Source organism: Lentzea kristufekii, from assembly GCF_033949925.1.
Lineage (GTDB): Bacteria > Actinomycetota > Actinomycetes > Mycobacteriales > Pseudonocardiaceae > Lentzea > Lentzea kristufekii.
On sequence record NZ_JAXAVV010000024.1, the window covers coordinates 1 to 112,784 of the forward strand.

The 112,784-nt window shown below is 69.4% G+C and carries 113 protein-coding genes (1 of these 113 running past the window's edge); 54 read left to right on the forward strand and 59 right to left on the reverse strand.

Annotated features, from left to right (window positions below; genetic code table 11):
* Positions 1-111: 111 nt before the first annotated feature.
* On the forward strand, positions 112-276 hold the full coding sequence (locus SK571_RS36060) for a hypothetical protein (RefSeq protein ID WP_319988587.1): 165 nt from the start codon (positions 112-114) through the stop codon (positions 274-276).
* Positions 277-278: 2 nt separating this feature from the next.
* On the opposite strand, the gene SK571_RS36065 is transcribed toward SK571_RS36060, so the two are convergent.
* A complete protein-coding gene (locus SK571_RS36065) occupies positions 279-854 on the reverse strand; it encodes an LURP-one-related/scramblase family protein (protein WP_319988588.1) in 576 nt (191 codons plus the stop codon).
* An 11-nt stretch (positions 855-865) separates the two neighbouring features.
* Entirely contained in the window at positions 866-1,225 is a 360-nt protein-coding gene (locus SK571_RS36070; protein ID WP_319988589.1) for a nucleotide pyrophosphohydrolase, read from the reverse strand.
* 88 nt (positions 1,226-1,313) lie between these two features.
* Here SK571_RS36070 and SK571_RS36075 point away from each other — a divergent pair, with 88 nt between their 5' ends.
* A complete protein-coding gene (locus tag SK571_RS36075) occupies positions 1,314-2,114 on the forward strand; it encodes an NAD(P)H-binding protein (RefSeq protein ID WP_319988590.1) in 801 nt (266 codons plus the stop codon).
* Here the strand turns inward: SK571_RS36075 and SK571_RS36080 are convergent.
* From SK571_RS36080 to SK571_RS36090, 3 genes are all read right to left on the reverse strand, one after another.
* The gene (locus tag SK571_RS36080) at positions 2,087-3,001 is read right to left on the reverse strand and encodes a hypothetical protein (RefSeq protein ID WP_319988591.1); all 915 of its coding nucleotides are present in this window, start codon (positions 2,999-3,001) and stop codon (positions 2,087-2,089) included. The two genes, SK571_RS36075 and SK571_RS36080, sit on opposite strands and share 28 nt — an antisense overlap.
* Before the next feature lie 62 nt (positions 3,002-3,063).
* Positions 3,064-4,188: a hypothetical protein gene (locus SK571_RS36085; protein ID WP_319988592.1), complete on the reverse strand. Its 1,125-nt coding sequence runs from the start codon at positions 4,186-4,188 to the stop codon at positions 3,064-3,066.
* Positions 4,189-4,207: 19 nt separating this feature from the next.
* Positions 4,208-5,107, reverse strand: coding sequence for an XRE family transcriptional regulator (locus SK571_RS36090; RefSeq protein WP_319988593.1), 900 nt, complete (start codon positions 5,105-5,107; stop codon positions 4,208-4,210).
* A 132-nt stretch (positions 5,108-5,239) separates the two neighbouring features.
* Between SK571_RS36090 and SK571_RS36095 the strand changes: the two genes are divergently transcribed.
* Positions 5,240-5,497, forward strand: coding sequence for a hypothetical protein (locus SK571_RS36095; RefSeq protein ID WP_319988594.1), 258 nt, complete (start codon positions 5,240-5,242; stop codon positions 5,495-5,497).
* Here the strand turns inward: SK571_RS36095 and SK571_RS36100 are convergent.
* Positions 5,494-6,126 (reverse strand): hypothetical protein, encoded by a 633-nt coding sequence (locus SK571_RS36100; protein ID WP_319988595.1) that lies wholly within the window; start codon positions 6,124-6,126, stop codon positions 5,494-5,496. The genes SK571_RS36095 and SK571_RS36100 overlap by 4 nt on opposite strands.
* Positions 6,127-6,174: 48 nt before the next feature.
* Here SK571_RS36100 and SK571_RS36105 point away from each other — a divergent pair, with 48 nt between their 5' ends.
* Positions 6,175-6,624, forward strand: a complete 450-nt coding sequence (locus SK571_RS36105) for a very short patch repair endonuclease (protein ID WP_319988596.1) — start codon at positions 6,175-6,177, stop codon at positions 6,622-6,624.
* 53 nt (positions 6,625-6,677) lie between these two features.
* Here the strand turns inward: SK571_RS36105 and SK571_RS36110 are convergent, their stop codons facing one another.
* The 6 genes from SK571_RS36110 to SK571_RS36135 all read right to left on the reverse strand — a co-directional run bounded on the left by SK571_RS36110 (position 6,678) and on the right by SK571_RS36135 (position 14,260).
* Positions 6,678-9,308: an AAA family ATPase gene (locus tag SK571_RS36110; protein ID WP_319988597.1), complete on the reverse strand. Its 2,631-nt coding sequence runs from the start codon at positions 9,306-9,308 to the stop codon at positions 6,678-6,680.
* Entirely contained in the window at positions 9,305-10,141 is an 837-nt protein-coding gene (locus tag SK571_RS36115) for a metallophosphoesterase family protein (protein WP_319988598.1), read from the reverse strand. The genes SK571_RS36110 and SK571_RS36115 overlap by 4 nt, the downstream gene beginning before the upstream one ends.
* An 8-nt stretch (positions 10,142-10,149) precedes the next feature.
* The gene (locus SK571_RS36120) at positions 10,150-10,536 is read right to left on the reverse strand and encodes a hypothetical protein (protein ID WP_319988599.1); all 387 of its coding nucleotides are present in this window, start codon (positions 10,534-10,536) and stop codon (positions 10,150-10,152) included.
* On the reverse strand, positions 10,533-12,899 hold the full coding sequence (locus SK571_RS36125) for an AAA family ATPase (RefSeq protein WP_319988600.1): 2,367 nt from the start codon (positions 12,897-12,899) through the stop codon (positions 10,533-10,535). Before SK571_RS36125 ends, SK571_RS36120 begins: the two co-directional genes overlap by 4 nt.
* 155 nt (positions 12,900-13,054) lie before the next feature.
* On the reverse strand, positions 13,055-13,411 hold the full coding sequence (locus SK571_RS36130) for a peptidase inhibitor family I36 protein (RefSeq protein WP_266043056.1): 357 nt from the start codon (positions 13,409-13,411) through the stop codon (positions 13,055-13,057).
* Between the two features lie 39 nt (positions 13,412-13,450).
* Positions 13,451-14,260, reverse strand: coding sequence for a DUF72 domain-containing protein (locus SK571_RS36135; protein ID WP_319988601.1), 810 nt, complete (start codon positions 14,258-14,260; stop codon positions 13,451-13,453).
* 17 nt (positions 14,261-14,277) lie between these two features.
* Here SK571_RS36135 and SK571_RS36140 point away from each other — a divergent pair, with 17 nt between their 5' ends.
* Positions 14,278-15,012: an arylamine N-acetyltransferase family protein gene (locus SK571_RS36140; RefSeq protein ID WP_319988602.1), complete on the forward strand. Its 735-nt coding sequence runs from the start codon at positions 14,278-14,280 to the stop codon at positions 15,010-15,012.
* On the opposite strand, the gene SK571_RS36145 is transcribed toward SK571_RS36140, so the two are convergent.
* Positions 14,967-16,667 (reverse strand): glycoside hydrolase family 5 protein, encoded by a 1,701-nt coding sequence (locus tag SK571_RS36145; protein WP_319988603.1) that lies wholly within the window; start codon positions 16,665-16,667, stop codon positions 14,967-14,969. The two genes, SK571_RS36140 and SK571_RS36145, sit on opposite strands and share 46 nt — an antisense overlap.
* A gap of 88 nt (positions 16,668-16,755) precedes the next feature.
* On the opposite strand from SK571_RS36145, the gene SK571_RS36150 reads away from it, so the two are divergent.
* Positions 16,756-17,313, forward strand: coding sequence for a PadR family transcriptional regulator (locus SK571_RS36150; RefSeq protein WP_319988604.1), 558 nt, complete (start codon positions 16,756-16,758; stop codon positions 17,311-17,313).
* Positions 17,310-18,605 (forward strand): FAD-dependent monooxygenase, encoded by a 1,296-nt coding sequence (locus SK571_RS36155; protein ID WP_319988605.1) that lies wholly within the window; start codon positions 17,310-17,312, stop codon positions 18,603-18,605. Before SK571_RS36150 ends, SK571_RS36155 begins: the two co-directional genes overlap by 4 nt.
* On the opposite strand, the gene SK571_RS36160 is transcribed toward SK571_RS36155, so the two are convergent.
* Positions 18,526-19,284 (reverse strand): DUF72 domain-containing protein, encoded by a 759-nt coding sequence (locus tag SK571_RS36160; RefSeq protein ID WP_319988606.1) that lies wholly within the window; start codon positions 19,282-19,284, stop codon positions 18,526-18,528. The two genes, SK571_RS36155 and SK571_RS36160, sit on opposite strands and share 80 nt — an antisense overlap.
* Before the next feature lie 72 nt (positions 19,285-19,356).
* On the opposite strand from SK571_RS36160, the gene SK571_RS36165 reads away from it, so the two are divergent.
* Genes SK571_RS36165 through SK571_RS36175 form a run of 3 tightly spaced genes read left to right on the forward strand, consistent with a single transcriptional unit; the run spans position 19,357 to position 20,587 of the window.
* Complete coding sequence (locus tag SK571_RS36165; protein WP_319988607.1) at positions 19,357-19,644, forward strand: type II toxin-antitoxin system Phd/YefM family antitoxin; 288 nt, start codon at positions 19,357-19,359, stop codon at positions 19,642-19,644.
* Complete coding sequence (locus SK571_RS36170; RefSeq protein ID WP_319988608.1) at positions 19,632-20,039, forward strand: type II toxin-antitoxin system VapC family toxin; 408 nt, start codon at positions 19,632-19,634, stop codon at positions 20,037-20,039. Before SK571_RS36165 ends, SK571_RS36170 begins: the two co-directional genes overlap by 13 nt.
* A 44-nt stretch (positions 20,040-20,083) precedes the next feature.
* Positions 20,084-20,587: a DUF2199 domain-containing protein gene (locus SK571_RS36175; protein WP_319988609.1), complete on the forward strand. Its 504-nt coding sequence runs from the start codon at positions 20,084-20,086 to the stop codon at positions 20,585-20,587.
* Here SK571_RS36175 and SK571_RS36180 read toward each other — a convergent pair.
* Positions 20,538-21,080 (reverse strand): HAD domain-containing protein, encoded by a 543-nt coding sequence (locus SK571_RS36180; protein ID WP_319988610.1) that lies wholly within the window; start codon positions 21,078-21,080, stop codon positions 20,538-20,540. The genes SK571_RS36175 and SK571_RS36180 overlap by 50 nt on opposite strands.
* 59 nt (positions 21,081-21,139) lie before the next feature.
* On the opposite strand from SK571_RS36180, the gene SK571_RS36185 reads away from it, so the two are divergent.
* The 5 genes from SK571_RS36185 to SK571_RS36205 all read left to right on the forward strand — a co-directional run bounded on the left by SK571_RS36185 (position 21,140) and on the right by SK571_RS36205 (position 23,921).
* Positions 21,140-21,466, forward strand: a complete 327-nt coding sequence (locus SK571_RS36185; protein WP_319988611.1) for a hypothetical protein — start codon at positions 21,140-21,142, stop codon at positions 21,464-21,466.
* A 172-nt stretch (positions 21,467-21,638) separates the two neighbouring features.
* Positions 21,639-22,115, forward strand: coding sequence for a YbaB/EbfC family nucleoid-associated protein (locus tag SK571_RS36190; RefSeq protein WP_319988612.1), 477 nt, complete (start codon positions 21,639-21,641; stop codon positions 22,113-22,115).
* 2 nt (positions 22,116-22,117) lie between these two features.
* A complete protein-coding gene (locus SK571_RS36195) occupies positions 22,118-22,420 on the forward strand; it encodes a type VII secretion target (protein WP_319988613.1) in 303 nt (100 codons plus the stop codon).
* Positions 22,417-23,688: a hypothetical protein gene (locus SK571_RS36200; RefSeq protein ID WP_319988614.1), complete on the forward strand. Its 1,272-nt coding sequence runs from the start codon at positions 22,417-22,419 to the stop codon at positions 23,686-23,688. The genes SK571_RS36195 and SK571_RS36200 overlap by 4 nt, the downstream gene beginning before the upstream one ends.
* 5 nt (positions 23,689-23,693) lie before the next feature.
* On the forward strand, positions 23,694-23,921 hold the full coding sequence (locus tag SK571_RS36205; protein WP_319988615.1) for a hypothetical protein: 228 nt from the start codon (positions 23,694-23,696) through the stop codon (positions 23,919-23,921).
* 55 nt (positions 23,922-23,976) lie between these two features.
* On the opposite strand, the gene SK571_RS36210 is transcribed toward SK571_RS36205, so the two are convergent.
* From SK571_RS36210 to SK571_RS36225, 4 genes are read right to left on the reverse strand one after another with little or no spacing between them, the layout of a single operon-like run.
* Positions 23,977-26,085, reverse strand: a complete 2,109-nt coding sequence (locus SK571_RS36210) for a 3-hydroxyacyl-CoA dehydrogenase NAD-binding domain-containing protein (RefSeq protein WP_319988616.1) — start codon at positions 26,083-26,085, stop codon at positions 23,977-23,979.
* Positions 26,082-27,353 carry a thiolase family protein gene (locus SK571_RS36215; RefSeq protein WP_406602086.1) on the reverse strand — a complete coding sequence of 424 codons (1,272 nt, stop codon included), beginning with the start codon at positions 27,351-27,353 and terminating at the stop codon, positions 26,082-26,084. Before SK571_RS36215 ends, SK571_RS36210 begins: the two co-directional genes overlap by 4 nt.
* Positions 27,354-27,387: 34 nt before the next feature.
* Positions 27,388-27,837: an ABA4-like family protein gene (locus SK571_RS36220; RefSeq protein WP_319988618.1), complete on the reverse strand. Its 450-nt coding sequence runs from the start codon at positions 27,835-27,837 to the stop codon at positions 27,388-27,390.
* Positions 27,834-28,670 (reverse strand): hypothetical protein, encoded by an 837-nt coding sequence (locus tag SK571_RS36225; protein WP_319988619.1) that lies wholly within the window; start codon positions 28,668-28,670, stop codon positions 27,834-27,836. Before SK571_RS36225 ends, SK571_RS36220 begins: the two co-directional genes overlap by 4 nt.
* 106 nt (positions 28,671-28,776) lie before the next feature.
* On the opposite strand from SK571_RS36225, the gene SK571_RS36230 reads away from it, so the two are divergent.
* Positions 28,777-29,418 carry a MerR family transcriptional regulator gene (locus SK571_RS36230; protein ID WP_319988620.1) on the forward strand — a complete coding sequence of 214 codons (642 nt, stop codon included), beginning with the start codon at positions 28,777-28,779 and terminating at the stop codon, positions 29,416-29,418.
* A gap of 97 nt (positions 29,419-29,515) precedes the next feature.
* Here SK571_RS36230 and SK571_RS36235 read toward each other — a convergent pair whose 3' ends face one another.
* Together SK571_RS36235 and SK571_RS36240 are read right to left on the reverse strand one after the other, a co-directional pair.
* Positions 29,516-30,004 (reverse strand): GNAT family N-acetyltransferase, encoded by a 489-nt coding sequence (locus SK571_RS36235; protein ID WP_319988621.1) that lies wholly within the window; start codon positions 30,002-30,004, stop codon positions 29,516-29,518.
* Positions 30,001-30,594, reverse strand: a complete 594-nt coding sequence (locus SK571_RS36240) for a TetR/AcrR family transcriptional regulator (protein ID WP_319988622.1) — start codon at positions 30,592-30,594, stop codon at positions 30,001-30,003. Before SK571_RS36240 ends, SK571_RS36235 begins: the two co-directional genes overlap by 4 nt.
* Positions 30,595-30,663: 69 nt before the next feature.
* On the opposite strand from SK571_RS36240, the gene SK571_RS36245 reads away from it, so the two are divergent.
* Complete coding sequence (locus SK571_RS36245; RefSeq protein WP_319988623.1) at positions 30,664-31,305, forward strand: O-methyltransferase; 642 nt, start codon at positions 30,664-30,666, stop codon at positions 31,303-31,305.
* A gap of 33 nt (positions 31,306-31,338) precedes the next feature.
* On the opposite strand, the gene SK571_RS36250 is transcribed toward SK571_RS36245, so the two are convergent.
* Both SK571_RS36250 and SK571_RS36255 read right to left on the reverse strand, forming a co-directional pair.
* Complete coding sequence (locus SK571_RS36250) at positions 31,339-32,601, reverse strand: ribonuclease D (RefSeq protein WP_319988624.1); 1,263 nt, start codon at positions 32,599-32,601, stop codon at positions 31,339-31,341.
* A 70-nt stretch (positions 32,602-32,671) separates the two neighbouring features.
* Entirely contained in the window at positions 32,672-33,388 is a 717-nt protein-coding gene (locus SK571_RS36255; protein WP_015099292.1) for a response regulator, read from the reverse strand.
* 255 nt (positions 33,389-33,643) lie between these two features.
* Between SK571_RS36255 and SK571_RS36260 the strand changes: the two genes are divergently transcribed.
* Positions 33,644-34,792 carry a dipeptidase gene (locus SK571_RS36260; protein WP_319988625.1) on the forward strand — a complete coding sequence of 383 codons (1,149 nt, stop codon included), beginning with the start codon at positions 33,644-33,646 and terminating at the stop codon, positions 34,790-34,792.
* Here the strand turns inward: SK571_RS36260 and SK571_RS36265 are convergent.
* Positions 34,789-35,331 carry a DUF3000 domain-containing protein gene (locus SK571_RS36265; RefSeq protein WP_030479951.1) on the reverse strand — a complete coding sequence of 181 codons (543 nt, stop codon included), beginning with the start codon at positions 35,329-35,331 and terminating at the stop codon, positions 34,789-34,791. The two genes, SK571_RS36260 and SK571_RS36265, sit on opposite strands and share 4 nt — an antisense overlap.
* 72 nt (positions 35,332-35,403) lie before the next feature.
* Here SK571_RS36265 and hemE point away from each other — a divergent pair, with 72 nt between their 5' ends.
* Genes hemE through hemQ form a run of 3 tightly spaced genes read left to right on the forward strand, consistent with a single transcriptional unit; the run spans position 35,404 to position 38,581 of the window.
* Positions 35,404-36,438 carry a uroporphyrinogen decarboxylase gene (gene hemE / locus SK571_RS36270; RefSeq protein ID WP_319988626.1) on the forward strand — a complete coding sequence of 345 codons (1,035 nt, stop codon included), beginning with the start codon at positions 35,404-35,406 and terminating at the stop codon, positions 36,436-36,438.
* Positions 36,438-37,865 carry a protoporphyrinogen oxidase gene (gene hemG, locus SK571_RS36275; protein WP_319988627.1) on the forward strand — a complete coding sequence of 476 codons (1,428 nt, stop codon included), beginning with the start codon at positions 36,438-36,440 and terminating at the stop codon, positions 37,863-37,865. The genes hemE and hemG overlap by 1 nt, the downstream gene beginning before the upstream one ends.
* 23 nt (positions 37,866-37,888) lie before the next feature.
* A complete protein-coding gene (gene hemQ, locus SK571_RS36280) occupies positions 37,889-38,581 on the forward strand; it encodes a hydrogen peroxide-dependent heme synthase (protein WP_319988628.1) in 693 nt (230 codons plus the stop codon).
* A gap of 50 nt (positions 38,582-38,631) precedes the next feature.
* Here the strand turns inward: hemQ and SK571_RS36285 are convergent, their stop codons facing one another.
* The 10 genes from SK571_RS36285 to SK571_RS36330 form a co-directional block, all read right to left on the reverse strand.
* A complete protein-coding gene (locus tag SK571_RS36285; protein ID WP_319988629.1) occupies positions 38,632-41,715 on the reverse strand; it encodes a S8 family peptidase in 3,084 nt (1,027 codons plus the stop codon).
* 174 nt (positions 41,716-41,889) lie between these two features.
* Positions 41,890-42,261 carry a hypothetical protein gene (locus SK571_RS36290; RefSeq protein WP_319988630.1) on the reverse strand — a complete coding sequence of 124 codons (372 nt, stop codon included), beginning with the start codon at positions 42,259-42,261 and terminating at the stop codon, positions 41,890-41,892.
* On the reverse strand, positions 42,254-43,072 hold the full coding sequence (locus tag SK571_RS36295; protein WP_319988631.1) for a DUF692 domain-containing protein: 819 nt from the start codon (positions 43,070-43,072) through the stop codon (positions 42,254-42,256). The genes SK571_RS36290 and SK571_RS36295 overlap by 8 nt, the downstream gene beginning before the upstream one ends.
* Entirely contained in the window at positions 43,072-43,836 is a 765-nt protein-coding gene (locus SK571_RS36300; protein WP_319988632.1) for a TIGR04222 domain-containing membrane protein, read from the reverse strand. The genes SK571_RS36295 and SK571_RS36300 overlap by 1 nt, the downstream gene beginning before the upstream one ends.
* The gene (locus SK571_RS36305; RefSeq protein ID WP_319988633.1) at positions 43,836-44,615 is read right to left on the reverse strand and encodes a TIGR04222 domain-containing membrane protein; all 780 of its coding nucleotides are present in this window, start codon (positions 44,613-44,615) and stop codon (positions 43,836-43,838) included. The genes SK571_RS36300 and SK571_RS36305 overlap by 1 nt, the downstream gene beginning before the upstream one ends.
* An 11-nt stretch (positions 44,616-44,626) precedes the next feature.
* Positions 44,627-45,403 carry a TIGR04222 domain-containing membrane protein gene (locus SK571_RS36310; RefSeq protein WP_319988634.1) on the reverse strand — a complete coding sequence of 259 codons (777 nt, stop codon included), beginning with the start codon at positions 45,401-45,403 and terminating at the stop codon, positions 44,627-44,629.
* An 89-nt stretch (positions 45,404-45,492) separates the two neighbouring features.
* Positions 45,493-46,380, reverse strand: a complete 888-nt coding sequence (locus SK571_RS36315; RefSeq protein ID WP_319988635.1) for a TIGR04222 domain-containing membrane protein — start codon at positions 46,378-46,380, stop codon at positions 45,493-45,495.
* Between the two features lie 256 nt (positions 46,381-46,636).
* A complete protein-coding gene (gene msrB, locus SK571_RS36320) occupies positions 46,637-47,059 on the reverse strand; it encodes a peptide-methionine (R)-S-oxide reductase MsrB (RefSeq protein WP_319988636.1) in 423 nt (140 codons plus the stop codon).
* A gap of 112 nt (positions 47,060-47,171) precedes the next feature.
* Positions 47,172-47,462, reverse strand: coding sequence for a hypothetical protein (locus SK571_RS36325; RefSeq protein WP_319988637.1), 291 nt, complete (start codon positions 47,460-47,462; stop codon positions 47,172-47,174).
* A gap of 65 nt (positions 47,463-47,527) precedes the next feature.
* Entirely contained in the window at positions 47,528-48,481 is a 954-nt protein-coding gene (locus SK571_RS36330; protein WP_319988638.1) for an asparaginase, read from the reverse strand.
* A 103-nt stretch (positions 48,482-48,584) separates the two neighbouring features.
* Between SK571_RS36330 and SK571_RS36335 the strand changes: the two genes are divergently transcribed.
* The 3 genes from SK571_RS36335 to SK571_RS36345 are packed head-to-tail and all read left to right on the forward strand — an operon-like array spanning position 48,585 to position 53,815.
* Positions 48,585-49,238 (forward strand): GntR family transcriptional regulator, encoded by a 654-nt coding sequence (locus tag SK571_RS36335; protein ID WP_319988639.1) that lies wholly within the window; start codon positions 48,585-48,587, stop codon positions 49,236-49,238.
* Positions 49,239-49,248: 10 nt separating this feature from the next.
* The gene (locus SK571_RS36340; RefSeq protein ID WP_319988640.1) at positions 49,249-51,504 is read left to right on the forward strand and encodes a helix-turn-helix domain-containing protein; all 2,256 of its coding nucleotides are present in this window, start codon (positions 49,249-49,251) and stop codon (positions 51,502-51,504) included.
* A 4-nt stretch (positions 51,505-51,508) separates the two neighbouring features.
* The gene (locus SK571_RS36345; protein ID WP_319988641.1) at positions 51,509-53,815 is read left to right on the forward strand and encodes a helix-turn-helix domain-containing protein; all 2,307 of its coding nucleotides are present in this window, start codon (positions 51,509-51,511) and stop codon (positions 53,813-53,815) included.
* Here SK571_RS36345 and SK571_RS36350 read toward each other — a convergent pair.
* Positions 53,807-54,190, reverse strand: a complete 384-nt coding sequence (locus tag SK571_RS36350; protein WP_319988642.1) for an SsgA family sporulation/cell division regulator — start codon at positions 54,188-54,190, stop codon at positions 53,807-53,809. The genes SK571_RS36345 and SK571_RS36350 overlap by 9 nt on opposite strands.
* 370 nt (positions 54,191-54,560) lie before the next feature.
* On the opposite strand from SK571_RS36350, the gene SK571_RS36355 reads away from it, so the two are divergent.
* Positions 54,561-56,357 carry a helix-turn-helix transcriptional regulator gene (locus tag SK571_RS36355; RefSeq protein WP_319988643.1) on the forward strand — a complete coding sequence of 599 codons (1,797 nt, stop codon included), beginning with the start codon at positions 54,561-54,563 and terminating at the stop codon, positions 56,355-56,357.
* Between the two features lie 15 nt (positions 56,358-56,372).
* Here the strand turns inward: SK571_RS36355 and SK571_RS36360 are convergent, their stop codons facing one another.
* The 5 genes from SK571_RS36360 to SK571_RS36380 form a co-directional block, all read right to left on the reverse strand.
* Positions 56,373-56,996: a DUF1345 domain-containing protein gene (locus tag SK571_RS36360; RefSeq protein ID WP_319988644.1), complete on the reverse strand. Its 624-nt coding sequence runs from the start codon at positions 56,994-56,996 to the stop codon at positions 56,373-56,375.
* Between the two features lie 143 nt (positions 56,997-57,139).
* Positions 57,140-57,700 (reverse strand): helix-turn-helix transcriptional regulator, encoded by a 561-nt coding sequence (locus tag SK571_RS36365; RefSeq protein ID WP_319988645.1) that lies wholly within the window; start codon positions 57,698-57,700, stop codon positions 57,140-57,142.
* Between the two features lie 19 nt (positions 57,701-57,719).
* Positions 57,720-58,442, reverse strand: a complete 723-nt coding sequence (locus SK571_RS36370) for a MaoC/PaaZ C-terminal domain-containing protein (RefSeq protein ID WP_319988646.1) — start codon at positions 58,440-58,442, stop codon at positions 57,720-57,722.
* A gap of 15 nt (positions 58,443-58,457) precedes the next feature.
* Positions 58,458-59,627, reverse strand: a complete 1,170-nt coding sequence (locus tag SK571_RS36375) for an acyl-CoA dehydrogenase family protein (protein WP_319988647.1) — start codon at positions 59,625-59,627, stop codon at positions 58,458-58,460.
* Between the two features lie 10 nt (positions 59,628-59,637).
* Complete coding sequence (locus SK571_RS36380; protein ID WP_319988648.1) at positions 59,638-60,783, reverse strand: acyl-CoA dehydrogenase family protein; 1,146 nt, start codon at positions 60,781-60,783, stop codon at positions 59,638-59,640.
* A 40-nt stretch (positions 60,784-60,823) separates the two neighbouring features.
* Here SK571_RS36380 and SK571_RS36385 point away from each other — a divergent pair, with 40 nt between their 5' ends.
* From SK571_RS36385 to SK571_RS36410, 6 genes are all read left to right on the forward strand, one after another.
* On the forward strand, positions 60,824-61,423 hold the full coding sequence (locus SK571_RS36385; protein WP_319988649.1) for a TetR/AcrR family transcriptional regulator: 600 nt from the start codon (positions 60,824-60,826) through the stop codon (positions 61,421-61,423).
* Positions 61,424-61,432: 9 nt separating this feature from the next.
* Positions 61,433-62,434 carry a non-homologous end-joining DNA ligase gene (gene ligD / locus SK571_RS36390; RefSeq protein WP_319988650.1) on the forward strand — a complete coding sequence of 334 codons (1,002 nt, stop codon included), beginning with the start codon at positions 61,433-61,435 and terminating at the stop codon, positions 62,432-62,434.
* A gap of 49 nt (positions 62,435-62,483) precedes the next feature.
* Entirely contained in the window at positions 62,484-63,299 is an 816-nt protein-coding gene (locus SK571_RS36395) for a phosphotransferase family protein (RefSeq protein WP_319988651.1), read from the forward strand.
* Between the two features lie 77 nt (positions 63,300-63,376).
* Complete coding sequence (locus SK571_RS36400) at positions 63,377-63,586, forward strand: hypothetical protein (protein WP_319988652.1); 210 nt, start codon at positions 63,377-63,379, stop codon at positions 63,584-63,586.
* An 89-nt stretch (positions 63,587-63,675) separates the two neighbouring features.
* On the forward strand, positions 63,676-64,587 hold the full coding sequence (locus SK571_RS36405) for a DUF1996 domain-containing protein (protein ID WP_319988653.1): 912 nt from the start codon (positions 63,676-63,678) through the stop codon (positions 64,585-64,587).
* Between the two features lie 85 nt (positions 64,588-64,672).
* Positions 64,673-65,374, forward strand: coding sequence for a DUF6319 family protein (locus tag SK571_RS36410; protein ID WP_319988654.1), 702 nt, complete (start codon positions 64,673-64,675; stop codon positions 65,372-65,374).
* Between the two features lie 258 nt (positions 65,375-65,632).
* Here the strand turns inward: SK571_RS36410 and SK571_RS36415 are convergent, their stop codons facing one another.
* Positions 65,633-67,747: an ATP-binding protein gene (locus tag SK571_RS36415; RefSeq protein WP_319988655.1), complete on the reverse strand. Its 2,115-nt coding sequence runs from the start codon at positions 67,745-67,747 to the stop codon at positions 65,633-65,635.
* Between the two features lie 190 nt (positions 67,748-67,937).
* On the reverse strand, positions 67,938-69,440 hold the full coding sequence (locus tag SK571_RS36420; RefSeq protein ID WP_319988656.1) for an alpha/beta hydrolase: 1,503 nt from the start codon (positions 69,438-69,440) through the stop codon (positions 67,938-67,940).
* A 112-nt stretch (positions 69,441-69,552) separates the two neighbouring features.
* Here SK571_RS36420 and SK571_RS36425 point away from each other — a divergent pair, with 112 nt between their 5' ends.
* Positions 69,553-70,422, forward strand: a complete 870-nt coding sequence (locus SK571_RS36425; protein ID WP_319988657.1) for an EamA family transporter — start codon at positions 69,553-69,555, stop codon at positions 70,420-70,422.
* A 158-nt stretch (positions 70,423-70,580) separates the two neighbouring features.
* On the opposite strand, the gene SK571_RS36430 is transcribed toward SK571_RS36425, so the two are convergent.
* Entirely contained in the window at positions 70,581-71,642 is a 1,062-nt protein-coding gene (locus tag SK571_RS36430; protein ID WP_319988658.1) for an ATP-dependent DNA ligase, read from the reverse strand.
* 17 nt (positions 71,643-71,659) lie between these two features.
* Complete coding sequence (locus tag SK571_RS36435) at positions 71,660-72,313, reverse strand: dihydrofolate reductase family protein (RefSeq protein ID WP_319988659.1); 654 nt, start codon at positions 72,311-72,313, stop codon at positions 71,660-71,662.
* A gap of 66 nt (positions 72,314-72,379) precedes the next feature.
* On the opposite strand from SK571_RS36435, the gene zapE reads away from it, so the two are divergent.
* The 3 genes from zapE to SK571_RS36450 all read left to right on the forward strand — a co-directional run bounded on the left by zapE (position 72,380) and on the right by SK571_RS36450 (position 75,335).
* Entirely contained in the window at positions 72,380-73,372 is a 993-nt protein-coding gene (gene zapE, locus SK571_RS36440; protein ID WP_319988660.1) for a cell division protein ZapE, read from the forward strand.
* A 73-nt stretch (positions 73,373-73,445) separates the two neighbouring features.
* A complete protein-coding gene (locus SK571_RS36445) occupies positions 73,446-73,691 on the forward strand; it encodes a DUF3040 domain-containing protein (RefSeq protein ID WP_319988661.1) in 246 nt (81 codons plus the stop codon).
* A 48-nt stretch (positions 73,692-73,739) separates the two neighbouring features.
* Complete coding sequence (locus tag SK571_RS36450) at positions 73,740-75,335, forward strand: ABC-F family ATP-binding cassette domain-containing protein (protein ID WP_319988662.1); 1,596 nt, start codon at positions 73,740-73,742, stop codon at positions 75,333-75,335.
* On the opposite strand, the gene SK571_RS36455 is transcribed toward SK571_RS36450, so the two are convergent.
* The 3 genes from SK571_RS36455 to rocD form a co-directional block, all read right to left on the reverse strand.
* Positions 75,332-75,739: a GNAT family N-acetyltransferase gene (locus SK571_RS36455; protein ID WP_319988663.1), complete on the reverse strand. Its 408-nt coding sequence runs from the start codon at positions 75,737-75,739 to the stop codon at positions 75,332-75,334. The two genes, SK571_RS36450 and SK571_RS36455, sit on opposite strands and share 4 nt — an antisense overlap.
* Before the next feature lie 44 nt (positions 75,740-75,783).
* On the reverse strand, positions 75,784-77,169 hold the full coding sequence (locus tag SK571_RS36460; protein WP_319988664.1) for a DUF2252 domain-containing protein: 1,386 nt from the start codon (positions 77,167-77,169) through the stop codon (positions 75,784-75,786).
* Between the two features lie 79 nt (positions 77,170-77,248).
* Entirely contained in the window at positions 77,249-78,478 is a 1,230-nt protein-coding gene (gene rocD / locus SK571_RS36465; protein ID WP_319988665.1) for an ornithine--oxo-acid transaminase, read from the reverse strand.
* A 140-nt stretch (positions 78,479-78,618) separates the two neighbouring features.
* Between rocD and SK571_RS36470 the strand changes: the two genes are divergently transcribed.
* The 9 genes from SK571_RS36470 (at position 78,619) to SK571_RS36510 (ending at position 87,616) form a co-directional block, all read left to right on the forward strand.
* Positions 78,619-79,449 (forward strand): PPK2 family polyphosphate kinase, encoded by an 831-nt coding sequence (locus SK571_RS36470; RefSeq protein ID WP_319988666.1) that lies wholly within the window; start codon positions 78,619-78,621, stop codon positions 79,447-79,449.
* 151 nt (positions 79,450-79,600) lie between these two features.
* The gene (locus tag SK571_RS36475) at positions 79,601-80,656 is read left to right on the forward strand and encodes a lactonase family protein (RefSeq protein ID WP_319988667.1); all 1,056 of its coding nucleotides are present in this window, start codon (positions 79,601-79,603) and stop codon (positions 80,654-80,656) included.
* A 58-nt stretch (positions 80,657-80,714) separates the two neighbouring features.
* Positions 80,715-81,437 carry an SGNH/GDSL hydrolase family protein gene (locus SK571_RS36480; protein ID WP_319988668.1) on the forward strand — a complete coding sequence of 241 codons (723 nt, stop codon included), beginning with the start codon at positions 80,715-80,717 and terminating at the stop codon, positions 81,435-81,437.
* 56 nt (positions 81,438-81,493) lie between these two features.
* Positions 81,494-82,261, forward strand: a complete 768-nt coding sequence (locus SK571_RS36485; protein ID WP_319988669.1) for a HipA family kinase — start codon at positions 81,494-81,496, stop codon at positions 82,259-82,261.
* On the forward strand, positions 82,245-82,631 hold the full coding sequence (locus tag SK571_RS36490) for a DUF3037 domain-containing protein (RefSeq protein ID WP_319988670.1): 387 nt from the start codon (positions 82,245-82,247) through the stop codon (positions 82,629-82,631). Before SK571_RS36485 ends, SK571_RS36490 begins: the two co-directional genes overlap by 17 nt.
* Before the next feature lie 75 nt (positions 82,632-82,706).
* Positions 82,707-83,726, forward strand: coding sequence for an LCP family protein (locus SK571_RS36495; RefSeq protein ID WP_319988671.1), 1,020 nt, complete (start codon positions 82,707-82,709; stop codon positions 83,724-83,726).
* A 296-nt stretch (positions 83,727-84,022) separates the two neighbouring features.
* Positions 84,023-84,754: a 3-hydroxybutyrate dehydrogenase gene (locus SK571_RS36500; protein ID WP_319988672.1), complete on the forward strand. Its 732-nt coding sequence runs from the start codon at positions 84,023-84,025 to the stop codon at positions 84,752-84,754.
* A 10-nt stretch (positions 84,755-84,764) separates the two neighbouring features.
* Positions 84,765-86,072 (forward strand): MFS transporter, encoded by a 1,308-nt coding sequence (locus SK571_RS36505; RefSeq protein WP_319988673.1) that lies wholly within the window; start codon positions 84,765-84,767, stop codon positions 86,070-86,072.
* A complete protein-coding gene (locus SK571_RS36510) occupies positions 86,069-87,616 on the forward strand; it encodes a helix-turn-helix domain-containing protein (RefSeq protein ID WP_319988674.1) in 1,548 nt (515 codons plus the stop codon). Before SK571_RS36505 ends, SK571_RS36510 begins: the two co-directional genes overlap by 4 nt.
* Here the strand turns inward: SK571_RS36510 and SK571_RS36515 are convergent.
* The 4 genes from SK571_RS36515 to SK571_RS36530 form a co-directional block, all read right to left on the reverse strand.
* Entirely contained in the window at positions 87,596-89,008 is a 1,413-nt protein-coding gene (locus tag SK571_RS36515; RefSeq protein ID WP_319988675.1) for an APC family permease, read from the reverse strand. The genes SK571_RS36510 and SK571_RS36515 overlap by 21 nt on opposite strands.
* 77 nt (positions 89,009-89,085) lie before the next feature.
* Complete coding sequence (locus SK571_RS36520) at positions 89,086-90,555, reverse strand: GMC family oxidoreductase (protein ID WP_319988676.1); 1,470 nt, start codon at positions 90,553-90,555, stop codon at positions 89,086-89,088.
* Positions 90,552-91,982 carry an aldehyde dehydrogenase family protein gene (locus SK571_RS36525; protein ID WP_319988677.1) on the reverse strand — a complete coding sequence of 477 codons (1,431 nt, stop codon included), beginning with the start codon at positions 91,980-91,982 and terminating at the stop codon, positions 90,552-90,554. The genes SK571_RS36520 and SK571_RS36525 overlap by 4 nt, the downstream gene beginning before the upstream one ends.
* Positions 91,983-92,065: 83 nt before the next feature.
* Positions 92,066-93,169, reverse strand: coding sequence for an NAD(P)/FAD-dependent oxidoreductase (locus SK571_RS36530; RefSeq protein ID WP_319988678.1), 1,104 nt, complete (start codon positions 93,167-93,169; stop codon positions 92,066-92,068).
* A gap of 286 nt (positions 93,170-93,455) precedes the next feature.
* On the opposite strand from SK571_RS36530, the gene SK571_RS36535 reads away from it, so the two are divergent.
* Entirely contained in the window at positions 93,456-94,226 is a 771-nt protein-coding gene (locus tag SK571_RS36535; RefSeq protein ID WP_319988679.1) for an IclR family transcriptional regulator, read from the forward strand.
* Between the two features lie 50 nt (positions 94,227-94,276).
* On the opposite strand, the gene SK571_RS36540 is transcribed toward SK571_RS36535, so the two are convergent.
* Together SK571_RS36540 and SK571_RS36545 are read right to left on the reverse strand one after the other, a co-directional pair.
* On the reverse strand, positions 94,277-94,504 hold the full coding sequence (locus tag SK571_RS36540) for a hypothetical protein (protein ID WP_319988680.1): 228 nt from the start codon (positions 94,502-94,504) through the stop codon (positions 94,277-94,279).
* On the reverse strand, positions 94,501-95,016 hold the full coding sequence (locus SK571_RS36545; protein WP_319988681.1) for a hypothetical protein: 516 nt from the start codon (positions 95,014-95,016) through the stop codon (positions 94,501-94,503). The genes SK571_RS36540 and SK571_RS36545 overlap by 4 nt, the downstream gene beginning before the upstream one ends.
* Before the next feature lie 174 nt (positions 95,017-95,190).
* On the opposite strand from SK571_RS36545, the gene SK571_RS36550 reads away from it, so the two are divergent.
* Genes SK571_RS36550 through SK571_RS36565 form a run of 4 tightly spaced genes read left to right on the forward strand, consistent with a single transcriptional unit; the run spans position 95,191 to position 100,082 of the window.
* On the forward strand, positions 95,191-97,557 hold the full coding sequence (locus SK571_RS36550) for a GcvT family protein (RefSeq protein WP_319988682.1): 2,367 nt from the start codon (positions 95,191-95,193) through the stop codon (positions 97,555-97,557).
* On the forward strand, positions 97,554-98,654 hold the full coding sequence (solA, locus tag SK571_RS36555; RefSeq protein ID WP_319988683.1) for an N-methyl-L-tryptophan oxidase: 1,101 nt from the start codon (positions 97,554-97,556) through the stop codon (positions 98,652-98,654). Before SK571_RS36550 ends, solA begins: the two co-directional genes overlap by 4 nt.
* Positions 98,651-99,763 carry an aromatic ring-hydroxylating oxygenase subunit alpha gene (locus SK571_RS36560; protein ID WP_319988684.1) on the forward strand — a complete coding sequence of 371 codons (1,113 nt, stop codon included), beginning with the start codon at positions 98,651-98,653 and terminating at the stop codon, positions 99,761-99,763. Before solA ends, SK571_RS36560 begins: the two co-directional genes overlap by 4 nt.
* Positions 99,764-99,803: 40 nt before the next feature.
* Complete coding sequence (locus tag SK571_RS36565; protein ID WP_319988685.1) at positions 99,804-100,082, forward strand: hypothetical protein; 279 nt, start codon at positions 99,804-99,806, stop codon at positions 100,080-100,082.
* Positions 100,083-100,085: 3 nt separating this feature from the next.
* On the opposite strand, the gene secA2 is transcribed toward SK571_RS36565, so the two are convergent.
* The 5 genes from secA2 to SK571_RS36590 all read right to left on the reverse strand — a co-directional run bounded on the left by secA2 (position 100,086) and on the right by SK571_RS36590 (position 107,721).
* The gene (gene secA2, locus SK571_RS36570) at positions 100,086-102,371 is read right to left on the reverse strand and encodes an accessory Sec system translocase SecA2 (RefSeq protein WP_319988686.1); all 2,286 of its coding nucleotides are present in this window, start codon (positions 102,369-102,371) and stop codon (positions 100,086-100,088) included.
* A 70-nt stretch (positions 102,372-102,441) separates the two neighbouring features.
* Positions 102,442-102,834 (reverse strand): PIN domain-containing protein, encoded by a 393-nt coding sequence (locus SK571_RS36575; protein WP_319988687.1) that lies wholly within the window; start codon positions 102,832-102,834, stop codon positions 102,442-102,444.
* Positions 102,831-103,151, reverse strand: coding sequence for a hypothetical protein (locus tag SK571_RS36580; protein ID WP_319988688.1), 321 nt, complete (start codon positions 103,149-103,151; stop codon positions 102,831-102,833). The genes SK571_RS36575 and SK571_RS36580 overlap by 4 nt, the downstream gene beginning before the upstream one ends.
* A 58-nt stretch (positions 103,152-103,209) precedes the next feature.
* Entirely contained in the window at positions 103,210-104,466 is a 1,257-nt protein-coding gene (locus SK571_RS36585) for an MFS transporter (RefSeq protein ID WP_319988689.1), read from the reverse strand.
* Positions 104,467-104,520: 54 nt separating this feature from the next.
* The gene (locus SK571_RS36590) at positions 104,521-107,721 is read right to left on the reverse strand and encodes a carboxyl transferase domain-containing protein (protein ID WP_319988690.1); all 3,201 of its coding nucleotides are present in this window, start codon (positions 107,719-107,721) and stop codon (positions 104,521-104,523) included.
* 133 nt (positions 107,722-107,854) lie between these two features.
* Between SK571_RS36590 and SK571_RS36595 the strand changes: the two genes are divergently transcribed.
* On the forward strand, positions 107,855-108,634 hold the full coding sequence (locus SK571_RS36595) for a sporulation protein (RefSeq protein WP_266042969.1): 780 nt from the start codon (positions 107,855-107,857) through the stop codon (positions 108,632-108,634).
* A gap of 115 nt (positions 108,635-108,749) precedes the next feature.
* Positions 108,750-109,022 carry a GlsB/YeaQ/YmgE family stress response membrane protein gene (locus SK571_RS36600; protein ID WP_319988691.1) on the forward strand — a complete coding sequence of 91 codons (273 nt, stop codon included), beginning with the start codon at positions 108,750-108,752 and terminating at the stop codon, positions 109,020-109,022.
* Here the strand turns inward: SK571_RS36600 and SK571_RS36605 are convergent.
* On the reverse strand, positions 109,015-109,638 hold the full coding sequence (locus tag SK571_RS36605; protein ID WP_319988692.1) for a TetR/AcrR family transcriptional regulator: 624 nt from the start codon (positions 109,636-109,638) through the stop codon (positions 109,015-109,017). The two genes, SK571_RS36600 and SK571_RS36605, sit on opposite strands and share 8 nt — an antisense overlap.
* 92 nt (positions 109,639-109,730) lie before the next feature.
* On the opposite strand from SK571_RS36605, the gene SK571_RS36610 reads away from it, so the two are divergent.
* The 3 genes in view from SK571_RS36610 to SK571_RS36620 are tightly spaced (at most 10 nt apart) and all read left to right on the forward strand, a layout consistent with a single transcriptional unit that may run on beyond the window.
* Positions 109,731-110,876, forward strand: coding sequence for an acyl-CoA dehydrogenase family protein (locus SK571_RS36610; RefSeq protein ID WP_090069354.1), 1,146 nt, complete (start codon positions 109,731-109,733; stop codon positions 110,874-110,876).
* Positions 110,877-110,886: 10 nt separating this feature from the next.
* Entirely contained in the window at positions 110,887-112,083 is a 1,197-nt protein-coding gene (locus SK571_RS36615; protein ID WP_319988693.1) for an acetyl-CoA C-acetyltransferase, read from the forward strand.
* A protein-coding gene (locus SK571_RS36620) for an SDR family NAD(P)-dependent oxidoreductase (RefSeq protein WP_319988694.1) crosses the window boundary here: on the forward strand, positions 112,083-112,784 show its 5' portion. 57 nt of this gene lie beyond the right edge of the window; only the first 702 of its 759 coding nucleotides appear in the window; its start codon is at positions 112,083-112,085; its stop codon lies beyond the right edge, outside the window. Before SK571_RS36615 ends, SK571_RS36620 begins: the two co-directional genes overlap by 1 nt.

Genomic DNA, 112,784 nt, shown 5'->3' on the forward strand with positions numbered 1-112,784 from the left:
TGCCCTCGTGCATGTGGCGCTGTGTTCATTGAGCGGCTGTCCGGGTGATGCGACCCCGGCGAGCGGGTGACGTGAGTCAAGCTCGGGTTGTTCCTCCCTACCGTGATCGTCATGAACGAGCAGTGGGCAGGGGAGGCACCTTTGCGGTGGCGAGCGCGCAGGAGGCGGGGCAGGCACGCCCGCGAGCCCGCGCCGTCATCGCAGTCGATCCTGCCCGCAGTGTTCGGCGTCGTGCTGCTGGTGTGCCTGATCCTCCTCCTGCTGACTTACCTCTAGTCCTAGCGGGACTGCAGCGCGTCGAGCGCCACGGCCTGAGCGATCACGAGCCGGCGGTCGACGCCAGGATCCTGGATCGAGACGACGTAGTGGTCCCGAAGCCAGGTCTTCTTGTCGACGCTGAACACGGGCGCGCCGTTCTCCTTGACGAAGTCGAAGTGATACCGCATGGGGAACGGCGCATCTCCGATCACCGGGATCCACTGCCACAACCGGCGAAAGCCCGCGAGGAACTTGTTCCGCTCCGCACCCGTCGCCTGACCCCAGCCGTGCTGCTCCAGGTGCCAGGTGGAACGCAGCAGCGACTTGGCGAAGTTCTTGCGGAACAACCCGATGGAGCTGCCCTGGCCGTCCTTCACGTCGTAGCCGCCGCCCAGGTCGAGCACCTTGCGCGCGTTGAACTCGAACAGCACCTGGTTCTTCGACGAGTCGGTGTAGATCGTGACCCGTTCCTTGATCTTGAGCCTCTTCTGCTCGGCGAAGCCGACCAACTGGCCCGGTGCGCCGTTGTCGTCGACGAACACCTCGTACCGGTTGACCATGAACGTGACCTTCTGGTGCACATGCAGGACGTGCACGTTCTGGAGACTCACTGCTCACCCTTCTCGACTGGCACGGGAATCAGGCTCCCGGTCGGGAACCGCCGTTCATTGCGATCGATCTTGGCGAACGCGGCCTCGACGAGGTCGACACCGAGCTTGTCCGCCAGCCTGGTCAGGTAGTGCATCACGTCCGCGAGCTCGTCGCGGACGTTCCAGGCGAGTTCCGGGTCTTTCATCGCGTCCCGGGCCTCTTCGGGCGTCAGCCACTGGAAGAGGTCGGTGAGCTCGCCGACCTCCGCGGACAAGGCCATCACCAGGTTCTTGGGCGTGTGGTAGCTGTCCCAGTCGCGGGCAGCGGCGAACGCGCGCAGGGCGTCCCTCAGGTCCACGAGATCACGCTGACTCATGACCCACTAACTACCACGTGGACGAACGAGCAAGGATGGCGGCCGATCAAGCATGGATCGTCCGCATCAACGTTGATTAGCTCTAGTCATGTCAACATTGAGCGGAATCAACGCCTCGTCCATCCTCGTGCTCGGTGCCACCGGCAAGACCGGCCGCCGCGTCACCGACCTCCTCGGCCCCGCCGCACGTCCGGCCTCGCGGTCCGCGTCGACGAGATTCGACTGGTCCGATCCGGACACGTGGGAGCCCGCCGTCGCCGGCGCGACCGCCGTCTACGTGGTGCCGCCGGAGAACCCCTTGCTGCTGAACGACTTCGTGCGCGTCGCGGTGAAGGCCGGCGTCACCCGGCTCGTGCTGCTGTCGATGCGCGGAGCTCCCGACGACGACCCGTTCGAGTCGGCGATCAAGGAGTCGGGTGCGGAGTGGACGATCCTTCGACCCACCTGGTTCATGCAGAACTTCGACGAGGACATCTTCGCCGGGCTCGTCCAGCAGGGTGAACTCGCGGTGCCCGCCGGTCAGGGTGTCCACCCGTTCATCGATGTCGTGGACATCGCCGAGGTCGCGGTCGTCGCGCTGACTCAGCCCGGTCACCATGGGCAGACCTGCGAACTCAGCGGACCCGAGGCGTTGTCGTTCGCCGAGGTGCTGGCGCGGATCGTCGCGGTGACCGGAAGCCCCGTGCTGTACGCGGACATCGCGCCGGAGGAGTTCGCGGCCGCGATGCGCGGGCTCGGCTACCCCGACGAGATCGCGGACCTCGTCACGATGCTGCTCGTGCGCATCCGCACGGGAGAAGAGGCGCACCTGTCCGACGGCGTGCAGCGTGTTCTCGGCCGTGAGCCGCGGACGTTCGCCGACTACTTGGGCAGTAGCAAGTTCGCCTGAAGACCGCGCGTGCCCTCGTTGGTGATGACGGCTTCGCAGAGCGCGCGCCCCGTGCGGGCGCGCCATTCCTGCGTCATGTCGCAGTAGCGAAGGCCCATCGCATAGGTGAGCTGGCCGATGCACTCGCCTTCGAGGAGGACCTCGAGCGTGTGTTCACCGGCGTGAGACCCCTTCACGATTCTGCAGTCGCGGAGTTCGGCGATGACGTGCACGGGAGTGCGGCCGTTCACCACGCGGTGCAGCACGTACTGGTGGGCGTCCTCACCGACGACGGCGACCTGGTGTTCAGCCGGCAGCGTCGGCGCGGTGCCGAGTGCCTCGTAGTCGAGCAGCAGCAAGCGCGGGGCACCGAGATGCAGGTGCACGCCATAGCGCTGACCGTTCGCGATGATGCGGGCAGGGCACGAGCCGACCTCGCCGCGTTCGGCCAGGTCGAGCAGAAGGGACTGGTAGTCGGCGGCCTGCTCGCTGCGCAGGTAGCCGGCGGTGACCGCGGTGCCGTCGCCGCGCAGCAGGTCGACCCGCACCCCGCGTTCGTGGCGGCCGGCGGACTCCGGTACGAGCACCGCGGTCGCCAGGACGGACGTGTCGTCCCTGGGGTCTGACGCCGAGAGCCTGACCACCTCGGCGATGGCGTCCTGGTGGTGTGCTTCGCCGACGATCGCGATCCGTCCGGCTGTCGACAGGCGGCGAAGGCGTGAACGGGTGCGCGCCGGCCCGATCTGGTCGGCCGTCTTGTTCTTGGTGCCGATGAACATCAACCCGAACAGAGCGAGGCCGATGACGAAGCCCAGAGGGCCGAAAGCAACGGTCAGAACCAGCGCGAGCACGGCTACGGCGATCAAAACGGCGGCAGGCGAAGGTTCTGTGCGTTGCTGCATCGTCATGGGGCATCCTCACGACTCGGCTTCCCGTCACTCTCAGTGTCGGGGATGCCGGGCGATGCGTTTCACAAATCGCTCGTTTGGCCTAGTACGACGGGCTGAGCACTCCAGCCAGTGACCGGGCTCTGTCGCGGATCGGGATCGTCCGCCAACGGTGAGTGAGGATTCTCCTCGGCGAGCTTCAACGCGGCGCCGATCGAAGCCCATCCGCGAGCGACGCCGTAGGAGACGCCGCCGAAGAAGAGAGCCCCGAAGACGAAGCTCCAGCTGCCGGTGAACATACGGAACACCGCATAGCCCGCCATCGCCGCCGTGAGGACACTGAGCACGAGCATCACGTGATGCATCCCGTGCTTCACCTTCTGCTGGTTCGGCTGCATCGGCTGTGAGCGGCCGAGGTCCCACAGCTTCTTGGCGTTCGCCCACCGCGTGCTCTCCAGGGGCGGCCGCGGATCTGCTTTCGCGCGCACCCTCGCCCGTGTCAGGACCAGCCGCATCACCGTCTTGACGTCGTCAACGGGCAGCAGCCACTGCTGCCCGCCGCCGATGATCCGCAGCACCGGCCCCGGCGTGATCGTGAGCTCGCTCGTGTTGCCGAACCGCCACTGCGCGGGCGAGTTCACGAAGCCCGCCTCGACGTGACTGATCCGGTCGAACCGGATCGCGACCCGTCCGACCGGTGCCTCCTTGTGCCGCGGCGGCGGCAGCTTGTCGAGCAGCAACCTGCGTGACTGCACCCGCAGCCGTCCTCCGCCACGCAGTCCGACGAGGACCTCGACGGCCGAGCGCCGCACGTCACCGGTGACCGGCCACGACACGACCTTCGCCGCGAGCCACGCGAGCCCCCAGGCGACCAACGGCGTCGCCACGGACAGCACGGACTTCTCCCAGCCTGTCCCGGTGAGAAGGCCGATGAAGGCGACCGGTGCCGACGGCAGCAACGCGATGCGCGTCCACGCCGCCGTCATCCACCAGAGCACCACGAAGAGCAGCAGTGCCACCGGAACGGGCCAGAATCCGTTGAGGTCGGTGAACTTCTCCGCGAACTCGGCGGCGAAGTCGAACTCCTTCCGCCTGCCGGGCAGCGATCGCTGGAACAGGTACGACGACAGCGTCAGGTATCCGAACGGCACGCCGGCGTAGCTGAGCAGGATCAACGGCACGGCAACGAGATACCGCAAGAACATCATGTGCAGCCCCCAGGTCTGATCAGTGGACCAGGGTAAGGCGTGCGCGTCCTCTCGGCCCTGGTTCTCCGCCACCCGGTAGTGCGGTCAGCACGAGCCCGAACACCAGTCCGTTCAGTTCTTCCAGGCCGAGGTTCAGTTCTTTGGCCACGTGCAACGGTGTCGTGCCGTTCTCGCGGAGAACGCGGAACACCTTCGTGAGCAGCTTCGAGGTCTCCCGGCGCGTCATACCGCCCTGCACGAGGCTGTGGACGTTCGCCCACTTCGTGAACTGCTCCCTGCCCACGTGCCAGTGCCGGTGGTCGGTGCCGGGCAGTTGTCGCTGGGGCATCAGGAACTCGGCGGCGAACTCGTGCGGTTCGTCGTGCCCGAGGAGCACGGCGAGCTGCACGGCCGCGTCGAACCGGGCCTGCTCCGGCGTCGCCGACGGGGTGAGGAACACGAACGGCGTTCCGTTGTGCCAGCAGGAGAACGCCACTTGCCCGGTGCAGTCGACCGGCAGCGAGAACACGCGCACACCGTGGGACTCGAGCAGCTGCACCATGTTCGGCGCCGGCCCGGTGGCAAGCCGCCACGCGTCGCGCGTGCCCTGCGGTGAGGTGCGCGGCGGCGGCAGGTCGGGCTGGGGAAGCACGAACAGCCGGTCCAGCCACCCGTTGAACTCGATCGCGAGCTGCGCCGCCGCCGTCGCCTGCGCGTCGTGCGGCGCGTTCTGCGGCCGCGGCGGTTCCGGCGCCGTCAGGAACTCGGCGGGGAAACCCAGCGCACCCGCCAGCGATTCGACCGCGGCGGCCTTGGGCCTGCGCTGCCCCCGCTCGTACTCGCCGATGGCCCGCGCCGGCACGCCCGACTTCCGCGCCAGCTCGGCCGCGGTGAGTCCGCGCCGGGTGCGGGCGAGCGTGAGTCGCGAGGGCGTGAGCATGATCCGGTCATTGTCGCTGGTGGCGCGGCGGACTGCCAGGCGGGTCCTGGTGCGCCGGCCGGATCAGCGTGGCTCGGCTGTTCGGCGTAGCTTCGGGATGTGGTGCGGAGGGATCATGATCTGTGGCGTGGCTTGATCGCGCGCAGCGCCTGTTTCGGGGCCTGGCTGCTCGGCCTGCTGTTCCTGGGCTTGGGGGTCGTCGGCCTGATCCGGTGGCCGCACTGGGTGTGGGCGGCACCGATCGCCTGCGCGGTGCTCGCGTTGGCCGCCACCTACCGGCTGCGGCACCTGGGCGGGACGATCCTGCTCGGCGTGCTGACCCTGGTGCTGCTGGCAGGCGCCGGCGCACTGACCCACGTCGCCGTCGGCGTCGCCAGGCCGGTGTTCTAACGGCGCAGCGCGATCGGGAAGTCCACCTCCTCCGGGCCGTCCACATTGGGCGCCTTGAGCTGCGGGAACTCCATCGGCGGCAACGGAATCCGGTGCGCCCACCGCTCGATGATCTGGTTCTGCGGCGTCGGCTCCGGCTGCGACACCTCGCGCAACACCACGAGCCGGTCTTCGAGCTGCAACGGGTACGTCACCAGGAACCACAACTTCAGCCCCTCGCTGCGCGCGCCCTCGAACAGCGCGAACTGGTCGTGGTCGTTGTCCCGCATCATCGCCGCGAGGGCGGGCCCTTTCGCGTAGTCGCTGCGCAACGGCGCCTCCGGCGACCCCGTGCCCCGGTTGCCCTGCAACGTGCCGAGCAGCACCGGACGCGACGGGTGCCGGATCAGCCCCGCGTTCCAGTGGTCGAGGCGCTGCCACCCCTCGGCCGCCAGCAGCTGCCGCAGCGTGCCCACCCGGTGGATCCAGTCGAGCAGGCCCGGCGCGTTGGTCGGCCCGAACGGCGGCGAGGCGGCGCGCGCGTCGATGCCGGCGGCGATCGCCCGGTCCAGGACCGCGGTGCGCAGGCCCAGCTCGGCCAGCCTGTCGTCGGTGGTGGAGGTGAGCTTGCGGAAGGCGGCGTTGGTCATGGGCCGACGGTAGCGACGGGGTCTGACATTTCCGGGAAACTGCTGGTCGTGTACCGCTACGTCGACGCGGGCCCTGCTCCGCCCGCCACCTCCGAGGCCACCTCGAGGGTCATGCGCCGCACTCGTCGCACCGGCACCGCGCCGGAACTGGCGGTCAGGCGAGCGCTGCACCGGCGAGGGCTGCGCTACCTCGTCGACGTCGCCCCGCCCGGCACGAACCGCCGCAGACGTGTCGACGTGCTGCTGCGAGGGCCGCGGATCGCGTTGTTAGTCGACGGCTGCTTCTGGCACTCGTGCCCGGAGCACGGTCAACTGCCGAAGGCGAACCGCGAGTGGTGGCGCGTGAAGCTGCACGGAGTGGTCGTTCGCGACCGGGACACCGATGCGCAGCTCACGTCCGAGGGCTGGCTCGTCGTCCGAGTCTGGGAACACGAGGACCCGGACGACGTCGCTGACCGGATCACCGCGCTCGTGTCCGCGAGCCGGGCCAAGACGTGAGTGCGGTGCCCCGGGTCAAGTCCAGGGCACCGCACCGGCGGCCTGTCTCCCGGTCAGGCCGCCACTGGCGTGAGCTGGTGCAGCAGGTCCCGCTCACCCAGTCGTTCCTGTGCCCACTCGGCCACCGCCGCGTCCTGCGCGAACAGGACGATCTGCCGGTCCGCGGACAGCTGCAGCAGCAGGTCCAGCACGGCGCGCGTGCGGGCGTCGTCCGCCTGCACGGTGACGTCGTCCAGCAGCAGCGGGCAGGACTCGGTGGCGAGGTGCTGGGCCAGGGCCACGCGCAGCAGCAGGTAGATCTGTTCCGCGGTGCCGAGGGACAGGCGTGAGGCCTGGTGCCACGACTCGGAGGCCGCGCACACGCGCACGGTCAGCGTCGACGGGTCCACGGCGGCGTCCACGTAGCGGCCTTCGGTCACCGAGGGCAGCCACGTTCGGAGCGTGGTCTCCAGGGCCGGGGCGATGGTGCTGTGCACCTTCTCGCGGGCCGCGGTCAGGTAGCGGGAGGCGAGGCCGATTGCCTCCACCTCGGCGGTCACCTCGGTGAGGAACGCGGCGGCGGCCTGCACGGTCTCCTCGGCGTCCGGGACGCTGGGCAGGGCGCGGGCCAGTTCGGCGACGGTGGCCGCCAAGGAGTCCGCCGAGGCGGCCAGAGCCGGGTCCACCGGGTCGCAGGCCGCGTAGCGGGCGGCTGCCTCCAGCAGGGTGGCGTGGTGGGTCTGGGCTGCTGAGCGGGTGGCTTCGAGGTCGTCCAGGGTGCCCGCGGCGATCAGGGCCTGGAGTTCGGCCCAAGCCTTCTGCTCGTCCTCGGCTTCGCGCAGCAGGCGGTCCCAGCCGCGTTGCCACTCGGCGATCGCGCGCAGCAGGTCCTCCGGGCGCTCGCCGGTGCCGCCGATCGCGGTGACGGCTTTGCGCAGCAGGGCCAGGGCTCGGTTGTGCGCGGCGGTCGCCTCGGCGACGGTGGCCTCGGCCAGGCGGCGGTCCGCCAGGGTCTGGGACAGCTGGGGGCGCTGGGCCGCCATCGACGCCTGGCGGGCGCGCACCTTGCAGTCGGTCTCGTAGTCCACCAGCAGTTCGGGCACGGTCATCGCGGGGTCGATCTTGCCGCGTGCCGCGAGTTCCACGCGGATGGCCTTCTCGGTGCGGGCGACCTCGGACAGCAGGTCGGCGTGGTCGGCCTCCCACGCGGCGCGGTTGGCCAGGCGCCACAACGTCTCGCGGTCCGCGGGCACGCCCAGGGACGCGCACTCGGCCACCGCCTCGTCGTGCACGCGCGCGGCCTCCGCGGCCACCGCGCGCTGGCCCTCGGCCTCGGCCATGGTGCGGTCCGCGCTGAACAGCACGCCCCGCGCCTGGGTGGCGGCGGCCGCTCGTTCGGCGGCGAAGGTCACGGCGGTCTCGCGTTCAGCGGCGTTGCCGCGGGACATCGCTCCGCCGACACCGGCCACCAGCGCGGCGACGAGGACGCCGGCGGCGGCGAGTTGCTGGCCGGTCAGGAACAGCAGCAGGCCCACCAGGCTCGTGAGGCAGCTCAGCGCCAGCAAAGCGTTGCGCAGGAACGGGTTCGGCACCGCGATCTCCTGCACGTGCGCTGCCGCCACGTCCGCCTCGACCTGGGTGCGGGCCGCGCAGGCGGCTGCCTCGTCCTGGTACTGGCGGGCGTTGTCCACGTCGACCGACGCCGTGGTCAGGCGGGCACCGGCGGCCGGGTCCAGGCGCGTGGCGATGCCGCGCAGCACGGACGGTTCGGCGTTCGTCGGCGGTGAGGGCCGGCGTTCGTGGTGCGCGGCGGCGACGGCGGACGCGGTCGCGTAGGCCGAGGCCACGACGCGGAGTTCGTCGTCCAGCGCGGTCTCGCCGACGGGGAAGTCCGGCAGGGCCGCGAGCTCGGCCTCCAGCGCCGCCGCGGACGGGCCCGTCAGCACGCGCGGCGTCGGCGCGGCACGCCATGCGGCCAGGGCGCGGTTGACCAGGTGGGTCAGCTCCTCCTGCGCGGCGAGCCCGGACGGCGGCGAGTCGCCGAAGCGCTCCTGCAGCTCGGCCAGCCGGGCCACCCTGGCGGAGATCGAGTCGAGCGACTCCGCGTGCTGCTGAACGGCCAGGCGGGCACGAGCGGCGGCGGCCGAACGGGCCTGCGCGCTCAGCTCCAGATAACGGGTGTGCTCGCGGCGAGCCGCGGCCAGATCGGTTTCGGCCTCGCGCAAGCGGTTCCGCGCGTTGCGCAACGTGTCCACGGGCGCGGTCAACCGTTGCAACGCCTGCTCCACCGTGCCGTCCGTGCCCGCGGTCGCCGCCGCCCGGCGCAGGTGGTTCTGCAGGCCGTCCGCCGCGTCCAGCACGGTCAGCAGCTGTGCCTGGTCCACGCACGCGGTCGCGGCGAACGACATGCGGTCCAGCCCGACCCAGCGCGCGGCGTCCGGCGCCAGGTCGGCGTTCAGGTCGCGGTCCACCGAGACGACCTCGCCCGACTCCAGTGCCACCGTGGCCGCCACCCGCCAGGAGTCGCCCTGCCACGGACGGTGCCGCGCCGAGGGATCGCCGCACAACGCCGCGCGGATCGCGGCGTGCCACGACGACTTCGCGGACTCGTTCACGCCCGACACCACGGTGAGACCGGGCGCCAACGACAACGTGCGGTCGTGCAACGGCCCGAACGCGTGCGCGGTGACGGATTCGATCCTCATCGTTCCTCCAGCGCGCGCAGGCCGGCCGACAGCACGCGGCCGCGCAGAGCCACGTCAAGCGCGGGATCAGCAAGCACATCGCGCACGAACTGACCGCGCACGGTCCGTTCCGCGGCAACGGTGTCGAAGTCCAGCAACGGGAACGTCCTCTCGGCGTCGAGCCAGCCGAGCGACCGCGACGCCGACACGTCGAACACCTCGCGCGAGACCGAACCGTCCTCGTGCACCGTGCACAGAACGGCTCCGCGCTCACCGGTCTCGCCCGGCGTCAGCGGATCGGGGTTGCCGGGGAACGTGTAGTCGGCGGCGTGCTCCGGGGTGTGCACGTGCCCGAGGAACGCGTGGTCCAGGCCGGTGATCGCGACGTCCTCGGGCGCGGAACCGTGGCACAGGGCCACGTTCACGCCGCCCCGGTTCACCGCGAACCCGTCCAGGACGTCTCGCGCCGGGCCAGGTCCGACGTTCGCGGCGCCCCACAGCGTGATGCCGTCGGCGAGCTCCACGGGTGTCATCGACTCCGACGAGAACACGTGCACGTTCGGCGTCCAGTCCACCTGCTGGTAGACCGACTGCGGCCCGTACCAGTCGTCGTTGCCCGGGGCCAGGAACACCGGCACCGGGCAGTCGAACGACGACCGCAGGAACTCCGCGGTCGAGGGGGAGCAGCGATCGTGCTCGTACAGGTCGCCGGCGCAGAGCATCGCGTCCACGCCGGATTCCTCGGCGAGGCCGACGATGTGGCCCAGCGTGTCACGCAACGCTTGACGCCGCTCCGGGCCCGCGCTGGGAAAGCGCGTGTCCAGGTGCAGGTCGGCGAACAGCAGCAGTTTCACCAGTGCCCTCAGGTGAGGTCGATGTTGCCGGACAGGGACAGGGTCGGCCGGAGAGAGGCCGCGACCGAGGCGGTGTCGGCGTGCCAGCCGGTCAGCTCCGCGACGGTCGGGGTCAGCTCGTAGCCGTGGTGCCGGATCGCGCGGCTCAGCGCGTGCCACAGCTGGGAGGCGTCGTGCGCCAAGTCGGCGTCCACGTGGGACGGAAGACTGATCAGCAACGCGTGCACGGGCTGGTCGGTGTTCTCGGCCCCGCAGGCGCGGGCCACCGACCGTTCCACCGCGGTGCGCAACAGCTCGGCACAGCAACGGATCCGCACGCCGTCGAGCTGGCTGGGGCGCGCCAGCAGGTTCGCCACGCACGTCAGCCGGTCCTGGACGTCGGAGGGGAGGCTCATCGCTGCAGCCACCCCGCGAGCAGCTCGGTGTCGCGGATCAGAACGTCCAAATCTTCGCTCTCGCCTCCGACCCGGCAAGCCAGCAGCAAGTCCACCGCCCACGATCCGACGACCTCCTCCAGATGTGGCAACAGCTTCGCGGGTTCCGCGAGGTCGTCGAGGACGGCCAGCGCGAGCTTCTGCCTGGTCGTCAGCGCGCATTCGAGCAGGCGCTCGACCTCGGCGTGCGGGACGCCGCGGCTGAGCCGTTCGCGGCGGAACCGGGCGTGCGCCGCGGCCTCCAGGGCTGTCCGGCAGCACGACGCCACGAGTTCGGCTCGCAACGCCTCCGGCAGGTCCTCGTCGACCCGCATCGCGCGGGCGTCGGACAGGCAGCGGCCGACCGGGTCGTCGGACATCCGCACCTGCACGACGGAGTCCTCGCCGCGGCAGACCTCCCAGACCGTCGCCGGCAACCGCAGCCGCCGCAACGCCTCCACCAGCCGTTCGTCGTGCGTGAAGACCACGACCTGGCGGGTCAGCCCGACGTCGGCGAGCACCTGCGCGAGACCGTCCACCTTGGTCGGGTCCATCGCCTGCACCGGGTCGTCGATCATCACGAACCGGAACGGGCTCTCGTCCACCAACGCGCGCGGCAGGAACAACGCGAGCCCCAGTGAGTGCAGTTCGCCCTGGCTCATCACGGCGAGCGCCGAGTTCGAGACGCCGTCGACCGACACGTCCAGCTCGACGTTGCGGGTGCCGCCGAGCCGCACCGCGCCCAGGTCGACGTTGCTCTGCTGGCGCAACCGCTGCCAGATCCGCTGCGACTCCTTGGCGAACGGCGCGATCCGCTCGGACCGCAGCGTGGCCGCGGTCTTGCGGATCCAGTTCTCCGCCTCCGTCACGTCGGCGAGCACCTCGGCGTCCGCAAGCGCTTGCTGCGCCTGTGAATGCCACTCGAACAACGCGATCGCCATCGGCCGCCACACCAGGTCACGCCGGTCGATCTGTTCGCGCGCCACGGCCTTGAGCTGGTCCACGGCCTGTACGAGGTCCGCGTACCGGTCGAACAACTCCTGGCGCAACCGCACCGGGTCGTCGATCGAGACGCAGGCCTCCCACGCCTGCCAGGCCTGCAGCGCGGTCGTCGTGTCGAGCACGTCCTGCACCTCGGTCAGCACCTCGGGCACCGGCACGCACAACGCCCGCGTGGCCGCGACGGCCACGTCCAGGTGGTCGGCGGCCTCGTGCAGTTCGGCGGCGGCCCTGGCGAGGTGCTCGGCGCGTTCCCTGGCCTTCCCGAGCCACATCCCGTCGAGCCGGCCGAGATCGCACACCGGGCACGTCTGGCTGCCGCCCGACTCCTGCAGCTGGATCGCGAGGCGCAGGATCTCGCTGCACCGCAACGAGTCCTGGGCGTTGGCCGTGGCCAGCACGGTGACCGCGCCGAGCGCCAGGTCGAGCGTCTCGCGGACCCGCTCGATCTCGTCGTCGGGCGGCAGCGTCACGTCCACGATCTGGTGCAGCAGGTTCGTGCCGGTGCCGACGTCCGCGCCGAGCGCGAGGTCCGCGACGGCGTCGAGGTCGGGGGAGTCGCTGCCGAGCAGCGCGGCGGCGCGGCGGGCCCGTTCGTCCTGGGACGCCAGCAACTCCGCGCGCACCCGTTCCCGCCGGTCGTGAGGGCGGGCGACGACCTCGGCGAGACGTTTGCGGTGCTCGGCGAGCGCCTGTTGCGCCTCGGTGATCGCTTCCAGGCCCAGGAGGCGGTGCATCGCCTCGTAGAGGTCCTCGGGTTGCGCGTCGAGAACGGTCCCCAGTTCGCTGTAGGGCAGGAACGGCCGGTAGGTCTCCAGCGCTTCGTGCCACCTGCTGTCGTCGAACGGCTTGTTGTCCTGCGTCCACTCGCCCTGCGCCAGATCGTCCTCCGGCGCCCACTGTCTTCGGATCGTCGTCCTGTCCGTCCGGGCACTTTGGAAGAGCTCCAGCTCGACGGCGGTGTCCCTCTGGTGCAGGTTGCGCCAGCCCTGCCGCCACACGTCGTGCCGTGCTCGGGTCCAGCGTGAGTTGTAGCCGGTCAGCGCCAGTTCGGCGGCCTCGGCGAAGCTCGACTTGCCCGAGCCGTTGCGTCCGGTGACGACGGTCAGTCCTGGACCCGGTGCCAGCGGCAGGCGCGCCTGGGGGCCGATGCCCCGGAAGCCCCGCACCCGGATCTCCGACACGAAGATCTCCTGGCCGGGACCGTCGGTCCGCTGTCGCGGAGGCTCCTCCCGTGAGGGCACACCGGCGAGCGCGCGCTCCAGCGCCGCGTCTCCCCGGCACGCCGCCAGCACCAGTTCTGCCGCACGTGGGGCGAGATCGTCCTTGGCCAGTCTCCCGGCCATCAGTTCGAGTAACCCGGCTTCACCCGCCACGGTCACATTTCCTCCAGCTGCCACCACTCGATAGGGCGGCAACTTAGGCACGAAAGGGGACCTACTGACGAGTACTCACACGATCGAGTGGTGTTACATAGGGTGACTAAAGTAGGCCGTCGTCGTTAGGGACCCCACACCTGCAGGCCTCTGATCACGAAGTAGGCGTCCGGCACGTAGGTGCCGTGCTTCGGATAGGTGGTGAACTCGGCCTCGGTCGAGCAGTTCTCGCGCTGGTAGACGGTCGCGTCCCTGCTCAGGCGGTTGGCGAAGGACTTTCCGGTCACCGTGAGCGTGATGCACTCGCCTGGGTTCGCCGATTCCACGTCGAGGCGCTGAACGGTTCCCGTGTAGTCGGCACCCGACCACACGCAGAACTCCCCCTTGTCGCAGGTCTTGTCACTCTGCGCTACAGCGATCCCACTGGAGGCAACCGAGCCCGCAGTGATCACCAGGGCGGCGATGATGCTCTTCGTCGACATGGGCGCACCTCCGTCCGGATGAGTGTGCGTCCGTTCGGATCAACCTGCCAGACGATCTTGGAGCGCTTTGGCGTCGCGCGGTGCGTAGGCCTTCGCGTCGTTGTCGAAGTAGACGAACACGTCGCCCTGCCTCTGCCAGGCGCGGACCTTCTCCGCCCACTCGTCGAGGCCTTCGTCGGTGTAGCCGCTGACGTAGAGCTCGTCGTGGCCGTGCAGCCGGACGTAGACGAAGTCGCTCGTCACCTCTTCGATCAACGGGTACTTGCCGGCCGCGTCCGCGACCACCAGCGCGATGTCGTGGCGCCGGAGCAGCTCGACGAACTCCGGTGTGTTGAAGCTGTCGTGGCGCACTTCCAGGGCGTAGCGCATCGGCCGTTCGGCGTCCGTGGTGGTGTGGGCCGGGTCGACGCGGTGGTCGTGGAGCTTCGCGACCTCGGCGGCCTCGGTGGTGGTGCGGGGAAGGCCCTCGAAGAAGCCGGTGAGCAGGTCCGCGTCGAACCGCAGCGTGGGCGGGAGCTGCCAGAGGACGGGGCCGAGCTTCGGGCCCAGGGCGAGGACTCCGGACGCGAGGTAGTTCGCGAGCAGCTCTTTGCCGTCCTTGAGGCGCTTCATGTGCGTGATGAAACGGCTGCCCTTGACGGAGAACACGAAGTCCTCCGGTGTCTCGGCGGCCCACTTCTGATAACTCGACGGACGTTGCAGCGAGTAGAAGGAACCGTTGATCTCCACCGAGCCGAGCTGCTCGCTCAGGTACGCCAGCTCGCGCTTCTGCGTGACGCCCTTGGGGTAGAACACGCCGCGCCAGGGTGGGTAGACCCACCCCGAAGTGCCGATCCTGACCTCGCCCATGTGGATATCGTGGCACGGTGGACGACTACCTACAGCGCATCGGTGCCTCTCGCACGTCGTCGTTGGCAGAGCTGCACGAACGGCACCTGCTGAGCGTCCCGTTCGAGAACCTCTACACGCACATGGACACGCGGATCGTGCTGGAGATCCCGTGGCTCCACGACAAGATCGTGAAGCAGCGGCGGGGCGGGTTCTGCTACGAGCTCAACGGGTTGTTCGCGGAGTTGTTGCGGCACTTGGGACACGGCGTCGACCTGCTCGCGGCGCGGACCGTGGGCGAGGACCAGCGGCTCGGGCCGCCGTTCGACCACCTGGCGTTGCTCGTGGACGGAAAGTGGCTCGCCGACGTCGGGTTCGGGTCGTTCACGCTGCACCCGCTCGACTGGACCTCGCGCGAGGACCAGCACGATCCGTTCGGCGTGTTCCGGCTCGTGGACTCGGGCGACGACGTGGAGGTGCGGATGAACGGCAAGCCCAGCTACCGGCTCGAACGCCGGCCGCGTGACCTCGCCGAGTTCGTGCCGACCTGCTGGTGGCACCAGACCGCGCCGGAGTCGCACTTCCGCGCCGGTCCGATGGCGTCCCTCGCGTTGCCCGCGGGGCGGATCACCGTGACGGACAAGAAGGTCGTGCGGACGGAGAACGGCCACAAGACCTCGACGGACGTCGAAGACCCCGCGGCCGCTCTCCTGGAACACTTCGGACTTCACTTCCGGCAGAGCAGCGCGTCCGGGGTCCTGCGCCAGTTGTAGGCGACACCGGCGATGTGCTCGTCCTGCGCGCACTGGCCCTTGTAGTGACCGTTGGCCCAGTCGCCGCCCTGGTCCGGCCGGTTGTCGCCGCGGTCGAACCAGATGACGCGGCTGGTGGACCCGGCCGCGACCGGTGCGCAGACCAGAGTGAAGTTGGCGTAGCCGACGGCCGCGTTGTTGTTGGGGCACTGGAGCTTCGTGTAGCCCGACGCCCAGTCGTCGGTCACGTGCTGCTCGTTGGTGACCCTGGTCGTGTTGCTCCACTGTGGACCGCTCACGCACAGGCCGCGGTTGCCGGTGTGGCTGATGCCGACGAGCTTCTCGTTCTGCGGGCAGGACTCCTTGAGGAGCTGGTTCCACCGGGTCTCCTGCGGGACCTGCCCGGTGCGGCTCGGCGCGGTGACGAGACGGTTCCACGCGCCGGCCCGCCAGTCGTCGCCGTCGTTGACGCCCATGCGGTTGCCCGCCGCGTCCCAGTGCAACAACGCCCACCCGTTGCCGCCGCGGTTCGTGTGGAAGCCGACCAGCGGCCAGTAGGCGAAGTCCGTGTCGTTGGCGATCAACTGGTTCACGAACCGCTCGAACCAGTCGCGCGCCACGGGGTTGTTCTCGCCGCGGCCGCCGACGCCGAACTCGCTGATCCACAGTGGCGCGGTGAAGTGCTTCTGCGCCTCGGTGATGAAGAAGGCCTGGCGCTGCAGGACGTTGATGTGCTCCTGCGGTGAGAGGTCCTGGTAACGAGGATCGGTCGTCTCGCCGATTCCCGTCGCACCGCTGTGGTTCGGTCCTGTGTAGCCGTAGAAGTGGGCCGAGTAGACGAGCTTCGCGGGGTTGGCGAGCGTGTGACTGAGGAAGCGCGCCGGCTCCAGCGTCGGCCGGCCGTGCGCGAAGCCGTCGACGGGGATGCCCGTCCAGTTGATGCCCTCGACGATGACGAGCAGGTCGGGCGCGGTCTGCTGGAGGCGGTCGGCGGCCTGCTGGGAGGCCTTGTGCCAGTCGTGGTCGTTGCCCCAGCCCCAGTTCGGGTCGTCCCAGACGTTGCGGCGCACCTCGTTGTAGAGGTCCGCGCCGACCACGCGCTTGTTCGCCTTGTAGCGGTCGGCCATGAACGCCCAGTCGTTGATCCACTGGTCGGTGCTCTGGCTGGTGTTCCAGCGCTCGTTGCCGTCGACGCCGCAGCACCACCGCGAGGTCGTGGTGTGGTTGTTGAGGATGACGGCGAGGTTGCTGCGCGTCAGCTCGGCCACGACCGCGTCGTAGACCTCCAGCGGCCGCTTTCCGTTGAGCTGCGCGTCCTTCAGGCCGTTGACCGGGTTGGTGTCCCTGATCATCTGGTTGGAGAACGGCAGCCTGACGCTGTTGACGCCGATCTCCTTGAAGCCGCTGATGATCGTGGCCATGGTCGCGCGGTCGAGGCCGAGCGGGACCTGGTCGGCCTTCTCGCCGGAGTGGTGGTTGGCGGGGTCGTTGATGTCGCCGGAGCCGGTGTAGGTGCCGCTCGCACCGTGCCAGTTGCCGGACTTGAGCTTGAAGCGGTCGCCGTGGGCGTCGACGATCCACCGGCCTCGGGTGCTGAGGGGGCCGGTCCAGGCCGCCTCCTCCGCGTGCGCTTGCACGGGAGCCACGAGACTCGCGGCCAGGAGCAGGGGAGCCAAGACGCGAATCGTTCTCATATCTGAGCAGGCTAGTTGACAACCCGGACCGCGCCGCAAATACTCGGAATCGAGTGATCGGAGCCGAGTGATGAAGAATCCGCTGGGTATGGCGGTGCTGGGGTTGCTTCTGGAGTCGCCGTTGCACCCGCACGCGATGGCGGCGACGTTGCGCGAACGCGGCATGGACCGGTCTTTCAAAGTCACGACCGGCTCGCTCTACGACGTGGTGCGCGCGCTCATGCGTGAGGGGTGGATCGAGGCACGCGAGACGGTGAAGGTCGGTGCCCGGCCCGAGCGCACGATCTACGGGCTCACCGAGGTGGGGCGGGAGGAGTTCACCCGCTGGGTCGACCGGCTGGTGCGCGAACCGCAGCCCGAGTTCCCGAAGTTCCTCTCCGCCGTCAGCTACCTCGGCGCTCTGGGGCCCGCCGGTGCGGTGGAGGCGTTGCGCGAACGGGCGGAGCGGTTGCGGGCCTCGCTGGAGGAGATGCGCGGATCTCACCGGGACGCGCTGGAGCAGGTCCCGCGGCTGTTCGTGGTGGAGGTCGAGTACGCGGTGCGCATGGCCGAGGCTGAACTGGGGTGGGTCGAGGAGATCATCGGCGACGTCGAGTCCGGGCGTCTGCCGTGGCCGGAGGAGTCATGACCGTTCTGGTCGCCGGCGCGGGCCCGGCGGGGCTGGTGGTGGCGGCCGAACTGGCGTTGGCCGGCGTCGAGGTGGCCGTGGTGGACGCGGCGCCCGGACGGTTCCCGCATCCGCGCGGCTTCACGTTGTCCGCGCGCAGCCTGGAGTTGCTCGACCGGCGCGGGCTCGCCGACCGGTTCCTCGCGGAGGGACCCGTTGTGCCGTACGGGATGTTCCTGCCGGGCATGGCCCTCGACTTCTCGGCCATGGACACCGACCACCCCTACGCGCTCGGCATCGCGCAGAACCGCGTTGAAGAGCTGCTGGAGGAGTGGCTCGCCGAACTCGGTGTGCGCGTGCGGTGGGGCCATGAGGTCGTGGACTTCTCGCAGGACGCTGACGGTGTCGACGTCTTTGTCGGCGAGGAGCGGTGGCGCGCCTCGTACCTGGTCGGGTGCGACGGCAGCCGCAGCACGGTGCGCAAGCGGGCCGGCATCGGCTTCCCCGGTGTGGACGCGACCTCGTACGGGCTGATCGCGGACGTCGAGGCCGACTTCGACGCGCTGGCGACGGGGGAGGTGTTCGTGCTGCCGCGGCCGGGATACGTGCGGATCGTGCTCGACGAACCGGAACCGCGCACCGGCCCGGTCGAGCTCGGGTACGTGCGGGAGCTGCTGAACGCCCGGCTCGGCCGGGAGGTGCCGCTCGGGAGAGCCCTGTGGCTCAGCAGGTTCTCCGACGCCGCCCGGCAGGCGGAGAGCTACGTGCGGGGCCGGGTGATCCTCGCCGGGGACTCCGCACACGTGCATCCGCCGGCGGGAGCGGTCGGCGTGAACGTGGCGCTCGCCGACGCGATGAACCTCGGCTGGAAGCTGGCCGCGACCGTGTCGGGCCGTGCGCCTGACGGCCTGCTGCAGACCTACCACGACGAACGGCATCCGGTGGGTGCGCGCGTGGTGCGGACGGCGCGGGCGCAGTCGTTGCTCGGGCGTGAGGACCTCTCACCGGTGCGAGAGCTTGTCGCAGACCTGGGTGCGGCGGCGGGCCCGTACCTCGCTGAGCTGGTCACCGGTGTCGACACGCGGTATGACCCTCGTATACCGGGCGACCACCCGTTGCTCGGGCGGCTGGCGCCGAACCTCGCGGTGGAGGTCGGTGGCAGGTCCACGACCATCGCCGAGTTGCTGCGTCCTGGTCGGCCGGTGCTGCTGGACGAGTTCGGCGGGATGCTGGTCAGGCCGGACGGTCACGTCGCCTGGGTGGCCGACCCGGAGACGCTTCCCGTCGCGTTGCGGACGTGGACCGGGCCATGAGGCTCAGCGCGTTGCGGGGAGCGGCACCGTGCATCGTGTTGTCGAAGTAGACGTAGGTGTCGCGGTTCCACTCGTGGATCTTCCCGGCCCACTCGTCGAGCTGTTCGTCGTCGTAGGAGCTGATGTACAGCTCGTCGTGGCCGTGCAGGCGCAGGTAGGCGAAGTCGGCGGTCACGGCCTCGATGCACGGGAACGTCGGTGCGTCCGACACGACGTGGGCGACGTTGTGCGCGTGGAGCAGGTCGAAGTAGGCGTCCGTGCGGAACGACTCGTGGCGCGGTTCGAGCGCGTGCCGGCCTTGCGGGAGTGCGGCGAGGAAGTCCTGGATCGTCGCGCGGTCGAAGCGCAGTGACGGTGGCAGCTGCCAGATGATCGGCCCCTGCTTCGGGCCGAGTGCGAGCGATTCGGTGAATGTCTTGAGGGGATCCTCGATGTGTCGCAAGCGTTTGACGTGCGTGATCAGCTTCGGGCCCTTGACGGCGAAGACGAAGTCCGGGGGAGTCTCGGCGACCCACTTGCGGTAGTTCGACGCGGGCTGGAGGCGGTAGAAGGAGCTGTTGATCTCGATCGTGTCCATCTGGGCGGCCAGGTGGCTCAGCCACAGCCGCTGGGGGACGCCGCGGTAGAAGCCGTCGCGCCACTCGGGGTAGCGCCAGCCCGACGTGCCGATGCTGATCACGCCGTCCGGGTAGCCCGGCGCCGCTGTAGCTACTCCGTAGCACTTTTCTGTATTTTGCGCTACGGTGGTGGCATGCAGCAGCTCAAAGCCATCGGCCAGCGTGAGCTCCGCAACGACAACGCGGAGATCATGCGGCGCGTCGAGGCGGGTGAGAGCTTCGTCGTCACCCGCAACAACAAGCCCGTCGCCCAGCTCCTGCCGTACCGGGAGGACGCTGTGACCCGTCCGCCCCTCGGTGATGTCCAGGTGCTGTTCGGCACGCTGCCGCCGGTCGACGCGGACCGGTGGGAGGCCGACCGCCGTGCGGCCGACGAGGTGTTCGGGGCGGACGACCCGCTGGACGACCCGTGGCAGAGCTGAGCTGTCTGCTCGACACCTGTGTGCTGATCAGGCTCGAGCGGGCGAACCTGGGTGAGTACGTGCACGCCCAGCCGTTCCTGAGCGCCGTCACGATCGCGGAGCTCGCGTTCGGGCTCGACACCGAGGACCCGGTCGAGCGGTTCGCGCGCACGGAACGGTATTACGCGGCGCTGCAGACGTTCGAGGTGCTGCCGTTCGGCGTCGAGGAGGCCAAGGTCTACGGGCAGATGGCCTCGCTGGTGCGCCGGGCCGGCCGGAGCCCGCGCCCGCGGCGGATGGACCTGCAGATCGCGGCCACGGCGGCGGTCGCGGGCCTGCCCGTGCTGACGATGAACGTCAAGGACTTCAAGGACGTCGGGCGGCTCGTGGAGGTCGTGCCGATCCGTCAGGTCTGAGCGCCGTGGAAGCAGCGCAGGCCGGCGACTCTAGGCTGGCCGCCATGACTTCTCCGGGGTTCACCTGTTCGTCCTGCGGCGAGGTGCACGAAGGCCTTCCGTTCGGTTACTCGATGGTCGCGCCCGTGTACTGGTCGCCGGACGTCGCCGAGAAGCCCGGCAGCTTCCTCGCCGGGGAGCAGTGTGTGATCGAGAACGAGCACTTCTTCGTGCGTGGCCGCATCGTTCTGCCGGTGCACGACGCCGACGAGGACTTCGAGTGGGGAGTGTGGGTGTCGCTCTCGCCGGCGAACTTCTTGCGCATGACCGAGGTCTATGAAGACCCCGCCCGCGTGAACGAGCCGCCCTACTTCGGCTGGCTGTCGACGATCCTGCCCGGTTACGAGCCCACGACGCTCAACCTCAAGATCAACCTGCACACGCAGGAGGTCGGAGTGCGGCCGTTGGTCGAGGTCGAGCCCACCGAGCACCCGCTCGCCGTGGAACAGCGCGAGGGCATCACGGTCGCGCGGGTGCAGGAGTTCGCGGAGATCGCTCTGCATCAGTGAGGAACGCCCGGACCCGTTCCAGGTGGTCCACGCCGATCCCCTTGCGCGGGTCGACCGGCACCAGCAGCGTGCCCGGCCTGCTCGCCGCCCACTCCTGGTCGCGTGGCTGGAACTCGTCGTCCAGCCACGCGATCGGACGCGTCCGCGCCCACTCGGTGATCGCCGGAACCTTGCCGTGGCGGCCGTCGGCGTGATCGGAGCCGCGGCCGCCGAAGTCGATCCACTCCAGCTCGGGCAGTCCGATGCGCGGCCCGATGAACTCGTTCGCCTCGTGCTCCCACGTGGTCGCCCACACCAGGTCCGCGCCGGTCGCGGCGGCGAGCGAGAGCAGCCACGGGCCGTGTGACGGGTCCAGCCACACGCGCAGCGGGCGAAAGAAACCGTACGGACGGATTCGATGTGTGGTGTAGCCGGCCGGACGCCGGGTCGGCTTCGCCAGGAACGGGTTCAGCGGGCCGTCGACGTCCAGCAGGATCGCAGGACGCAAGAACATGACCTGATCGAAACATCCCAACGGCTAATGATCCCGCGATTCATCCCGATACGTGACACATGACTGTCACGGACATCGCGTCGTGGGGCACGGCGGACCACGTGCGAGCCGCGCTGGAACGTCACCTCGAAGGCGCGCTGGTAGAAGTCCCCGGAGACGACGACGCACCCCGCTGGGCGTTCAGCGAGGCGCTGCGCAGGTCGTTGATGCTGCGCCAGACGCACCCGTTCGACACCGTCGCCATCGGGCTGCCCGACCTGCTGCGCTACCGGGAACTGGTGGCCGGCTCCGAGGTGACGCTGCGCGCGACGAACATCGACGCCTACTTCATCCGCAAGGACGGGTCGGCCGAGCTCCACCAGCCGGTGATGGTGCCGGAGGCCTGACGGGCAGCCGTGGTCGTCAGTTCGGGCGTGGCGGGCTGGATCTTGCGACTCGGCGTGCCCGTGGCCGGAGTGCTGACGCTCGGATTCGGCCTGCTCACGGCCTGACCCGCAGAGCGGTCGAATCGATGGCGAACCGATCATTCACCCGCTATAACGGGCCTGGGGTGATGACATGCCAGAGGCTCATCGGGACACGCTGTTCAGCGGTGATCCCGCACAGGTCGAACGTGGTGTCGACCAGTGGGTGGAAGGTCTTCAGCAGCGCGCCGATCGTCTGGAGCGGTTGCGGTCCCAGGTCGACCGGATCCAGGTGACCGAGACCAGCCAGAACGGCGCCGTCACGGTGACCGTCGACGCGACAGGAAAGCCGCTCGACATCCGGTTCGACGACCGCGCGGCGGTGGTGCGGCCGAGTGAGCTAGGGCCGTTGGTCATGGGCTGCATCAGGGCTGCGCAGTCGCGGATCGCCCAGCAGGTGCGGGAGGCGACAGCGGCGGCGGTCGGCGACGACCTGCCGGAGACCAGGCAGATGGTCGTGGACAGCTACCGGGAGAAGTTCGGCGACGCGCCGCCTCCCCGGCAGCGCCCGCCGCGGGACCCGGACGACGGTGACTTCGGCAACGAGTCGTACGTCAGGCCGGGGTGGTGACGGTGGGCGGCTTCGACGTTCTGCCGACCGAACTGCGGTCGCACGCCGGCAAGCTCGACGGTCTCGCCGAACGACTCGGCAAGGCCCTGCACGCCGCGCGGACCGTGAGCATGGACGACGCCGCGTACGGGCAGATCTGCGCCTTCCTGCCGCCGTTGATCCGGGACATCGAGCAGCAGGCCTACGACGCGCTCGTCGCCGGCAACAACGGTGTCACCGAGATCGCGACCAACATCCGCCACACAGCGGACGAGTACGAACGCCGTGACGACGACAACGCGGTGCGTTTCGGGGGTCTGCGGTGACCAACCCGCTGATCACCCCGGAACAGGACAGCACCACCTGGCACACCGGGATCGGTATCGCGGACTCGGCGGCGGACCTCAAGGACGGCATCGAGAACGGCAACTGGATCGACATCGGGCTCGGAGTCGCCGGTGTCGCGCTCGAAGGCCTCAGCATCTACGTCGACCCGCTGGGCTCGCTGGCCTCCGCCGGGGTGTCGTGGCTGATCGAACACGTCAAGCCGTTGTCGGACGCGCTGGACTGGTTGGCGGGCAACGCGAACCTGGTCGCCGCCCACGGCAGGACCTGGCACAACGTCGCCAAGGCGGTGGGCGAGGTCCACGGCGACTACGTGCGGGACGTCGCCGCAGACACCTCAGGCTGGCAGGGTGCGGCCGGCGACGCCTACCGCGCAGCCGCAGCTAAGACCGCCGACGTGCTGAAGGGCGCCTCAAGCGCGGCGGACGGCTTCGGGTCCGCCGTCGAGCTGGCCGGCACCGTCGTCGGGGTGGTGCGGGAGTTCGTCCGAGACCTGGTGGCGGACCTGGTCGGGCGGTTGATCGTGTGGGCGGCGGAAGTGGCGCTCACTGCGGGGCTCGCCGCGCCGGTGGTCGCGGCGCAGGCGGCCTCCGCGGTGGCCAGGTGGGCCGCGAAGATCGGCGACATCATCAAGAAGCTGGTGCGCACGATCACCAAGCTGATGCCGTTGCTGCGGCAGCTCGGCGACGTCTTCCGGCGCGTTCGCAAGGTGATGGACGACCTTCGCAAGCCCGCTCGCCGGGGTGACGAGGCGGCGGTTCCCGGCCAGACCGGTGGGACGCGCCCGCCCGACGACGATTCGGTGCGGAACTACCTGAGGACCGAACGGTGGGGCGAGGACGCCTACCAGTCGATCAGGGGATCGGACGACGTGGGCGACGTCGCGCGCAACGTCGGCGACGTGCCGCGGGTCGACGGCGGCAGGGGCTTCACCCAGGCGGAGATCGAGCAGATCAAGAAGCACGTCTTCGACGAGCTGCACCCGCTCGAGGGAGACGCCGGCGGTACGGTGATGCAGCGCTTCGACCCCAACCCGGACATGGCGGAGGCGTGGTTGCGTCTGCGCGCCGGACGACAACGACCGGAGGACATCGCGCTGCTGGAGCACGAGCTCGCCGAGAGCCGGTACTGGCAGCAGAACCCGAACGCGTCGTACAAGGACGCGCACGCGGCGGCGAACGAGGTCTCCCGCTGGGAGAACCAGATCCCGCCGTCCAGCAACGAAGACTTCAGCAAGCCGTGGAGGTAGTACGGATGGCACTGCTCGTGTACCTGCACAAGGAAGAGGAGACGGCGACGTCCGTCCGCTACCGGTTCCACACCGACGGCGGCACGGCGCGCCACCTCGTCCTGGACAAGCAGACCGAGACGATCCTCCCCGACGACGGCAACGCCGACGGGATCTTCCGCGCGGCCGCCGGCAAGCTCGCCAGGGCGTGGGTCACCGGCCAGACGCCGGAAACGCTGGTCCACCAGTCGTGAATGCAGAAGCCCCCGGCTCCGTCGAGGAGGAGCCGGGGGCTTCTGGCACAGCGGACTAAGCAGGCACGGAGGCCACACCCGGTGCCAGGAAACGCTTTCCGGTCACCTTCTCCGAGATGCCGGTGCGGTCCAGGTACGGCGTGATGCCGCCCAGCCAGAACGGCCACCCGGCGCCCAGGAGCATGCACAGGTCGATGTCCTGCGCCTCCGCGACCACGCCCTCGTCGAGCATGATCCGGATCTCCTCGGCCAGCGCCTCGAGCGCGCGCGTCTTGACCTCGTCACCGGTGAGGGGCGAGTCGCCGAACTCCCACAGCGCCTGGACCTCGGGGTCGACGGTCTGCGCGCCCGTGGAGTCCCACTGCCAGACCGCGCCCTTGCCGGCGGCGACGAACTTCTTCATGTTCTCCGACACCGAGAAGCGGTCCGGGAACGCGCCGTGCATCGTCTCCGACACGTGCAGCGCGACGGCGGAACCGACGAGCTGCAGCAGGATCATCGGCGACATCGGCAGGCCGAGCGGCTCGGTGGCCTTGTCGGCGACCTCGAACGACGTGCCCTCGTCGACCGACTTGATGACCTCGCCCATGAAGCGGGTCAGCAGGCGGTTCACGACGAACGCGGGCGCGTCCTTCACGAGCACCGAGGACTTCTTGAGCTGCTTGCCGATCGAGAACGCCGTCGCGAGCGTCGCGTCGTCGGTCTGCTCGGCGCGCACGATCTCCAGCAGCGGCATGACCGCGACCGGGTTGAAGAAGTGGAAGCCCACGACCCGCTCGGGGTGCTTGAGCTTCGACGCCATGTCCGTGATGGACAGCGACGACGTGTTCGTGGCGAGGATCGCCTCGGCGGAGACGTGCTCCTCGACCTCGGCGAACACCTGCTGCTTCACGGCGAGGTCCTCGAACACGGCCTCGATCACGAAGTCGGCGTCGGAGAACGCGGACTTGTCGAGCGAACCCGACACCAGCGCCTTCAGCCGGTTCGCCTCGTCCGGCGAGATCCGCTTCTTGCCCGCCAGCTTGTCGATCTCGCTGTGGACGTAGCCGACGCCCTTGTCCACGCGCGCCTGGTCGATGTCGGTCAGCACGACCGGCACGTGCAGGCGGCGGATGAACAGCAGCGCCATCTGCGAGGCCATCAGGCCCGCGCCGACGACACCGACCTTGGTGACCTTGCGCGCCAGCGACTTGTCCGGCGCGCCGGCCGGACGCTTCGCGCGCTTCTGCACCAGGTTGAACGAGTACAGGCCCGCACGCAGCTCGTCGCTCATGACGAGGTCCGCGAGGCCCTCGGTCTCGGCGGCGTAGCCCTTCTCCAGGTCGTTCTCGCGCGCCAGCTCCAGCAGCTCCAGCGCCTTCAACGCGCCGGGCGCCGCGCCCTTGGTCTTGCCGTGCACGATGCCCTTGGCACGCGCGACGGCGGCGTCCCACGCGTCACCGCGGTCGATCTCCTTGCGGGGCACGGAGATCTCGCCGCGCACGACGCCGGACAGCCACAGCAGCGACTGCTCCAGGTAGTCGGCGGAGTCGAACAGCACGTCCGCGATGCCCAGCGCGAGAGCTTCCTTCGGCTTGAGCATCTTGTTCTGGTTCAACGCGTTCTCGAAGATCACCGTCACGGCGTCGTTGGCGCCGATCAGGTTCGGCAGCAGCTGCGTGCCGCCCCAGCCCGGGAACAGGCCCAGGAACACCTCGGGCAGCGCGATCGCGGCCGCGTTCGACGCCAGCGTGCGGTAGTGGCACGACAGCGCGAGCTCCAGGCCACCGCCCATGACCGCGCCGTTGACGAAGGCGAAGGTCGGGATGTCCGAGTCGGTGAACTTCTTGAAGACCTCGTGGCCCAGCTGGCCGATCGTGACGCCCTGCGAGCGGTCCGTGGCCTGCTCGACGGCGGTCAGGTCCGCGCCGACGGCGAAGATGAACGGCTTGCCGGTCACCGCGATGGCGGCCGGGCCGGCGGCGTAGGCCTCGTCGAACGCGGCGCCCAGGGACACCAGCGACTGCGGGCCGAACGTCGACGGGCGGGTGTGGTCCAGGCCGTTGTCGATCGTGATGAACGCGACCGGCTTGTCGAGGCCGGGCACGCTGATCAGACGCGTCTTGGCGTGGGTGACGACCTCGTCGGGGAAGATCGCCTTTGCTTCCTCAGCGGTGATGGTCACTTGCCACTCCAGTTCGGGTTCTCCCAGATGACCGTTCCACCCATGCCGATGCCGATGCACATGGTGGTGAGGCCGTAACGGACGTCCGGACGCTCGGCGAACTGCCGCGACAGCTGCGTCATCAAACGCACGCCGCTGGACGCCAGCGGGTGGCCGGTCGCGATCGCGCCGCCCCACTGGTTCACGCGGGGGTCGTCGTCGGCGATGCCGAAGTGGTCGAGGAACGCGAGCACCTGGATGGCGAACGCCTCGTTGACCTCGAACAGGCCGATGTCCTCAATGGACAGACCTGCGCGCTCGAGAGCCTTCTCGGTGGCCGGGACCGGGCCGATGCCCATGACCTCGGGCTCGACACCCAGGAACGAGTAGCCGACCATCCGCATGCCGATGGGAAGGCCGAGTTCGCGCGCGGTCTCCTCCTCGGCGAGGATGCAGCCGGTCGCGCCGTCGTTCAGACCGGCCGCGTTGCCCGCGGTGATCCGGCCGTGCGGGCGGAACGGCGTCTTGAGCTTCGCCAGGTCCTCGACCGTGGTGCCCGGACGCGGCGGCTCGTCGGCCGTCGCGAGGCCCCAGCCGTTCTCCGCGGAGCGGGTCGCGACGGGTACGAGCTCCGGGCCGATCTTGCCGTTCTTGATCGCGTCGGCGTACTTGGCCTGGGAAGCGGCCGCGTAGGCGTCGGTGCGGTCCTTGGTGATGTGCGGGAACCGGTCGTGCAGGTTCTCGGCGGTCTGGCCCATCACGAGCGCGCTGGTGTCGACGATCCTGTCCGACAGGAAGCGCGGGTTCGGGTCGACGCCCTCGCCCATCGGGTGGCGGCCCATGTGCTCGACACCGCCCGCGATGGCGACGTCGTAGGCGCCGAACGCGATGCCGCTCGCGGCCGTGGTCACGGCGGTCATCGCGCCCGCGCACATGCGGTCGATCGAGTAGCCGGGGACCGACTTCGGCAGGCCCGCGAGCAGTGCGGCGGTGCGGCCGAGCGTGAGGCCCTGGTCGCCGATCTGCGTGGTCGCGGCGATGGCGACCTCGTCGACCCGCTCCGGCGGCAGCTCGGGGTGCCTGCGCAGCAGCTCACGGATGACCTTCACGATGAGGTCGTCTGCACGGGTCTCGGCGAAAATCCCCTTGGGGCCGGCCTTGCCGAACGGCGTGCGGACGCCGTCGACGAAGACCACGTTCCGAACGCGTGCCGGCGCTGCTGGTGCGGCCACGGCGTCTCCTCCACTTGTGGTGACAACTCTGTCCACTCCGGTCGGGCTGCGCGACATCCCTACCGGTCGGTAACGCCAACTCTAACCCTAGTTACTGGTGAGTAACCACAGCGGCACCCCTGTTCGTTGTGTCACACACCTTGCGCACGATCAGGAACAGCGGCAACCCGACGGGGGCCAGCAGGATCGTGATCACCAGAACGGGTGCCATGACCAGCGGGTGGATGTCGAGCCGCCGCCCTTCGAGGTACATCCAGCGCCCGACGAACAGGTCCCACGCGAGCATGTGCGCCCACACCAGCGCCGCGCCCGTCGGCGTGCTCATGAACTCGGCCAGCGCGCCGAGTTCGGGCCTCGTGACCAGCGGCAGCAGCTCCGGCAGCACGGGGATCATCAGTACGACGTAGATCACGACCGGCGGCAGCACGATCAGGTGGGACTCGGCGATCCGCCGCGTCCACGACCACTTCGGAGCCAGGATCATGAGCGCCCAGAACGGCGCGATCAGCAGGAACGTCAGGTCGAACAGGATCGCGGTCATGCGTTCACAAGCTCCTTCTTCGGTGCACGCGCCCACGCCACGCCGAGTGCGGTTGCGACGATGATCCCGGTGAGCGCGAGCAACGTCGTGCCGTCGGGCTGGAACAGGGGCTGGCCGCGCAACGCCTGCCAGGTCACGAGCAGGAAGATCCCCAGGAACGACCCGCTGATGACCCACGCGAGCTTCGCGTTGGCGCGGTTGCCGAGAAGCGCGATGAGCACCGGCAGCACCTGCAGCGCGTGCATGCCCACGAAGTGCCCGACCCTCAGGTCGCCGTGCTCGGTGCTCCACCCGGTGATCGCCATGTAGGCACCGCCGTCGGGCGCGCCGATCGTGTGCGAGCCGAGAGTGCCGCCGTCGAGCGCCTGGCCGGGCTTCGGCTGCGTCATCAGGAACCCGACGCCGAGCCCCAGGAACGAGATGACGAGCCCGAGCCGGATCGACCACGACAGGGCCTCGTTCTCGATCTTCGTGCGCCACAGCAGGATCGCGACGATCGCGTGCGTCACCCACAGCACGACGATCGTCGCGCCCATGATCGAGAACAACGCCCCGTCGAGCGGGGTCTCGAAGTTGAAGTGACTGCGCTTGCCGCGCACGACCTGGCCGACGATGACGACCATCTCCAGCGCCCCGGCCCCCGCCAGGGCGGTGCCGGCCCACCAGCCGACGCGCTGGAACCTCTTCAGGTACGTGAGCAGCCACGCCAGCGTGAACGCGTACAGCGCCAGCGACACGGCGAACTTGAACGGCTTGAGCCAGATCGGCGAGTTGACCATCAGCCGGTCGTCGAACAGCAGCCCGAGGAGCGAGATCGGGATCAGAAGCACCATCGACCAGCCGAAGAGGACTAACGGGCGGTGCCACGTGCGAAGCATCTCTCTTTACCCCCTGAATGGATAGCGACACTCTCTACTATCCGGAAGCTACACTATCCATATGCGTGTTGGCGAGCTTTCCAAGAGAAGCGGCGTCGCGGTGCCGACGATCAAGTACTACCTGCGCGAGGGACTGCTGCCCGCCGGCGTGCTGACCAGCCCCAACCAGGCCCACTACGACGACGAGCACCTGCGCCGGCTCCGCCTGGTCCGTGCGCTCGTCGACGTGGGTGGCCTGTCGATCGCCTCCGTGCGCGAGGTGCTCGTCGCCATCGACACCCGCGACGACTCACTGCACAACAAGCTCGGCGCCGTCCAGGAGGCGATCAGCCAGCCGGGCGCGGCCCAGCTCGATCCACTGGCGGTCGCGGACGTCCAGGCGTTCTTCGCGAGGCACGGTCAGACGGAGTGCATCGACGTCACCGAGTCCAACGTGACCCACATGCTCGCGGCGGCCCTGTCCTCGGCCCGGTCTGTCGGGCACGACCAGTTCCGCGACCTCCTCGACGCCTACTTCGAGGGGCTGAAGATCATCGCGCGGGCCGACCTCGAGTACGTCGTCCGGCACAAGTCGCCCGACGACGTCATCGAGGCGATGGTCGTCGGCACCCTCATCGGTGACACCGTCATCAAGGCCTTGCGGCGGCTCGCGCACGCCCAGGTGTCGAGCGAAGTGTTCAGCGACGGCCCCGCCCAGAACTGATATATCGGCCAATATATTAGTTCAGCACCTCTGTGACCTGCTGCTTAGCAATGACTCTTTGGACTTCGTCCGCAAGCGAGCCATTGCAAGGGCCAGGTCAGGGGAGGTGGAGGAGCCAGCGGGTCTCGCCGTCGTGGACCTCGTCGGTGGGGGTGAGGCCGGCGGACCTGGCTACGGCGGCGGACGCGTGGTGGTCGGGGTGGATGTGCGCGATCACGGTGCGGACCGGCTGGGTGGCCAGCCAGGTGACGAGGCCTCGGGCTGCTTCGCGGGCGATGCCGCGGCCCTGCCACGGCGTGCCGACGACCCACGCGATCTCGGCTGACCCGTCGGCGCGGGTGATCGTCGCCTGGACGGTGCCGGTCAGGCGGTCCTCGTCGCGGAGCCGGATCACCCAGTTCAGCCACCGCACGGCCGGGTCGGGGGAGCCTTCGGCCAGCCGCCGGTACCGGGCGAGCAGCGCTTCCGGGGAGAGCGGGGTGCCGCCGGTGAACGCGTGCAGCGCCGGGTCCGCCAGCACCTCGGCCATCTCGGCGGCGTGTTCGGCTCGCAGCGGGAGCAGGTCGAGGCGGGCGGTGCGGATCATCGCTGGTGGCGGTGCAGGAAGGCTGCTGCCAGGTCGTCGGTGAAGGTGCGGGGGACGGGGGAGCCGGTGACCAGGACGCGGTAGTAGATCGGGCCCACCAGGTGGTCCAGTGCTGCCTCGACGTCCAGGTCGGCGGGGAGTGCGCCGCGTTCGATCGCGCGCTGCAGGGGGAGGCGGTCGCGTTCGCGTTGGTGGCTCAGGTGGTCGTCGCGCAGGCGGGCGGCCAGTTGTGGGTCGTGCTGGGCCTGGCCCGTGAGGGCGCGGAATACCGCGCCCGGGTCTGAGGTGGTGAGGAACTCGGCCACGGTTGCCAGGTGGGTGCGCAGGTCGGTGCCCAGGTCGCCGGTGTCCGGTGGGGTGAGGTGTTCGGCCATGTCCTCGGTGAACGCCTCCAGCAGCACGTCGACCTTGGACGGCCACCAGCGGTAGATCGTCTGCTTCGCGACGCCCGCGCGTGCGGCGATGCCTTCGATCGTCACGCCCGCGAATCCCCGTTCGGCCAGCAGGTCGTCGGCGGCTTCCAGGACCGCCTGCCTGGCTTCCTCGCTGCGGCCGTGCCGGTTTCCGCGATGCGCGGTGTTGCTCCCCATCGCCACCTCCAGGAGGCGTACTTTAGCCAGAGCTAGTCTAGACGCAACGTTGCGTCTACTCTGGCTGGCATGACGATCACTTTGCACGAGACGCGGGTTCGTTCGGTGCTCGATCGGCTCTTCGGCGCGGCTGGGGCGGACGACGGCTTCGACGTGCCGTGGGACGTAGTGCGCACGGGCAGTGCGCAGGAGCGCGCCGATGCGCTGGCCGGGGTCTACATGCCGATCTCGGCCCGTGGTGGGGATCTTCTCTACGGGCTGGTGAGGTCGGGCCGGCCGGAGACCGTCGTCGAGTTCGGCACGTCGTTCGGGATCTCGACGCTCTACCTGGCGGCGGCCGTCGCGGACAACGGGCGCGGGCACGTCTACGGGACGGAGATGTCGGCGGTGAAGGTCGCCGCGGCGCGGAAGAACCTCGACGAGGCGGGGCTCGGCGGGGTCGTGACGATCCTGCCCGGCGACGCTCGGCGCACGTTGGCCGATCTCGCGGGGCCGATCGGGCTGGTGCTGCTCGACGGGTGGAAGGAGCTGTGCCTGCCGGTGTTGCGGGATCTGGAGCCGCGGCTCGCGCCCGGTGCGCTCGTCGTCGCCGACGACATCGACCAGGACTCGATGGCCGGGTACCTCGAGTACGTGCGCGATCCGGCGAACGGGTACGTCAGCGTCGCGTTCCCCGTCGAGGACGGCATGGAGATCAGCTGCCGTGCGTGAGCGGATCACGCACGGCAGCTGATCTGTCGGATGTCAGTTGGAGTCGGACGGCGTCGGTGCTGTCGCTGTCAGCGCCTTGGAGAGGGCGTCCAGGGTCAGCTCGATCTGCCACGACCTGGCGCCTCCGTCGCGCAGCACGGTGGCCACGAACTCGGGGGAGAGGTCGGCAGGCGGTTGCCAGCAGGTGCGGCGCACGAGGTCGGGCAGCAGCAGGTTCTCCACCGGGAGGGTGTTCGCCTCGGCGATGGTCGCCAGTGCCGCTCGGGTCGCGGCCAGGCGGGCCGCGGCGTCCGGGTCCTTGTCCGCCCAGCGGTTGGGCGGGGGCGGGCCGTCGTGCTGGCCCGCGGGCTCCGGGAGCTCCGACTTCGCCAGGGCGCCTGCCTTGCGCAGGGCGTTCATCCAGACGCCGGACATGCGGCGCTGGGCTCGGCCGCGGAACACCGGCAGGGCGAGCAGCTCTGCCTCGTTGGCCGGGTTGCGGGCGGCCGCCTCCATCAGGGCGGAGTCCGGGAGGACTCGGCCGGGGGCGATGTCACGTTCGCGGGCCACGGTGTCGCGGGCTTCCCACAGCGCACGCACGAGGGCCAGTTGCCGCTGGTTGCGCACGCGGTGGATACCTGACGTGCGTCGCCAGGGGTCGGTGCGGGGGCGCGGCAACGGCGCCGTCCGCACCGCCTCGAACTCTTCGAGCGCCCAGGCGAGTTTGCCCTGGCGCTCCAGCTCGGCTTCGAGAACGTCGCGCAGCTGCACGAGCAGCTCCACGTCGAGAGCGGCATACGTCAGCCAATCGGCAGGAAGGGGCCGGCGCGACCAGTCGGCCGCGCCATGCCCCTTCTCGAGCCTGTAACCAAGTAGCCGTTCCACCAGCGTGCCCAGTGCGACACGGTCGAACCCAGCCAGCCTGCCCGCCAGCTCGGTGTCGAACAGCACACCGGGTCGGAGCCCGAGTTCAGCGAGGCACGGCAGGTCCTGAGACGCCGCGTGCAACACCCACTCAGTGCCCTCGAGCGCCTGCACCAGTGGGTCTAGCCGTCCGCCAAGGGCGATCGGGTCGACCAACCAGGTGCCGGCGCCTTCCCGGCGCAGTTGCACCAGATAGGCACGCTGTGAGTAGCGGTAGCCCGAGGCTCGCTCGGTGTCCACCGCGACCGGGCCCTTCGCCCCGGCGAGCGCGTCAGCGGCTCGCCGGAGCGCAGCTGGATCGGCGACCACGGGCGGGACCCCATCAGCAGGTTCCGTCAGCGGTACCGGTTCTGGTCCGGTTGGTGCGGTTGGCTCGTCGGCGGGTACATCCACAGCGGATGACCCTACGGCGATCGCACCACTCACAGGTGTTCTCGGCCGGTTCAGTGCTTCAAACCGGTATCTAACGGATCACGCCGGCACGCATGGCCAGCGCGACCATCTGAGCGCGATCTCCTGTGCCCAGCTTCCGGCCGATCCGCGACAGGTGAGACTTCACCGTCAACGCGGACAAGCTCAGAGCCTCGCCGATCTCCTTGTTGCTCTGGCCATCGGCGACCAGCTGGAGCACCTCGACCTCACGCGCGGAGAGTTCCCGCGGCGTGTTGTCCGTGCCCGGCACCCGAGTACCCGCTGCGAGTACTGGTGCCACGCTCGGATCTGCGTAAACGCCACCATCGAGAACCCTGCGCACCCCGTCGGTGACCACCATCGGAGAGGCGGACTTCAGGAGGTACGCCTGGGCGCCCGCCTGGAAGGCCGACCTGACCGCGTAGGGGTCGTCGGAGGATGCGAGGACCACGATGCGGGGCCAGCCCTGGGCACGGAGTTCCGTGACCAGGTCGATGCCGGTGCCATCCGGCAGACCCAGATCGAGGATCGCGAGGTCGCAAGGACCGGTTGCAAGTGCCCGCGCCCGAGCCTCTGCCACCGATGCGGCCTCATGCACTGTCCCGGCTCCCATTTGTGTGAGCCGAGCTGATATCGCCTCCCTCAGCAGTGGGTGGTCGTCGACCACCAGCACTGAAAAAAGCTCTTCCCGCGGGTGCGGGACCATGTTCGCCGGCAACGAGCCGGCTGGCGTGGTACGAACGGCCTGACCTAAGCCGACGGCAGCCACGTCACTACCTCCCTGGAGTCGGTCGTGCCCCCCGACCGGCACCGGAGACTTTCGTCCAATCAGCCGCGCCACTGATCGACCGAAAGTGGTGTCGTCTGGGGCAGCGTAGCCGCCCATGCGGGTCTACGGGACGATCAATCGGGTATCTATCCCTATTGAGTTGTGACAGATGGCCCCATGTGTCACACGATTGGATGACAACTAGATAGGGGGTGTAACGCGAGCCCCTCTCAGAACGACATCTTGGAGTTGGTTGTGCCTAGCAGTTCCGGACTCGAACGAGCGCGGGCGTTGCTGCAGCGTTTCCCCCTCGTCGACGGCCACAACGACCTGCCGTGGGCTCTGCGCGAGTTCGGTGACGGAACGGGCGAGGACGTCTACACGACCGCCGCGAAGATCGATCTCACGGAACGTCATCCCAGCCTGCACACGGACCTCGTGAAAATGCGCGAGGGCGGCCTGGGGATGCAGTTCTGGTCCGTCTGGATTCCCGGCAGGCTCGCGGGCGACGGAGCCGTCACCGCCGTGCTGGAACAGGTCGAACTGGTCTACGAGCTGGCGGAGCGCTACTCCGACCACCTCGGCATCGCGACGACCGCCGCGGAAGCCGAAAAAGTTTTCGCCACCGGGCGTGTCGCCTCCCTCATCGGGGCCGAGGGCGGGCACTCCATCAACTCTTCACTCGGTGTCCTGCGGGCGTTGCGCCGCCTGGGCGTCCGGTACATGACGCTGACCCACAACGACAACACCCCGTGGGCCGACAGCGCGACTGACCAGCCAGAACACGGCGGGCTGACCGAGTTCGGCCGCGACGTCGTGCGCGAGATGAACCGGATCGGCATGCTCGTCGACCTGAGCCACGTCGCGCCCAGCACGATGCACGCCGCGCTCGACACGAGCGTCAAGCCCGTCATCTTCAGCCACTCGTCGTGCCGCCACGTCGCGGACCACCCGCGCAACATCCCGGACGACGTGCTGGCCAAGTTGAAGGCAAATGGCGGTGTGGCCATGATCACATTCGTGCCGGACTTCGTCTCACCTCGTGTCGCTGAATGGGACGCAGCCCTTCGTGAGGCCATGACGGCCGCCGGCGCGAACCACGCCGACATGGGGGAGCGCAAGGCGTTCGGCGAGAAGTGGGTCGTCGAGCACCCGAAGCCGGCCGCCACGCTCGACGACGTCGTCCTGCACCTCGACCACGCCCGTGAGGTCGTCGGTGTCGACCACCTCGGCATCGGCGGCGACTACGACGGCGTCCAGGCGCTGCCGCGGGGCCTGGAGGACGTCTCGACCTACCCGAACCTCTTCGGCGCGCTGCTCGACAAGGGCTGGTCCGAGGACGACTGCGCCAAGCTCGCCGGCGCGAACGTCCTGCGAGTCCTGCGGGAAGCCGACGAGAACTAGCGCTGACCGAAGAGGGTGACGCCGACCGGCGGCAGCCCCACGGCCGTCGCCATCAGCTCGTAGAACGCGGTGCCGTGCTCGGCGAGTTCTCCGTCGAGCGCGGTCCACGACGCGCGCAGCTCCAGGTCGTCGGTGCGCGCGGGTCCCGCGATGTCGCCGAACCGGGCCGACGACGTCTGCGTCACGGTCCCGCCCAGCGCGGTGAACCCGGCCCCGGACTGCTCCAGCGCCTCGGTCAGCCACGACCACCCGACCTCGGGCAGCAGGGGATCGGACGCCAGCTCGTGGTCCAGCTCGACACGGACGTACGCCACGACGCGAAGGACACCGCCCCACGCCTCGTCGCCGTCCGGATCGTGCAGCAGCACGAGCCTTCCGGTCGACAGTTCGTCCGACGGGCCGGTGACCTCAGCCGTCAGCGCGTACGCCCACGGAGCGAGCCGCTGCGGTGGGCGAACTTCGGTGAGTTCGATCTCGGGCCTGTGGCGAACCGACTTGAGCGTCCCCACCGCCCGGCGGAAGATTTCCGGCTCGGTCACACAACTGACTGTATGCCTCGCAATCCGGCCGAGTGATGGCGGCACGCCGGGACGTGGGACCATGAAAGAGATATGAGCACTCAAGTCCCCCTCCTCGTGGCCGCTCGTGGCGGCACCCCGTCGCACACCCCTGTCTGGTTCATGAGGCAGGCCGGACGGTCGCTGCCCGAGTACCGGGCGCTCCGCCAGGGCACCGCGATGCTCGACGCGTGCATGGACCCGGAGATGGTCTGCGAGATCACCATGCAGCCCGTCCGGCGGCACGGGGTCGACGGCGCGATCCTCTTCTCCGACATCGTCGTGCCGCTCAAGGCCGCCGGTGTCGACCTCGACATCGTCGCGGGCACCGGTCCCGTGGTCGCGAACCCGGTCAGGACGCTCGCCGACGTGAAGGCTCTTCCCGAGCTGCACGCCGAGCAGGTCCAGCCGGTCGCGGACGCGATCGGGTTGCTGCTCAAGGAACTCCCGCAGGAAGTCGCCCTGATCGGGTTCGCGGGGGCGCCGTTCACGCTGGCCTCGTACCTCGTCGAGGGCGGGCCGAGCAAGAACCACGAGCGCACCAAGGCACTGATGCACGGCAACCCGGAGCTGTGGCACGCGCTGCTCGCCAAGATCGCCGACGTCACGACGGCGTTCCTGCACGCGCAGCTCGACGCGGGCGTCCAGGCCGTCCAGCTGTTCGACTCGTGGGCGGGCGCGCTGTCCGAGCGCGACTACCGCGAGTTCGTTCTGCCGCACTCGAAGCGCGTCCTGGAGACGATCACCACCGTCCCGCGGATCCACTTCGGCGTCGGCACCGGCGAACTGCTGCCCGCGATGCGCGAGGCCGGCGCGGACGTCGTCGGCGTCGACTGGCGCATCCCCCTGGACGTCGCCGTGCAGCGCCTTGAGCAGGCGAACCCCGAGTTGCCGAAGCCGGTCGTGCAGGGCAACCTCGACCCCGCGCTGTTCTTCGCGGGCTTCGAGGCCGTCGAACGCGAGGTGCGCCGCATCCACGCCGAGGGCAAGGCGGCCGCGGGCCACATCTTCAACCTCGGCCACGGCGTGCTGCCCGACACCGATCCGGAGATCATCACCCGGACCGTCGAACTGATCCACAGCTTGTAATGCACGCAAGAGCGCCACACGTCGCAGTCGTCGGGGGAGGCATCTCCGGTCTGGCCGCCGCACACCGGTTGAGGATGCTGCTCGGACCCGCCGCGCGGATCACGGTGATCGAGCAGTCCGACCGGCTCGGCGGCAAGCTGCGCACGACCGAACTCGCGGGCGTGCGGTTCGACGTGGGCGCGGAGGCGTTCCTGCACCGCAAGCCCGAGGCGCAGGAGCTGATCAACGAGATCGGGCTCGCCGATCACGTCGTGCACCCCACGGACGCGAAGGCGAGCGTGCACGCGGCCGGGCGCACGCACCAGCTGCCCGCGCACACGTTCATGGGCGTTCCGGCGAGCGTCGAGACCGTGCGACACATGCTGTCGTCCGAGGGCGCGCTGCGGGTCGAAATGGAACCGACGCTGCCGTCGATCGAACTCCGGGGCGGTGACGTCGCGGTCGGCGCGCTGATGAAGGACAGGTTCGGCCCGGAGGTCGCGGACCGCCTGGTCAGCCCGTTGCTGGGCGGCGTCTACGCGGGCCGCGCGGACGAGCTCGGCCTGCGCGCCACGATGCCGCAGATCGCCACCCTGCTGGACAAGGGCGTCGGCTCACTGCTCGCGGCCGCCGCGATGATGATGCCCGCGCCGCCGCAGCCCCGCGCCGCGCGCCCGCCGGTGTTCGCCAGCCTCTCCAACGGCGTGTCGTCGCTCGCCGACAGGCTTGCCGAGGTCGCGAAGCCCGAGGTCAGGTTAGGTCTGCCGGTCCGCGTGCTGTCGTGGCTCGGCGCCGGCTGGCGGCTCGAGATCGGCTCGGCCGCGACCCCGGAGTACCTGGAGTGCGACGGCGTCGTCCTCGCGGTCCCGGCACCGTCCGCGCGCAAGCTGCTGCACGAGATCGCCCCGCAGGTGTCCGCCGCGTACGGCAAGGTCGAGGTCGCCTCGATGGCCGTGGTCGCGCTGGCGCTGCCGCCGGGCACCGAGCTGCCGCGGCGCTCCGGCATCCTGATCGCGGAGGGGGAGCGGTACTCGGACCGCATCACCCCCTTCACCGCCAAGGCGTTCACGTTCTCCAGCCGCAAGTGGGCGCACTACGGCGAGCCGGTCATCCTGCGCGGTTCGGTCGGGCGGCACGGCGAGACGGCGCTCCTGCAGCGCAGCGACGCCGACCTCGTCAAGGCCGTGCGCAACGACCTGCACGAGCTGACGGGCATCAAGGCCGCGCCGATCGACTACGTGGTGCAGCGCTGGGGCGGAGGGCTGCCGCAGTACGGCGTCGGTCACGTCGACCTGGTGGACACCATCGAACGCGGCATCGCCGACGTGCCGGGTCTCGCCGTCGCGGGCGCCACCCTGCACGGAGTGGGTGTGCCGGCCTGCATCGCGACCGCCGACGCGGCCGCCGCCCGTGTCGCAGCACACCTGCTGGGCCGCGTTCGCCGTTGAGGGGCCCGTGCCAAGATGGACGTATGGCGCGCCTCAACTACACCGAGCTCAACGACACCATCCGCTACACGATGTGGTCGGTGTTCCGGGTCGAACCCGGCAAGCTGCCGGACGACCGTTCGTCGGCGGCCAGCGAGACCCAGAACTACCTGGACGCGTTGGAGGGCAAGGGCGTCGTTGTGCGCGGCGTCTACGACGTGGCCGGTCTGCGCGCCGACGCGGACTTCATGATCTGGTGGCACGCCGAGGAGATCGAGCAGGTGCAGGCCGCCTACACGGGCTTCCGCCGCACCCCGCTCGGCAAGGTCTCCACGCCGGTCTGGTCGCAGGTCGCGCTGCACCGTCCCGCGGAGTTCAACCGCAGCCACATCCCCGCGTTCCTCGCGGGTGAGGAGGCGCGCAAGTACGTCTGCGTCTACCCGTTCGTGCGGTCCTACGAGTGGTACCTGCTGCCGGAGGAGGACCGCCGCAAGATGCTGGCGGACCACGGCAAGGAGGCCCGCGACTTCCCGGACGTGCGCGCGAACACCGTCGCGTCGTTCGCCCTCGGCGACTACGAGTGGCTGCTCGCGTTCGAGGCCGACGAACTGCACCGCATCGTCGACCTGATGCGGCACCTGCGCGGCACCGAGGCGCGGCTGCACGTGCGCGAGGAGATCCCGTTCTACACGGGCACCCGCGTGCCGGCGGCCGAGCTCGTGCTGAACCTGCCGTAACAACGGCAAAGGGCCGCCTGGACGGTGTCCAGGCGGCCCTTTCCGTTTTCCTACGCCACCTTGTAGGCGCGGATCACCGTCAGTTCGACGGTGTGGCCGTTGGCGTCCTTCGCCGTGGCCTTCAAGGAGGTCCACTTCGCGCCGGCCGGGTGGTAGATCAACGCGCTGTTGCCGACCACACCCGCACGGCGCCACGACTTGCCGTCGTCGTGCGAGTACTCGACGCCGGTGACGCGCACCTTGCCCGCGTCGCCCTGCGACTGGGTGAGCAGCCCGACGCGCTGCAACGTGCCCGCGGGCACCGCGCCGTCGGCGTCGAGCCTCGGCTCGAACCTCACCACCGGCAGCGACGGCGCGTCGATCTTGCCCTCGGTGCCCTTGGACTTGAAGTTCCACGCCGCCGACACCTTGGTGCTGAACTCGAACTGCGAGCTCCGGTCGAGGCTCACCTCGGCGCGGAAGTCGCCCTGCGGCAGCGGCACGCCGGAGAACAGGCCACCAGGGGTGTCGGTCTCGCCGAGCAGCACCCCGTTGCGGTACAGGGCCGCCCTCGCCGTGTCCACAGTGGACGTGCCGTCGCCGTGCGTGCCGTCGCTCGTCATCGGCGGGCTGACGTAGAACTGCGTGCCGTACCGCTCGACGAACCCGTACTCGGCCTCGGGCAGGCCCGGCGAGAACACCGGCCGGACCTCTCGCTCCTGGTAGGTCTTACCGGCCTTGTACGTGCGGATCGCCGAGGTGATGCGCTCCTGGGCGCCGTTGGCGTGGCGCGTCATGATCGCGGACTGCCAGCGCACGTCCTCGGTGTTCACGTAGTCGACCGCGGTCGCGCCCGGCGCCACCGGGTAGAGCGCGGTGCCGCCGCCCAGACCCTGCGGGGTCACCGGCAGCTCGCCCTTCGACGCCTGGCTGTCCGGCTTCTGGCCGCCGATGGTGGACTCGACCCTGGCCAGGTCCTTCTGGGCGGGCGCCTTGACGAGGCCGACGGGGAGACCGCCGGGAACCGGATAGGCGAGCCGGTAGAACGTGTGCGGGTCGGCCGTGGTGTTGGCCTGCAGCATCGCGAGCGACGACAGGTCGGCGGGCGGCAACGGTCCGCCTGCCTGAGCGATCCCGACGCCCTCGAAGCCGCCGAACATGAGCATCGTGCCCTGCAGGCGGCTCTCGCCGTCGACCGCACGGCGGAAGGCGATGATCCCGAGCGTGAAGTCACCGGTCTCCTCCGGCGCCTTCACCGACACGGGCTGGGCCAGGCGGGCGTCCTGCTTGACCGTCGTGTCGCCGGTCAGCTTCACGGTGGGCTGGTACAGCAGGTCCATGCCCCGCTCGCCGTCGTACAGCGTCGTGTCGAGGAAGTACGTGCCCTTGGGCAGGCGGATCTTGACGTCGCCCGTACCGGAGACCGGCTTGAACGTGTTGTTGTCCAGGCCGACCAGGAACGTGAACGAGACCCCGGGGTCCCCGCCGTCGCGGCCGATCATGTCGATCGTGAGGGTGTAGCTCTCCACCTCGCGGTCGACGCCGACGAGCGTGCGGACGGTGTGCGCACCGGACGTGGCGACGACCTCGCCCGCGTACGCGGCGTCCTGGGTGCCGACACGCGTGTCGCCGGTGACGTTCACCGACGCGGTGCCCTTGGCCGGCACGGTGACCTTCGTGGCGCCCAGCGTGAACATGCCCGCCGGGGCGCCGCCCTTGAGCGCGAGGTCGAGCGTGATCGCCGCGTCCGTCGGGTTGGTGTAGGTGATCGCCTTGGTCACCGGCTTGTCGTCACCGTGCGGCCACTCGTGCAGGCCGAGGTTGACGGTGACGTCGCCGGTCAGCACCTGCCCGATCGCCTTGGCCACGTCGATGCGCCCGGCGCCCTGGTCGAACGCGCTGACGCCCTCGGTGGGCTTGGCCGTGGTCGCGAGCACCGACTTGAGCTGTGCGGGCGTCCACTCCGGGTGCTGCTGCTTGAGCAACGCCGCCGCGCCCGCCACGTGCGGGGTCGCCATGGACGTGCCGCTGGCCGCGAAGTGGTCCGCGCCACCGGCCTTGGCGGCGACGATGTCGACGCCCGGTGCGGTCACCTCGGGCTTGAGCCCGCTGTCTCCGACGCGAGGGCCTTTGCTGGAGAACGACGCGATCTTGTCGTCGCGGTCGACGGCGCCGACCGACAGCGCGGCCTCCGCCGTGCTCGGTGAGCTCACCGAGCCGGGCGAACCCGAGTTGCCCGCCGCGATGACGAACAACGTGCCGTACTGGGCCGTCAGGTCGTTGACGGCCTGCTCCAGCGGGTCGATCTCCGGGGTGTCGCCACCGCCGAGGCTCATGTTGACGACCTGGGCGCCCTGCTCCGCCGCCCAGCGCATGCCGTCGAGGATCCAGGACTCCTGGCAGCCGAACTCGACGCAGACCTTCGCGTCGAGGAGCTGTGCGCCCGGCGCGACGCCGCCGTACTTCGAGTCGTGGCTCGCGACGGTCGACCCGACGTGCGTGCCGTGGCCGACGTTGTCGGTGTTGTCGGGGTCGGTCGTGAAGTTCTTCTCCGCGATCTGCTGACCGGCGAGGTCCGGGTGCTTCTCGTCGACACCGGTGTCGACGATCGCGACCTTGATCCCCTTGCCGGTGATGCCCTGCTGGTGGGCGGCCGGCGCACCGATCTGGGCGACGCTGCGGTCGAGGCTCGGCTTGCGGATGCCGTCGAGCCAGACCTTGTCGCCGGTCGCGGCCTCGGCCTTGAGCGCCGTCCAGTCGTTCGAGGACCTGGCGCCGAGTCTCGCCCGGCCGTCCACGATCAACGGCATGCGGTCGCGGTAGCCGAACTCCAGCAACGTGGTGACGTCGAAGAGTCTGCGGTCGAGCCGGCCCGCCGCCAGGGGCTCGAACGCGTCCTTCGGCACGACCATCGTGTGACCGTCCGCGGTGCGGGCGGTCTTGAAGGCCATGTTCCCGCGGCCCTCACCGGGCTGGATCGCGACCACCTGCCTGTCGTGTCCCAGCAGGACCTTGTCGCCCGTGACGAGGGTGACCTCGTCGACGGTCTTCTGCGGGGCGTTGCCCGCTGGTGGAGCGGCCGCGGCTGTGGCGGCCGGTGCCACGGTCAGGGCGAGCGCCGTGACGGCGCCCAGCACTTTGGATTTTCCGCGCATTCGAATCCCCTCGTGGTTCGAATTCTGCGCGCTGTGGTCCGCGCAGGCCGGAAGGCCTTTCGCGGCAAAGCGAAGGCAATGCGAAAAGGTCCCCCAACCCTTTCGAACGTATCGATGGCGCTGGGGGTCACACAGGGCCGAACGGGGGATTCTGGCCCCCGTTTTGCTCGCCCGTCAGTTCGACTGCCAGAACTTCCAGCGTGCCTTGCGCTTTTCCGACAGTTCTCCGGAAGCGCGGCACCAATCCGCGAACGCGGTGGCATCCTCGCGTGCGCGAGACCCCGCACGACGTGGGTGATCGGCGGCGTAGGCGTCGAAGAGCGGCCGGAACCGGTCGCCGAGCTCGTCGGCGACCGCGGGCCCGAGCATCCGCACGATGCCGCGCCGTTTCGACAGCAACGCGCGGCGTTCGACAGCGAGGCGTTGTTCGTCGAATCCCGCCGGTGCCGGTCCGTTCGCGAGCAATGCATTTAGCAGCTCGGCCTGCTGGGCGGCAAGCCTTTCGCGTGCGGACGAAAGGCCATTTCCTTCCGCGATTTCAGCCACGATGTTTGTCCACCACCGCGCGGATCGCGGCCAGCTCGCTCGCGATTTCGGTGTCGGACGGGTAGTTGTCGTCCCGTTCCAGCAGAACGCCGGGCGGGGCGACGCGCGAGCACAGTTCGTCGAGCACTTCCAGGACTTCCGGCAGAACCGCGTGCGCGTGCGTGTCGTGGTAGATGCCGCCGTGCTGCTCGCCGCCGGCCACGTGCACGTAGGCCAGGCGCTCCAGCGGGATCTCGTCGAGGAACCGCTCCGGATCCGTGCCGATGTTGCGGGCGTTCGCGTAGAGGTTCGCGACGTCCACGAGCAACCAGCAGTCCGTGCGCTCGACGAGCTCGGCGAGGAACTGGCCTTCGGACAGCTCGCCGTCCGGCCACTCCAGCAGGGCGGCGACGTTCTCCAGCGCGAGCGGCACGGGCAGGTTCCGCTGCGCCAGCCTCACGTTCGCGACGAGCACGTCGAGCGCGTCCCTGGTGCGCGGCACCGGCATCAGGTGGCCGGAGTCGAGGCCGCCCGCCCGCACGAAGCACACGTGGTCGCTGACCATCGGCGCGCCGACCGCCTCGGCGACGGCGCCCAGGTGCTCGACCCGGTGGAGGTCGACCTGGTCGGCGCTGCCCAGCGAGAGCGACACGGCGTGGGGGAGCACCGGGACGCCGCGCTCCAGCAGCAGCGTCACCGACTCCGGCAGGTGTCCGATGTGGAGGTTCTCGGCGACGACCTCGACGAAGTCCACGCCGGGCAGCCGTTCCACGGTCAGGTCGATCTCGGAACGCCAGCCGATGCCGACACCCAGGTCCTTGATGCCCGCCATCAGTCGCCTCCTCCTCCTCCACCGCCGCCACAGCTGCTGCCGCCACTGCAGCTGCTGCCGCTGCCCGACGAACAACTGCTGCTGGTGCCACAACTGCTGCTGCCACAGCCGGCCGCGCCCGTGGCGCCTCCGTTGCCGGCCTTCCTCTTCTTCTTGCGCGGCAACATCTTGACGACGCTCTGCGGCAGACCGAAGAGCTCGCCGACGCTCTGATTGCCGATCCTGCCGCGGAAACCTTCCAACGCCACCGTGAGAACCCTGTCGCTCGCGGTCACGTCCTTCAACGCCGCCCGGCCCGCCCTGGTGAGCGGTTTCGCGCCGTACGTCCAGTACGCGGCACCCAGGAACATCACCGCACCGAAGAGAGTCCACGGCTCCAGTAAGGCCAGCAGAGTCAGGACGACGCCGATCGCGAGGAACACCCACCACGCCGCGAGCCGGGGACGGGGGTCGCGCGTCAGCCTGCGTGCCCGCAGCTGCTGGTGCAACGCCCGCATCTCCGCGCTTTTCGCGGCGTTCCGCACGACCGCGTCGAACCGGACCGCCTTGCGCAGGTTGACGAGGATGAACGTCTCGACCGCGGTCGAGGCCCCCAGTTCGGTCTGGTGCACGGCGGACACGAGCCCGTCGCGTGACACGCGCACCAGGTCGGCGTCGAGCAGCCTGGCCAGTGCGGTCTCCGCCGCCCGGCCGGGTCCCGCCACCAGGTAGCCGATCTCCTCCGGGGGCAACCGCGTTCCGCGTGCTGTCGTCGATGTCACCATCAGTCGCCTCCTCCTCCGCCGCCACAGCTGCTGCTGCCGCCGCAACTCGAACCGCTCGAACCGCCGCAACCGCCGCAACCGCTGGAAGTGGTACCACAGCTGCTGCAACTCGACGCCGCACCGCACCCGCCACCGTCCGCTTTGGACCGCTTCCCGGCCTTGTGCGCCTTGGGCGGGATCATCTTCACGACGCTCTGCGGGAGGTCGAACAACTCGCCGACGTTCTGCCCGCCGACCTTGCCGGTGAATCCGTGCAGCGCCACTGCGTGCACCCTGTCGTGCGCGGTCACGTGCTTCAGCGCCTCTTTGCCGGCCTTGGTGACCGGGCTCCTGCCGTACTGCAGGAAGGAGAAGCACAGGGCGACCGGCACGCCGACGAAGAACGCCGGCGAGACGAATCCCGCCAGGGTCAGCATGCCCGCGACCGCGAGGGAGAACCACCAGCCGTCGCCGCGGCGGCGAGGCACCTGCATGAGCCTGCGGCTGAACAGGTGCCGGTACAGGTCGGCGACCTCCGTGCTCCTCGCGATCGACTGCACGATCGTGTCGAACCGGACGGGAGTCTGCGCGTGGCTGAGCATCCGCGCCTCGACCGAGGTGGTGGCGCCCTGGCCGTTCTGGTGCACCGCGGAGACGAGGCCGTCGCGGGAGACCCGCACGAGTCCGGTGTCGATCAGCCGGGCCAGCACGGTCTCCGCGGCCCGTCGGGGACCGGCCGTCAGGAAGCCGGCCTCCTCCGCGGACAGCCACGTCCCCTGCGCCGTTGTCGGTGTTTCCATCAGCTTCCCCCTCAACTGCTGGAACTGCTGCAGCTACTGCTACTGCTGCTGCAACTCGAACTGCTGCTGCTCGAACAGCTGCTACTGCTGGAACTGCCGCAGCTGCTGGAACTGTTGCTCGAACAACTCGACGTTCCGCCGCAGCTGTGGTGGTTCCAGTCGTACGAGCTGCAACTGCTCGCGGCGACGTACGAACTGGAGGACGTCGATCGCTGCTTGCCCCGGCGCAGGCCGTACAACGCCACCGAGTCCGCGCTGCTGCGCGGATTCCTCAGCGCGTACAGCCACACGGTCTTGCCGTTCCTCGTGAGCCTGCCCGGCTTGCGCAGCAGGATCGCGGCGAACACCAGCAGTGCCGTCAGCAGGAACAGCCTCGCGTCGATCGCGAAGGCGACGAACACCGAGACGAACGCCAGCAGGAACAGCACCACCCGCAACGCGATCTTGCCGCCGCGCGGCTTTCCGAACTGGCGTTGCACCATGCCGCGGGCGACGAGGCTCTCATGCAGCGCGCCCATCTCGTGGCTCGCCATCGCGACCTGCACGACCTGGTTGATCGGGCGAGCGGTGCCCTGGAGTCCGGCGAGGACGTACGCCTCCAGCGCGCTCCTGGCCCCGTAACCGTTCTGGTGGACGGCGGTCACGAGTCCCTCGCGGGAGATGCGCACGAGACCGCCGTCCAGCAACCGGGCGAGGACGGCCTCCGCCGCCCTGCCCGGTCCCCCTGCCAGGAACCCGATCTCCTCCGCGGACCACGTGGTCTGGTGCGGTGCCGAAGACTTGGACATCAGCACTCCCCTCACTGGTGTCGGTGCATCTTCGACGTGAGATCTACCCCTGGGTTCCTGTTGTTACCTGAAAAGGACCGAACGACCGATCAGCCGCCTCCGCCACCGCCGCAGCCGCCGCCTCCGCCGCCGCAGCTGCTTCCGCTTGAACACGAAGAAGAACCGGTCGAACACGTGCTGTGGCTGCCGCTGCTGTAGCCGCCGGAACTGGAGGAGGCGAGCAACGACGTGCGCACCGCCAGGTCCGGGTACATGACGAGACCGCCGAAGAGGACCGCGCCGGCCGCGCCCGCGTACAGGACCTCGTCCACGCTTCCCGCAGCCCTGGTGCTCGTGCGGCGAGCGTCGTCGAGAACCGCGTTGCCCTTGCCGGTGCGCACGATCTTCTTGCCGCGCCGGGTGAGGAACAGGATCAGCAGGCCGGTGAGGACGAGCTGCAGCGTGAGCCAGCCGACGGGCGCGTCGATCGCGATGCCGTTGACCCAGCGCGCGATCCCGATCGCGAGCAGCACCCAGAGGGCGACGGATCCCTTGCGCAACGCGCTTTTCGCGACGTCCCGGTTGACCAGGAGACCCATGTCCTCGAGTCGCTGGCCGATCCCCGTGACCACGCGGTCCACCGAGACGGACTCGATCATCAGCTTGACCGTGCGGTTCATGTAGCGCTGGCAGTCGGTGACGACCGCGCGGTCCACCGGGTTGAGCGACTGCGTGGTGGACGTGGCCTGAACGGTGCCCCGCCGTGAAGGCCTGAGCTCACCCGAGGTGAGCAGTCGCGCGACGGCCGTTTCGACCACGCGCCTTGGACCGCCCGCAAGAAATGCGAGCTCGTCCATGTCGAGCGAGCGCACGGGCTGGGTGCGGTGACCCGCCCGCACGCGTACCCGGACGACGATCGCGACCAGCACCGCCAGTGCCAGCCCGATCCAGTACAGCTGAAGGAACTCAGGTCCGGACAATCCCCAAGGCCTTGGCATGCGACCCACCCCCTGACTGCCCCGAAAGTGCTTCGGTGAGTCAATGGTGTGGTCCGCGCCACAGCCCCACAAGGCTTGTTGACGAAGCCTTAGGGTTGCCGGTCTTCTGCCTCTTGCTACTGCTTATGGCTAGCTCGACGAGCCGCCGTCGACTCCGCCGGAGCCTTCACCGTCAGTGCCGCGCAGGGCGATGCGGAAGATCATTGTGCCTCCCAGGTCCGTCCGGATCCTTGGTGACCGGACTGAGCTCAGTCTCCTATTCGGACGGAACGAGTTTCAAGGAGACGGAGTTGATGCAGTACCGCTGATCCGTCGGGGTGGGATACCCCTCGCCCTCGAAAACATGCCCGAGGTGGCTGTGACATGTGGCGCAGAGCACCTCCACGCGCTTCATGCCGAGCGCGCGGTCCTCACGCAGGATGACCGAGTCTCCGGCCAGCGGCGAGAAGAACGACGGCCAGCCGCAGTGCGAGTCGAACTTGGTGTCGCTGCGGAAGAGTTCGGCTCCGCAGGCACGGCACTCGTAGACGCCCTCGGTCTTGGTCTCGGTGTACTCGCCGGTCCATGGACGCTCGGTGCCTGCCTGCCGCAGCACCGCGAACTCGGCGGGGTTGAGCTGGGCGCGCCATTCCTCTTCGGAACGCACGACTTTGGGGGTGGCGCCGACAACAGGTTCCATGTCTCTTTATAACTCCGGCCTGCCCTCAGGGCTTCCCGGCGACGCTGTGGGCTGCGGCGCCGTAAGGCCCCGTTAAGGACTCGTTCTCGTTCGTGTCCAGAAGATGTTCGACTCAGAAGATGATGGCGATGATGTCGCCGAGTGCGAACCAGATCGTGAGGAGAACGCCCAGCAGGATGAGCCCGACGACGATGACGGCGACGAGCCGCTGGTGGCCCGTCGTGCGGTTCGCCGAGTCCGCGAAGTCCTGCACGCCCTCCAGATAGCCCTCGACGGTGAAGCCCGGGCGTTGCCGCTTCATCTTGTCGAGATGGTCGGCGAACGCCTTCGTCTCGGGGTCGTGTGGGTCGAGACCGATCAGTTCCTCCTGGAACTTCTCGTCCTCGTCCTTCGAATCGCCCATAAACCCCAGCTTAGTGGCTGGGGCGTGGGATTCGAGCTTGGTGGCCGTTCACGGGCGGTGGGGCGTCAACTCGCCAGCGCGAGCGACGGCCTGACCGCGCCGACCGCGCGGCCGTGCCCGAGAACCGGCACCGTGGCGAGGTCCTCGACCTTGCTCACGTCGACCCCGAGCCGCTTGAGCACCGCGACGACGACGACCGCGCGGGCGCGCGACGAACCGTCCGCGATCTTCAGCGCGACGCCCTCGCCGGTGGGCAGGCCGACCGCGTAGACGCCCTCGGCGCCGTCCTTGGCGATGACGCCGGGCAGGGCGTCCATGAGCGCGGTGACGTCGCGGCCGGTGCCGCCGACCCACTGCGGGTAGGTGCTCATGGCGGTGGCGACGCGGTGTTCGAGGGTGCCCTCGGCGGCGCTGGCGAGACGGCCGAACGCGCGGGCGAGGCCGGTCAGGCTGATGGCGAAGATCGGGGCGCCGCAGCCGTCCACGCCGACCTGGGCGACGGGCTCGCCGGCCACGTCCTCGATCGTGAGGCGGGTCGCGACCTGCAACGGGTGCGCCGGGTCCAGGTAGTCGCCGGTGGACCAGCCGTTGGCGACGCAGGTGGCGAGCATGGCGGCGTGCTTGCCGGAGCAGTTCATGTACTTCGGGGCGGGGGCCAGGCCCTGCGCGAGGTGCTGTGCGCGCGCCTGCTCGCCGAGCGGGAGGTCGGGGGTGCACCGCAGGGCGTCCTCGCCCAGACCGGCCGAGGCCAGGATCTGCAGGGCGCCGGCGACGTGGAAGTCCTCGCCCGAGTGCGACGCGCAGGCCAGGGCGAGCAACGCGCCGTCGAGGTCGAGGCCGCTGCGCAGCATCGCGAGGGCCTGGAGCGGCTTGTTCGACGAACGCGGGAACGCGACGTCGCCGGGGCGGCCGATGGAGAGGACCGGGTCACCGGAGGCATCGGTGGCGACGACGGTGCCGTGGTGCACCGACTCGAGGAAATCGCCCCGCCAGACCTCAGCCACCACTTCGTGTGCCATGTCGCCCCTCCAGCCTGTGAGTAAAACTGCCAACTGTCGACAGTTGACACGTTCGCTAGTTTAGCGGGAGGACGGCCGGTGCCGTCCAGATCAGGAGACGAAGGTGACACCTCCGGTCCCACTGCACCTCAGCCTGGCCGGGCAGGCCGTGGACGTGCTGCGCGAGCAGGTGCTCACCGGGGAGATCCCGCCGGGCTCGCGGGTCAACGAGGTCGAGGTGGCGCAGAAGCTCGGCATCAGCCGCGGGCCGTTGCGCGAGGCGATCCGGCACCTGGCCTCCGAGGGCCTGCTGACCCTCGTCCCGCACCGCGGCGCGTTCGTGCCCGACGCCAGCCCCGAGGACGTCAGGGCGTTGTTCGAACTGCGCACCGCGCTGGAATGCGCGGCCGCGGAACTCGCGGCGTCGCGGCGGACCGATGTCGACCTCGTGCGGCTGCAGGACGTGTGCGCGGAGAGCCGCCGCAACTACAAGGCCGGGCAGCCGTTCCCGTACCGGCTGGACCTCGCGTTCCACCAGACGTTGATCGAGGCCGCCCGCAGTCCGTACATCGCCGAGCAGGTGCGGCTCGTGCAGCAACGAGTGGTGCTGCTGCGCAGTGCGCTGGACGACGACCCGCCGCACCAGCACGCGTCGATGGACGACCACGACGAACTCGTCCGTGCGATCGCGGACGGCGACGCGGCCAGGGCGGCGACGGTGATGCGCCGGCACCTCTCCCGCGTGTGCGCGCAGATGATCACGAGCTTGACCCACTAACTTCTGTGCCATGACGTTCGGCGCCCGGCTCCTGCGGCACCGCAAGAACGCCGGGCTCAGCCAGGAAGAGCTCAGCGAGCGGTCCGGGGTGAGCGTCCGCGCGATCAGCGACATGGAACGCGGCCGTGCCCGTTCCCCGCAGCGCCGCACGACCGAGGCCCTGATCGACGCGCTGGACCTCGGCGAACACGACCAGGCCGAACTGCGCCGGCTCGCCAGGACCGGCCGGGTCGCGCTGACCGGCCCGGTCTGGTCGCTCCCGATGTACGTGGCGGACCTCGTCGGCCGTGACGCCGAACTCGACGCCATCGCGCACAAGCCCAACGGGCTCGTGGTGCTGCACGGGGCCGCCGGCACCGGTAAGACGAGCCTCGCCGTGAGGGCCGCCCATCTGCTGGAGGGCCGCTTTCCGGACGGTCAGCTGCTCATCGACCTGGAGAGCGCTGCGCAGCCCCTCCAGCGGTTGCTCAAAGACCTCGGGGTGCCCGCCGAACACGTGCCAGAGGACGTGCACGGCCAGGCGCGGCTCTACCGGTCGTTGCTCGCGGGCAAACGCTTGCTGCTCGTGCTCGACGGTGCGACCACGGAGGAGGAGGTCCGCACGCTGAGGGCGGATCCGGGCTGCCTCACGATCGTCACGTCCCGGCACCGGCTCGCCGGGCTGGCGGACGCGACGTGGATCCGGCTCGGCGGGCTCACCGAACCGTGCGCCGTCGAGTTGCTCGCGTCGATCATGGGCGCGCACCGCGTCGAGGCCGATCCCGGGACCGCGCGCGAGCTCGTCCGGCTCTGCGGGACGTCGCCGCTCGCGCTCCGGATCGCCGGCAACCGGCTCGCCAGCCGTCCGCGCTGGCCCCTCGGTCACCTCGTGGAGCAGATCGAGGAACGCCGCCTGGCCGCGCTCACCGCGGGCGACCTGGACGTGCGCGGCGCGTTCGAGGTGTCGCTCGCGCACCTGCCGGAGACCGCGCGGCTGGTGTTCCGGCGGCTCGGGCTGCTCGTCGGCACCCACGTCGGCCCGGAGCTCGCGGCAGAACTGGCCGGCATCACCGCCGGCGAGGCCGAACAGGCGCTGGAGGACCTCGCCGACGTCAGCCTCCTCGACCCCGACGACCGCGGTCACGCGATCCACGGCCTCGTGCGGACGTTCGCCACCGGCCTGGTCGACGCCAGCGACGCCGACGCGGACCGCAGGATGCTCACCTGGCTCCTGGAGACCACCGTGGCCGCCGGAGTCCTCTTCGGACAGACCGGGGACGCCCGGCGGGTGAGTCCGCGGCGCAGGACCTTCGACGACGTCGCGACGGGACGACGCTGGCTCGACGAGCACCGCGACCTGCTGCCCGAGATCGTCGAACGGGCGCAGGCCAGGGGTCTGCACGAGGACGTGACCCGCGCGGTGATCGCCCTCTCGCACTACGCGGCCATCGAACCGGGCCTGGTCTGGGAACGGGTCTACCGCCTCGCGCTCGCCTCCGCGCGCGAACCGTGGCAGGAGATCGTCGTGCGCGGCCAGCTCGGCTGGGTGCTGTTCGACGTCGCGCACAGGCCGGGACCGGCGCTGGAGGTGCTGACCGGCGCGGCCCGGATCGCCGAGGAGTCGGGGGAGACCGGGCACCTCGGCTGGGTGTGGCTGATCGCGTCGGCCTCGTACAGCGGGCTCGGGCAGTTCGACGAGGCCGAACGCGTGTGCCTCAAGGCGATCGACTCGATGCACGAGCCGATGGACGAGCACTACGCGCGGTCCGTCCTCGGCGTGCTGTGGCGGTTGATGAACCGCCCGATCGCCGCCGTGACCGCACACGAAGAAGTGGCGAAGGAACAGCGCGCCTACGCCGACACAATCTACGAACTCTCCGCACTGGGCCGCACGCTCGGATGGCTCGGCCTCGCGCTGATAGACGTCGACAGGCCGGACGACGCCGTCGCGGCACTCACCGAGGCCGAGGGCGTCTACGAGCGCGCCCACATGGAGTCCTGGCTCGCCACGACCCTGTGGCACCGCGGTCTCGCCCACCGCGCGGCCGGTCGCCTCGCGGAGTCGGACGAGGACCTGGACCGGGCGCTCGCCGGGTTCCGTGCGCTGGGTGACGGCGTGGGCGAGATCGAGATCCTGCGGGCACTCGCGGACAACGCGGAGTCACGCGGTGACCACAGCGCGTGCCGGCGTCTTCTGCGAGACTCGCTCGCGGCGTGCGAACGGTGGGACACGGACGCGACGCGCGAGATCGCCGCCGAGGTGCGGAAGTGCCTGTCCGGAGGGTGAGGGAATGCGGGCGACCACCTTCAGCGAGTTCCTGCGCTTCTACCGGCGCCGCAGGGGACTCACCCAGGAGGACCTGGCCGCCCGCACCGGTCTGGGCGTCCGCACGCTGAGCGACCTCGAACGCGGCCGCGTGCACACCCCGCAGGCCCAGACCGTCGACCTGCTGGTGAGCGGACTGGGCCTGCGGAACGAAGAGGCCGAGGGGTTCGTAGCGCTCGCACGGTCGTCTGAGGCCTCGCAACCACGTCCTGAACGCACAGACTGCACGCCACCCAAGGCCGAGACGCTCATCGGCCGTGAAGCCGAGCAGCAGCAGATTGCCGGCTACATCAGCCGTGCGGCGGCGTCGCCCGTGTTGGACGTCGTGGTCGTGCACGGCCCGCCCGGCGTGGGGAAGACCTCTCTCGCGGTGGACGCGGCGCACCGGTTCGCCGGCCAGTTCACCGATGGCTGCCTGCACCTCGACCTGCGCGGCATGGACCCGTCACCGCTCTCGGCGGAACGGGCCGTCGCGCGGCTGCTGCGGGCGTTCGGCGTGCCGGACGCCAAGATGCCGTCCGATCCGAACGACAGCCTTCGCCTCTACCGCTCGCTGCTGCGCGAACGGACGGTGCTGCTCGTGCTCGACAACGCCGCGAACGAGGCCCAGGTCCGGCCGCTGCTCGCCGTGAGCCCCGGTTCGCTCGTGATCGTGACCAGCCGCAACGTGCTGGCGGGACTGAACAGCCGCGCGCGGCTCGACCTCGGCCCGCTGCGGCACGACTGCGCCGTAGCGCTGCTCGCGGCGACCGCCGGCACCGGCCGGATCGCGGCCGACCTGGAGTCGGCGGACCGGGTCGCGTCGTTGTGCGGAGGGGTGCCGCTGGCGCTCACCATCGCGGGCCGCACCACGTCGTCCTTGCGGCACCTCGCCGACCAGCTCTCCGACGAACGCGAACGGCTCGGCGTGCTCGCGAGCGGCGACGTCCAGGTCCGCACCGCGTTCGAGCTGTCCTACCGTCTGCTCGCACCCGCGGCGGCGACCCTTTTCCGCCGGCTCGCACTGATCCACGGCCCCGACACGTCCGTCGAACTCGCTGCCGTGGCGGCCGGAACCGACGACACCGAGGCGTTGCTGGAGGACCTCGTGGACGCGAGCCTTCTCCGTGCGGGCGTTCCCGGCCGGTACTCGTTCCACGACCTGATCCGCGACTACGCGCGCGAACGGCTGCACAGCGACGAACCCGACGTCGAGACACACCGGCTGCGCACGCGTGACTGGTTGCTGTCCACCGCAACGAGTCACGCATCGGCGTTCCTGCCGGACGACCAGGGCGCGGCCGATCTGGCCGCAGCGGACCGCTGGCTGTCCGGAGAGCTCGCGAACTGGCGTGGGGCGCTCCGCGAGGCGGTTGCCGACGGCGCACATGAGCAGGTGCTGGCGCTGGCGAGGTCGATGCACTGGTACTCGGACCACCGCGGCACGGGCGAGCTGTGGCTGGAGGTCTACACGGCGGGCGTCGGCGCGGCCGCGGCACTGGGCGAGGAGGAACAGCGGGCCCAGCAGCTCAACTTCGTGTGCTGGGTCTACACCGCGCGGCACACCAACATCCCGCTGGCCGAGCGGTGGCACCACGAGGCGTTGCGGGCGGCGCGGGAGTGCGGCTCGCTGGCGGAGAGGGCCTGGGCGCACTACTACCGGGCCGGCATCGCGAACCGCGACGGCACTCACGCGGACGGTGTGACCCACGCCAGGAAGGCCGCCGAGTTGTTCCGGGAGGCGGGCCGGCCGATGGACGTGGTGTTCGCGCTGTCGTACTCGGGTGTTCTGCTGCAACGGCAGGGCCGGTTCGAAGAGGCCGTCGACACGCACCGGGCGTGTGTCGAGCAGGAACGCGCGTTGCGCGGCGACCAGCGCGGCGTGGCGCTGGAGAACGCCGCCCAGCTGGCGCTCCGCCTGGCGGACGCCCTCGTCGAGACCGGCGAGCACGACGAGGCGCTGAGCGTGGTGGCGCACGCCGAGGAACTCCTCGGGCGGGGCGCGGCGAACCTGCTGTCGATGGCCAGGCACACCCGTGGCCGCGTGCTGGCCGCCGCCGGACGGTTCGCCGAGGCACGCGACCAGCTGGCCGCAGCGGTGGAGTCGCTGTCCGACCCGGAGGTCAAGGTGGCCGTGCTGATGGAGATCGCCGGGCTCTGCGACCGCGCAGGCGACCACGACGCCGCCGTCCGGCACCGGGTGCGGGCACTGGCCGAGAGCGAGGGCTACGAGTCGCCCGGCATGACGAAGCTGCAGCACGAGCTCGCGGAGGAGCTCGGCCTTTCAGCGTAGGACGGTGCTGAGGAACGCGTCGGCGTCGAACCGCTCGGTGCCGCGCGGTACCAGCCGGTCGGTGGCGTCGAGGAACTTGCGCAGCGTGCGCGCCGGCACCCGGAAGACCGTCATGTGCCGGTCGGAGACGAGCTCCAGCACCAGCACCCGGCTCGAGTGCGGCCGCAGCCGCACGTCGCCGTCACCCGATCTCGTGCTCATGCCCTCGACGAGCAGGTCCCTGCCCACGATCCAGGTGGCGACCGAGCCGCCCGCGCTGAACCTCATCGTCACCGCGAACGGGTCTTCCGACCGGTAGAGCAGCTCCGTCTCGACCGGCGCGGTGGAGCCGTTCGGCCGGACGAAGTCGAAGACGGTGCGTGACGCGACCCGCATCGGAACTCCTAGAGGTGTTCGTGAGGTGTACATAGGGAATCACGTAATCCGCAGCGAATTGGTTCACGAGCTGTTGTTGTCATTACCAATTGATTGGTCGAATGGTTTTCGCGTTCTCGGCGGGTGCTGCGACGTCCGATGCTGTGCGAAGGGGCAGACCTGCGGAACTTCTGCCGGTGCTTCTGCATGGTCCTGCGGGTCGGTGCACGATTTGCTGGTTGACATGGTCGCCCCACTCAGCCCTGGTCTCGTGGGCACAGCCGTGCGCAGGGCCGGTGGCCTGCTCGTAGGCCGTGAGCGGGAGATCGCCGTTCTGACGGAGGCGCTGAGCGGTGGCGCTCGCTCGTGCGTTGTGCATGGTGCAACTGGTATGGGCAAAAGCGCATTGCTGTCCGTTGCGTCTTCAATCGCGGTGCGCAGCGGGTTGCGGCCGGTTCGCGGATTGCGGGCGTTGAGCGGGGTCGACAGCCACACGGTGCTGGTGGTCGACGACGCCGAGCGGCTTTGCGCGGAGGAGGCCGACCGGCTGGCGCGTTTCCGGGGCGCCGTGCTGCTCGCGGGCGACTGCGATCCGGACGCTCTGGCGGTCGTGGACGCCGTGCGGGTGCCGTTGCGGCCGGTCGGCGCCGACGCGGTCGCGGAGATGATCCGGCGGCGGTTCGACGCCGAGGTCCCGCCGGAGCTGGTAGCGGTGTGCCTGGAGTACAGCGGCGGGGCTCCCGGCGTGCTGAGCGACGTCCTGGACGTGGTCACGGACCTGTCCTCGTTGCCCGCCGTGCTTCCCGGCCTGCGCCTGCCACGGCTGCTGAGGGCCGTGCGCCGGAGCTGGGAGGTGCTGGACGCCGACGCGGTCGCGGTCGCCCGTTCGCTGGCGGTGCTGGGCAGCGCGTCGCTCGACGTGCTGTGCGAGGTCGCCGGGATGGGGTCGTTCCGCACCTTGGCCGCGTTCGAACGCCTTGTCGACGCGCGTCTCGCGGTCGGCGAGCCGATGCGCGTCCGGTCGCCGGCGCTGAGCCATGCGATCCGGCACGAGATGGCGCCTGAGGCGCGCGAGTCCTTGCACCGCGCGGCTGCCGAGGTCCTGCATCGGCGGTGCGATCCACCGGTCGCCGTCGCCGAGCACGTGGTGGCGTGCGCGGAACCTGTCGGGGCGCGGTGGGTGGCGCCGGTGCTGCACGGGGCGGCGCGGCTGCACCAGGCGGCCGGGCGGCCGGAGCAGGCGGCGAGGTGCCTGCGCGCTGCTCTGCGGGAGCCGTTGGACGGCGAGATCGCGGAGCGCGTGGCCGTGGCGATGGCGAAGCTCCACCTGCGGTGCGGCATCGCACCGCAGGCCGGCGAACTCGCCCGGCAGCGGACCGCCGCGGGGGAGTGGTTCGACGCGGTGGTGCTCGACTGGCAGTGCGACGAGGGCCTGCTCGGTTACGCGGCCGAACCCGTCGTCCCGCAGGATCCCGAGTGGGTCCTGCGCAATCTTCCCGAGAACGGGCCGCGGGTCGTTCCGCTCGCCCTCGCCGGACTCGGTCTGCTGCGCCGGGGTTCCGAACGGGCGGTGCTGGATCTCGCGCCCCAGTTGCGGTCGCAGCTCGCCGGCGCGGAACGGGACTGGCTGACCGCTCTGGAGATGTGGGCACATCGGGCCGCCGGGGACCACACCGAGGTCTCCCGGCTGATGCGGGAACTCGCCCAGGCGTCACCGCTGCGGGGCTGTGTGGCGCTGGGGGCGGCGGCGTTCGTAGCGTCCTGTGTGGACAGAGGTAGGTCTGGCGAGGCACGGGAGATGCTGGTGCGGCTCGGTTGCACGGGAACGCTGCCGCCGGTCTGGGCGTGCACGCTGTTGGCGCACCAGCGCGCCCGCATGCATCTCGCGCTCGGATCCGCCCGTGCCGCGCTGGCCGACGCCGAACGTGCCGGGGCGGCCGATCTGGTGGAGCAGGCACGGGCGGCGCTGGGCCGGGAGCACCGGCCGCCGCGCGGGGCGGCGTGGGACAGGTTGTCGCCGCACGAGTCGCGAATCGTCTTGCTGGTGCTGGAAGGCGAGACGAATCGGGCGATCGCGGCGCGGTTCAACGTCACGCAGCGGGCGGTCGAGCTGCACCTCACCCGCGTCTACCGCAAGGTCGGCATCAGCAGGCGGGTGCAGCTCTCCTCCGTCTTCGGCCTCGCCTGACGGCCACTCGGGTGATCAGCCGCCGATCACGCCGATGGCGATGCCGAGCATCGCGGTGTTGTAGATGAACGAGAGCACGCCGTGCGCGAGGACCCGCAGCCGCATCGCGGAGGTGTGCGAGTCGACGTCGGAGACCGCGAACGTGGTGCCGACGGTGAACGAGAAGTACGTGAAGTCGATGTACGTCGGGTGCTCGGTGCCGGGGAACACCAGCAGCTTCTCGGGCAGGGCGCTGTAGTAGGCCTGCGCGTAGCGGTCGGCGTAGCCGAAGTGCAGGATCGCCCACGCCAGCAGCACGGCGAGCACACCCATGGCCTTGGCGAGCACCGCCGCCTGGGTGCCTTCCTCGATGAGCACGATGGTCAGGCCGGACGTGATCCCGACGAGGCTGGTGAACAGGGTGAACAGGGTGCCGCTGCGGCGGCCCAGCGCGCTCTTGACCCACGCGCCCTTGTCGTCGCCCGCCCGCTTGCTGCGACTGAGGCGGATGACGCGGATCGTGAGGTAGATGATGGCGATGAGGTCCCACAACGCGATCCATCTGGTGTCGTTCACCTCCGCGAAGAAGATGGGGACGCCGAGCAGGGCGAGCGTGCCCTCGAGGATCCGGGACAGCACGATGGACGGGCTGAAGCGCATGACTTTCCTTCGTCGGAACGGCAGGGGGCGTCGCCCACCTCGTCCGGATGACGAAGGCCATTCCGCGGGAGCGATCCCGGGAGAGGTTATAGGCCGTCCGTGGTTGTTCGATCCGTTGCGTCTCAACAGGAGTCGCGGAGCTGTCAGAGCAAACCGGACCGCAGCGCCCACGCCACCGCGTGCACCCGGTTACGCAGCCCGAACCGTTCCAGCAACTGGTGCAGCGCGTACTTCACCGTCCGTTCCGAACAGAACAGCCGGGCGGCGACCTCCGCGATGGTCGCGCCGTCGGCCAGCAGCTTCAGCAGCTGCAGGTCGCGGTCGTTCAGCACCGGTGAGCGGTCCTGCACCGCCTGGCCGCCGACGAGCAGCTTGATCAGGCGTTCGGCGTTGACGTCCGCCCGCCGCAACGGAACCGCCAGCCCCGCCTGGGCCGCGATCGACGGGGTGAGGTCGTGCACTCGGGCCGCGATCACCACGATCTTGGGCGAACCGCAGGCCCTCAGCCGTGCGGCCTGTTGCGCGCACAGCTCGTTCACCAGAGCCAGCAGCACGTGTGCGTCCAAACGGTCTTGGACCACCCGCACGCGAGGTGAGTTCTTCAACAGGTGCGTCACGCCGGCCGCGCTGATCAGGTCACGGGACTCCACCGCCACGCGCACAGGTTCGATTCCGGAGTCCACGGTTGCCAGGGCACTGCTCATGGGACGATCGTGCGAACTTTCAGCGGCTGTCCACTTCGGAAAACCGAACCGATCCGAGCAGAACCTGCCGGCCGTTCGCGAACGTGCGGAACTCGCCGGTCGGCCAGCGCTCGATCCGGAGCTCGTCACCGGGCGTCACGGGCGCGGTGAACCGGGCGTGCAACTCGGTGAAGTCCAGGCCGCGCACGGTGATCCCGAGCGTGCACAGGCCGTGCAGGATGGGCTGCGCGAACCCGGCGCGGCGCGCGAACTCGGCGTCGTGGTGCATCGGGTTCTCGTCACCGGTCTCGCGGTACCGCAGTGCCTGGTCGGCCGTCGTCCGGAAGAAGCTGATCTCCGGGCGGGTGCCGGGGACGGTGAGTTCCCGCGTCTCACCACGTTCGCCGCCGAAACCGCCTTCGCCCTTGACGAAGCACGACGAGCGCGTTGTCGCGTACTCCGACTCCCACGTGCTGACGACGAGAGCGCCGGAACCCTTGTCGTAGATGTCCGTCACGGTCTTGGTGACGACGGTGGAACCGTGCGCCGGGAGTTTGCCGTGCAGCCACAACGACTGCTCGGCGTGCAGGACCTGAGTCATGTCGGCGCCGGTCAGGCCGAGTTGCGGGCCGCCGTGCTGCAGCAACGGGATGGCGAACGCGGGGGAGGGGCCGCCGGCCGCCGCCGCGTACACCCCGGCGTCGCCGGCCGACCAGGTGCGGACCTGTCGTTCGACGACGCCGAGGATGTCGTGGTTGAGCATTTCCCCAAGATAGGGCTAGCCGAGCGTGCCGCGGATGTTCGCGTGGCCCTTGAGGAGGTTGCGGGCGATCGTGCGGCGCTGGATCTCGTCGGTGCCCTCGTAGATGCGCAGCAGCCGCAGTTCGCGGTACCAGCGCTCGATCGGCAGTTCGCGGGTGTAGCCCATGCCGCCGTGGATCTGCAGCACGCGGTCGACGATCTCGTTGGCCTTGATGCCGCCGTAGAGCTTCGCGATCGACTGCGCCTGCCGCGAGTCCTGCTTCTGGTCGACGAGCCACGCGGCGTGCAGCACGAGCCAGCGCAGTGCCTCGATCTCGACCGCGGAGTCGGCGATCATCCACTGGATGGCCTGGTACTCGGCGATGGGCTGGCCGAACGTGACGCGGTTCTTGGCCTGCTCGATCGCCATCTCGACCAGCCGCTCGACGCTGCCGAGCGCGCGGGCGGGCAGCAGGTAGCGGCCCTGGCCGATCCACTGCATCGCGAGGTGGAAGCCCTTGCCGACCTCGCCGAGAACGTTCTCCTCCGGCACGCGGACGTTGTCGAACACGAGCGCGGCCGGACCCCACTGGCCCATGGTCGGGATGGGCTCGGACTTCCAGCCCATGTCGCGGTCGACGAGGAAGCAGGTGACGCCGCCGTCGGCGCCCTTCTCCTTGTCCGTCACGGCGAACACCATGACGAAGTCGGCCTCGTTGCCCTGGGTGATGAAGGTCTTCTCGCCGTTGATCACCCACTCGTTGCCGTCCTTGACGGCGGACGTGCGGATGGCCTTGGCGTCACTGCCGGCGCCGGGCTCGGTGATCGCGAAGCACGACACGCGTTCGCCGGAGATCGTCGGCAGCAGGTAGCGCTGCTTCTGCTCCTCGTTGCCGTGGAACAGGATGTTGTCCGCGTAGCCGCCGAAGCGGAACGGGACGAAACTGCGGCCCAGCTCCGCCTCGAGGAGCGCGGTCATCACCGCGCCGAGGCCCATGCCGCCGAACTCCTGCGGCGTGAGGACGCCGAAGAACCCGGCCTGCTTGGCCTTGTCCTGCAGTTCCTTCAGCTCGTCCCGCGCGAGGCCCGGCTGGCCCGCGCGTTCGCGGCGCAGCACCTCGGGCTCCAGCGGGATGATCTCCTTGCGCACGAAGGTCCGCACCCAGTCGCGGATCTCCTTCTGCTCCTCGTCGAGCGTGAAGTCCATTTCTTTCCTTTCAGGCGAACGCGTTGATGCCCGTCAGCGCGCGACCGATGAGCAGTTTCTGGATCTGGCTGGTGCCCTCGTAGAGGGTGGTGACACGGGCGTCCCGCAGGTACTTGCCCACCGGGTACTCGTCGATGTAGCCGTAGCCGCCGAAGACCTGGATGGCGTTGTTGGCGACCTTGACCGCGGCCTCGCTGGCGAAGAGCTTGGCCATGCTCGCCTCGGTGCGGAACGGCTGGCCGCGATCGGCGAGGTCGGCGACCCGCCAGGTGAGGAGCCGCGCGGCGTCGGTCTCCACGGCCATGTCCGCGAGGAGTTCCTGGACGAGCTGGAAGCCCGCGATGGGCTTGCCGAACTGCTCGCGTTGCCCGGCGTACTCCAGCGCGGCTTCGAGCGCGCCCCGCGCGGCACCGACGCAGCCCGCCGCGACGGACATGCGGCCCTTGTCGAGCGAGCCCATCGCGAGCTTGAAGCCCTCGGTGCTGAGCAGGGCGTCCTCCGCCACCTCGACGTCGTCGAGGGTGATCTCGGCGGTGGCCTGGCCGCGCATGCCGAGCTTGCCCTTGATCTCGGTGGCCGTGAAGCCCGGCGAGTCGGTGGGGACCAGGAAGGCGCTGATGCCCTTCGGGCCCGGTCCGCCGGTGCGGGCGAACACGAGCGCGACGTCGGCCCACGTGCCGTTGGTGATGAAGACCTTGCGGCCGTTGATCCGGTAGCCGTGGTCCGTCCTGGTGGCCTTGGTGACGAGGCTGCCCGCGTCGCTGCCGGTGCCGGGTTCGGTGAGGGCGAAGCAGCCGACCTGGGTGCCTGCGGTGAGGCCGGGCAGCCAGCGTTGTTTCTGCTCCTCGGTGCCGTGCTTGGCGATCGACTTCGCGACCAGGCCGAGCGAGACGGAGATGATGCCCCGGACCGCGCTGTCGCCGCGGGCGATCTCTTCGAGGACCAGGCAGTAGGCGAGGTTGTCACCGCCGGAGCCGCCGTAGCGCTCGTCGATCCCGAGCCCCAGGAACCCGACCTCGCCGAGTGCGGGCACCAGGTCCCTGTCGATCGCCTCGTCGCGGTCCCAGCGCGTGGCATGGGGGACGATGCGTTCGTCGGTGAATCGCCGGGCCAGCTCCCTGAGCTGCCGGTGTTCGTCCGAAAGCGTTAGATCCACAGGCCCTCCCGACTAACCGAACAGTGTTAGGTTAACTCACATGCCCCGGCCGAGCACGCCCCTTCTGAGCTCCGACCGCATCCGGTCGGCGGCCCTGGCCATCATCGATCGAGACGGCCTCGACGGCCTGTCGATGCGCAAGCTCGCCGCCGAGCTGGGCGTGCAGGCCGCGTCGCTGTACGGGCACGTCCGCACCAAGGACCAGCTGCTGAACGACATCGCCTCGTCGGTCCTGTCGACCGTCGACGTCTCGGGCTTCGAGGTCGACTGGCGCGAGGGCCTGATCCGGTGCGCACGCTCGTACCGCGCCGCGTTGTCGTCGCACCCGAACATCGTTCCGTTCCTGGCGTACGGCCCGGCGGGCCGCGAGGAGTCACTGCAGCGCCTTGACCTGCTGCACGGCGCCCTGGTCGACGCCGGCTGGTCACGCCGTGAGGCCACGATGATCGCCGCGGGCCTGATGTACATCGTGTTCGGCTCGGCCCTGAGCTCGTTCTCCAGCGGGTTCTCGGCCGATCCCGCGGACTACACCGACCGCTACCCGCACCTCGACCGCGCCCACCTGCTGCCGGGCGTCGCCCGCGAACTCGACCGGGACAGCTTCGAGCTGGCGCTCGCGGCGTTCGTGCGCGGCCTTTAGTGTTTTGCCGTGGCTTCCAAGGCGATCGAGCTCGAGGTCGGTGACCAGCTGGTGCGGGTGTCCAACCCGGACAAGCCGTACTTCCCCGCGCGGGGCATCACCAAGCGGCAGGTGGTCGAGTACTACCGCACGGTGGCGCCGGCCCTGCTGCAGGTGCTGCGCGACCGCCCTGTCGTGCTGAAGCGCTACGTCGACGGCGTCGAGGGCGAGGCGTTCTACCAGAAGCGCGTGCCCAAGGGCGCTCCCTCGTATGTGGAGACCGTGCAGGTGAAGTTCCCGTCCGGCCGCCCCGCCGACGAGATCTGCCCGACCTCCGAGGCCGTGATCGTCTGGGCCGCGAACCTCGGCACGTTCGACTTCCACCCGTGGCCGGTGCGCCGCGCCGACGTCGACCACCCGGACGAACTGCGCATCGACCTCGACCCGCAGCCGGGCACCGACTTCTCCGACGCCGCCCGCGTCGCCCTGGTGCTGCGCGAGGTGCTGGCCGACGCGGGCCTGACCGGCTACCCGAAGACCTCCGGCGGCCGCGGCATCCACGTCGCCGTGCGGATCCGGCCGGAGTGGGACTTCATCGACGTCCGGCACGCCGTGATCGCACTGGCCCGCGAGGTGGAGAAGCGCGCCCCCTCCCAGGCGACTTCGGCCTGGTGGAAGGAAGAACGCGGGGAGCGCGTCTTCATCGACTTCAACCAGGCCGCCCGCGACCGCACGATCGCCTCCGCCTGGTCTGTTCGGGGGACTGCGCGCGCGACCGTCTCGACCCCGGTGCCGTGGGACGAGTTGTCCACTGTGGACCCGGACGACTTCGACGTGCTGACCGTGCCGAAGTACCTGGAGGAGCGCGGCGACCTGCACGCCGGGCTGGACTCCGAGGCGTTCGGGATCGAGACGCTGCTGGAGTGGTACGCGGCCGATCCGCGCGGCGAGATGCCGTACCCGCCGGACTACCCGAAGATGCCCGGCGAGCCGTTGAGGGTGCAGCCTTCCCGCGCCCGCAAGCAGGAGTGACGGCGCCGCGAGGTGGCGTTCGCCGGCCCCGATCGGTGATGATCACTGCATGGAGCCGACGCAGCAGGACGCCGAGTCGTACCGCGACCGCCTGGGGCTGGACGGCGACGTGGTGCGGTTCGAGGCGGGGTCGCTGCCCGTCTTCGCCGTCGGGCACGACCTGGTGCTGAAGCTGTTCCCGCTGCAGTACCACGGCGAGGTGCCGGTCGAGGTCGCGGTGATGGAGGCGGTGCACGGCAGGTTGCCGGTGCCGACTCCCCGGTTGCAGGGCGTCGGGGTGCTCGACGACTGGGCGTACGTGCTGATGTCGCGGCTGCACGGCGAGGAACCCGCTGTGCCGGACGTCGAGGTCAGTGCGGGGGTCGGGGAGATGCTGAAGGCGTTGCACGCGATCGAGCCGCCCGCGGTGCTGGGGCCGGGGGACTGGGCGGCGTTCGTTGCCGGACAGCGGCGTGGATGCGTTGAGCTGCAACGGAAACGCGGGTTGGATGAGCGGTGGCTGGAGCGGATTCCGGCGTTTCTCGACGGGGTGGATCTCGGCGATGAGCTGCCGGTGTTGCTGCACACCGAGGTGATGAGCGCACATCTGTTGCGGCGCAGCGGGAAACTTTCCGGGCTGTTCGACTTCGAGCCGGCGATGCGCGGGGCGTTCGAGTACGAGTTCGCCAGTGTCGGGCTGTTCGTCACCAAGGGCGACGCGAGGTGTTGGAAGGCGTTGGTCGAGGCGTACGGGCGGGTGCCGGATCCTCGGCGCGTGATGGCCTACGCGCTGTTGCACGTCTACTCCAACATGCCGAAGCACATGCGTGAGATGCCTGAAGGGGATTCGTTCGACGAACTCGCCGTGCGGTGGTTCGGGGAGTGAGTGAGCCAACCGGCTGTATCGGGGACGGATCCAGTCAGCGACCTCGTAGACTGGACCGAACGCGAGAGGAGGTCGTGATGTCCCAGCCTTATGTCGTGCGGTACGTCGGCGGTCCCCTCGACGGCAGGGTCGACTCGCTGCCGTCCACGCCCGAGGATCCGAAGCAGACCGTGACGTACGTGCACCTGCACGGCGGGCCCAAGATCGTGCACGTCTACGACCTCCAGTACGCCGTCGAGTACGGGTGCGAGTACCGGCTGCGGGCAGGGGAAGACGACGAAACCTGACCAAGCCTCACGTGGACACGAAGAGGCAAGTAGGTTTACCGTCTTGTCATGAGAGCGCTCTCACACACTGTGGTGCGAGAGGAGTTTCCATGCACGTGCGTATTCGAGGAACGATCGGCGTCGCGGCGGTGGCGATGGCGGTCGTGGCAGCGGGCTTCGTGGTGGGGCAACCGGTCTCCCACGCGGGGCACGGCCATGTGTACAGCGCCGAGCAGGCGCGGGCGATGGTGGAGCAGCAGGCGGTTCCGGGGTCGGAGTTCCGGGTGACCTGCTCGTCCAGTCATCGCCGGCAAGATGACCCGATCGTGTTCCAGAACCAGTCCGGCGTCTCCCACATGCACGAGTTCTTCGGCAACCGGACGACGGACGCGTTCTCGACGCTGACGTCGTTGCGCGCCGGGACGACGAACTGCAACCCGATCTCGGACAAGTCGGCGTACTGGGTGCCGACGCTCCACAAGTTCGGTCAGCCCGTCGCGCCCGAGAGCGTGACCATCTACTACCAGGGCATTCACGACCGCACGAGGGCGGTCGCGCCTCCGCAGGGGCTGCGGTACGTGGTCGGCAACGCGAAGGCCGCGTCGCCCGCCGAGAATCCGGCGGCGCGGTGGTCGTGCACCACGCAGGCGCCGTCTAGCCGCGACTTCCTGAACTGCCCGCCCGGCACGAAGGTGGAGACCTACCTGGACTTCCCGACGTGCTGGAACGGCCGCGACCTCGACTCGGCCGACCACCGCGGCCACATGACGTTCGCGATCGGGCTGGTCTGCCCGTCGTCGCACCCGGTGGTGCTGCCGCGGCTGGAGTTCCTGATCACCTATCCGGTGAACGGTGCCGGCTTGTCGTTGGGAGGCACCCTCAACGGTGCGAACGTCACGAGCGCGCCGGGCTACACGTTCCACGGCGACTTCATGAACGCGTGGGATCCCGTTGAGCTGCAACGGCGTGTCTCCAACTGCATCAACGCCGGGTACATCTGCGGGGTGGACGGAAACCCGTAATGATCTTGCTGCCGACCCTGTGCTCAGAATTGTCGGAGGTGTAGGGCATGCTGGGGCACAAGTGTTCGAACGGGGAGGCAGCGCGATGGCGAAGAAGAGCGGGCTGTCGGCGGAGGACGTCGTCGACCTGCGATCGCAGTTGGACGAGGGCAGTCAGCCGATGGTGTGGTTCACGGCGGCCGCGGTGGGCATGGAGGAGGGCAGGTCGGCGAAGCTGCTGGCAGTCACCGACCCTCCGGAAGGCGACTTCATCCAGGTCCGGCCCACCGGCTCGAAGGACGAGATGTCCTTCTCCCCGGCCGAGCTGACGCTGGAGAAGCCGCCGCCGCGCAAGAAGCCGGCGACCCCTCCTCCAGCGCAGCCGGAACCGCCGCGAGAGACTGAGGTCATCCACCCCTACGTCCCGGAGGCGCCGGTGAAGCCCGCGGCCCCCAAGCCGAAACCCGCACCCGCTCCCGCTCCCGCTCCCACCGAGCAGGCGCCCGCGAAGCCCGCCGCGCGCAAGCAGTCCGCGAAGACCACCTTCCCCGAGGTCACGATCACGCTGGTGACGACGGGCGAGGGCGAGTGGGCCGTGGAGGTGCTGCAGGGCACCCGCCGGACGGTCCGCCCGACGCCGGTGCCGCCCGCGCAGGTGGCCCAGGCCGCGAAGCTGCTCACGCCCGAGGTCTCCGAGATCGTCGAGGGTGTGCTGAACGCGGCGCGTGCCCAGCAGCTCGCCCGCGTGGAGCAACTGCGCGCCGAACTGGAGGCAGCCCAGAAGGCCCTGGAGGAGCTGGGCGCGTAGCGCGATCACGTGCTGCGACGCCCCGGTGGTTGTCCGCACGCGTTCGGGTGAGAGGGGTTCCCAGGGCTGGTGCCGGGGCGGACCGTGAGGTGCGCGGATGTCCCGCGCAGGTCCGGCTTGGAGGACGGGGAGGCCCGATGGGTACGTGTGGGTGCTGTTCCGGGTGTACGGGGCCCGGCTGCGGCTGTTGTTCGAGCTGCTGACACGAAGATTCGCGCGGGGAGCTGTTCGCGTCGTGGTCACGCGAACGGTTCCCCTCTACACCTCTTCTGCGCCCGGACTCGAGTCGGCGTGGTCGAGTGCCTGGAGCTGCCGGCCCACGTCTGCGGCTTGAGGTGCGCCGAGATCGCCGAGGATGGCGAGAGCGTCCGTCCACGCCTCGCGCGCCTTGCCGGTCCTGCCGGTGCGAAGCATGATCTTCCCGAGGCAGTAGAGGATTTCCGCCTCTCCGCGCCGATCACCGATCTCCCTGCGCACGACCAGTGACTGCTCGTATGCCTCCGTGGCGTCACCCAGCTGGCCGAGTTGCTCGTAGGTGGCTCCGATGCTGTGGAGTGCGAAGCCCTGTCCGTGCAGATCGCCGATCTCTCGCCTGAGCGCGAGCGATCTGGTCAGGTGGTCGAGGGACTCCTCGAAACGCCCGAGATCGCGATACGTCGAGCCCAGCCGGTTCAGGGTGACGGCTATACCGCGCTTGTCCCCGCGTTCGAGCCGGATCGTGAGCGCTTCCCGGTGGCATTCGAGCGCCGCGTCGCAGCGTCCCTGCTTGCGATAGGTGGAACCGAGCATGTCCAGACTGCCGGGAGTGCTGGAGATGTCCCCGATGCGTCGGCGAATGGCCAGGGACTCCGAGAAGAGCGCGGCGGCCTGCTCGTACTGCTGGAGGTCGTAGTACGCCACGCCCAGCGATCGGACGATCCAGGAACGATTGCTGTCGTCGCCGGTCAGCCGGGCGGAAGACACCCCGATTTCGTAGGTGGCGATCCAGTCGGTCCAGGGTTTGCGCAGGTCGTAGTAGCTCCACAGAGCTCGGGGGAACTGCGCTGCCAGCGCGTGTTCGCCGAGTTGGGCCGCGTGGCGGACCGCCGCCGACAGGTTGGCCGCCTCGGTCTCGCACCACGTCAGGGCCTCGTCGCGGGAGTGGAAGGGCGGGGCGGTGACCGGCGGTTCCGGCAGTTCGGCCACAGGGGCCGTGAACAGTGGCAGGAGAAGGCGGTCAGCGGTGCGCGCTGAGTGGAGGTAGAAGACGAGCATCCGGCGAGCCGCCTCCAGACGCACCTCGATCGGATCTTCCGACTCGGCGAGCTCAGTCGCGTAGAGGCGCAACACGTCGTGGAACCGGTATCTGCCCGGAGCGCTCGCCTGGATCAGATGCGAGCCCGCGAGTGTCTGCAGGAGCCGCTTCGCCTGTGGCAGAGCCACATCGGCGAGCGCGGCCACCACCGGCACGCCGAAGTCGGGTCCGGGGTGCAGTCCGAGCAGGCGGAACAGCCTGGAGACGGGCTGCGCCAGACTGCGGTACGACCAGGAGAAGACCGCGCGGACGGCGGTGCTCTCGTCTTCGCCGTCGTCGCTGGACAACCGGTCGAGGCGGCCGCGCTCGTCTTCCAGTTCGTCGGCGAGTTCACTCAGGGGGAGGTCGGGCTCGGCCGCGGCCCGCTCGCCCGCCACGCGCAGTGCCAGTGGCAGCCGGCCGCACTGGTCGACCAGGGTCGCGGCCGCGTGTGGGTCGGCTTCGACGCGGCCGGCACCCGCAAGATCCCGAAGCAGGTCAAGGGAGTCGTTGTGGGACAACAGGTCCAAGGTCAGTCGCTGTGCGCCGTTGCGGGCGACGAGACCTGCGAGGCCGCTGCGGCTGGTGATGAGGGCGAAGCAGGTGCCGGAGCCGGGCAGGAGTGGGCGCACCTGGTCCGGGGAGCTCGCGTTGTCGAGCACCACGAGCATTCGGCGACCGTCCAGCAGCGACCGGTAGAGAGCGGCCTGGTCGTGGAGTCCCGGCGGAACGGCGTCACCGGACACGCCGAGCGCGTGGAGAAAGCCTTCCAGGGCCCGAGCCGGCAGGACCGGTGCGTCCGGCGAGTATCCGAGCAGGTCGACGTACAACTGGCCGTCGGGGAAGCGGTCGCGTACGCGGTGTGCCCATCGCACGGCCAAAGCGGTCTTGCCGACACCCGCGGTGCCGGCGATCGCGCAGACGACCACCGCGGTGGGCGGTGTCGGCGCGGCGTACAGCAACGCGTCGAGCTGCCGCAGTTCTTCTTCCCGTCCGCTGAACTGCCGGATGTCGGCCGGAAGCTGGTGTGGGGCCACCGGGCGGATGGACGGTTGAGGCTCGTGCAGGTACAGATCGCCGTGGACGTCGTGGATCTGCATGACATTGCTTGCGCGACCACGGAACTGGTTCGTCGGCGCATCACCCATGCCGCAGCTCCGATCCTGACCGCCGCCCGCAGGGTCGCGGTCCTGTCGAGGTTACGGAGTTTCCGGCACCACGCCGAAGGCTCTCACCGCTGATCAGCCATGTGGCGGATCAGCGGTGGCGCAGACGTCCGGGGAGCCTCGATCAGGGCGGGCAGACGGTGCCGTTCGACGGCACCTTCGCGTCGATCAGGTAGTCGCGCACCGCCGTGGTCGCGCACCCGGACAGGGTCAGCGCGCCGTGCCCGCTGCCCTGCCACCCGATCAGCGACGACCCCGGCAGCCGCTGCGCCGTGTGCTCGGTGCCGGGCGCGGGGGTGGAGAGGTCGTTGGCCGTGCTCAGGACCACGATCGGCGGCGCGCTCTTCAGGGCGTCGACCTTCTCGGCCTTGGGCGGCGGGAACGGGTTGCAGTGCAGCAGCATGCGGGCGAACACGGCGCCGAACATCGCGTGCTTCGACTGCCAGTCGGCGGCGAGGGCCTTCACCCGGTCCGGTGGGATGCGGGTGGCGGTGTCGTTGCAGCCGATGATCAGGCCCGCGTCGAAGCGCGGCGGGTTCTCGTCCAGGTCGTTGACCAGCGGTTCCAGCAGGGCGAACAGGCCCGTGCTGTCGCCGGCGCGGGCCTTCACCACGGCGTCGGCCAGGGCGGGCCAGCGGGCTCGGTCGGTCAGGCCCGCCAGGATCGCGTTCAGGGCCGAGCCGGGGGTCAGGTCCACGTACTCGCCGCGCACGCGGCCGGTTCGCAGCTGGGTCAGGAGTGCCGTGACGTCCTCACGCGGGTTCGCGAGCGCGCAGCCCCTGGTCTTGCAGTCGCGGGCGAACGCGTCGAACGTCGCTTCCGCCGCGACGGCGCGGGACTCCAGGACGCCCACCTGGTCGAGCGTCGGGTCCGGGGCGCCGTCGAGGACGGTGCGGCCGATGCGGTTCGGGTAGCGCTGGGCGTAGGTCGTGATGACGCGTGAGCCCTCGCCCAGGCCGATGGCGTTGAGGCGGTCGGTGCCCAGGTAGTCGCGGAGGCGTTCGAGGTCGGCGGCCGCGCGCCACGAGTCGAACGCGGTCAGCCTGCCTTCGAGGTCGAGCACGCACTCCTGGGACGCCTCGCCCGCGGCGACCACGAGGGTCGACTGCTCGGCCTCGGCCGGGTCGTACTCGACGAGCTGCGCGCGCGTGGCCTGCGGTACGCACGCCATGCCGTCCGAACGGCCCGTGCCCCGCCGGTCCATGCCGATGATCGTGAACGTGCTGAGGATCTCCTTCGGCAACGCCGCCGCGAGCCGCGCGGCCTTCAGCGTGCCGGGCTCGCCGCCGGGGTCGTTGACCACGACCAGCGCGCTCTTGCCCGTGCCGACGCGGGTCAGCGCGATGCCGATCGTGCCGCGGCCGGGGCGTCCCGGCGGGTCGAGCACGGTGGTCATGCGCGCGCATTCGTACTTCTGGTCGCCCTGCGGGGCATCGGCGCCGAAGCGGTCCTTCATCTGCTCGTTGCACGGCGACCACGGCAGCGAGTCCGCCTTGTACTCGCTCAACGGGGGCACTGGCTGCGGCCCGGCGAGCGTGCTCTGGTCGACGGGCTGGTCGCCCTCGCCCTTGACCGCGATCACCGGCCTGGTCGAGGGTCCCGCGCTGCACGCCGTCAGCACGCTCACTGCCAGTAGGGCCAAGGCAGCGCGACGCACAGATTTCCTCACTCTCGTTCACACTCCGGGAAGCTGAGCGTCGCACGCCACAGGTGAGAATCCAGTGAGTCAGGATGGGTGCATGGCTCACGCTGATCGGCTTCCCGTCGCCCGTCTCATGGGCGGCATCCCGCCGACAGCGCTCGTGCTCCTCGGCATCGTCAGCGTGCAGGTCGGCGCCGCGTTCGCGAAGCAGCTGTTCACGGTCGCGGGTGCGGCGGGCACGGTGACGTTGCGCCTGGTCATGGCGGCACTGGTGCTGGTCGTGATCTGGCGTCCGTCCCTCCGGCTCGACCGCCGCACGCTCGTCACCGTCGCCACCTACGGCGCGGTGCTCGCGGCGATGAACCTCTGCTTCTACGCGGCGCTCGACCGCATCCCGCTCGGCGCGGCCGTCACGATCGAGTTCCTCGGGCCGCTCGCGGTGGCCGTCGCGGGTTCACGGCGCTGGCTCGACGGCGTGTGGGTGTTGCTCGCGGGCGTAGGAGTGGTGCTGCTCACGGGTGTGCAGGGCGGTCTGTTGTGGACGGGCGTGCTGTTCGCGCTGGCCGCGGGCGCGTGCTGGGCGGCGTACATCCTGGTGACGGCCAAGCTCGGCAGCCAGACGACCGACGGAAAGGGCCTCGCGCTCGCGATGGTGGTCGGGGCGGTGATCGCGCTGCCGTTCGGCGTCGGCTCGGCCGGTACGGCGATGCTGGACCCGGTGGTGCTCGCGGCGGGGTTTGCGGTCGCGCTGATGTCGTCGGTGGTCCCGTACTCGCTGGAGCTGGAGGCGTTGCGCCGCATGCCGCCGCGCGTGTTCGGGATCCTGATGTCGATGGAACCGGCGGTCGCCGCGGTCGCGGGCCTGCTGCTGCTCGGCGAGCACCTCAAGGCGGCGCAGTGGGCCGCCGTCTGCTGTGTCGTGATCGCGTCGATCGGTGCGACGCGCTCGGCCAGGCCTGACGTCTAGTGGTGTGGCCCAGCACGTTGCCGGGCGAATTCGCGGTCAGACGGGCGCATCGCGGCGCCGCCTCACGTCCTCGTACTGGATGTAAGGGGGCGTGGGGGCGGTGTCGTGAGGTGTCCTGCTGAGCGTGAATTACCCAGCCGACGTGCTGGGCCGCGCCACTAGCGGGCGCGGAGCTCGCCCTTCAGCACCGACGCCACGTCGTAGCGGGCCGGGACCTCCAGCTGGTCGTAGCGGCACGACAACGGCTCGCGGTCCGGGCGCCACCGCGCGAACTGGCCGTTGTGCCGCAACCGCACCGGCTGCTCGCCCTCCGTCTGCGTGTAGTGGATCTCCAGCACCCGCTCGGGACGCAGCGCCACGTACTCGGCCTGCTTGCCGCGCCACCGGTTGATCTCGCCGGGGATCCGCTGGCCCGGCACGGGGTTCGCCCACGGGTGGTCTCCCGTGGTGATCAACGGTGCCAGCTCGGCCGCGAGCTCCCGGCGTTCGGCGGCCTTGAACGAACCGCAGACGCCGATGTGGTGCAGCAGGTCGTCCGAGTCGTAGACGCCGAGCAGCAACGAGCCGACCGCCGTGCCGGGCTCGGTGTCCTTGTGCCAGCGCAACCCGGCGAGCACGACGTCGGCGGTGCGGGCGTGCTTCACCTTGATCATCGAACGCTTGCCCGGCGTGTACGGACCGTCCGACGGCTTGCCCATCACGCCGTCCAGCCCGGCGCCCTCGAACAGCGTGAACCACTGCCGCGCCGTCTCGACGGACGTCGTCGCCGGCGTCACGTTCAGCCCCGGCAGCTTCAGCAACGCCTCGCGCCGCGCGATCGTCGGCGACTCCAGCAGCACCTCGGACCCCAGTGCGAGCAGGTCGAAGGCGACGAACGTGGCCGGCGTCGACTCCGCCAGCATCGTCACCCGCGAGGCGGCCGGGTGGATGCGCTCGGACAACGCGTCGAAGTCCAGCTCGTCGTTCTTCGCGACCACCAGCTCGCCGTCGACGACCACGCGGTCCGGCAGCACGTCCAGCATCGAGGCGACGACCTCGGGGAAGTAGCGGTTGAGCGGCTTGCCGCTGCGCGACTGCAGCAGCACCTCGTCGCCGGAGCGGAACACCACGCAGCGGAACCCGTCCCACTTCGGTTCGAAGAACAGGTTCGCGTCGTCCGGGATCCCGTCCACCGCGGTGGCGAGCATCGGCTGCAGCGGCGGTGTCAGCGGTAGGTCCACGCGCACATCCTGCCTCTTCAGCTGGAATCGCGCCGCTGGTACCGCAGCAACAGCACGTCGTCCGCGCGCAGCACCGACGCCAGTGCGAGATCCACGGGCGGGATCACCGGACCGTGCGCGATCCGCGACGAGCCGCCCACCGCGAGCAGGGGCGCCACCGTCAGGTTCAGCGCGTCCACCAGACCGGCGGCCACCATCGACCCGAACAGCCGCGGCCCGCCCTCCAGGTCGATGCGGTGCAGTCCCCGTGCCGCGAGCTCGGCGACCGCCACGCCCAGATCCACCTCGGTCTCCCCGGCGATGATCACGTCGGCGGGCTGAGCGGGCATCCGGGCGGCCTCGGTGGTGATCACGATCGGCGGCACGGCGGTGTCGGTGAACAGCGGCAGGTCCGGCGTCAGCGACCCGCGTGCCGTGACCACGGCGATCGGCAACGGCCTGGCGCGCTTCGCACCCCGGTAGCCCTCGGCCAGCACCGTTGCCGAGCCGACCAGCACGACGTCGGCGAGTTCGCGCCCGAGCAGGTAGATCCGCCGGTCCGCGGGCGAGCCGAGGCCGGCGGACCGGCCGTCGACCGACACCGCGCCGTCCACGCTGGACACGAAGTTCGCGGTCACCCAGGTCCGGTCCGCCGGATACCCGTACAGCGACTCGAGGGCTGTGTCGGTCATCTCAACGCCCGGTGAGGGCCACAACATCTCCACCGAGCCATCCCATCACGCCGATAAGGTGCGGGCATGCGCTTGTCCGACCGGGATCCCCAGATCGGTGCCGACGAACTGATCGAGGGCCTGGTACCGCCACCGAGGTTCGACTCGGTCAGCTTCGACACCTACATCCCCAACCCGGACGAGCCCTCGCAGGCCGCCGCGGTCGAGGCGGGCCGCCTGTTCGCCGCGCGGGTCAGCGTGCGCCGCAAGAAGTGGTCGCTGTTCGGGTCCAGGGACTCCGACGAGGGCAAGCTCGGCCTCTACCTCGACGGCGGTTTCGGCGTCGGCAAGACCCACCTGCTCGCCTCGCTCTGGCACGCCGTGCCCGGCCCCAAGGCGTACGGCACGTTCGTCGAGCTGACGAACATGGTCGGCGTCCTGACGTTCCCCGAGGCCGTGAAGCGGCTGTCCGGTCACAAGCTGCTCGCCATCGACGAGTTCGAGCTCGACGACCCCGGCGACACGATGCTGGTCACGCGCCTGATCAAGGAGCTGATCGCGGCCGGCGTGCACGTCGCGGCCACCTCGAACACACTGCCGGACAAGCTCGGCGAGGGCCGGTTCGCCGCCGCCGACTTCCTGCGCGAGATCCAGTCGATGTCCTCGAAGTTCGACGTCGTGCGCGTCGACGGCCCCGACTACCGGCACCGCGGTCTGCCCGAAGCCCCGGCGCCGATGTCGGACACCGATCTGAGCGTCAAGGCCTCCGCCACCGAGGGCTCGACCCTCGACGACTTCGACGACCTCTGCAAGGCGCTCGCCCGCATCCACCCGTCGAAGTACGGCCGGCTGCTCGACGGCGTCACCGCGGTGCACCTGAAGGACGTCAAGCCCGCACCCGACCAGAGCGTCGGGCTGAGGCTCGTGGCGTTCGGCGACCGGCTCTACGACCGCGACATCCCGGTCGCGGTGTCGGGGCAGCCGCTTTCGGAGCTGTTCACCGAGGAGATGCTGCGCGGCGGTTACCGCAAGAAGTACCTGCGGGCTGTCAGCCGATTGGTCGCGCTTTCTCGGGTTTGACTCCGGCGGCGTTCGAGTATCCACTGGGTGGCGGGCGGGAATGATGACGTCCCGACGTCCTCCGGAGGCACTGATGCTGAGTGAAGCCGAACGCCGCTCGCTCGAGGAGATCGAACAGCGGCTGCTCGCGGACGAGCCGAGACTCGCCCGCACGATGAACCGCCAGGTGCGCCCCTGGCTGTTCTACTCCCTCCTGTTCGTCTTCGGCGGTCTCACGGTGCTGCTGACGGTGATCGGCGCGCTCGGCCCCGCCTTCCAGTGCCTCCTGGTCACGTCCGGCGTGCTGGTGCTCCGCAGGTACCCGCTCCACCTGCGCTGACCGGAAACTCGCTGGCGTTCCCGTCCGGCGACCCCGACCATCTCGGACGTGGGTTATCTGGAATCGAACGGTCTCGCGTACGCCCTGCCTGACGGCAGGGAGCTGTTCCGCGACGTCTCGTTCAAGGTGAGCGGCGGGACCGTGGTCGCGCTCGTCGGCGCGAACGGTGCCGGCAAGACGACGCTGCAACGGATCCTGTCGGGGGAGCTCACCCCGAAGCAGGGCAGCGTGCACGTGCAGGGCGGGCTCGCGGTGATGCCGCAGTTCATCGGCTCCGTCCGCGACGACTCGCTCGTGCGCGACCTGTTGCTGTCGGTCGCCCCCGAGGCGTTGCGCAAGGCGTCCAAGGAGCTCGACGACGCCGAGCTCGCGCTGATGGACACCGACGACGAAGCCGCCCAGATGCGGTACGCGAACGCCCTCGCCAGCTACGGCGAGGCAGGCGGGTACGACGTGGAGGTCCTCTGGGACACCGTCACCGTCGCCGCCCTCGGCCTGCCCTACGACCGGGCCCGGTTCCGCGAGGTCCGCACGCTCTCCGGCGGTGAGCAGAAGCGGCTGGTCCTGGAGACCCTGCTGCGCGGCCACGAGCAGGTCCTGCTGCTCGACGAGCCCGACAACTACCTCGACGTCCCCGGCAAGCGCTGGCTGGAAGACCGGCTCAAGGCCACCGACAAGGCCGTTCTCGTCGTCAGCCACGATCGTGAGCTGCTGTCCACCGCCGCGACGCACGTCGTCACGGTCGAGGCGCATTCCACGTGGACGCACGCGGGCTCGTTCGGCACCTGGCACGCCGCCCGAGCGAAACGCATCGACAGGCTGCTGGAAGATCACCGGCGCTGGAACGAGGAGCACGAGCGGCTCAAGGACCTCGTCCGCACGCTCCAGCAGCTGGCCAAGTCCTCCGAGGTGATGGCTCAGAAGTACCGGGTCATGGCCGCGCGCCTCGAACGGTACGAGCAGGCGGGCCCGCCGCCGGAGATCCCTCAGGACGAGAAGGTCACCCCGCGCCTCAAGGGCGGCCGCACCGGCATCCGCGCGATCACGTGCGAGGACCTGGAGCTGACCGGGCTGATGAAGCCGTTCTCCCAGGAGATCTTCTTCGGCGACCGGGTCGCGGTCCTGGGCGCGAACGGCTCCGGCAAGAGCCACTTCCTGCGGCTGCTCGGCGGCGACGACGTGCGGACCACCGGCAAGTGGAAGCTCGGCGCACGGGTCGTGGCGGGCCTGTTCGCTCAGACGCACGAGCACCCGGAGTGGCTCGGCCGCACGCTCGTGGACATCCTCTGGCACGGCGAGGGCCAGCGCACCGGCAAGGACCGGGGCGCGGCGATGTCCGTGCTGCAGCGCTACGGCCTGCACCAGGCGGGCGACCAGCGGTTCGAGAACCTCTCCGGCGGGCAGCAGGCGCGGTTCCAGATCCTGCTGCTGGAGCTGTCCGGGGCGACGTTGCTGCTGCTCGACGAGCCGACGGACAACCTCGACCTCGCCTCGGCGGAGGCGTTGCAGAACGCGCTGAACGACTTCGAGGGCACGGTCGTCGCGGTCACGCACGACAGGTGGTTCGCGAAGTCGTTCGACCGGTTCCTGCACTTCCGGGCGGACGGCAAGGTGTCCGAAGTGGACGAACCGGTCTGGACCTAGGAGAGGTCCCAGGACACGAAGGCGCCGTCGTCGATCGACCCGCCCGCCTTCCGGTAGGTGGCCTGCGCCGCCGTGTCCCCCGCGGCGGTGCCGGTCCACATCGCGTAGCAGGCCCGTTCCACGGCAAGGGCTTTCAACGCCTCGACCAACGCGGTGCCGATGCCGCGGCGCAGGAACGCGTCGTCCACGCCCAGCTCGTAGAGGAACATCTCGGTGCCCTTGTCCGGGTGCGTGGTCTCCACCCCGGAGACGAACCCGGCGGGCTGGTCGCCGATGTAGGCGATCAGCAGATGGCTGTGATCCTGCGCCAGGAACCGGGCGGTCGCGTCCGGCCGCGGCGGCGCGTCGAACAGGTGCGCTGCGGCGAACACGTCGTCGGCGGAGGCGGCGCGGCGGATCTTCATACCGCCAGGCTAGGTCAACTCCGGAGCGAGGGCCTGAAGGCGCGTCAGCGGTCCTCGACGGTCGCGGGCAGCTTCCCGTTCTTGATCAGCCTGGCCAGCTCGGCGTGGTCCGCCTCGGTCTGGTCGGCGTAGTCGAACGCGTACTTGGCGAAGGCCTCGTCCAGGTCGTCGGCGCCACCGTTCTGGAAGTACCCGGCCAGCAGCCGCGGGTCCAGGGACCTGGTGTGCGCGCGGGCCAGCAGTGCGCCGGCAAAGCGGCCGTAGTCGTCGAGGTCGTCGCGCTTCAGCGTGGTCGCGTCGATCTCGCCCTTGCGGTTGCGGAACTGCCGCACGATGAAGTGCCGGTCCTCGATCGTCGTCCAGCCCAGCAGGATGTCGGTCTCCGCCTGCACGAGCCGCGCGCCGTGCACGATCCGCTTGCCCTCGTGCCTGGCGGGTTCGACGTCGAGGAACGGCTGCAGCGCGGACGGCCTGGCCTCCTTGGCCTGCAGCACCAGGGCCTCGGAGCCGTTGCCGTGCAACAGGATCAGGTAGTTGCGCAGGCCGACGCTGCCGGTGCCGACGACGCGGAACGCCACGTCCGACACGCCGTAGCGCATGATCAGGTTGGTCCGCGACTCGCGCAGGGTGTCCACGTAGGACGGCAACGAGGCGATCACCGCCGCCTTCGTCGGGGGAGTGGCCTCGGTGAACGTCGGCGGGTTCGTGACGAACCGCCACTTCTCGCCGTCGTGCGCGGTCCACTTGGCGGCGAACCTCGCGCTGGTGTTCTTGCGCGACTTCTCGGCGGCCTTGGAGAAGTCGTTGAGCAGGTCGTCGGCCTTGACCTTCGACAGCGTGGACTCGTCGCCCAGAGCGGTCCACGAGTCCATGAACGGGATCTCCGCGAGGTGGCGGATCGTGCCCCGGTACGCGCTGACGGCGTCCTCGGCGGCGTCGCGGCAGCCCTTGTCCGACACGCCGCCCACGCGTCCGGCCAGCACCAGCGAGGCGACGAGCCGTTTGAGGTCCCACTCCCACGGGCCTGGCAGCGTCTCGTCGAAGTCGTTGATGTCCATGACGATCTGGCCCTCGGGCGTGCCGTAGAGGCCGAAGTTCGCTGCGTGTGCATCACCGCACAGCTGAGCGTGAAGGCCCGTCGAGCGGCCGGCGGCGAGATCGCCCGCCTGCAGCCCGGCCGCACCGCGGAAGAACGCGAACGGGTTCTGGAGCATCCGGCCGATCCGCAACGGGACGAGGTGCTCCAGGCGACCCTCGTTGCTGGCGCGCATGAACTCCAGCACGGACGGGCGCGACCGGGCCAGCGACATCGCGCGGTGCGCCTTGAAGTCCACTGAGGACCGCAGTGCGCGCCCCTCGGCGTAGACCTCTTCCGGCTCAACCCATCTGCCCAAAGCGGCAGCGGCCTCAGCACGCACCCGTTCACCCATACGAGTCATGATGCCTGCGGCGGACGGCCCACGTGGCCCGTCCGCCGCATTTGTGACCTGGCTACGAGGGAAAATCACCCTAAACGGGACGAACGACCTCAGCGATCGCCCGAACGCCCAGGTCGATCTCGTCCCGCGTGATCACCAACGGCGGCGCGACGCGCAACGTCGAGGCGTGCGTCTCCTTGCACAGCACCCCGCGCGTCGCCAGAGCCTCGGACGCGGCGCGGCCGACCGGGCCGCCGGGCGCGATCTCGACGCCGGCCCACAGCCCGCGCCCGCGCACCTCGGCCACGCCGTGACCGACCAGCTTGTTCAGCTCGGCGTGCAGGTACGCGCCCATCTCCCGAGAGCGCTGCTGGAACTCGCCGGTCGCCAGCAGTCCCACGACGGCGCGGCCCACGGCGCAGGCGAGCGGGTTGCCGCCGAACGTCGACCCGTGCTCGCCGGGCTTCAGCACGCCCAGCACCGCACGCGACCCGACCACGGCGGACACCGGCAGGATGCCGCCGCCCAGCGCCTTGCCGAGCGTGTACAGGTCGGCGCGCACGCCCTCGTGGTCGAGAGCGAACAGCTCGCCGGTGCGGCCGAGGCCGGACTGGATCTCGTCGGCGATCATCAGCACGTTGTTCTCGTCGCACAGGCGGCGGATGCCGGCCAGGTATCCGGCGGGCGGCACGACGACGCCGGCCTCGCCCTGGATGGGCTCGAGCAGCACGGCGGCCGTCCGCCGCGAGATGGCGGACTCGATCTCGTCGAGCGCGCCGTACTTGACGACCTTGAAGCCGGGCGTGAACGGGCCGAAGTCGTTGCGCGCGGTCTCGTCGGTCGAGAACGACACGATCGTCGTGGTGCGGCCGTGGAAGTTGGACCCGGCGACGATGATCTCCGCCGTGCCCTCCGGCACGCCCTTGACCTGGTACGCCCACTTGCGCGCGACCTTGATCGCGGACTCGACGGCCTCGGCGCCGGAGTTCATCGCGAGCACCATCTCGGTGCCGGTCAAGGCGGCCAGCTCGCGGCAGAACAGGCCGAACTGGTCGTGGTGGAACGCACGGCTGGTCAGCGTGACGCGGCCGAGCTGCTCGACGGCGGCGGCCACCAGGGCGGGGTGGCGGTGCCCGAAGTTCAGCGACGAGTAGCCGGACAGGAAGTCCAGGTAGCGGCGCCCTTCGACGTCGGTGACCCACGAACCCTCGCCGTGCGAGATGACCACCGGAAGCGGGTGGTAGTTGTGAGTGCTCCACTCTTCGTCCAAGGCCACGTAGTCAGCGCTGGTGGTGGTGTTGTGCTCAGCGATGGCGGTCATCCTCCAAGGCTAGGGGCGTGGACAAGCGATATCGACCGTGAAGCGTTGCGCACTGCATCAGTTTGTTGCGTAGATTCATCAATCGGTGGCTGTTGCTTGCACAACCGGCAGAATCGGCGGTGAATCGCTACGGTCAGATGATGGCGAAGAAGTCGGTTCGTGACGCGCTGCGACTCGATGAGGTGGATCTCTCCACCCTCGACCCCGCCGGCCGCCCCGTCGGTCCCAAGAACAAGAAGGAGGCGGCCGAGGACATGGCCGCCACCGGGGCCGAGCTGGACGGTCTGCAGGAAGCGCTCTACGCGGAGAATTCTCGCGCGGTGCTGCTCGTCCTGCAGGGCATGGACACCTCGGGCAAAGGGGGCGTGGTCAGGCACGTCCTGGGCCTGGTGAACCCGCAGGGCGTGCGCATCGCGTCGTTCAAGAAGCCGACCGCCGCCGAACTGCGCCACCACTACCTCTGGCGCATCCGCAAGGTCCTGCCGGAGAAGGGCCGCCTCGGTGCGTTCGACCGCTCCCACTACGAGGACGTGCTGGTGCCGAAGGTCGAGCGCCTGATCACCGCCGCGGAGCTGCGCACCCGCTACAAGGAGATCAACACCTTCGAGCGGGAGCTCGCGGAATCCGGCATCACGCTGGTCAAGTGCTTCCTGCACATCTCGCCGGAGGTCCAGAAGGAACGGCTGCTCGCGCGCCTGGACGACCCGAAGAAGAACTGGAAGTACAACCCGGCCGACATCGACGTCCGGTCGAAGTGGTCCAAGTACCAGGACGCGTACACACAGGCGTTGAAGAACTGCCGGGACACGCCCTGGTACGCGATCCCGGCCGACCGCAAGTGGTACCGGAACTGGGCGGTCAGCAGGCTGCTGCTGGAGACCCTGCAGGAGATGGACCCGAAGTTCCCGCCGCCGGGCTACGACCTCGAGGCCGAGAAGGCCCGGTTGATCAACAACGACCCGTTGCGCTAGACGCAATCTTGATTGCACCTATTGCCTGATCCTTGTGATCTAGGCCAATGTGGGCTGCGCCGCCGCCGCAAAGCTATATCCCGGAGGTGCGGACGTGGGTGTGGACCGGCGACGTTTTCTCGGAGCCATGGGCGTAGGAGCTGGACTGCTGATGACCGGAGGAACCGCTGAGGCGGCTGCCGCCACGCGGAGAGTGTTCTTCGGCGCCTACACCACCTGGAGCGGTGGCGCCAAGGGCATCGGCATCGGCACCTACGACACCGTGACCGGGCAGCTGAGGACGACCGGCGTGATCAGCGGCGTGGTCAACCCGTCGTTCGTGATCGAGTCGCGCGACGGCAGGTTCCTCTACGCCGTCAACGAGAACACCAAGGGCGAGGTCACCGCGATCAACGCGGCCACGCTGAAGGTGATCAACAAGCAGGCGACCGGTGGCGCCGACCCGTGCCACCTGACGCTCGACCCGTCCGGGAAGTTCCTGATCACGGCCGACTACTCGTCCGGCTCGCTCAGCGTGTTCCCGGTCAACCCGGACGGCAGCCTCGGCGCGCGCACGCAGAAGGTGCAGCACAAGGGGTCCGGGCCGAACAAGGAACGCCAGGAAGGCCCGCACGCGCACCACATCGTGTTCGACCCGGCCGGCAGGTACGCGGCGGCGGTCGACCTCGGCGCCGACTCGGTGTTCGTCTACTCGTTCACCGGCGGGAAGCTGACCCAGGTCTCGCAGGCGAAGGTCAAGCCGGGAGCCGGACCGCGGCACATCGCGTTCCACCCGGACGGCAAGACGGCCTACGTGGCGAACGAGCTGGACTCGACGATCGTGACCTGCGCTTACGGCAACGGGACGCTCACGCCGGGCCAGGTGCTGAAGACCGTGCCGTCCGGTGGCCCGACGAACTACCCGGCCGAGGTGCTGGTCTCGGCGGACGGCCGGTACGTCTACCTGTCGAACCGCGGGCACGACAGCATCGCGCTCTTCGGGGTCACCGGCTCCGGGCTGACGATGCTCGGCACCACCGCGGTCGGCGGCAAGTACCCGCGGCACATCACGTTCGACCCGACCGGGTCGTTGCTGTTCGCCGCCAACCAGAACTCGAACAACGTCACGTCGTTCGCGGTGGACAAGGCCACGGGCAGGCTGACCCCGTCCGGCACGCCGCTGCAGACCGCCATCCCGGTCTGCGTGCTGCCCACCCGACTGGGTTAACGCTCTTCAGGTCGGCCGTCCACAGTGGTACTCCGGACTCATGGGTCTCATGGCTGGAGTGCTCGCTGTCGCTTTGCTGGCGCCCGCACCGATCGCCCCGGAGTACGTCGCACTCGGCGACTCCTACGCGTCCGGGGCGGGCGCCGGTTCCTATGTGGACGGATCGTGCCGCCGCAGCTCCAACGCCTACCCGGCGTTGCACGGCAAAGAGTTCCCGTCGTTCAAGTTCGTGGCGTGCAGCGGGGCGACCACGAAGTCGCTCAGGTCCCAGTTCCGGGCGCTGACCCCGAACACCACGTTCGTCACGATCACCATCGGCGGCAACGACCTCGGGTTCGTGGACGTGCTGACGACCTGCACCCTGAGCGGTGACAGGGCCTGCGCCAAGAGGGTCGCCACGGCGGTGGACTTCATCCACGGGCAGTTGCCCGGCCGGCTCGACACGGCCTACGCCACGATCAAGGAAGCGGCACCGCACGCCAGGCTGGTCGTGGCCGGCTACCCGCGGCTGTTCACGCCGGACGAGGGCTGCCGGACGATGTCGGTCGCCAAACGCTCGGCGCTCAACGACGCCGCCGACCAGCTGTCCGACGAGATCGCGAAGGCGGCCGAACGCGCCGGGGCGCGGTACGTCGACGTCAGGGAAGCGTTTGCGGACCACGGTGTGTGCGCGGCCGAGCCGTGGATCAACGCGCTGGTCAACCCGACCGCCGACTCCTACCACCCGAACAAGGCGGGACAGGCCGCCTACTTCCAGGCGCTGGGCTCCTCCGGCAGCTGAGTTCCCGGCCGGAATTCGGCTCGGCTTCCAGGCGGTTCCCGTGTGATCATGCGCGGGTGAGTCATCTGAGGGAGGTCACGGCCACCCGGTACGTGACGCCGTTCCGCGAGGGCGGGTCGATGCCGGGGCTGGTCGAGGCCGACGACCTGGGTATGTACGTGGTGAAGTTCCGCGGCGCGGGGCAGGGCGTGAAGGTGCTGGTCGCCGAGGTCGTCGTCGGCGAGCTCGCCCGGCGGCTGGGCTTCCGCATACCCGAGATCGTCCTGGTGCACCTCGACCCGGAGCTGGCCCGCGCGGAACCCGACCAGGAGGTCCAGGAGCTGCTGCGCGCGAGCGGCGGCCTCAACCTCGGACTCGACTACCTGCCCGGTTCGTTCGACTTCAACCCGGTCGTGCGCGACCCCGGCACCGACCTCGCGACGAGGCTGCTGTGGTTCGACGCGCTGGTGCTCAACGTCGACCGCAGCTGGCGCAACCCGAACATGCTGCTGTGGCACCGCGAACCGTGGCTGATCGACCACGGCGCGGCGCTGTACTTCCACTACTCGTGGAGCGAGGAACGGCCGGCCACGAAGGACTACCGGTACGACTCGTCCGACCACGCGATGCTGCCGAACGCGGGCGCTCTGTCCGAAGTAGACGCCGAGCTGGCCGCGAAGGTCACGCCGGAGCTGCTCGACGAGGTGCTCGCGCTCGTTCCCGACGAGTGGCTCGAAGGCGATCCGCCGGAACTGCGCCGGCGCTACAAGGACTTCTTCACCTACCGCCTGACCAACCGCGGCTGGGTCGACTCGCTGGAGGCCGCGCGTGCCGCACGTGTTTGAGTACGCGCTGCTGCGGGCGGTACCGCGGCAGGAGCGTGGCGAGTTCATGAACGTCGGCGTCATCGTCTACTGCGCGCCGCTGGACTTCCTGTGCGCCAAGACCTATGTGGACGGTGAGCGGCTGCGGGTGCTGGACCCGCACCTCGACGTCGAGGTGCTGGAGAGCAGTCTCCAGCACCTGACGAAATCGTGCGACGGCAGCGCCGCCGCCGGTCCGGTCAGCCGCACGACGGTGGGGCAGCGCTTCCGCTGGCTGACCGCGCCACGCAGCACGATCGTGCAGACGTCACCGGCTCACACGGGCTGGACCGACGACCCGTCGGCCGAGGTCACCCGGCTTTTCGAGGCGTTGGTGCTGCCGCCCAGGTAGGTTCCTCGCAACCTGAGGCGGCGAACGACGTCCTCAGTTGCAAAGCGAAACTAATGCGATCGGGGTTGGCGACACATGAGCGCTGGGTATCACCACGGCTACCAGCAGCCGCGGCGTCCCATGCCGCCGCAGCGGCCGATGAGGAAGAAGAGGCGTCCGGGACGCGTCATTCTGGTGCTGCTGCTCGTCCTGGTTCTGGGCGCCGTCGGCTTCGGGTTCTACGTCGACTCGACGCTGACGCGGATCAACGCGCTGCCGGATTACGCGGGCCGTCCCGCCGAGACGCCGGGCACCACCTGGCTGCTCGTCGGATCGGACGCGCGGGAAGGCCTGACTCAGGAGCAGAAGGACGCGCTGGCCACCGGTGACGCCGCCGGACGGCGGACCGACACCATCATGATGCTGCACCTGCCGGACAACAGCGCCGCCAAGCCGGTCCTGCTGTCGATTCCGCGCGACTCCTACGTCGCGATCCCGGAGAACGGCCGCAACAAGGTCAACGCGGCCTACGCGTTCGGCGGGCCGCAGATGCTCGTGCAGACCGTCGAGGGCGCGACCGGCGTGCGGATCGACCACTACATGGAGATCGGCTTCGGCGGGTTCTCCGACATGGTCGACGCGGTCGGTGGCGTCGACATCTGCCTCGACCAGCCGATCAAGGACCCGCTGGCCGGCATCGACCTGCCCGCGGGCTGCCAGGAGCTCGACGGGCCGCAGGCGCTCGGGTTCGTGCGGACCCGCGCGTTCGCGACCGCCGACCTGCAGCGCGTGCAGAACCAGCGCAAGTTCCTGTCGGCGCTCTTCGAGAAGGTGAAGAGCCCGGCCACGCTCGCGAACCCGTTCCGCGTCATCCCGCTGATGAACGCGGCGTCCGGCTCGGTGTCGGTCAACGAGGACGACCACGTGTGGCACCTGGCGAGCGTCGCGCTCAACATGAGCGACGCGACGAGCGGCACGGTGCCGGTCGGTGGCACGCCGACGGTGCCCGGTGCGGGCTCGGTCGTGCAGTGGAACAAGGAGAAGGCGTCGCAGCTGTTCGACCTGATCAGCAAGGATCAGCCGGTCCCCGCCGAGCTGATCGCGCCGCCGAAGTAGTCCCCTTTACGACTTGACGGGCTCGGGAGTGGGCTCCGAGCTGGTCAGACCGGCCTCCTGTGCGATGCCTTCGAGCTCGCGCAGGAGGTCGTCGTAAATAGGCGTTGTGGACATGGTGTAGCCCCCTCTTGCGGATCTTCCCCCGTTCAGGTGACGGGAGCTTACGCCCCTGTACCCCGTCCATTCGCCATATATGCCTCCGAGACGCTAAATGTTGGCTAAAGCCATCTTGTGACCAGGCGTTATGTGGGTCCGCCACATGTTGACCACGCCGTGTCACGCCTACCGTTTCCGGCATGTCGAGTGTCACGGGTCACAGCGCGCTGGTCACCGGAGCCGCGAGCGGCATCGGCCTGGCCTGCGCCCGCGCACTGGCCTCCGCGGGTGCGAAAGTCCACCTGGCCGACCGCGATCCCGGGGTTCTGGCGCTGGCCGAGGAACTCGGCGGGGTCGGCCACGTGCTGGACCTCACCGGTCCCGTGGCCGCGCTGCCCGGCGAGATCGACATCCTGGTCAACAACGCCGGCGTGCAGCACGTCGCGCCCATCCACGAGTTCCCCGCCGAGCGCTTCTCGGCGATGGTCGAGCTCATGCTGGGGGCCGCGTTCCGCCTCACCCGGCACGTGTTGCCGCACATGTACTCACGGGGCTGGGGACGGCTCGTCCACATCTCCAGCGTGCACGGGATGCGCGCGTCCGCGTTCAAGTCCGCCTACGTCGCGGCCAAGCACGGCCTGGAGGGCTTCTCCAAGGTCGCCGCCCTGGAAGGCGCCCCGCACGGCGTGACGTCGAACTGCGTGGCGCCCGGCTACGTGCGGACCCCGTTGGTGGAGAAGCAGATCGCGGACCAGGCCAGGGTGCACGGCATCTCCGAGGCGGACGTCTCGTCGCAGATCTTCCTGCAGCGCAGCGCGGTGAAACGGCTGATCGAACCCTCCGAGGTCGCCGACGCCGTGCTGTGGTTGTGCGACAACAGTTTTGTCACCGGTACGTCGTTGGCCGTCGATGGCGGCTGGTCAGCTCAATGAGGAGTTGTCGATGATCAAAAAAGTGGTAGGCGCCTCGCTCATCGGGACGACCGTCGAGTGGTACGACTTCTTCCTCTACGGGTCGGCCGCCGCCCTGGTGTTCAACAAGCTGTTCTTCCCGACCGCGGACCCGCTGACGGGCACGCTGCTCGCGTTCACCACGTACGCGATCGGCTTCCTGGCACGGCCGTTGGGTGGCCTCGTCTTCGGCCACTTCGGGGATCGCCTGGGGCGCAAGAAGTTGCTGGTGTTGTCGTTGCTGCTGATGGGTGGCGCGACGATGCTGATGGGCGTGCTGCCCACGTACGCGTCGGTGGGTGTCCTGGCACCGGTGCTGCTGACCCTGCTGCGGCTCGTGCAGGGCTTCGCGCTCGGCGGCGAGTGGGGCGGGGCCGTGCTGATCGTGTCGGAGCACGGTGATCCCGCGCGGCGCGGGTTCTGGGCTTCGTGGCCGCAGGCCGGTGTGCCGTGCGGGAACCTGCTCGCGACCGGTGTGCTGGCGGTGCTGGCGGCCGTGCAGTCCGACGAGGACTTCCTCGCGTGGGGCTGGCGGGTTCCGTTCCTGCTCTCCGGCGTGCTCGTCGTGATCGGGCTGTGGATCCGGCTGTCGGTGTCCGAGTCGCCGATCTTCCTGGCTGCCCAGAAGAAGGCAGCCGAGCAGAAGCGCGCGAACGAGCCCCTGCAGGAGAAGGCGCCGGCGCTGGAGCTGCTCAAGCACAACTGGCGCGAGGTGCTGATCGCGATGGGCGCGCGGTTCGCCGAGAACGTGTCGTACTACGTGATCACGGCGTTCATCCTGGTCTACGTGGTCACCGGGCTCGGGCTCTCGAAGTCCGTGGGGCTCAACGCGGTGCTGATCGCCTCGGCGGTGCACCTGGTGACGATCCCGGTGTGGGGCCACCTGTCCGACCGGTTCGGGCGGCGGTCGATCTACCTCGTCGGCGCGGTCGGCATGGCGGCGTGGATCTTCGCGTTCTTCGCGCTGCTCGACACCAAGGACCCCGTGCTGATCACCCTGGCGACGACGGTCGGCCTGGTGCTGCACGGCGCGATGTACGGGCCGCAGGCGGCGTTCTTCTCGGAGCTCTTCGGGACGCGGGTGCGGTACTCGGGCGCGTCGGTCGGCTACCAGCTGGCGTCCATCGTGGCGGGTGCGCTGGCACCGTTGATCGCGACGGCGCTGTTGCAGGCGTACAAGTCGTCGTTCCCCATCGCCGTCTACGTGCTGATCACCTGCGTGATCACCGTGGTCGCGATCGCGCTGGCCCGCGAGACCCGTGGTGCGGATCTGGAGGAACATGACAGGGTTGGGGTGTGACACGACGGCGTGAGGCCGAACTGGCGGCGTTGTTCGAGACCGCGTCCGAGCTCGCGGGCATGCGCGACCCGGACGCGGTTCTCCGCTCGATCGTGCGCAGGGCCAGGACCCTGCTCGGCACGGACGTCTCCTACCTGTCGATGAACGACCCGGCCGGCACCTACATGAGGGTGACGGACGGGTCGTTCTCGCCGTTGTTCCAGAAGGTCAGGCTGGGGCTCGGCGAGGGCCTGGGCGGGCTCGTCGCCCAGACCGCGCGGCCGTACGCGACGTCCGACTACTTCGCGGACGCCCGGTTCAACCACACGAACCCGATCGACTCGGCGGTGCACGACGAGGGCCTGACGGCGATCCTGGGCGTGCCGCTCAAGCTCGACTCGAAGGTCATCGGCGTGCTGTACGCGGCCGACCGGACCACGCGCGAGTTCCCCGCCGAGGAGGTCGCGCTGCTGCAGTCCCTGGCCGACCACGCGGCCATCGCGATCGACACGGCGTCGTTGTTCGCGACGATCCAGTCGCACAACGAGGCCATGAAACGGGCCGAGGAGGCGCACGACCGGCTCACGGATCTCGTGCTGCGCGGCGGTTCCTCGGCCGAGGTCGCGGCGGCGGTGGGGGAGTTGCTCGGCGGGCCGGTCGAGGTGCTCGACGCCGTGCCTCCCGCCGCCGTGCGGGCGAACGGCCGGGCCGTGCTGCTGTCCGGCGTGTGGGTGTGCGCGGTGCTGGCCGGGTCGGAGCTGCTGGGCGGGATCGCTCTCTCGGGCCGCCCGGACCTGTCCGACGCGGACCGGCGGGTGTTCGAACGGTCGGCGGCGGTGACGGCGTTGTTGCTGCTGCTGCGCCGGACCGTGGCCGAGGCGGAGAACAAGGTCCGCGGCGAGCTGATCACCGACATCCTGGACGGGCGCGACGCCACCGGGCTGCTGGCGCGGGCACGGCGGGTCGGCGTCGAGCTGAGCGACCCGCACGTGGTGCTGGTGGCGGACGGGAACCTTTCCGGGGCCACGCACTACGCGTCCGTCCACAGGGGACTGGCCGGGTCACGCGGCCGGGACGTCGTGCTGGCGTTGCCGTCGGTGTCCACGCACGTCGCCCGCGAGGTGGCGAAGGCCCTGGACGCGACGGTGGGCGCGTGCGGGCCGGTCGCGGGGCCGGTGGCGATCGCGGCGGCCTACGAGGAGGCCCGGCGGTGCCTGAAGGCGTTGCGGCAGCTGGGCCGGGACAAGGAGGCCGCGACGATGGCCGACCTCGGGTTCGTCGGTGTGCTGCTCGGTGACAGGGCGGACGTGTCCGGGTACGTGCGGTCGGTGCTCGGCCCGGTGCTCGACTACGACTCCGAGCGTGGCACGGAACTGGTGCACACGCTGGAGGTCTACTTCCGCTGCGGCGCGAACCTCAGCCGCGCCAAGGCGGAGCTGCACGTCCACGTCAACACGGTCACGCAACGGCTCGACCGGGTCTCGTCGTTGCTCGGCGACTGGCAGTCGCCGGACCGCGTGCTGGAAGTGCAGCTCGCCCTGCGCCTACTTCGCCTGCAGGGTTAGCGGCTCCCCGGACGGCACGGCGTCGCCCGCCGCAGCGTCGGAGTTGCCGAACGGCTTGGCGATCAGCATGTAGACCAGGCCGATGCCGACCACGAGCGCACCGCTGAGGATCACGACGTAGTTGTCGTACCAGGGCGCGTCCGGGGTACGAGGCCACACCATGTTCACCATCGCCGCGACGCCGTACGCGAGCGCCAGCACGTTGACGACCAGGCCCCACCGGCCGAGCGTGAACTCGCCGGACGGCGTCCAGCCCTTGAGCCGCGCCCGCAGCGCCGCGAACACGACCATCTGGAAGCCCAGGTAGATGCCGAGCGTCGCGAACGACACGATCTTGTCCAGCGCGTTCGTGGACAGCATCGAGGCGAACACGATGACCACCGGGACGACCCCGGCGAGCGCGAGCGCGTACGGCGGGATGTGGCGCTTCGGGTTGAACTTGGCGAGCGCCTTGTGCCCGAAGATCATCTTGTCGCGGGCGTAGGAGTAGGTGAGACGGGACGCCGCCGCCTGCAGCGACATCGTGCAGGACAGGAACGAGATCAGCACGACGGCGATCACGATCTTGTAGCCGACCGGGCCGAACGCGTTCGTCAGGACGTTCGTGACGGGGTCGGCGTCCTCGCCGCTGATGACCTTGCCGAAGTCCGGCACCGCCAGCAGCAGCGACAGGCACGCGAACGTGGCCGCCGCGCCGCCGATGTAGATGGTGCGGCGCATGGCCTTCGGGATGACGCGGCCGGGGTCCTTGACCTCTTCCGCGGTGTCGCCGCACGCCTCGAAGCCGTAGTACTGGTAGAGACCGATGATGCCGGCCGCGAAGAACGCCGGCAGGTAGCTGCCCGACCCCTCCGCGCCGAAGCTGTCGAACAGCACGCCCAGGCCGTGCAGGCGGTTGTCGACCAGCAGCCAGATGCCGACCACGAGCGCACCGACGATCTCCGCGGCGAACCCGAAGATGGCGGCCCACGACAGCACCTTGGTGCCCGCGTAGTTGATGAGCGTGGACACCACGACGATCGCGATCGCGCACAGCACGGTGTTGCCGACCGTGGCCGTGTAGCCGAGAAGTGTTGCCAGATAGGGGCCCGCGCCGTAACTGACGGACGCGATGGTGACCAGCAGGGCGATCATGTACACCCAGCCGGTCATCCACGCCCACCGCTTGCCCCACAGGCGGCGTGCCCAGGGGTACACGCCGCCCGCGACCGGGTACTGCGCCACGAGTTCGCCGAAGATCAGCGCGACCAGGAACTGGCCGACGCCCGCGACGACGAAGCTCCAGATCATCGGCGGGCCGCCCAGGGCGAGGGCGACGCCGAACAACGTGTACGTGCTGACCACGGGGGAGAGATAGGTGAAGCCCAGCGAGAAGTTCGCCCAGGGACTCATGTCCCGCTTGAACTCCGAGGTGTAACCCAGATTCTGGAGCCTGTCTTCCGCTGACAGTGTTGAATCGATTCGGGTCACTACGCCTCCTTGATCAGGTCCGCGGCGCGTTCTCCAATCATGAGCACCGTGACCATGGGGTTCACGGTGGGCATGGTCGGGAACACGGACGCGTCGACGACCCGGAGGCCTTCGAGTCCGATGACTTTCAGCTCACCGTCCACAACGGACCCGATGGCGCAGGTGCCCGCCGGGTGGTAGACGGTGTGGGCCGCTCTCCGGCCGTACTCGGACAGAGCCTCGTCGCTCGTGACGTCCGGGCCCGGCGCGATCTCCCGCTTGAGCCACGACTTCAGCGGCTCCTGCTCGGCGATCCTGCGCGCGATCCGGAAGCCGTCGACGAGGGTCTGCTCGTCGTAGCCGTCGGGGTGGGTGAAGTAGCCGAAGTCGAGCGCCGGCTTCTCGTTGGGGTCGCTGGACTTCAGCCACAGCCTGCCCCTGCTGTGCGGCCGGGGGATGTTCGGCGTCATGCAGACCCCGTGCTCCACCTTCGGGTAGCCGAGGCGTTCCGTGTTGGTGGTGAACGGGATCTGGTAGAAGTGGAACATCAGGTCCGGCCGGGGGTCCGACTCGTCGCGCCGGATGAACAGACCGGCGTCGGAGTCCATCACCGAGTTCTCCGGCAACGGCTTCGTGGTCTCCCAGACGATGACCGACTCGGGGTGGTCGAGCAGGTTCTCGCCGACACCGGGCAGGTCGTGCCTCGGCTCGATGCCGATGCTGCTGAGGTGCTCTGCGTCGCCGATGCCCGAGAGCATCATGAGACGCGGCGTGTCGATCGCGCCCGCGCAGAGCAGAACCTCCTTGTCGGCCTCGACGTAGCCCTTGTCGGTGTGCACGCCGATCGCCCGGGTGCCGTCGAACTCGATCCTGCTCGCCCAGGTGTCGAGCAGCAGCGTCAGGTTCCTGCGCTCCAGGATCGGGTGGACGTAGGCGGTGCTGGCACTGGACCGCTGGTTGTTCTTCTCCGGGTGGTAGGCGATGGAGAAGAAGCCCACGCCGTCCTGGAAGGGCTTCGCGTTGAAGTCGTCGATCTCCGGGACGCCCGTGGCCTGCCGCGCGGCGGCCACGAAGTCCTGGGCGATCGGGTTCCTGTCCTTCTCCACCACCGGGATGATGTTGAGCTGGACCTTGTCGTAGTACGGGCCGACCGCGTCCCACGTCCAGCCGTGGCCCCAGCCGTCGAGGTCCTGCGGCAGCGGCTGGAAGCAGATCAGCGTGTTGTGGCTGGAGCACCCGCCGAGCACCTTCGCGCGGCTGTGCCGGATGTGCGAGTTGCCGCGCGGCTGCTCGACCGTCGGGTAGTCGTAGTCGTACTCGGTCTCCAGCAGGTTGATCCAGTTGCGCAGGTTCAGGATCTTCTCGTCGCCGACGTCGGAGGGACCGCCCTCGATGACGGCGACCGTGACGTTCTCGTCCTCGGTGAGTCGTGCCGCGAGCACGCAGCCCGCCGTTCCGCCGCCGACGATCACGTAGTCGTACGCGGTCACTTGGAGTCCCTTCGCGCGAACCAGTTCTGGGATTCAGGCTTGAGGTTCTGGTACACGTGCTTCGGCTCGGTGTACTCGTGCAGGCCCGCGGTGCCGAGCTCGCGACCGACACCGGAGCGCTTGAATCCGCCCCACTCCGCCTGCGGCAGGTACGGGCCGAACTCGTTGATCCAGACCGTGCCGTGACGGAGCTTCTTCGCGACGCGCTGCGCCTTGTCCAGGTCCTGGCTCCAGACACCGCCGGCGAGCCCGTACTCGGTGTCGTTGCCGAGCCGGATCGCTTCTTCCTCGGTCTCGAAGCGCTCGGCGGTGATGATCGGGCCGAACGTCTCGTCCTGGACGAGCTTCATGTCCCGCGTGCAGTCCGCGTAGACCGTGGGGCGGAAGAAGAAGCCCTTCTGCAGCTCGGCTTCCTCCGGCCGCCTGCCGCCCGCCTTGAGGGTCGCGCCCTCCTGCCTGGCGACCTCGACGTAGCTCTCGACCTTCGCCCGGTGCTCGGCGCTGACGAGGGGACCGGACTCCGTGTCCTCGTCGAACCCGTTGCCCAGCTTGATGAGATCGGCCCGGCGCGCGACCTCGTCGACGAAGTCGTCGTAGACGCTGGAGTGCACGATGAGCCTCGTGCCCGACGAGCAGACCTGGCCGGCGTGGAAGAACGCGGCGGTGAGCGCGTAGTCGACGGCGACGTCGATGTCGGCGTCCGCGAAGACGATGTTCGGGTTCTTGCCGCCGAGTTCGAGCGCGACCTTCTTCACGGTCTTCGCGGCGGCAGCCATGATCCGCTGACCGGTCGCGAGGCTGCCGGTGAACGAGATCAGGTCGACGTCGGGGTGCTCGGACAGCGGCGCACCGACCTCCGGGCCGGTGCCGAGGACCAGGTTCGCGACCCCGTCGGGCAGTCCGGCCTCCTGCAACAGCTCGAACAGCTTGATCGTCGTGAGCGGAGTGATCTCGCTCGGCTTGGCCACGATCGTGTTGCCCGCCAGCAGGGCGGGCGCGATCTTCCAGGAGACCTGCAGCAGCGGGTAGTTCCAGGGGGCGATCAGGCCGCAGACGCCGACGGGTTCGTAGTCGATGCGGCTGATGACGTCGGCCGGGACACCCTGGACGATCTTCGGGTGCAGCAGTCCGGCGAGGTTGCCGTAGTAGCGGAACACGGCGGCGACGTCGTCCACGTCGATGCGGCTCTCGACCAGCGTCTTGCCGGTGTCGAGCGTCTCGGTGCGGGCGATGTCCTCCTTGTCGCGTTCCAGGAGGTCCGCGACGCGGTTCAGCACGGCCGCGCGGTGCTCGGGGCTGGAGTGCTGCCAGTCGCCGTGGTCGAAGGCGTTTCTCGCCATGGCGATCGCCTGGATCGCCTGTTCGCGGGTTTGGTCCTCGACCTCGGTGAGAACACTCTGGTCGAAGGGGTTGATGATCTGCCGCACCGGCGACACGCCTCCCTGTTCGTATGTCCAAGTAGGACATTGGGGTTTAGCCGGTCGCCGGTGGCGGTAAACCGTGACGACCGTTACTTCAGGTTCCGGCGGAGCCGGGTGAAGAGTCGTGCGTTGCTCATGGCCACAATGCCGACGATGGCGTCCGGGTCGTCACCGTCTCGATAGGTCGCTACGAACTTCCTGTCCTCGATGGACCCATCTTCTACGCGAACGTCCTCCGTCGCTCGCCCGATGAACTGGATTCGCACGCCGTACTGGTCGGACCAGACGTAACCGCCGCTGGTGTGCGTGGCGACGGTCTCGCCCGCGAGCAGGTTGCGCGTGGCGACCTGTGCCTGTTCGGTCGCGCTCGTCCAGTGCTCGGCACGATGCCCGGCGCAGTTCGCGACGTCGCCGACCGCGACGACGTTGCGCAGGTTCGTCACGCCGCCCGCGTCGCACAGGACGCCGTTGCCGAGGTTGACCGGTCCGCCGGTGAGCCAGTCCGTCGCCGGGCGCGTGCCGATGCCCGCGACGATGACGTCGGCGCCGACGACACGGCCGTCCGCGAGGTTGATTCCGCCGTCGACGTTGACCGAGTCAACATTGATCCCCGTGATCAACGTTGATCCGTGGTCGCCGTGCAGGTGTCCACACGCGGCACCCATCTCGGCGCCCAGCACGCGTGTGAGAGGCGCGGGCAGCGCCTCGACGACGGTGACGTCCTTGCCCAGAGCGCGCGCACTGGAGGCGATCTCGGCCCCGATGAAGCCGGCGCCGATGACACCGATGTGCTGCGCGGTGCCGAACGCCTCGCGGAGCTTGATCGCGTCGTCCAGCGTGCGCAGGACGTGCGTGCCGGGAATCGTGCGCGGCAGCCCGCCCGTCGCGATGACGATGCCGTCGGCCTCGACCGTCGTGTCGTCGCTGAGCGAGATCTCCCGGCTGGAGAGCAACCCGGTCGCCCGCACGCCCAGGCGCCACTCCGCGCTCAGCGCGTCGAGGTCCTCCTGGTCCGCGAGCGGTACCGCCTCGACCTTGCCGAGGAGGAAGTCCTTCGAGAGAGGAGGCCGGTCATAGGGGAGATGGATCTCGTCGCCGACGACGACGATCCGTCCGTCGAACCCCTGCTGGCGCAGTGCCTGCGCCGACCTCAGGCCGGCGAGTGAGGCGCCGATGATCGCGATCGTCTTCACGCCACGTCCCTGTTCACTTCGGCATCGACATAGACCTCTCCATCTTTCACGTGGACGGAGCAGGTCCTCACCGGTCTTCTGGCGGGCAGACAGGTCAGCGCGCGAGGACCGACGATGCGAACCGCCTCCCCTGGGGGCAGGTCCACGAGAGCGCAGGCGCGGATCATCGTCGGCCTCCGTTGCGTAAAACGGCACACGTTCCGAATGACGCAACACAATGTGCGGCTCCGAAGACGCGCCGTCAAGAGTCCAGCCGGTTGTTTTGCCTGCCGGTTACTGTTGCGCGATGAGCAACTCCGACTCGGCAGCTCAGGTGCAGTCCGTGGACAGAGCCATCAGCGTGCTCGAACTGCTGGCGCAGGGCGAGGCCGGTATCACCGAAATCGCCGGTGAGCTGGGTGTGCACAAGTCCACGGTGTCCAGACTCGTCTCCGTGCTGGAGGCGCGTGGCCTGGTGGAGCAGCTCGGTGAAAGGGGCAAGTACGCCATCGGTTTCGGGGTGGTGCGCCTGGCCGGCGCCGCCACCGGTCGCATGGACCTGACCAAGCTCGGCCAGCCCGTCTGCCAGACCCTCGCGGACACGTTCGGCGAGACCGTCAACATCGCCGTGCACGACGCCGGCGTCGCCATCAACATCACCCAGGCCCGCGGCTCCGCGGCGGTCTCCGCCGTGAACTGGATCGGCCAGCGCACACCTCTGCACGCCACCTCGTCCGGCAAGATCCTGCTGGCCTTCCTGCCGCCGGACGAGCGCAAGCGGTTGGTGTCGCTGCCGCTCGACTCCTACACCGAGAACACGCTCGTGGACGGCGACCGGCTGCTGGCGGAACTGGAGACGGTCGCGTCGCAGGGGTTCGCGGCCTGCTTCGAGGAACTGGAGCTGGGCCTGCACGCCGTCGCCGTCCCGGTGCGCGGGCATCGCGGCGAGGTCGTCGCGGCGATGAGCGCTTCCGGGCCGTCGTACCGGTTGTCGCGGCAGCGGGTCGCGGAGATCGTGCCGGCCATGTCGGCGGCGGCGGCCGATCTCTCGGCGCAGCTCGGCTACTTCGCGGGCTAGGTCCTGGCCCTCGGCCGCGACTATCGCGGACGAGACCTGCAGGACAGGGCCTAGTACCAGTCGGGAGCTGTCCAGCGCCAGTCGTCCAGGTCCGGCCAGAGGGCCTGCAGGCGGGGGACCAGCGTGCCGCTGACCTCCACCGTCCAGTGGTGCGAGACGTAGACGACCCAGTCGAGCGTCTCGTCGGTCCACACGGCCTCGACGCCGGTGTAGAACGGTTCGACCAGGTCGAAGTCGATCAGGGAGCCCGCGGTGCCGGGTTCCCTGATCTCGATCACGCGGCGCGGTCCCCTCTCCTGCAAGGCCTTGCGCATCGGTTCGACGCCGGGGCCGTCGTCCCACATCGCGGGGTCTGCAGCATCAGCAGGCCCTCCGGCACGTCACCGTCGATCTGCGGGACCCACAGCGGCCGCTTGCTGCCCCAGCGCTCCTCGATCGGGCGGGCCCAGGACGCGGCCTCCTCCTCGCTGAACAGGCGGCGGTACGGCAGGGGTTCGACCACGAGGTCGCGGTCGACCCAGCTCCTGACCGACTCGCGGAACCGCTCGCGTTCCGCGCTGATCTCGTCCCGCCCGCCGCTGTCGGAGGGCCAGTGGTCCAGCGGGGCCGCCGCGGCCGTGGCGAGGGCGGCGGCGAGCGTCCTGGGCGACGGCAGGTCGTCGCGGTCGAGGCGGTCGACCGCCTTCTGGATCGTCAGCGCGGCGGTGGTTCCGCCGTGCCCGGACGGCAGCTTCTCGATGCGGCTCATCAGGTACCGGCGCGCCATCGTGTGCAGGCTGACGGAGTCCATGCGGGGATTGTGCTGCACGTTTGCGGTGCCAACCTCCTCGTTTGCCCGGTTTCACAGGCCGTCCGACGCCGGCCGCGCGAACGGCGGTATTGACAGTGGGACCCGCTGGCCGCAATTTGTTGCTGATAGCGGAACGAGTTCTGTTACTCGCAACTGAGGCGAAGGGGTGTCCTGATGCCTGGTGCAGTGCCTCGCGTGGTGCTCGTGGGGGCGGGGATCGTCGGGTGCGCGCTGGCCGACGAGCTCACCGAACGGGGCTTCACCGACGTCACGGTCCTCGACCAGGCAGCGGGCGTCGCGGCCGGCGGGTCCAGCGGTCACGCGCCCGGCCTGGTCTTCCAGACGAACCCGTGCCGCAGCATGACCGCCTTCGCCCGCTACACGGTCGAGAAGTACACCGCTCTGGGCTGCTTCGACCAGATCGGTGGCCTGGAGATCGCCACCAGCCCCGAACGGCTCGCCGACCTCGCGCGCAGACACGGCTGGGCCACGTCGTGGGGAGTGGAGAGCCGGCTGATCGACGCCGACGAGGTCGCGCGCCTGCACCCGTTGCTGGACCGGGAACAGCTGCTCGGCGGGTTCCTGATTCCGGGCGACGGCCTCGCGAAGCCCGTCCAGGCCGCCGAGATCCAGGCACGGCGGGCCATCGGACGAGGGGCGCGGTTCGAGTTCGGGCAGAAGGTCGTCGCGGTCGAGACCTCGGGCGACCGGGTCACCGGGGTGCGGACCGGAACGGACCTGTTCCCGGCCGACGTCGTGGTGTCGTGCGCCGGGATGTGGGGGCCGCTGCTGGGCGAGATGGCCGGGCTGACCGTTCCGCTCGTGCCGATGGCCCACCAGTACGTGTTCACCGGCGACCTGAACGCCGACGCGGAGGCGTTGGCACGCCGGCCGATCCTGCGGCACCAGGAAGCCGACCTGTACTTCCGCTCGCACGGCAAGGCGCTGGGCATCGGCGCGTACGGGCACCGGCCCATGCCGATCGCGGCGCGCGACATCACCGGCTCGGAGCTGCCGTTCACCGAGGAGGACTTCGAGGCGTCCTGGGCGTCGGCCGTCGAGCTGATCCCGGCGCTGGCGGAGGCCGGGGTGGATCGCGGGTTCAACGGGCTGTTCTCGTTCACCAGCGACGGGATGCCGTTGCTGGGCGAGCACCCGGCGCTCCAGGGCTTCTGGGTGGCGGAGGCGGTGTGGATCACGCACTCCGCGGGCGTGGCGCGGTCGATGGCCGAGTGGATCGTGGACGGGCAGCCTGAGCTGGACCTGCACTCGAGCGACCTCAACCGGTTCGAGCAGGTGCAGCTGGCGCCCGACTACGTGCTGGAACGCAGCTGCCAGAACTTCGTCGAGGTCTACGACGTGCTGCACCCGTTGCAGCCCATGGAGAGCCCGCGGCCGATCCGCACTAGCCCGTTCCACGGCCGGCAGCAGGAGCTCGGCGCGTTCTTCCTGGAGGCGTCGGGCTGGGAGCGGCCGCACTGGTACGAGGCCAACGCGGGCCTGCCCGAGGTCGCCGAGGTGCCCTCGCGGAACGAGTGGGCGAGCCGGTTCTGGTCGCCGATCTGCGGCGCCGAGGCGCTGGTGACGCGCAAGCGGGTCGCGCTGTTCGACATGACACCGTTGAAGCGGCTGGAGGTCGGTGGACCGGGAGCGCTGGAGTTCCTGCAGCGCATGACGACCAACAACCTCGACCGCAAGCCCGGCGCCGTCGTCTACACGCTGCTGCTGGACGAGCAGGGCGGCGTGCGCAGCGACCTGACGATCGCCCGGCTCGGCGCGACGACGTTCCAGGTCGGCGCCAACGGCAACCTCGACCTCGAGTGGCTCACCCGGCACGCGCCGGACGACGTCTTCATCAGGGACATCACGGCCGGAACGTGCTGCATCGGCCTGTGGGGCCCGTTGGCGCGCGATCTCATCAACGACATCTCGCACACCCTTGACACGCAGAAGGGGTACTTCACCGCGCAGAGGGCGTTCATCAAGAACGTGCCGGTGACGGCGCTGCGACTGTCCTATGTGGGCGAACTGGGCTGGGAGCTCTACACCACCGCGGACCTCGGCACGAAGCTGTGGGACACGCTGTGGGAGGCGGGGCAGCGGCACGGTGTCATCGCGGCCGGGCGCGGCGCGTTCAACAGCCTGCGCCTGGAGAAGGGCTACCGGTCGTGGGGCACGGACGTGACGACCGAGCACGACCCGTTCGAGGCGGGACTCGGGTTCGCGGTGCGCCAGGACAAGGAGTTCCTCGGCAAGGGATCGCTGCACAACCTCACCTCGACCAAGAAGCTCACCTGCCTCACGATCGACGACCCGCACAGCGTCGTGCTGGGCAGCGAACCCGTGTTCCACCAAGGAGAACCGGTCGGCTACGTCACGAGTGCGGCCTACGGGTACACGACCGGCCTCAACATCGCCTACGCCTGGCTGCCCAGCGAGATCGACGACGAGGTCGAGATCGAGTACTTCGGGCAGAAGGTCAAGGCCCGCCCGGCGCAGGAACCGTTGTTCGACCCTGAGATGAAGCGGCTTCGAGGGTGACCTACGACGTCATCGTCATCGGGCTCGGCGGCATGGGCAGTGCCGCCGCGTACCGGCTCGCCCAGCGCGGCAAACGAGTGCTGGGACTGGAGAGGTTCACGCCCGCGCACGCGCTGGGGTCGAGCCACGGCGGGTCGCGCATCACGCGGCAGGCGTACTTCGAGGACCCCGCGTACGTGCCGTTGCTGCTGCGGGCCCACGAGATGTGGGACCAGATCGAGCGGGACAGCGGCGAGCGGATCTTCCACCGCGTCGGCGGCATCATCGTCGGCGATCCGGACAGCGGCGCCATCACGGGTAGCCGGGCGAGCGTCGAGCAGTTCGGTCTGAGACACGAACTGCTCGACGCGTCCCGAATCCGCGAGCGCTTCCCGGCCCTGCGGCCGGAGCCGGACGAGATCGGGCTGTACGAACCCGGAGCGGGCTTCGTCGTGCCGGAGACGTCCGTCCAGGCCCACCTGGCGCTCGCCCGGCGCGCGGGTGCCGACCTGCGCTTCGAAGAGCCGGTGACGCACTGGGAGCCCGGCAGGGTCACCACGACCCGCGGGAGCTACGAGGCCGGGCACGTCGTGCTGTGCCCCGGTCCGTGGGCGCCGGAGTTGTTGGGGGACCTGCGAATCCCGTTTGAGATCGAACGTCAGGTCCAGTTCTACTTCACCCCGGACGAGACACTCGCCGGCCACCCGATCTACATCTGGGACCGCGGCACCGGCTTCTACGGCTTCCCCGAGCACGACGGCGCGGTGAAGGTGGCGTTCCACCACGGCGGCGAGATCTGCACGCCCGAGACCATCGACCGCACGGTGCACGCCCACGAGGTCGAGGCGATCGCGAACGCCACCAGGTCCCCGATGCCCGGCCTCGCCGGCACGTTCCAACGCGCCGCGACCTGCATGTACACCAACACCGCCGATCGGCACTTCGTCCTCGCCCGCCACCCGGAGCACGACGACGTGACCGTGGCGTGCGGCTTCTCGGGGCACGGCTTCAAGTTCGTGCCCGTCGTCGGCGAGATCCTCGCCGACCTCACGATCGACGGGGCCACGCGGCACCCGGTCGCCCTGTTCGACCCTGCTCGCTTGAGAGGCGGAGCATGACAGGCAGCCTGATCTCGACCCTCGAGGGCCGCTACTACACCGATCCCGCGATCTTCGCGCAGGAGCAAGCGAACATCTTCGAGGAGATGTGGTTCTGCGCGGTCCGCTCCGGTGACCTCCCGAACGCCGGCGACTTCCGCACGGTGCAGGTCGGGCGGGAAAGCGTGCTCATCGCGCGTGACCGCAAAGGCGGCCTCAACGCGTTCCTCAACGTGTGCAGGCACCGCGGCGCACGCATCTGCCTCGACGAGGCCGGCAGCGTCAAACGGGCGTTCCAGTGCCCTTACCACGCCTGGACGTACGCGTTGGACGGCAACCTGATCGCCGCACCCAATCTCACCTCAATGCCGGACGTCGATCGCGTTGAGTACGGACTCACCAAAGTGCATCTGCGCGAATGGCTCGGCTACGCCTGGGTGAACCTCGCCGAGGATCCTCCGAGCTTCGAGGACGACGTGCTGAGCGCTGTCACCGAACGTTTGGGCACGCTCGACGCCATCGACGGCTACGAGATCGACCAGTTGTCCGTGGGCAAACGAATCGTCTACGACGTGAAGGCCAACTGGAAGCTCATCATCGAGAACTTCATGGAGTGCTACCACTGCGCGACGATCCACCCCGAGCTCACCGAGGTGCTGCCCGAGTTCGCCGACGGCTACGCGGCGCAGTACTACGTCGGGCACGGTGCGGAGTTCGGTGACGACATCAGGGGATTCACCGTCGACGGCAGCGAGGGGTTCGAGAAACTCTCGGCGCTGGAAGAGGATCGCGACAGGAAGTATTACGCCATCACCGTCAAGCCGCAGGTGTTCATCAACCTCGTGCCGGACCACGTGATCGTGCACCGCATGTACCCGCTGGCGGCGGATCGGACGGTCGTCGAGTGCGATTGGCTCTACGCCAAGGAAGTGGTCGACACCGGCCGTGACGTCTCTCGCTCGGTCGAGCTGTTCCACCGGGTGAACGAACAGGACTTCGAGGCCTGCGAGCGATGTCAGCCTGCGATGGCCTCACGCGCCTACGCGCATGGTGGGGTGCTGGTGCCCTCAGAGCACCACATCGGCGGTTTCCACGACTGGCTCGTCCGGAAACTGGAATCAGCCGACTAGGGGATCGACTCGTCACCTGTGCACGCGAAAGCTTGCACAGGTGATTGAGCAGACCGACTTCCTGTTCCCGGACGGGGAACACGAGCATTTGCGCCGCATCCGGCTGCTGGCCGAGCGCGCGGAACGGACGGCACACGACAGGTCCAACTTCGTCGGACCACCGCCGTCGCAGGAGCACCTCGACATCCTCGCGGAGATCAAGAAGCTGACCGCCGAGATGACCGCGGCCGCCACGACGCCTGCGAAAGCCAGACGGGCCGAGACGTTGCCCCGGCCCGCCAGACCCGCGGACGACCTCATCGTCCCCGGGAAGAAGTGACCGTCAGCGGCGCTGCCCGCGGACCATCTTGACGAGACCCTTCATCGACTCCTCCAGTCCGGAGCCGAACGGGTTGTCGTGCACCAGATAAGTCCACGTCGAGCTCGGGCGCTTCACCCCGGCGTCGGCGAGGTCGTAGACGTCGTCGGTGATCTTGGCCGCCTCGTACTTCTCCGAGGTGCGCTCCCACGACTCCGGCACGATCTTGTTGAACGCCGGGATGGCCTCGCGGTGGAACTCGTCCAGCGGGTTCTGCCGGGCCAGCGCGCGCAGGTGGATGCCCTCGCGCAGGTCCGACAGGAACGTCAGGTGGTGCGTCCACAGGTCGTCCAGGAAGAACAGCGTGATCTTGCGGGCGACCTCGGCGGCCACCTCGTCGGACACGCCTTCCTTCTTGCCGACCTTCTCGAACGCCGCGTCGGTGCGCAGCACGACGTCGCGGTGCTTGAGCAGGATGTCGCGCTGGTGCTCGATCAGCTTGTTGTAGCGCCAGGTGTTGCGGTGGATCTCCAGGTTCACGCCCTCGGCCACGCGCTGGGCGTGCTCGAAGGTGTGCAGCAGGCCCTTGTCGTGCACCCGGCCGTCGTTGTCCACTTCGGACGGGTCCTCGGCGTCCGGCGCGTACTGGGTGATCAGCTCGTCCTGCATGGACGAGAAGAACACCGAGCCGCCGGGGTCGCCCTGACGGCCCGCGCGGCCGCGCAGCTGGTCGTCCAGGCGTGACGACGAGTGGCGCCCGGAGCCGATCACGTACAGGCCGCCGAGCTCGGCGATCCGGTCGTGGTCCTCGCCCTCGTGCCCACCGAGACGGATGTCCGTACCGCGACCGGCCATCTGGGTCGAGACCGTGATGCGCTGGTACGAACCGGCGTCCGCGATGATCGACGCCTCCTCGGCGTCGTTCTTCGCGTTGAGCACCACGCACTCGATGCCGGCGGCGCGCAGCTTGGAGGAGATCCGCTCCGACTCGGCGACGTCGAGCGTGCCGACGAGGATCGGGCGACCGGTCTCGTGGACGGTCTTGATCTCCTCGACGATCGCGTCTTCCTTCTGCTCCAGCGTCGCGTAGAGGCGGAAGTGCTCGTCCTCGCGGATGTTCTCCTTGTTCGGCGGGATCACGAGCACTTCCAGCTCGTAGAACTCCCGCAGCGTCTCGGCGACGGCGACGGCGGTACCGGTCATGCCGCAGCGCGTCGGGTAGCGCGACAGCAGCGCCTGCACCGTCATCGAGTCGAGGATCTCGCCCGACTCGGTCGTCTGGACGTTCTCCTTGGCCTCGACCGCGGCCTGCAGGCCGTCCGGCCACCGCTGCAGCTTCGCGACACGGCCACGCGTGTCGTTGATCAGGTGCACCTTGCCGTCACGCACGATGTAGTCGACGTCGCGGTGCAGCAGCACCTGCGCGTGCAGCGCCACGTTGACCTTCGACAGCGTGGACGTGACGTGCTCCTGCGAGTACAGGTCGATCTCGCCGAGCGCCCGCTCGACGGCCTCGGAGCCCGCACCCGTGAGGAAGACGTTGCGCTCCTCGTCGTCGATCTCGTAGTGCAGGTTCTGGCGCAGCCGCTTCACCAGGTCGGCGATGACGGGGTCGGCCGCCTCCGCGCTGGTCGAGCCGGCGAGCACCAGCGGCACGCGGGCCTCGTCGACGAGCACCGAGTCGGCCTCGTCGATGAGCGCGACCTCCGGCTCGGGCACGATCAGGTCTTCGGGGCTCGTGACGATCCGGTCGCGCAGGATGTCGAAGCCGATCTCGCTGACCGGCGCGTACGTGACCTCGCGCTGGTAGGCCTCGCGGCGCTCGTCGGCCTTCGAGCTGCCGTTGATCCAGCCCACGGTGACGCCGAGCAGCCCGTACAGCGGGCCCATCCACTCCGCGTCGCGCTGGGCGAGGTAGTCGTTGACGCTGACCACGTGGACGCGCTTGCCCTTGATCGCGAACCCGGCCGCGGCCATGGCGCCCGCGAGCGTCTTGCCCTCACCGGTCGCCATCTCGACTACGAGCCCGCTGAGCATGCCGAGCGCACCCAGGACCTGCACGTCGAACGGACGCTGCCCGATGGCGCGCTCGGCGGCCTCCCGCGTGAGGGCCACGAGCTCGGTGTCCGTGCTCTCCTCGCGCAGCTTCTCGGCGTGTGCCGTCAGCTCCTCGTCGCTGAACGCCTTGAACTTCTCGGCGTGTTTCTCCACGTCCGCGAGCATTGCCTGGAACGGGGCGAGGTCGACTGAGCCCGGTTTCTGCGCGAACCTGCGCATCCGCTGCTTGAAGCGCGCCATGAGAGTGGTCACGACGCGCCAACGTACGGCATCGGCTCCAGGTTCCGCAGAGGTCTTGACTGTGAAGGCCCGATTTGTCCGATCAGACGACGATGAGTGGAACCCGCACACCTACGGCATCGGCGAGCTTCCCCAGGTCGCCGGGGTCTGAGGTCAGCACGGCGCAGTTGTGGCTGACGGCCGCGATGACGACAGCCGCGTCGACCACGTCGGACGTTCCGGCGATGGCGAGCAGTCTGCCGATCGCTTCCGCCACGTCCTCGGTGAACGGGACGGGCTTGCACATCCGGCGCAGCATCGCCACCGGTGCCTGCCTCGCAGTTCCGCGCCACACCTGAGCCAGTACGACGGTCGGCAGAAGCGCGCGGGTGCCCGAATCGAGGGCGTCACGGCATGCTCCGTACACGCTCCCCCTGGGGTTTCCTTCGACCTGGATGAGTGCGCCGGCGTCCAAGATGAGACCACGCGCGCTCAACCCGCTCGCCTTTCCTCCGGCAGGCCCAGAAGCCGTGCCAGTGCTGCGGCACGGGCTGCGGCGTCCGCCGGGGACTCGGCGGCCCCGACGCCTGCTTCCGCGAGTTCTTCGCGGATCTGCTCGAGTTCGGCCGGATCGGGCTCGCCGAACTGTGCCGCGTAGTCCTGGGCGGCTGCCTGGGCCTCGGCGAGATCCGCGGCGGCTTCCGCTGCCTCCGCGAGCCAGGCGGACAGCGGCACTCCCGCTCGGTCAGCCGCCCGTCGTGCCCTGGCGGCGACGACGCCCGGCAAAGACACACTCAACTTCTCTACCGCCATGTTCCTGATGGTAACGCGATTGGTGCTACCAAGGTAGCACCAATCGCGCCGGTGTTGATCAGGCCCGTTCCGGCTGGTGCGTCTCCGGCAACTTGAACACCGACACCAGCGTGAAGAGGCCCATGACCAGCAGGAACGCGGACACGGACATCGAGGTCCCGGTCGCGCCCAGCAGCGCCGTCATGACGAACGGCGTGCCGCCGCTGACCAGGATCGACGCCAGCTGGTACGCGAGAGAAGCACCCGAGTACCGCACGTGCGCCTCGAACAGTTCGCCCAGGTAGGCGGCGATCGGCCCGTACACGAGAGAGGACGCGATGCCTCCGACCGTGTTCGCGACGAACAGCAACAACAGCGAGGCCGTGTCCACGAGCAGGAAGTACGGGAACGCCCACAAGATCATGCCGACGGTGCCCGCGATGATCAGCGGACGGCGCCCGAGGCGGTCCGACGCGTGCCCGGCCCAGAGGATGACCGGGATGCTCACGAGGGACGACAGCATGCTGACGACCAGCACCGACTCGCGGGCCAGGCCGAGCGTGGTGGTCGCATAGGACAGGACGCCCGCGATCGACACGTAGAAGATCGCGTTGGACGCGAACATCAGGCCCGCACCGAGCAGGATCGGCTTGCGGTGGGTTCGCAGTGCCTCCTTCAGCGGTGCCTGCGCCACGACCGGTCCCGACGCACGGCGTTGCTGCAACTCACGGAAGACGGGGCTGTCCTCGACCTTGAGCTGGATGAACAGCACCACGGGGAACAGGAGCGCGCTCGCGAGGAACGGCACGCGCCAGCCCCACGACGCGAACGCCTCAGGCGAGAGAGACGTCGTGGCACTGATGAAGGCGACGTTGCCCAGCAGCACGCCGATCGGAACGCCGGCCTGCCCGAACGTGCCCGCGAAGCCGCGCTTCTTCGGCCCCGCGGTCTCGGTCAGCAGCAGGACCACGCCGCCCCACTGCCCGCCGACCGCGATGCCCTGCAGGAAGCGCAGCAGCACCAGCAGGATCGGCGCGCCGACGCCGATGGACGCCGTCGTGGGCAGCAGGCCGATGAGGAACGTGGCTGCCGCCATCAGCCCGAGGCAGATGACCAGTGCCGGCTTGCGGCCGACCTTGTCGCCGACGTGCCCGAACACCAGGCCGCCGAGCGGGCGCGCGATGAAGCCCGCCCAGAACGTGCTGAACGACAGGAGCAACGCCACGATCGGCGTCGCCTCGGGGAAGAACAGTTTCGGGAACACCAATGCCGCGGCGGTCGCGTAGATGAAGAAGTCGTACCACTCAAGACTCGAACCGACGAGCCCGGCTGCCATGAGCCGACGTAAGGTCTTCTGTTCCGCAGGGGCGACGCTGACCACGGATTCTCCTCACCACGTGTCGATGAACGGGCGTTTCTTCCCTTGTGAGCGGGAAGTTGCGGGGGCCAGCGCCGTGGCGATCCAGCGGCGCGTGTCGGCCGGGTCGATCACGTCGTCGATCTCGAAGACCGAGGCGACGTTGAGGGCTTTGCCGTGCTCGTAGGCCATCGCGACCATCTGGTCGTAGCGCTGCTGGCGCTCGTCCGGGTCCGCGATGGCGTCGAGCTCTTTCCTGAAGCCGAGTTTGACGGCGCCTTCGAGGCCCATCGGGCCGAACTCGCCGGTGGGCCACGAGACGGCGAACTGCGGGACCTTCAGGCTGCCCGCCGCCATGGCCTGGGCGCCGAGGCCGTACGCCTTGCGCAGGATCACGAGTCCGAAGGGGACGGTGAGGTTGGCGCCCGTCACGACCATGCGGGTGAGGTGGCGGACGGTGGCGGTGCGTTCGGCGTCCGGGCCGACCATGAAGCCCGGGGTGTCGCACAGCGAGACGACCGGGAGGTCGAACGCGTCGGCCAGCTGCAGGAAGCGGGCGCACTTGTCGGCGGCGTCGGCGTCGATCGCCCCGCCCAGGACGTTCGGGTCGTTGGCGATCAGGGCGATGGGACGGCCCTCCACGCGGACGAGGGCGGTGACGATGGCCTTGCCGAAGCCCTGGCGGAGTTCGAGGACGCTGCCGGTGTCGGCGAGGGTGGTGATGAGCGCGCGGATGTCGTAGGCGCGCAGGCGGTTCTCGGGGACGGCGTGGCGGAGGAGGCGCTGGTCCGCGCAGTTCCACGATCCGAAATTGTCGGTGCTGTTTGGGAGAATTGTTTTCAGGGGTTCCCCCGAGGGCGCGGACGAAGGCTGCGCACTCGGCGAGGGGACGCCTGCGGGAGCCTGAGCGCCTGCGGAAGCTTGGCGGCCCGCGGGAGCCTGAACGCCTGCGGGAGCCTGGAAGCCTGCGGAAGCTTGGAGGCCTGCGGGAGCCTGAACGCCTGCGGAAGCCTGGAGGCCCGCAGGAGCCTGAAGGCCCGCGGGAGCCTGGAAGTACGAGAGGTACTTCTTCGCGACGACGACGGCTTCCTCCTCCGACGCCACCGCGATGTCCACCACGCCGTTGGGCACCTGCACGTCCAACGGGCCGATGTCCTCGGGCCGGAACGTGCCGAGCCCACCGCCCTCGATCATGGCCGGGCCGCCCATGCCGATGTTCGCGCCCTCGACCGCGATGATCACGTCGCAGGTGCCCAGCAGCACCGCGTTGCCCGCGAAGCACCGTCCCGCCACCACGCCGATCAACGGCACCTGCCCGCTCAGCTGTGCGAACGCGTGGAACGAGCCGCAGTCCAGACCGCTGACCATGCTGTGGTCGGTGTCGCCGGGCCGTCCGCCGCCGCCTTCGGCGAACAGCATCACCGGAAGGTTCTCCTGCTGTGCCAGGGCGAACAGCCGGTCTTTCTTCTGGTGGTTGCGCATGCCCTGGGTGCCGGCCAGCACGGCGTAGTCGTAGGACATCGCCACGACCCGTTGGCCGTTCACGACGCCGATGCCGGCCACCATGCCGTCCGCGGGCGTGCGTTCGATCAGGTCCTCGAGCGACCGGCGCTGGCGTTGGGCGGCGATCGCGAGGCCGCCGTACTCGACGAACGAGGAACAGAGATCCGCGATGTTCTCGCGGGCGGTCCGCCCACCCCGGGCGTGCCGGCGCTCGGCGGCTTCGGGGCGGTCGAAGTCGTGACGTGCCAGCACTTCCGCCAGATCCGGCCGGACGTGCTCCAGGTCCACCTCGGCGACGTCCTCGGCCGCCTCGCCGGCCCCGGAGGCCAGCAGTTGACCCTCGGCCACGGTGTCGCCGACCGACACCAGCACGTCGCCGGACACCCGCACGACGTGCTGCATCTTCATGGCTTCCAGCACGACGGAACCGGGATCGACGGCGACCACCGTGCCCGCCAGCGGCGCTCGCATGCCCGAGACCGGCTCCTCGGTCACGAAGTCGGTCGTCGCACCGACGATGTCCTGCTCCAGCAGGGTCTTCAGGAACTCCAGGTTCGTGGCGACGCCCTCGACGCGGAACTCGCGCAACGCCCGCCGCGCACGGTTGAGGGCGACGTCCAGGTCCTCGCCGTGCACCACGAGCTTCGCGAGCAGCCCGTCGTACCGCGTGCCGACCCGGTAGCCGACGTACCCGTGCGTGTCGACGCGGACGCCAGGCCCGGCGGGCAGCCCGAACGACGACAGCACGCCGCCCGAGGTCTGGTTCAGGCGCACCTGCACGGCCGCGCCGCGGTCGTGCGGCGTGAAGTCCACGTCGCCGCCCCAGGCGAGCAGCAGCTGCGTGCGCACGAGGTCCACTCCGGACACCATCTCGGTGACCGTGTGCTCGACCTGCAGCCGCGGGTTGACCTCCAGGAACGCGAACGAGTCCCCGGACACCAGGAACTCGACCGTGCCGACGCCCTGGTAGTCCACGGCGACCGCGATCGCCGCCGCGGCCTCGTGCAGTGCCTTGCGCAGCAACGGGTCCAGCAGGGGAGCGGGTGCGATCTCCACGACCTTCTGGTGCCGCAGCTGCAGCGAGCAGTCGCGGTCGCCGATCACCGACGTCCCGACGAGCTGCACCTCGATGTGCCGGGCGGAGGGCATCAGCCGTTCGAAGTAGACGTCGCCCACCCCGAACGCCGCCAGCGCCTCCGCCCGGCACGCCTCGACCGCACTGTCGAGGTCCTCGGGCCGCAGCACGGCCCGCATGCCCTTGCCGCCACCACCGGCGACCGCCTTCACCATCACCGGGAACTCGCCGGGTGCCGCGTCCAGCACCGGAATCCCCAGCGACGCCGCCAGTTCCCGCGCTCGCCGCTTGTCACCGAGCAGTTCCAGAACGTCAGCGGACGGCCCGACGAACGCGAGCCCGCGCTCCGAACACGCCCGGGCGAACGCGGCGTTCTCGGACAGGAATCCCCATCCCGGATGCACGGCCTGGCACCCCTCGGCCGCGTCCAGCAACTGATCCACGTCGAGGTACGGCGACGGCCCGCGCAGCGCCACGGCGCGGTCCGCGAGGGTCACGTGGAGCGCCGAAGCGTCGTCCTCCGCGTACACCGCCACGGTGCGTATTCCCAGGTCAGCGGCGGCGCGCAGGACGCGGACAGCCACCTCACCCCGGTTGGCGACGAGCAGCACGGGCAACCTCCTGAGCGACCGCTTAGTATGTGACGGCGGTCGCATGTTGCCATCTGAAGTCAACGGAAGTCCATACGGAACCGATCGGGGTACTGAGGCGTCAACGGAACACTTCGCCGCAAACGGGCGATCCAGTTGGCAGACTCCCCGCAAACAGCAAGGGCTTCAGGAGGCCGCAGTGGTGTTCAAGAGGATGATGCGCGCGTTCGGCGTGGGCGGGCCGACTGTCGACACGGTGCTGACGAACCCCAACGTCAGGCCGGGCGAAGTGCTGTCCGGTGAGGTGCGCATCGCCGGCGGCGACCACCCGGCCGAGATCGACCACGTCACGCTCGCGCTGCTCACCCGCGTCGAGGTCGAGAGCGGCGACAACGAGTACAACACCAACATGGAGTTCCACAAGTTCTCCGTGGGTCAGCGGATCGTCGCCCAGCCGCACCAGAACCTCTCGCTGCCGTTCCAGGTCCCAGTGCCGTTCGAGTGCCCGCTCAACGTCGTGGGCGGCATGCAGCTCAACGGCATGCAGCTGGGCCTGCGCACCGAGCTCGAGGTGCGCGGCGCCGTCGACCCCGGTGACCTCGACCCGATCTGGGTGCACCCGCTGCCGTCGCAGGACGCCGTGCTCCAGGCGTTCGGGCAGATGGGCTTCCGCTTCACCAAGGCGGACAACGAGCGCGGCCGCATCCACGGCGTGCCGCAGCAGCTGCCGTTCTACCAGGAGATCGAGTTCTACCCGCCGCCGCAGTTCGCGGGCCGCGTCAAGCAGGTCGAGCTGACCTTCGTCACGACGCCGGGCGAGCTGCACGTGGTCCTGGAGGCCGACAAGCGCGCCGGGCTGCTCCGCGCGGGCGGCGACGCGTACGGCCGGTTCGCCGTGTCCCACCAGCAGGCCGTCGGCACCGACTGGACCGCGACGATCAACCAGTGGATGAGCCAGGTCTCCGGCAGCCGCTGGTAGTCATCGGCAACCGGGTGTACCGCTCGCCGATCTCGAGCTGCGGATCTTGCCGAGTGACGGGATGATTTTTCCCGAGATCCCCGAGTGCATCGGGGTGTAGCGGGAGGAGGCGTCCGTGACCGTCGAAAGCATTATCGGCGCGCTCATCATCGGTCTGATCCTGGGCCTGCTCGGCAAGCTGTTCGCACCGGGAAAGCAGGCCATCCCGATCTGGCTGACCATCCTGGTCGGCATCGCGGCCGCGTTCATCGGGTCGTGGATCGCGCGACTGCTCGGTGTGCAGGACACGCCGGGCATCGACTGGATCGAGGTGATCGTCCAGATCGTCGTCGCCGCGGTCGGTGTTTCGGTCGTGGCAGGCGTGTACGGCAGGAAGTCGGTCAGGTAGCCGGGCGGACCATCCTGAGGACGAGGTCGGCGTACATCGCGCCGATCTCGTCCGGAGTCCGCCTGCCGCCAGGCTGGTACCAGCGCGCGACGTCGATGCACAGCGACAGCACGGCCAGGGTCGCGCCCTTGAGGTCGGGGACGTCGAACACGCCCTCCTCGACGCCGGCCGCGATGTAGGACCGCATCCGCTGCTCGATCTGCCGGCGCAGCTCCGCCACCTCCGCGTGGTGTTCCGGGGAGAGCGCGCCGAGCTCGTACTGCACCACCCGCGCCGTCGTGTGGAACTCCGCGTGCCAGCCCGCGAACGCCGACACCGCATTCTTCAGCCGCTGCACCGCGCCGTCGCCCTGGATGCTCGACAGCAGCGCCAGCGACGTCTCGTGACCGACGAGCGAGATGTTGAAGAGCAGCTCCTCTTTGGACCGGTAGTGGATGTACACGGCCGCGGGGGACATTCCGGCCAGCGAAGCGATGTCACGGGTGGTCGTGGCGTGGTATCCCTTGCTCGCGAACGCCTGGACGGCGGCGATGAGCATCCGGCGGGCGGCGTCCGGGGTCACGGTGCGCCAGGTCTCGTCGAGCAGTGAGAACCCGTCCAGTCCGGTCGTCGTCATCGGGCCGCTCCTCGCGTGTTGACAGGTGATGGATCGTACTGCACGCTAAGCGGGCGCTTAGCTCTAAGCAACCGCTTAGTATGGAGGTAGTCGTGCAGCGGACGCTGTTCAACGAGGATCACGCCGCGTTCCGGGAGTCGGCGAAGGCGTTCGTCGAGCGCACGATCACGCCGAACGTCGAGAAGTTCATCGAGCAGCGGGTGATCGACCGGGACGTGTGGCTGGAGGCCGGGCGTCAGGGCCTGCTGGGCCTCGAGATCCCCGAGGAGTACGGCGGCAGCGGCGCGAACGACTACCGGTTCAACACGGTGTTCGCCGAGGAGCTGTGCCGGGTCAACGCCGCGGTCGCCTCGTCGCTGGGCATCCACGGCGATGTCGTCGCGCCCTACCTCGTCGACCTGTGCACCGAGGAGCAGAAGCAGCGCTGGCTGCCCGGCATGTGCACCGGCGAGATCAAGACCGGCATCGCGATGACCGAGCCGTCCGGCGGCTCCGACCTCGCGGCGCTGAAGACCAACGCCGTGCGTGACGGTGACGACTGGATCCTCAACGGCTCCAAGACGTTCATCACCAACGGCTACACCGCCGACATGATCGTCGTCGCGGCCCGCACCGACCCGTCCAAGGGCGCGCGCGGCATCACGCTGTTCGCCGTCGAGAACGGCATGCCCGGCTTCGAGCGCGGCCGCAAGCTCGACAAGGTCGGCCAGCACCCGTCCGACACCGCGGAGCTGTTCTTCTCCGACGTGCGGCTCTCGCAGGAGCACGTCATCGGCGAGGAGGGCCAGGGCTTCATCTACATGATGGAACGCCTGCCGCAGGAGCGGATCGGCGGTGCCATCTCGAACCTGGCGCACGCGCAGGGCGTCTTCGAGGAGACGCTGGAGTACGTCAAGGAGCGCAAGGCCTTCGGCCAGGCGATCGGCAAGTTCCAGCACAACAAGTTCCTGCTCGCGGAGCTGCGCACCAAGCTGGACGTCTCGCAGGCGTTCATCGACACCCTGACCATGCAGCACGTTCGCGGTGAACTGAGCTCGGTCGAGGCGGCGCAGGCGAAGTACTGGAGCGCCGACATCGAGAACGAGGTCATCGACGCCTGCGTGCAGCTGCACGGCGGCTACGGCTACATGACCGAGTACCGCGTCGCTCGCGCGTGGATGGACGCCCGCGTCACGAAGATCTGGGCGGGGTCCAACGAGATCATGAAGGAACTCATCGGCCGCGACCTGGGCCTGTAGGAGGTTTTCCATGGCTGAGGCAGTCATCGTCTCCACGGCCCGGTCGCCGATCGGCCGTGCCCGCAAGGGTTCTCTCGTCTCGCTGCGGCCGGACGACCTGGCCGCGCAGGTGATCTCGGCGGCGCTGGGCGACATCCCGGCCTCGGAGATCACCGACCTGCACCTCGGTTGCGCCGAGCCGCAGGACGAGCACGGCCAGAACATCGCGCGCCGCGTGGCCGTGCAGCTGGGTCACGACAACCTCCCCGGCACGACGGTCAACCGGTTCTGCGCGTCCTCGGTGCAGACCGCGCGGATGGCCTTCCACGCCATCAAGGCGGGGGAGGGCACCGGGTTCATCTCGGCCGGCGTCGAGTGCGTCTCGCGGTACATGCACTCAGGTGTCCCCTCGTTCAACCCGCTGTTCGACGAGGCGCAGCAGCGCACCCTGGACACGGCAGCGTCCAACGCTCCGTGGACCGACCCGCGGCTCGACGGCAAGCTGCCCGACTACTACATCGCGATGGGCCAGACGGCCGAGAACGTCGCGACGCAGATGGGCATCTCGCGGCACGACCAGGACGAGTTCGGCGTGCGGTCGCAGAACCTCGCCGAGAAGGCGATCGCGGACGGGTTCTTCGCCCGCGAGATCACGCCGGTCACCCTGCCCGACGGCTCCGTCGTCTCGACGGACGACGGTCCGCGCGCCGGGGTGACGTTGGAGGCCGTCTCGCAGCTGAAGCCGTCGTTCCGGCCCGAGGGCACGATCACGGCCGGCAACTGCTGTCCTCTGAACGACGGCGCGGCCGCCGTGGTGATCATGAGTGACGTGCGGGCCCGCGAGCTGGGCCTGACCCCGTTGGCGCGCATCGTGTCCACGGGCGTCTCCGGGCTCTCGCCGGAGATCATGGGCCTCGGCCCCGTCGACGCCACGAAGCAGGCGCTCGGCCACGCCGGTCTGTCCATTTCGGACATCGACCTGGTGGAGATCAACGAGGCGTTCGCCGTCCAGGTGCTCGGTTCGCAGCGCGCACTCGGCATCGACATCGACAAGCTGAACGTGCACGGCGGCGCGATCGCGCTGGGCCACCCGTTCGGCTCGACCGGTGCGCGGATCATGACGACGCTGATCAACGGCATGCAGGCCCGCGACGCGCAGTTCGGCCTCGAGACGATGTGCGTCGGCGGCGGCCAGGGCATGGCGATCATCCTGGAAAGGCTTTCTTGATGGGAATCCTCGACAAGTTCCGCCTGGACGGAAAGGTCGCGATCGTCACGGGCGCGTCCTCGGGCCTCGGTGTCGCGTTCGCCAAGGGCCTCGCAGAGGCCGGTGCGGACGTCGTGCTCGCGGCGCGTCGCGCGGACAAGCTGAAGGACACGGCCGCCCTGGTCGAGGCCGCCGGACGGCGCGCCCTGGTCGTGCAGGCCGACGTGTCGCAGCCCGACGACTGCCGTGAGGTCGCTCGAGCGGCGGCGGAGTTCGGGTTGGTGTCGGTGCTCGTGAACAACGCCGGTGTCGCGTCGGCGGTGCCGGCCTCGCGGGAGACGCCGGAGGAGTTCCTCGGCGTCATGGACGTGAACCTCAACGGCGCCTACTGGATGGCCCAGGCCGCTGCCTCCGTCATGAAGTCCGGTGGCTCGATCATCAACATCTCCAGCGTGCTCGGCCTCGTGACCGGCGGTATTCCCCAGGCCGCGTACTCGGCGTCGAAGGCGGGACTGCTCGGCCTGACCCGCGATCTGGCGCAGCAGTGGACCGGGCGCAAGGGCATCCGGGTCAACGCGATCTGCCCCGGTTTCTTCGAGTCGGAGATGACCGACCAGTACCCGCCCGGGTACCTGGAGAAGATGCGGGCGGCGCTTCCGGCAGGACGCATCGGTGATCCCGAGGAACTCGCTGCCGCCGTGGTCTTCCTGGCCTCGCCCGCG

Coding starts and splice junctions, on each gene's coding strand:
- SK571_RS36060 (WP_319988587.1), top strand. CDS start 112: ATGAACGAGCAGTGGGCAGGGGAGGCACCTTTGCGGTGGCGAGCGCGC.
- SK571_RS36070 (WP_319988589.1), bottom strand. CDS start 1,225: ATGAGTCAGCGTGATCTCGTGGACCTGAGGGACGCCCTGCGCGCGTTC.
- SK571_RS36075 (WP_319988590.1), top strand. CDS start 1,314: ATGTCAACATTGAGCGGAATCAACGCCTCGTCCATCCTCGTGCTCGGT.
- SK571_RS36080 (WP_319988591.1), bottom strand. CDS start 3,001: ATGACGATGCAGCAACGCACAGAACCTTCGCCTGCCGCCGTTTTGATC.
- SK571_RS36085 (WP_319988592.1), bottom strand. CDS start 4,188: ATGATGTTCTTGCGGTATCTCGTTGCCGTGCCGTTGATCCTGCTCAGC.
- SK571_RS36090 (WP_319988593.1), bottom strand. CDS start 5,107: ATGCTCACGCCCTCGCGACTCACGCTCGCCCGCACCCGGCGCGGACTC.
- SK571_RS36100 (WP_319988595.1), bottom strand. CDS start 6,126: ATGACCAACGCCGCCTTCCGCAAGCTCACCTCCACCACCGACGACAGG.
- SK571_RS36110 (WP_319988597.1), bottom strand. CDS start 9,308: ATGAGGATCGAATCCGTCACCGCGCACGCGTTCGGGCCGTTGCACGAC.
- SK571_RS36120 (WP_319988599.1), bottom strand. CDS start 10,536: ATGAGCCTCCCCTCCGACGTCCAGGACCGGCTGACGTGCGTGGCGAAC.
- SK571_RS36125 (WP_319988600.1), bottom strand. CDS start 12,899: ATGGCCGGGAGACTGGCCAAGGACGATCTCGCCCCACGTGCGGCAGAA.
- SK571_RS36130 (WP_266043056.1), bottom strand. CDS start 13,411: ATGTCGACGAAGAGCATCATCGCCGCCCTGGTGATCACTGCGGGCTCG.
- SK571_RS36135 (WP_319988601.1), bottom strand. CDS start 14,260: ATGGGCGAGGTCAGGATCGGCACTTCGGGGTGGGTCTACCCACCCTGG.
- SK571_RS36150 (WP_319988604.1), top strand. CDS start 16,756: ATGAAGAATCCGCTGGGTATGGCGGTGCTGGGGTTGCTTCTGGAGTCG.
- SK571_RS36155 (WP_319988605.1), top strand. CDS start 17,310: ATGACCGTTCTGGTCGCCGGCGCGGGCCCGGCGGGGCTGGTGGTGGCG.
- SK571_RS36165 (WP_319988607.1), top strand. CDS start 19,357: ATGCAGCAGCTCAAAGCCATCGGCCAGCGTGAGCTCCGCAACGACAAC.
- SK571_RS36175 (WP_319988609.1), top strand. CDS start 20,084: ATGACTTCTCCGGGGTTCACCTGTTCGTCCTGCGGCGAGGTGCACGAA.
- SK571_RS36180 (WP_319988610.1), bottom strand. CDS start 21,080: ATGTTCTTGCGTCCTGCGATCCTGCTGGACGTCGACGGCCCGCTGAAC.
- SK571_RS36185 (WP_319988611.1), top strand. CDS start 21,140: ATGACTGTCACGGACATCGCGTCGTGGGGCACGGCGGACCACGTGCGA.
- SK571_RS36190 (WP_319988612.1), top strand. CDS start 21,639: ATGCCAGAGGCTCATCGGGACACGCTGTTCAGCGGTGATCCCGCACAG.
- SK571_RS36205 (WP_319988615.1), top strand. CDS start 23,694: ATGGCACTGCTCGTGTACCTGCACAAGGAAGAGGAGACGGCGACGTCC.
- SK571_RS36215 (WP_406602086.1), bottom strand. CDS start 27,353: ATGTCGCGCAGCCCGACCGGAGTGGACAGAGTTGTCACCACAAGTGGA.
- SK571_RS36220 (WP_319988618.1), bottom strand. CDS start 27,837: ATGACCGCGATCCTGTTCGACCTGACGTTCCTGCTGATCGCGCCGTTC.
- SK571_RS36225 (WP_319988619.1), bottom strand. CDS start 28,670: ATGGTGCTTCTGATCCCGATCTCGCTCCTCGGGCTGCTGTTCGACGAC.
- SK571_RS36230 (WP_319988620.1), top strand. CDS start 28,777: ATGCGTGTTGGCGAGCTTTCCAAGAGAAGCGGCGTCGCGGTGCCGACG.
- SK571_RS36235 (WP_319988621.1), bottom strand. CDS start 30,004: ATGATCCGCACCGCCCGCCTCGACCTGCTCCCGCTGCGAGCCGAACAC.
- SK571_RS36240 (WP_319988622.1), bottom strand. CDS start 30,594: ATGGGGAGCAACACCGCGCATCGCGGAAACCGGCACGGCCGCAGCGAG.
- SK571_RS36245 (WP_319988623.1), top strand. CDS start 30,664: ATGACGATCACTTTGCACGAGACGCGGGTTCGTTCGGTGCTCGATCGG.
- hemE (WP_319988626.1), top strand. CDS start 35,404: ATGAGCACTCAAGTCCCCCTCCTCGTGGCCGCTCGTGGCGGCACCCCG.
- hemG (WP_319988627.1), top strand. CDS start 36,438: ATGCACGCAAGAGCGCCACACGTCGCAGTCGTCGGGGGAGGCATCTCC.
- hemQ (WP_319988628.1), top strand. CDS start 37,889: ATGGCGCGCCTCAACTACACCGAGCTCAACGACACCATCCGCTACACG.
- SK571_RS36285 (WP_319988629.1), bottom strand. CDS start 41,715: ATGCGCGGAAAATCCAAAGTGCTGGGCGCCGTCACGGCGCTCGCCCTG.
- SK571_RS36295 (WP_319988631.1), bottom strand. CDS start 43,072: ATGGCGGGCATCAAGGACCTGGGTGTCGGCATCGGCTGGCGTTCCGAG.
- SK571_RS36300 (WP_319988632.1), bottom strand. CDS start 43,836: ATGGTGACATCGACGACAGCACGCGGAACGCGGTTGCCCCCGGAGGAG.
- SK571_RS36305 (WP_319988633.1), bottom strand. CDS start 44,615: ATGGAAACACCGACAACGGCGCAGGGGACGTGGCTGTCCGCGGAGGAG.
- SK571_RS36310 (WP_319988634.1), bottom strand. CDS start 45,403: ATGTCCAAGTCTTCGGCACCGCACCAGACCACGTGGTCCGCGGAGGAG.
- SK571_RS36315 (WP_319988635.1), bottom strand. CDS start 46,380: ATGCCAAGGCCTTGGGGATTGTCCGGACCTGAGTTCCTTCAGCTGTAC.
- msrB (WP_319988636.1), bottom strand. CDS start 47,059: ATGGAACCTGTTGTCGGCGCCACCCCCAAAGTCGTGCGTTCCGAAGAG.
- SK571_RS36325 (WP_319988637.1), bottom strand. CDS start 47,462: ATGGGCGATTCGAAGGACGAGGACGAGAAGTTCCAGGAGGAACTGATC.
- SK571_RS36330 (WP_319988638.1), bottom strand. CDS start 48,481: ATGGCACACGAAGTGGTGGCTGAGGTCTGGCGGGGCGATTTCCTCGAG.
- SK571_RS36340 (WP_319988640.1), top strand. CDS start 49,249: ATGACGTTCGGCGCCCGGCTCCTGCGGCACCGCAAGAACGCCGGGCTC.
- SK571_RS36345 (WP_319988641.1), top strand. CDS start 51,509: ATGCGGGCGACCACCTTCAGCGAGTTCCTGCGCTTCTACCGGCGCCGC.
- SK571_RS36350 (WP_319988642.1), bottom strand. CDS start 54,190: ATGCGGGTCGCGTCACGCACCGTCTTCGACTTCGTCCGGCCGAACGGC.
- SK571_RS36355 (WP_319988643.1), top strand. CDS start 54,561: ATGGGCAAAAGCGCATTGCTGTCCGTTGCGTCTTCAATCGCGGTGCGC.
- SK571_RS36360 (WP_319988644.1), bottom strand. CDS start 56,996: ATGCGCTTCAGCCCGTCCATCGTGCTGTCCCGGATCCTCGAGGGCACG.
- SK571_RS36365 (WP_319988645.1), bottom strand. CDS start 57,700: ATGAGCAGTGCCCTGGCAACCGTGGACTCCGGAATCGAACCTGTGCGC.
- SK571_RS36370 (WP_319988646.1), bottom strand. CDS start 58,442: ATGCTCAACCACGACATCCTCGGCGTCGTCGAACGACAGGTCCGCACC.
- SK571_RS36375 (WP_319988647.1), bottom strand. CDS start 59,627: ATGGACTTCACGCTCGACGAGGAGCAGAAGGAGATCCGCGACTGGGTG.
- SK571_RS36385 (WP_319988649.1), top strand. CDS start 60,824: ATGCCCCGGCCGAGCACGCCCCTTCTGAGCTCCGACCGCATCCGGTCG.
- SK571_RS36395 (WP_319988651.1), top strand. CDS start 62,484: ATGGAGCCGACGCAGCAGGACGCCGAGTCGTACCGCGACCGCCTGGGG.
- SK571_RS36400 (WP_319988652.1), top strand. CDS start 63,377: ATGTCCCAGCCTTATGTCGTGCGGTACGTCGGCGGTCCCCTCGACGGC.
- SK571_RS36405 (WP_319988653.1), top strand. CDS start 63,676: ATGCACGTGCGTATTCGAGGAACGATCGGCGTCGCGGCGGTGGCGATG.
- SK571_RS36410 (WP_319988654.1), top strand. CDS start 64,673: ATGGCGAAGAAGAGCGGGCTGTCGGCGGAGGACGTCGTCGACCTGCGA.
- SK571_RS36415 (WP_319988655.1), bottom strand. CDS start 67,747: ATGCAGATCCACGACGTCCACGGCGATCTGTACCTGCACGAGCCTCAA.
- SK571_RS36425 (WP_319988657.1), top strand. CDS start 69,553: ATGGCTCACGCTGATCGGCTTCCCGTCGCCCGTCTCATGGGCGGCATC.
- SK571_RS36435 (WP_319988659.1), bottom strand. CDS start 72,313: ATGACCGACACAGCCCTCGAGTCGCTGTACGGGTATCCGGCGGACCGG.
- zapE (WP_319988660.1), top strand. CDS start 72,380: ATGCGCTTGTCCGACCGGGATCCCCAGATCGGTGCCGACGAACTGATC.
- SK571_RS36445 (WP_319988661.1), top strand. CDS start 73,446: ATGCTGAGTGAAGCCGAACGCCGCTCGCTCGAGGAGATCGAACAGCGG.
- SK571_RS36455 (WP_319988663.1), bottom strand. CDS start 75,739: ATGAAGATCCGCCGCGCCGCCTCCGCCGACGACGTGTTCGCCGCAGCG.
- SK571_RS36460 (WP_319988664.1), bottom strand. CDS start 77,169: ATGGGTGAACGGGTGCGTGCTGAGGCCGCTGCCGCTTTGGGCAGATGG.
- rocD (WP_319988665.1), bottom strand. CDS start 78,478: ATGACCGCCATCGCTGAGCACAACACCACCACCAGCGCTGACTACGTG.
- SK571_RS36470 (WP_319988666.1), top strand. CDS start 78,619: ATGGCGAAGAAGTCGGTTCGTGACGCGCTGCGACTCGATGAGGTGGAT.
- SK571_RS36475 (WP_319988667.1), top strand. CDS start 79,601: ATGACCGGAGGAACCGCTGAGGCGGCTGCCGCCACGCGGAGAGTGTTC.
- SK571_RS36495 (WP_319988671.1), top strand. CDS start 82,707: ATGAGCGCTGGGTATCACCACGGCTACCAGCAGCCGCGGCGTCCCATG.
- SK571_RS36500 (WP_319988672.1), top strand. CDS start 84,023: ATGTCGAGTGTCACGGGTCACAGCGCGCTGGTCACCGGAGCCGCGAGC.
- SK571_RS36505 (WP_319988673.1), top strand. CDS start 84,765: ATGATCAAAAAAGTGGTAGGCGCCTCGCTCATCGGGACGACCGTCGAG.
- SK571_RS36515 (WP_319988675.1), bottom strand. CDS start 89,008: ATGAGTCCCTGGGCGAACTTCTCGCTGGGCTTCACCTATCTCTCCCCC.
- SK571_RS36535 (WP_319988679.1), top strand. CDS start 93,456: ATGAGCAACTCCGACTCGGCAGCTCAGGTGCAGTCCGTGGACAGAGCC.
- SK571_RS36545 (WP_319988681.1), bottom strand. CDS start 95,016: ATGGACTCCGTCAGCCTGCACACGATGGCGCGCCGGTACCTGATGAGC.
- SK571_RS36550 (WP_319988682.1), top strand. CDS start 95,191: ATGCCTGGTGCAGTGCCTCGCGTGGTGCTCGTGGGGGCGGGGATCGTC.
- SK571_RS36560 (WP_319988684.1), top strand. CDS start 98,651: ATGACAGGCAGCCTGATCTCGACCCTCGAGGGCCGCTACTACACCGAT.
- SK571_RS36580 (WP_319988688.1), bottom strand. CDS start 103,151: ATGGCGGTAGAGAAGTTGAGTGTGTCTTTGCCGGGCGTCGTCGCCGCC.
- SK571_RS36585 (WP_319988689.1), bottom strand. CDS start 104,466: ATGGCAGCCGGGCTCGTCGGTTCGAGTCTTGAGTGGTACGACTTCTTC.
- SK571_RS36590 (WP_319988690.1), bottom strand. CDS start 107,721: ATGCGACCGCCGTCACATACTAAGCGGTCGCTCAGGAGGTTGCCCGTG.
- SK571_RS36605 (WP_319988692.1), bottom strand. CDS start 109,638: ATGACGACGACCGGACTGGACGGGTTCTCACTGCTCGACGAGACCTGG.
- SK571_RS36615 (WP_319988693.1), top strand. CDS start 110,887: ATGGCTGAGGCAGTCATCGTCTCCACGGCCCGGTCGCCGATCGGCCGT.